The following is a 113,336-nucleotide window of genomic DNA, read 5'->3' as shown; positions in this document are numbered from 1 at the left end:
CTCACGAACACTGCCAGCGGCGACCCGAACAGCGGCGGCGGGTGTGATCCTGCAGTCGGCTGCAGCACGACCAGCCAGGTGCAGGCGTTCACCGTCACGAAGACGGCGGATGCGACCGACGTCATTCCTGGCGACAAGGTGACATACACGGTGACGGTGAAGAACACCGGCGCGGTGGACTACACGACGCTCGCGCCGGCATCCTTCTCCGACGACCTTTCGGCGGTGCTGGATGACGCCACGTACAACGGCGACGCCAGCAACGGCGCAACGGTGAACGGGACCACCTTGGCCTGGTCAGGCGCTCTGGCGACGGGCGCGACGGTGGCGGTCAAGTACTCGGTGACACTGAACGATCCGGACACCGGTGACCAGCACCTGAACAACACCGTGGTCACCCCGCCGAACACCGGCGGCGACTGCCCAGCCGGCACCGATGACGCAGCCTGCACGGTGCAGATCGCGAGCGGGTCGTACACGGTGTCCAAGTCGGCATCCGCCGGCGACGTCAACCCTGGCGGCATCATCACTTACACGGTGACCGTGAAGAACACGGGAGACGTGGCCTACACGGCCGCGACGCCGGCATCCTTCCGCGACGACCTGACCAACGTGCTGGATGACGCGACCTACAACGGGGACGCCAGCAACGGCGCCACCGTGGCCGGCAACCAGCTGACGTGGTCCGGGCCGCTTGCCGTCGGGGACACCGTGAAGGTGACCTACTCGGTCACGGTGAATCATCCCGATACCGGTAACCAGCGACTGATCAACGGTGTCGTTCCCACCACGCCGGGCGGCAGCTGCGACCCGGATGGCGCGTGCACGACGACGACGCAGGTCGCCTCGTACAGCGTGACCAAGACGGCATCCACGACCGACGCGGTCAAGGCCGGAGACAAGGTGAGCTACACGATCGCCGTCACCAACACGGGACAGTTCGCCTTCACCACCGGTCATCCGGCCTCGTTCAAGGACGACATGAGCGACGTGCTGGATGACGCCGCGTACAACGGCGAGGCCAGCAATGGCGCCACGCTCTCCGGATCCACGTTGTCCTGGTCGGGTGCACTCGACATCGGCGAGACGGTGAAGGTCACGTACTCCGTCACGGTGAACAACCCCGATAACGGCAACCACCGGCTACGCAACACGGTCGACCCGGGAGCCGGCGGCGACTGCACGCCAGCAGGTGGCTGCGAGACGACCACCCCGATCAGTCCCGCCCCGGCAGGGCTGGCATCCACCGGTAGCAACCTCCTCCTCCCAGGCGTCCTCGGTGCGCTCCTGGCAGCGGCCGGAGCTGCCCTGCTCGTAATCCGACGCCGCAGGGCGAGCGAGTAGAGCATTGCGTTCGGTGGGCCGACGGCCCCGAGTCGGCCCACCGAATGTATGAACAGCTGCACCACGTATGCCGGTGAATGCAGCGAGCCGGATCAGCAGTCCCAAGCAGTGTCAGCATCAACTCGGATGGCGGCCATGAACGCACGACAAGGCAACGAGCAGCAAGTCTCGGTTCGGCGCGAACGGATACTCGAGGTGCTGCGCGGAGCTCTTACGGCAGAGGCCGTTGCGCAAGGGGCGACACGTCGCCGCGCGTACCGCGTCACCAGGCATCTGCTCGGCGGCGCCGTGCAGTCCGGGCTGTCACGTGGTTACATTGCCCAGCAGCTCGGCCTGAACGTGAGCAGCATGGGGTCGCGCATCACCCTCGACGAGATCGTTCCGGCTGCGGCATTCGCTGAGCTCGCGCGGATTCCCGTGACACAGATCGCGGCCTGGCAGACCGACGGGCGCATCACCCTCCGGGGTCCGGATGCCGAGGGCGATTACGGGTACCTCGCCGCGGAGCTTTTCGCGGCCCTCGCAAGCCACGATCATTCCCAGGCATCCGTCGCGTAGAGAGGGTGCGCGCCGCCGCTATCGGTTCTCTGCCGGGCGGTCATAGGCTCATCGCGTGCGGTGAGCACGATCGCCGGCCGAGGAGGCGCGATGATCCCGTTGACCATCGGAACCAGGGTGGAGCATCCGGAGCAGCAGGCCGTCATCGACGGCTCCCGCTTCAATCGGCACACCTTCTGGTGCGGGCAGAGCGGATCGGGCAAGACGTATGCTCTGGGCGCCGTACTCGAGCAGTTGCTTCTGCAGACGGAGCTGCCGGCCGCCGTCATCGACCCCAACGCGGATTTCGCCGAGCTCGCCAGCACGCGCGATGACGTGGACAGAGAGCAGGCGGCCCGCTGGCGGGACCTCGACATCCGCGTGCTGCACTCCAGCACCAGACGCGAGCCCCAGCTCCACATCCGATTCGTCGATCTCAGCGTGCCGGCGAAGGCGGCCGTGGGGCGACTCGATCCCATTGCCGACGCAGACGAGTACAACGCGCTGTTGCACTTCGACATGTCGCCGCAGAACGTGCCCCAGGGCAACCTGCTTGAGGTGCTCGCGTCCTCGGAGGATGCAGCGCAGCGGTTGCTCGGGCGACGTATTGATAACCTGCAGATCCTGCATTGGCCGCTCTGGGCGTTCGGTGCCGCCTCCGCGGTTTCCGTCGTCGCCGAGCGCCCGCGAGCGACGGTGCTCGATGTCGGCGGGTTCTCGCATCCGGGAGAGGCGCAGGCGGCCGCGCTCGGCATCCTCGAAGATCTCTGGCAGCGGCGGATGGAGCGCAATCCCGTGCTGATCGTCATCGACGAAGCGCACAACTTCTGCCCGCCCAGCCCGCGTTCGAACATCGAGGCGCAGCTCACCGAGCAGCTCATCCAGATAGCAGCTGAGGGCCGCAAGTTCGGCCTGTGGCTGTTCCTGTCGACGCAGCGGCCCACCAAGATCCACCCGAACGTGCTCTCGCAGTGCGACAACCTCGGCCTGATGCGGATGAACTCTCCGCGCGACCTAGGGGAACTCGCCGAGGTCTTCGGTTTCGTTCCGCAGGAGCTTCTGCAGCGCTCGCCGACCTTCCGCAAGGGCGAGGCGCTCTTCGCAGGCGCGTTCAGCCCGGAACCGCAACTCGTCCGGATGGGCCGTCGCCTCACCGTCGAAGGAGGCGGAGACCTCTCGGTGGTGGCGAAGAGCGTCTAAGAGGTCCGCGCGCTCCGTTTCGACGCGATGCTCGCGGCGCCTACGTCACCCGCGCGCCTCGACCCGGCGAGTTGCGAGCATCCGTTGGCGAGAAGAAGGTCGGCGACCGTGCGCACCAACCACCGGTCGGTCTTGGGGTCGAACACCGCCTCGAAGCTCGGCAGGTGCACGAGCGGCCAGACGTCGCCGACGACGCATCGTCTCGGGAATCCTGCATGTCGACGAGCGCCGCCCTGGATACCACTCGGAGCCGCACGCGCTCACGGCAGCGGTGAGCCCCCTTTCGGGGTACATACCTCGAGCGAGTGCATGGCTGAAAGCAGTCCCGCGTCATGTCATCATCGGAATGTGGGATACCTCATCTACAACGACGCGACCCAGTACGCGTTCGATGACCGCACCCTTGCTCATCTGAAGGTCGCGATCGCGGCGAAGCTGCGCTTGCAGGAGAGCTTTCTGCTCAGCTGGATCGTGCCGCCCGAGAACGGCAGCGGCCGTGTCAGCATCTGGATCAGCCCTGCGATCCCGCTGCAGTTCATCTATCACGACACCCGGGCGCCCGAGCTCAACCGCAAGCGGCTGGAGGCCTTGGCGCGGTACTCGCACGGTGTGCGCGGAATGATTGTGATGACCGAGCAGGAAGCCGAAGCGATCACGAGCGAAGATCCCATGGATGCCCGCTCGTACGTCGAGGCGCAGAAGGTCTTCGACGCGGTCAGCTCGCGGCTCCCCAACGCCCGCAACTGAGCATCCGGGTCGACGATCGGTCTCCCTGATCGTCCTTGTCTGCTGACCGACCCTCTCTCGCTGCGCCCAGGCGCGCCCCGAATTCGTGTCAACCCCTTCGGGGCTTTTCGTGGCCCGGGAATCATCGTGCGGGAACGGAATCCGTGCGAGATATTGCGAGATATGCAGAGAGGACGGGCGCTCTATGAGCCAGCCGGAGCAGCAGCAGACCCCACCTGGGACCGAGGCCGAACTCAACCCGAAGGCCGATCACGGCGAGCAGTCGTACAAGGGCAGCGGCCGCCTGCAAGGCAAGGCCGCGATCATCACGGGTGCCGATAGCGGCATCGGCAAGGCCGTCGCCATCGCGTTCGCTCGCGAGGGCGCTGACGTGGCGTTCGGCTACCTCGAAGAAGACGAGGATGCCCGCGACACCGAGCATTGGATCACGGAGGCGGGCAGGCGGTGCGTCGCACTGCGCGGCGACATCTCGGATCCGGCCGAGTCGCGTCGACTGGTGGATGCCGCCATGAACGAGTTCGGCAGGATCGACGTGGTCGTGTCGAACGCCGCCATGCAGCGCACCTACACGAAGGTCGAGGACATCCCCGACGATGAGTGGGACAAGACCATCGCCACGAACCTCAGCGCCTACTTCCATCTGGTGAAGGCGGCGCTGCCGCATATGAAGGCGGGCGGCTCCATCATCGGCACGTCGTCGGTGAACTCCGACTCTCCGTCGCCGACGCTCATGCCGTACGCGGCGACGAAGGCGGCGATCGCGAACATGACCGCGTCGCTCGCTCAACTGCTGGGGGATCGCGGCATCCGCGCCAACAGCGTCGCGCCCGGACCGGTCTGGACGCCGCTCATCCCCTCGACGATGCCGGCCGAGCACGTCGAGTCGTTCGGTGGGAACACGCCGCTGAGCAGGCCGGCCCAGCCGGCGGAGCTCGCGCCCGTGTACGTGCTGCTGGCAAGCGACGAGGCCTCGTACGTCTCGGGTGCGCGCATCGCGGTCACGGGAGGCCGGACGGTCCTGTAGGCATCCGCTTCCCGTACGCATCCACTGTCGAGAAATGTCGCGGAAGGAAGACAGGATGATCGACCAGACCGATCTCGTCCGCGTGCTGTCGGGCGAGGGAACGTGGACATACGTCTACCTGGACGGCCACGGCGACGAGCCGCTGCCTGCCGAGCACAGTAGGAGGCACGCGCTACTCGACGAGCTGCGCAAGTGCGGTGCGCCGGAGCCCGACGTGCAGGCCGTCGACGATGCGCTCGCTGAGGATGCAGGCATCCCGAGCCCATCCGTGCTCTACCTGCTCGTGCAGAACGGACGCGTCGAGGTCGAAGAGCGCTTCATCGGCGAGCGGCTGGGGCCCGAGCAGGTGGGATGCGCGCGTGTGCCTCCCGTGCTGCCGTTGCTGCGGCACTTGGGCGCAGACATTCGCTACGTGGTCGTCGAGGCGGGCCGGGAGGGCGCCCATCTGCGGGTCGAGGCAGGTGGACGCGCGGGCGTCGACCAGGCGGCCGAGGTGCAGGGACGAACCGACAGCCTGCCCAAGGTGCAGTCAGGCGGCTGGTCGCACAAGCGCTACCAGATGCATTCGGAGGAGATCTGGAAGCAGACCCAGTCCGAGGTCGCCGATGCGCTCGAGTCGATCGCGCGCGAGCACCGACCGAGCTTCGTCGTCATCGCGGGTGACGTGCGTGCCAGGCAGCTGCTCGAGGACGCTCTGTCGCCCGCCACCAGTGCGATCACGATCGACGTCGACGCCCACACCAAAGCCGAGGGAGCGGATGCCGGCGCTCTCGACGACGCGATCGCCCGCGCAGTCGATGAGCACCTCCGAGGCGCCGTCTCCGACGCACTCGATCGGGCTGCCGCAGGCGACGGCAAGAACGGGGCACATGGTGTGCGGGACGTCGTCGCTGCGTTGCAGCGAGCGCAGGTCGACACCCTCGTGCTTGATGCCAGGGAGCTGACCGCCGATGGAACGCTCGAGGCTCTGGATGCCGAGCCCTGGGTGGCACTCGGAGAAGGCGACGAGCTCGCCGCACGCTCCATCGCCCGGGTCCCCGTTGCAGAGGGACTGGCGCGAGCCGCCCTGCTGAGTGGAGCGACGGTCCTCGTGGGAGAAGACGACGAGCCACCGGCGGGCGAGCCGATGCCGGAGCGACCGGCTCCAGAGCCGGTCGCCGCGCTCCGCTGGCCTCGGGACGACGCGGGGGAGGGTGTCGCATAGGGCGGAGTGCCCGAAGGTCACTCGTTCGGGGGTCATACAGGGTGATTTTTCGGGTGAGAAATCGGCAAAGCCGGAGGCAAGAACCTCGTAGCTGGATAGCCTGACCGGGATTGTCGGGCGAATTCGGGAGACCCGTCGATCGAACAGGTAGTACGAGGGGGAATGCCTGTGTCTGAACGACAGAGTGCACACGTTCGCGAGTCGCACCGATTCACGATGGGAACGCCGCGGCGCTGGCTCGTCGGGCTGGTCGCCGCGGTGATGACAGTGGGAACGGTCCTAGCCGCTGCAACCCCGGCTTCCGCTGCGCCGGTCTATCAGATCACCGGATCGTGGGCGGACGGCACACCCACGACCGTCAAGTCAGGTGACGTGGTCACGGGCGTATGGCGTGTCAACGTGAACGACGGCGCACCGGCGCCTGCGAACGACCCCGTCGACAACGTGACCGTGACGATCACGACCCAGAACGGGCACTTCGGCTCGATACCGAGCGTGTGCAAGACGAGCGGCGTCACGCCCGTCTCGAGCATCTCGGCCGACGGCACGACCCTCACGTGCAACCTCGGCACGCAGATCGAAGGCACCGCCGTGGTGCTGCAGGCGCCGATCGTCGCCGATGGGGCCACGGGAAGCCAGATCACGGCATCCGGAGCCATCGGCGGCCAAACCGCCGACCTCACCCCGATCGACATCACGAACGTGTTCGGCATGGACATGCGCTGGGGCGTCGGAACACCGAACTTCTCCGTCGGCAACGGCGGGTTCCTCGTCGACTACGAGTGGACGCTCAGCAAAGACCTCGGCAGCGATCCCGGCCCACAGTCGGTTACCTACAACCTGAACATCGTGTCGCCGCAGGGCGCCGCCGTGTCCGTCGACCCGCAAGGCTGCACGGCGTTCCAAGGGCCGGGAGCGGCGAACGGCCACCCCTGGTCTGGTGGAAGCCACCCGGCCAACCAGATGGTGCCGGCTCCCGGTACTTGCACATTCACTCAGACCGGCACGAACTCGTTCCAGCTGACGATTACCGGCATCAACTACGCCCCGGCAAACCCACCCACCCTCGACTCCGCAGGGAACCGTTTGCCTGTAGACCAGGTAGCGCTCACCTCGGGCTCGATCTGGGTGAGGGTGAACACTGCTTCATCCGGTTCGGCCGTGCTCACGTCGGATGCCCCGACCTATACCTCGACTACCGGTCAGACCGCAGAAGATGACCCTTCGAACAACAGTGAGTCGAAGGCGTGGACGACGCCGGGCCTCTATTCCTCGGGATGGGGTCGTGGCTACACCGGTAGCGGTGGAACGACGTGGGACGACACCTACCAGGTCTCGGCCGGAACTCTCGTCGGCCAGTACATGGACACGGCAATGCAACTGCACACCGACCGGCCCGCTGATCGGCTCGTCGGAATGTGTTCGGCGCTTGACACGAAGTATGTGACGTTCAACGGATGGACCTGGGCCCAGCCCACGGACGCGGCGATCGGCGCCACTGTGGAATTCTATGTCGGCAACGATCCGACGCTCGACCCGACCAGCGCTGGGTACGACCCGAACGCCTTCGATTGCGGCACTGCTTCGGGTTGGACCACGACCCAGCCGGCTGACGTCACGACCATCAAGGCCATGCGCATCACAGGCACCCAGGGGCAGTTCGACCAGTTGTCGACGCAGTCGAATGTGACAGCCGTCATCAACCAGCAAATCAAGCCGAATGTTCCTGCCGGCACAGACATCTGGTCGTTCTTCTCCGGAGTCGTCGACAACCCGTTGAACAACTGGTGGAACGCCACCGGGTGCATCACACCGACTCCGGGGGACCGGTACTCGTGCACCACTGGGTTCCGGGATGTCCTGCACATCGTCTCCGCCACGCCATCCATTGCGAAGACGGTCGACCGCAGCGTCGTCTCTCCAGGCGACCCGGCCACGTACACGCTGACGTACTCCGCGAACGGTGCGGGCGCGATTCCCGCGACCGTCGACGGATACCAGCTCGTGGACACGTTGCCCGCCGGCGTCGCGTATGTCGCGGGATCCGCGAACCCGGAGCCGGCGGTGACCACCAATGGCTCGGGCCAGCAGGTGCTGAGCTGGACGCTCAACGGGGTGACGACGAACGCCGACCACGCACTGACCTATCAGGCGGTAGCCGATGACACGGTCGTACCTGGACAGGCGCTCACCAACAATGTGGACGCCACCTACGGCGGCATCACGAAGAGTGCTTCTGCGCAGGTCACGGTTGCGACCGACGGCTACACGACCACGGTCAAGACGGCGGATGCCCCGTTCATCCCGAATCTGAATGGCGACGGCAAGGGCGACGGGTCGTGGACCGTCACTGTGCGCTCGTACGACCCGATCGCGCAGCCGTTCACCGACACGATCGACATCCTCCCGTACAACGGTGACGGCCGCGGCACGTCGTACTCGGGCAGCTACACGCTCGCCTCGGTCAACGCGTCGGCCGGTGCGACCGTGTACTACACCACGGCAGCTGTCGGCTCTCTCTCCGATGACCCGGCGGATGCCTCCAACGGGTCAGCGGGCAGCACGAGCGGCAACACGGTCGGCTGGAGCACGACGCCGTCGCCGAACGCGACGGCGATCCGCGTGATCGGACCGGCCCTGAACCCGGGCGACACCCAGAAGTTCGGCGTGCACATCACGACGGACGGCGCGAAGGGCGGCGACAAGTTCGTCAACGTCGCGCAGGGTCGAGCCGGGCACACCGGGCTCGTGATGCGCACATCCGCGTTCATGACCGAGGCCGCCTACTACTCGGCATCTCTGATCAAGGAGGTGCAGGACGCCAAGGGCAACTGGCACGACGCGAACGACGCCGTCGACTACCCGACTCTGCATTTCGGCGACACCGTGCACTACCGCATCACGGTGACCAACACCGGTCAGGGAACGCTGACGAACGTGAACGTCAGCGACGACAAGAACCCGACGGACGGCGCGTTCCACATCGACTCGCTGGCCCCGGGCGACAAGCAATCGCATGAATACACGATGAAGCTCGACGCCGCCACCATGGGCAGCGGGACGTTCGTCAACACGGCGTGCGGGTCGGCCGACACACCTGCGGATTCTCAGGTCGCACCGACCATCAACTGCGACCCGGCAGGAATCGACGTCGTGGGCTACCACGTGGCCAAGTCGTCCTCTCCCGCTTCCGGCACCGTGGTGCATTCGGGCGACAAGATCACGTACACGATCGACGTGACCCAGGAGGGCACGACGCCTGCAGATGCATCGCTCACCGACGATCTGAGCCGCGTGCTCGACGACGCCGCCTACAACGGTGACGTGACCGCAGACGTCGGCACGGTCGCGGTGAACGGAACGACCCTCTCCTGGTCGGGCACGGTTCCCGTCGGCAAGGTGGCTCACATCACCTACTCCGTGACCGTGAACACAGCCAAGGCGCTCGGCGATCGCAGCCTCGTGAATGTCGTGACCTCTGACGGATGCGACGACTTCGCGGCCTGCACCACCTCGCACGAGGTGCCCGACCCCGCGGCGGGCCTGGCCGACACGGGCAGCAACGTGACCGGCTGGGCGGCCGGCGGGCTGGGACTGCTCCTGGCAGGACTCGCCCTCGCCTTCATCAGAAGGCGCCGCCTGAGCTAGGCACCTAGCAAGGAAGAGGCCGTCGGCGATCGAGCCGGCGGCCTCTTCCGTGCGCTCAGAGGAGTCTTGCCCGCTCTGTTGGGCAAACAATTGCGCTGGCTAGGGAACGTAGAACCTTGGCCCTTGACACGTGAACAGGGGCCAGGCCATGGTGTTAATGCAAACGATTGCGCAACCGCGCTTTTCATCGACACGACGACGTGTGCGCCGTGACAACAACATCTGGAGTCACGAATGAATGAACCAAGGCCGATCTCTCGTCGGCTCTTTCTCGGGGCGGCGGCCGTCGCGTCGTCCGCCATCGCTTTCACGGCAGCCGGCCCAGTCGGCAGAGCCTCCGCGACTCCTCTGGGAGTGAGACCTATGGGCGACTCGCCCAACGCCTCGCCAGACGGCACGACGATTCCGCCTGCGTCGTCGATCACCGACAACGCGGGCAGTGTCTGGACGGTCTCCGGCGGCGTGATCTACCGTGACGGCGGCACAGTGGGCGATACGTACAACGTCTCCGTTCTGCTCTGGTACGGCGGCATGGTCTACCACTGCGGCACGGGCGGCCAGTGGTACGTCTGTCTCAACGATGTCTGGCTGAAGGTCACCGACCCGCGCATCCCGTTGTCGGCTCCGGCGGGCATGATGTACGGCGTCAACGGGCACCACGACACCGCGCTGTCTCCGCAGGTGATCGGCGACCGCATGTCGTCGCTCGGCGCATCAGTGTTCCGGGTTAATACGGGAGGCGACTCGAGCACCATCGGAGCGGCCGCGGCGATCGCCGAGTATCTCAGCAGCGTGGGCATCCAGACGTTCCCCGTGATCGATGCCGGCCTGCGCGACGGGAACAACCTCGCATACGACTCCGAGTCATCCGCCTATTCGGGCGCATACGACATCGCTGCCGAGGTTGCGACGGCCTTCGCTCCGTACGGTGTGACCATGTACGAGTGCGGCAACGAGCTCACCCGCGACCCGTACATCATCCTGCCTGGCGAAGTCGCAGACGCCGGCACGAAGGCCGTCGACTTCAACAACACCAATTGGCCGATTATGCGCGGCTTCATGCGCGGACTCATCGACGGGGTCAAGTCCGTGCAGCCCTCGGCGTTGTGCGGCATCAACTTCTGCAAGTCCGACATCGCCGCGGCCGACGCCCTGTGGGACGGGATGCAACCGGACAATTCCGGCGGATACCCGGAAGTGCGCTGGGACATCACGACGTGGCACAACTACGAGGGCGACGGGGACATCTTCCACATCGGTACGGACGGGGCTGGGCCCTCGTTCAACCTGCCGGTCTACGTGAAGGCACGGTACGGCAAGCCGTTCATGATGACCGAGTGGAACTCGGATCCGAACCAGAGCTTGAGCCACAGGGCGTCGTACATCCAGACGCAGTTGGACGAGTTCCGCACGCATCGAACGACCGAGGCCTTCCAGTCGGGCATGTTCTACGAGCTCGACGGCGGAACACAGTGGGGGCTGACCGAGTCGGACGGCACACCGCTGAACCCGCCGTATTCGGCGTTCCAGAGCTACGTGTCGGCGCATCCCGACGCATAGCGAAGGGGATGCCGTTCCCCCTCCGCTGATCTATCGCGGTGGCGCAGGCCGGGCCGCCCCCGCTGCCATGTTCCGGCCGCGGGGGCAACCCGTTAACGCGCACCGGAAATCGGCGCATCGTGCTGGTCATGGAACGACCATCGAGGCGGATGCTGGACGCGCTCACCTGGGCAGGTGCGGTGCTCTACGCGCTGGGATTCGTGATCTTCATCGTCATCGTGCAGGCACAGCTGCTCACGCTGCTTTGGCTCGTGATCACGCTGGTGTTGGCTGCGCTCGCGTTGTCGCTCGTGGTCGAACTGCAGTGGCGCAGGCGCAAGCGAGAACGAGGCAGGCCGCTGACCAGGTGAGCCTGGCAGGGCTCGGCGCCGTCAGTGTTCACGAACAGTCCAGCTCACTCCTTGCCGGGCGGCCGTTCGTCGTCGGCGCGTGACGCGTCGCTGCCGGTGTCGTCGCCGTCTTGCCGCCGACGGATCGGATCGCCTGACCGGCCAGGGGCGATCTGCTCGCCCGGGTTCTCGTATGCGCCGATCTCCCGACCCATTCCGTCGAAAGTGCGTACCTTCGGACGCTCGTCGGGCAGCCGCGCTATCGAGAAGAGGGAGACGACGAACGACACTGCCACCCCGACGACCAGTACGGTCACGGCCCACGAGAGCACCTGGGCCATCATGACGGTGCCTCCATCTGGAGGATGCCGGCATCCGGTCGGCGGATGCCCGAAGCATCCACCGCGAAGGCGCCCACCCGCGGTCCGAACCTGCTCAATACGAGCGCGAACCGCCGCTTGACCAGTACCAACTGCGTGACCACCATCTCGCCGCCCTCGGGCCGCACGATGACGTCGAGCACGAAGCCCACCCTTGTGCCGCGGGGATCGACTACCCGTCGCCCTCGGAGCCGGCTGAACCGCAGCGTCGCCTGCTTGCGGGCGGTTTCATCAGCCATGATGGCCTCGCCCTGCCGAGCCTGGAATCTTCGAGACGAAGCGCAGAACGGACCGGTCGACGGGTTGCAGTCCGGCCTCGTCCCTGTCGACACCGATGTGCACCAGCGCGTCGATGGCTTCGACGTGCTGCCAGCTCACAATGGTGGGGTGTGGGTCGCGGATGCCGCACATCCGATAGCAGGCTCGCGCGAACTTCCTGAACCAGGCCGGAACCGGGCGAGGAAGCGGTCCGGAGACGATCGAGTCGAGAACCAGCCGCCCATCGCCGTGCTCGTCCTCCACGACCTCGAGCAGCAGGTCGTCCACCCGTCCGGCACGCTTTCCGTTGCGATCGATCATGCCGTGATCCATCGCCTGGGAGAGCGCCAACCACGCCTCGTCGCCGCGCTCCCCGCTGGGCGCGGGAGCAGGCATCCGTGTCGGGCCGTCAGAAGTTGCCACCGGTCACCACCAGTAGGGGAACGGTCGCGATGGTGATCGCGATCAGTACGGCCAGCACGATGCCGGCGACGACGTTCATGGCCGTGGTGTTCTTCAGCTTTCCCATGAACTGGGCGTCGTTGGCCACCAGGAGCAGCGGGCCGAAGGTGAAGGGCAGCGCGGCAGACCCGAGCGCCATCGTGATGACCGCGAACTGGATGGGATCCACGCCCGTCACATCGATCACCGCGGCCAGCGCGATCATGGCGAGGATGATCATGTTGAACATGGGCGCACTGCGTGGCGGCCCGCTCTTGCCCCATTCCCACCCGAAGTACTGCGCTATCCCGTATGCGCCCGAGAGGCAGACTTCGACGCACGCGGCAAGCGACACAGAGAACACGCCCACGAGGAAGATGTAGAAGCCGACCGCACCGAACGCTTTGATCGCGGGTCCGGCCGCGGCCTTGATCGAATCGACCGCCTGCTTGTACGGGTACAGCGCTCTGGCGCCTGCCCCCATCACCGCGAGTGTGAGCGCTGCGCCGACCACTGTGCCGATCACCGCGACGATCCTGTTCTTCCTCAGGTCACGGCCCGTCCAGCCCTCCTCGATGGCACCTGACGAATAGAAGTCGAACTGATACGGAGTCATGAACGATCCGAGCAATGATGCCGTGGCGAAGAGGTAGGCGGCGATCGAATACGACGCCCTGAGGTGCGGGTGAACGAGCGAGACGCCGACGTCCTGCCAGTTGGGTGCCAGCGCCGCCAAGGCTGCGATCATCACGAGCATGGTGAGGCCGGCCAGCGCAGCTCCTGTGTCGACCTTCGAGAAGCTGAGAAACCACAACGCGGCCGCGAGCGCCGCCGCGACAAGCGGTACCCAGATGCGGTAGCCGATCCCGGTGATCAACTGCAGCGCCAGTGACATGCCCACGAGGTCGACGGCCAGGACGAGCACATGCACGATGACGTTGGCGATCAGCGGGACGGCGCCCAGGCGCGGGCCGAGCCTCGTTCTGATCACCTCGTACGTCGGCTGAGAGGATGACACGGCGACCCGGCCCGACATCTCCGCGAATACCGAGAAGCCGACGAGGCCGAACACCACCGTCCAGATGAGGGCGAAGTTGAATCGGGCGCCGGCGGAGACCGCGGTGATGACACCTCCGGTGTCGAGGAATCCACCGATGCCCGCGAGCACGCCCAGCGCGAGTGCGGCGAAGCCGACCCTCCCGGATGCCTGCCCTTGGCGTTTCGCGCTCCCGGTGGGCGCACGTGTGACCTCGTGCATCACACCTCCCGTCGACGATATGGTCACCAGACCGCCGCTCGATCAGCAGGGGTTGACGAGCCAGCGGTGTGAACGCGCGCCTTGCCACGTCGCGCTTGCGCCCGCAACGGATTCCATCGGCGCCTCGTCTGGTGCATGGTGCGAGGGTGGGAAGAGACAAAGAGCCGCTGACCAAGCGCTGGCTGAAGCACAGATCGCACCGCCGGATCATCGTGATGGCCCTGGTGGGTGTGGTGGCCGGGGTGGCGTCAGCTCTGCTCGGAGCCCAGGCCGACGCTCCGGCGATCGGCTGGGATGCGGCATGCATCACCTATGTCGTGTGGGCGTGGGTCTCCGTGCGCCGGCTGGACGACGACCAGACCCGCAAGCACGCCACCCGCGAAGATCCGAGCCGGGCTTCGGCAGACATCCTGCTGATCATCGCGAGCATCGTGAGCCTCGGCGCGATAGGGGTGAGCCTCGTGACCGCGAGCTCGGGCAACAGCGTTGACAAAGCCCTGGCTCCCGCCCTCGCCGTGGTGAGTGTCGGCCTTTCGTGGCTGCTCATCCACACGCTGTTCACCCTGAGATACGCCCGCCTCTATTACACGCATCCCGACGGCGGCATCGACTTCAACATGGATGAGCCACCGCACTACATCGACTTCGCGTACCTGGCGTTCACGGTCGGCATGACCTTCCAGGTCTCGGACACCAACCTGCACTCTCGAGAAATCCGGGCAGCGGTTCTGAAGCACATGCTGTTGTCGTACCTGTTCGGGTCCGTGATCGTCGCGACCACGGTGAACCTCGTCGCCGGTCTCTCCACCTCGGGGTGAGTTCCCGTGCGCCCCGAGCATCCATCGAATTCCAGGGGCTGACCGCTTACGCTGCGTTCGTCGCGTGGCGCAAGGCCTTGCCCCTGAGGGTCTTCGCACGGATGCTTCCATGTGCGACCGCTTCGCCCGAACGGTCCGAGGAGGCGTGCGCGAGATGACGACAAGTACGAAGAGCCCGTCCGCATCCGACGATCAGAAGGCGAAAACGGGGGCGCGGAAGAACCCTTTGCTGCGCTTTCTGGGCGTGCTCGGGCCCGGTTTGGTGACGGGAGCCGCCGACGACGACCCCTCGGGCATCGCGACGTACGCACAGGCCGGCGCCACCTACCAGAACGGGTTGTTGTGGACCGTGCCAGCCACTCTGCCGCTCATGATGGCCGTGCAGGAGATGTGCGACCGCATGGCGCTGGCCACAGGGGACAGCTTCGGCAAGCTCATCCGCCGCCGGTTCGGCACAGGCGGTCGCGCGGCCGTGGCAGTGCTCGTGGTCGCCCTCATCCTGGCCAACTGCCTGAACCTCTCGGCCGATCTCATGGCCATCGGCCAGGGTATGCAGCTCATTCACGCCGGTCCTGCTCCGCTCTGGTCCGGCATAGCGGGCGTCGGCATCACGATCGCTCTGGTCGCCGGTTCGTTCGAGTGGATCGGCCGCATCTTCAAGTGGTTGTGCCTGGCACTGCTGGTCTACGTCGGCGTGCTGTTCGTGGCCAACGTGGACTGGGGCGACGTGCTCGTCGGCCTGGTGGGCGGCCAGTTCCGGCTCACGCCCGGGTACCTGGGCCTCGCGGTCGCCGTGCTCGGCACGACCATCAGCCCGTACATGTTCTTCTGGCAGACGGCGCAGCGCATCGAAGAGGGGCGTGACGAAGACCTGAAGGGGAATAAGGCGCCGAAGCTCAAGGACCGCGGTGCGCGTGGCGCTCGCCGCCGTCTGCGCACTGGTCGCATCGACGTGTTCACCGGAATGGTGTTCAGCGTGCTGATCATGTTCGCCATCATCGCGGCCACCGCAGCAACGCTCGGCGCTCACCACAAGACCGTAAGCAGCGCGGCCGAGGCGGCGAAAGCGCTCGAACCGATCGCGGGAACCTGGGCAGGCGCCCTGTTCGCGGTCGGGTTCATCGGATCGGGCATCCTCGCGGTGCCGGTGCTCGCGGCGTCCGGGTCCGCGGGCCTTGCTGCCCTGCTCGACAAGAAGTGGGGACTGGAGAAGAGCCCCCGCAAGGCGCCGGTGTTCTACGGGCTGCTCGTCGTCGGCATCGTCGCCGGGACCGTCCTCGCCTTCTTCGTGCACAATCCGATCCAGCTTCTCGTGCTCTCGGCGATTGTCAACGGCATAGCAGCCGGCCCATTTCTCGTCATCATGATGTTGATCGGGCGTGACCGGCGCATCATGGGCAAGTACCGCAACAGGTGGTTGTCCCAGACTCTTGGCTGGATCACGACCATCCTCATGTGCGTCGGCGGACTGTACGGCGTCTGGTACACGATTGCGGGAGGCTGACGAATGGATCCGACGGGGCCGCAATCGAACGGCGGCCGCAGGGGGCGTGACGAGACCCGCGACGAGCGTGCCGATCGCAACTGGCAAGAGCTCGTGCAAGAGCTGCGGGTGACTCAGACCGGCACGCAGATCCTGTCCGGCTTTCTGCTGACCGTCGCCTTCCAGCAGTCCTTCCATACACTCACCGGCTATCAGAAGACGATCTACCTGTGCCTCGTCGTGCTCGCTGCGGCCACGACGGCCGTCGGGCTTCTGCCCGTCGCGCTGCACAGAGCCCTGTTCCGACGCCGGCGCAAGGAATGGCTGGTCACCCAGGGCAATCGGATGCTCGTGCTCGCCTTGACACTCGTCGCCGCGTTGACATCCGGCGTCGTGTTCTTCCTTTTCGATGTCGTCGCTTCGCTGCTTGCCGGCATCATTGCGGGCATCGTCGTCGCCATCGCCATGGTGGTGTGGCTGCTCGTCTTCCCGGTGTCGATCAGAGGCGCAGGCAGCGCCCGGATCGAAGACGACGAGGTCTTGTCGGCGCGAGGGAGCACGGGCGGCGGCATGCATGAAGCGGCAACCGGTGCCCGGGACGCAAGCGCATCGCAACGGATGCCCACCCCAGACATCAACGAGGAAAGAGGCTGAAAATGGCGGACTTCGTACGAGACGTCGCCGATAACGGAGCGCAGGACGACACGATGCAAGCCGTCGAGCGCATCGCCCAAGACCTCATCGAAGACATCGAGCATGGCCGCGTTCGCGGCGACACCGCTGAGGTGCTCGAGGAGCGGCTGAAGGCAGAAGACATCGACTTGCGTCCGGAGGCGATCGAGGCGCTCGCCGACGACATCGAGGAGGAGGCATCCAGGTGAGCCGCTCGGTGCACGTCGTCGGGGATGCCGCGCCAGCCACGTCGTGACGACGTCGCTGCTGCTTCTGGCCGACACCCATGTGCCGCGCCGGGCGCGTGACCTGCCGGCCGAGGTCTGGGACCTGGTTGAGAGCGCCGACATCGTCGTGCATGCAGGCGATTGGGTCTCGCTGGAGCTGTACGAACGCATGCGTGACCGCGCGTCGATCCTCCACGGCGTGTACGGCAACAACGATGGCGACGACCTGCGCGGGGTTCTGCCGGAGATCGACAGGTGGCAGGTCGAGGGCATCCGCTTCGCCGCTGTGCACGAGACCGGTGCCGCCAAGGGTAGGGAGGAACGGATGGATGCCGCTTTCCCTGGTGTCGATGTGCTCGTGTTCGGTCACAGTCATATTCCGTGGGACACGACCACGCCCGCCGGCTTACGCCTCATCAACCCCGGTTCGCCGACCGATCGCAGGCGGCAGCCGCGGGCAAGCTACGCCTGGCTACATGCGGACCGAGGACGACTGACCGATGTGGACTTCGTCTTTCTCGAGCCGCGGGCAGGCTCACGGCCGGACGGGTGATCGCGAACCGATTCGCCCCCTCGCCGCGCGGTTTGCCGAGTTGCGCACAGTTAGGGGTATGACGCCAGCTTCCCGACTAGAGTCAGTGGTGGCTTCGGGAGGGGAGTTACATCGATGGAGGTCGTCGAGGCACGTTCGCCGCGGCGGCTTCTGCATGTACTCCTTGGCGGGGTGGGTGTCGCCGCTGGCATCGTGTTGCTGGGAATTGCGTTCGGCTCGCAGTCCGCGTCGGCCGAGATATCCGATTCCTCCTCGCAACCCCCCGCGACCTCAGGTTCGGGCTTGCTCGGCTCGGCCGGCTCGCTCCTCGGATCCTTGACCGGCACCGCTGCCAACGCGGAGCACTCGCTCACCTCCGGTGTGTCGGGCGTGCTCGGCGCCGTGACCCAGGCTCTGCCCTCGCCCGTGCAGCAGGTCGTCGCCCCCATTACCAGCGGCGTCGTCGCACCCGTGACCGGAGCCGTCGACAGCACCGTTGGCACGGCCCTGACCGGTGCGGGCAGCATCCTCACCCCCAACCAGGGCTCTCAGCCCGCACCCCCTTCGAGCACGCCGCCGTCGTCGTCGACCCCGGGCTCGCCATCATCGACCGCCCCCGCGGCACCCGGCGCAACAGCACCGGCTACAGGGCCGGTTCTGCTGGTAGCGGCCACACCGGATGCCTTGCCCGGGGTGACCCGAACGGCACAGTTCGTCTCCGTGCCCGGCACGAGCACGCATGGTGCGGCTCTGGGTTCGTCCGATGCCGTACCGGCGGGCTCGACCGCGACGCAGGCACCGGATGCGCCCCAGCCGCTTGCCCCGAACGACCCCTCGCGACCGCCAGCAGGTACCGGTTCGGGAGGTGGCACCGCAAGCGGCTCCGCGGGTGGAGCCGCGGCGGCCGTCGTTCCCGAGTCGCCCACGGCACCCGCTGTGGCTCGGGCGGGACACGCGCCCCCGCCGGGTGATCATCTTCCATCAACACCCACGTTCGACACCGACCTGACACCTGATTAGGCCGGCTCCTCCGTTCCAGTGAGATAGGCATCCTGCATGCACTGTCTGCCTGGAACGGCAGGGGGATCGGGGTCTCCCTGGGAGCGGCTCGCGAAGCAGCGAGCAACCGGTCCGCGACCGACGGCAGCAGAGTGCTGCCGCACGAGCCGTGTGTTTCAACCGGTGCCCTCAGCGGACGTGGTTGTCCCCTGACATCCGAGAGGATGCGCGGGCAACCGATGGTGTCGACGGTTTGGCGAGTGTTTGGGGAATTCAGTGCAACATTCTCGGCTTGAGGGGGCGATGTCATCCGGCGACTGGGATGAAGTGGATCGCCTGCTGGATGAGGACTTCTACTTCTATCTGTTCAGTGACCCGGATCTTCTGGAGCGGGTCTACCTGGCCGCTCCCTCCGACTGGTACGAACGACATCCGCGCAACGCGATGTCCCGGGCCATCGCGGCTGCCTCGCGTCGCCAGCTGTTCCTCGTGGACGACAGCGCGAAGGAGCAGTTCGCGCAGTGGCTGCGTTCGCAGGAGCATCCGGCAACCGTCGACCTGCTCATGCAGCAGCAGTCGCAGTTGCGAGCGCTGATCACGGCTGGAAGATACGGCGAGGCCGCAGCCGTCGCCGACGAGGAATTGAAGCTCGTTCGGGCAGGCGACCTCGAACGGTTTCATGACGCGCTGCCCGTCGTTCTGCTGGCGTGCGGCACAGCCAAACTGCTCGTCGCCGAGGTCGAAGATGCGATCTCGCTATATGCGGAAGCTCTGAGCTGGGCGACAATGCGGTTCGAGCATCCGGTCGCCAGGTTCGCCAGGGAGCACCTTGCGCTCGCCTATGCCATCGCCGAGCGGCACAGGCAGGCGCGTGAGCTGCTGGAGGCGGAGAGCGGCGAATGGCACGAACCGGGCGACGTGCGTTACCACTACCAGCAGCCGGGAATCGTGGCGCGTCTCTTGGTGGCAGCCACCGACGGAGACGGGCCGCTGCGCCTGCCGGATGACCAGGCGCGGGCTATCGACGCCGGACCGTGGTGGTGGGTGCCCATCCATGCCCGCGCGCTGGGCGCGGTTCTGTCCGGCGAGCCGTGGGATGCCATCCACGAGATCACCCACGCGCTGCTCGTTCAGCGGATTCGCTCGGCTCCTCGGTCGCTGGCAGGCGCCACGCTCCGCACAGACCTCGTCACGCTGTACCAGTCCGCCGGCGACCTGAGGCAAGCGGAGGGCGTGTTGAGCACGAACACGCTGAACCACCATTGGGTGGGAATGCAGTTGGCCAGGGCGCGGCAGGCGTGGCTTCTCGGCAACCCGGATGGGGCACTGAGCCTGCTGCACGATGAGCCGTCGAGCGGGGGCCCGCTCGTGCATCAGGCCGCGCGTGCCGTTCTCTATGCGGAGGCCGAGCGCGCGGCATCCGGATCGGTCAACTCTCGAACGCTCCAATACGTCGCCTCCGTCGTGGATGCCAGTGGGTCGCGAATCAGCGTGACTCAGGCGTCGGCCGAGCTGCGGGCATCCTTGGCGCCGTTGCTCAAGACGCCGGTGGAAGAGATCCCGGTCAGGTTCAGCGCAAGGCGCCCGCCCCGGCTCACCCGGCGCGAGCGCGAGGTGCTGGATGCCTTGGCGAAGGAGATGTCGGTTCCTCAGCTGGCGAAGGCGCTGCACGTGTCGCAGAACACGGTCAAGAGCCACCTGCGCGCGCTGTACCAGAAGCTCGGTGCCCACAACCGCGAGGAGGCCCTGTGGCTGGCGCGTGCTACGGAATGACCCCTGACCGGGGGGAAGACAGGGTGATTTTTCGGGTGAGAAATGCCTCGGGAGCTATCGCAGCCTTGCGCATGACCCCTTGACTGGGGCCCAGATCCTGGGAGAGGCGTGTCCATCGGCACCCGTTCGTGGCAGAACGGTGTCTCTGAAGGTTGGGTTCTTCTCGTTCGGGCAGGTTTAGGAAGACTGGGGGAGTAGATGCGATTCGGGGCATCTAACAATTCGCGCAAAACCGCGAAGGCGGGCGCGTTTCCACGACTGCGATCGCGTCGCCTTAGGATTGCGGCGATTATCGGCGCCCTCGCATTAGCGGTGGGCACCGTCGCGACGACGACAGCCGTGCTGTCAGCAGGCCCAGCCAATGCGGCTAGCCCGGTCGGTTGCGGATATGCCTCCAATGGTCCTTCAGCCTCCACGTTGTGCTGGCTGGACATGGCTTCGTACAACGACAGCACTGCCCGGTCCGCTTCTGGACAGGCGATGTCCGTGTCTCTTCCTGGTGGATACACGTTCACGTACACGATCAAGACGTCGACCCCTGCCGGTTACAACTCCATAGCTACTCGGGCGACCACGGTCCCGACCTATGGCGGCGCCTACATGGGCAACGTTGCTTACGTGGGAACCCCGGGCAGCCCTGCTCTTGGCTATGCGATCGGGACGAATGTTGCCGCTACCTTCCAGTTGAGCAACCTCACGGTCAAAGACTCCTCTGGTGCGGTGGTGCACGGCTGGGGCATCGTCGCTGCTGACGCCGAGGCAACGGGCATCAACAGTTCTGGCCGCGAGTCGATGATCTACAACTCGGATGTCACATTGAGTCGAATCGACGTTCCCTCCGCTTCCTGGCCCGCTTGCACCGGCGGTTTGACTGGGGTGGGCACGGCGAACGTCACGTGCACTGGCGGTCTCGCCGGAACCGGTGGCAACGGCGCGCTCGCATTGCAGGCGGATCAGCCGTCACAGATCGCGGTCACGGTGGCTGACCCCGGTTCCGGTGCAGAGGATGCCGCCTTCGCGTTCGTGACGTCGAAGCTGACCCTGAACAAGACGGTGAACGGTCGCGTCAACGCATCCGACTCCTTCGACACCTCGATCACCTCCCCAGAGGGAACAACGCTGGCCACGGCCAGCACCGGAACCTCGAACTCCTCCACCACAGGCTCGACAACTGTTCTTCCGTCGACTTCTGGGCCGTTCGTTCTAGGAGAGCAATCGACGACGGGGACGTCCACTGTTCTAAGCAACTACACCCAGACCTGGGCGTGTACTAACGCGACCACCGCTAGCACGACCGTGCTTCCCTCCGGGGGCGGGACGAGCGTGGCCCTGACCCCTGCCCCTGGCGATGACGTCACCTGCACGGTCACCAACACGGCGAAGACGACGGCCCTGAGCGTGGTGAAGCACGCCGGCACTCCAGATGATGTGAATGGTGACGGTCTTGTGGACGCCGGCGACACCATCCAGTACACCTTCACCGTCACCAATAATGGGCAATTGACGATGAGCAATGTCGGTGTCGTTGATCCGAAGGCCGGCAAGGTTAGTTGCCCAAGCTTGACGCTGGCGCCTGGAGCTTCCGAAGAGTGCAGCGCAGACAAGGTGTACACCATTACTGATCTCGACGTCACGGGTGGTGCCGTCGACAACAGCGCTACCGCGAACGGAACGCCACCGGGAAGCACCGTGCCGGTAACCTCCCTCGCGTCCGCGACGCATACCCCGACGACGGCGCCCGCCCCTGGCCTGAGCGTGGTGAAGTCGGCGGACCCGTCGGATGCTGCCGCGTACAACCCGGGTCAGGTGATCACGTATCACTTCGCGGTGACGAACACCGGGAATGTGACGATGAACAACATCACCATTCCGGAGGACACGTTCACAGGCACTGGGGGAGCGCCGAGCGTTTCATGTCCGTCGACGACGTTGGATCCTGGCGCCCAGGTGGTGTGCACCGCGACCTACACGCTGACGTCCGAGGACGTGAATGCGGGTTCGGTGACGAATACTGCGACTGTGCATGGTACGCCGCAGGGATCGAGCACTGACGGAGCGTTCGGCTCCTCGACGGTGACGATCCCGGAGATTCCGGCGCCGGCGTTGACGGTGGTGAAGTCGGCCAGCCCGGACACGGTGACCGCTGCTGGTGAGGTGGTGACGTATTCGTTCGTGGTGACGAATACCGGGAATGTGACGATCACGAATCCGAAGGTGCATGACACCGGTTTCACGGGTACGGGTGGTTTGTCTGATGCCGATATTGAGTGCCCTGAGACGTCGTTGGTGGCAGGTCAGGTGGAGACCTGCACTGTCCCGTACACGGTGACGCAGGCCGATGTGGATGCTGGCACGATCACGAACAGTGCGAACGTGACGGGCACGACTCCCGACGGTGGGGGCTACCTCTCCCCGCCGTCTCCGACCGCGACGGTGACGATCGACCAAATCCCTGCGCTGTCGATTGTGAAGACGGCGAATGTGCAGGCGGCTGAGGTGGGTCAGCAGCTCACGTACACGTTCACGGTGACGAACACGGGGAATGTGACGGTCACGGATCCGCAGGTGGCGGACACCGGGTTCACTGGGCACGGCACGACCTTGTCAGCACTCGACTGCCCTGTTGACGTTGTCCTGCCTCCGGGTCAGGTGGAGACCTGCACCGCCACCTACACGGTGGTGCAGGCCGACGTTGATGCTGGTTCGATCAGCAACGCCGCCACGGTGAGCGGTACCACGGTGGGGGGTGACTCTGTTCCGCAGGTGACCTCCGACCCGGTGGTGGTGTCCACGAGTCCGCATCCGGCTTTGTCGTTGGTGAAGTCGGCCAGCGCTCAGCGGGTGACGACGGTGGGTCAGGTGGTGACGTATACGTTCGCGGTGACGAATACCGGGAACGTGGACATTAGTGATCCGAAGGTGAATGAGGGGACGTTCACCGGTCACGGCACCCTGTCCGCGGTGACCTGCCCGGGTGACAGTGTGCTGCCGCCTGGTCAGATGATCAGTTGCACGGCCACGTACACGGTGGTGGCTGCTGATCTTGCTGATGGTGGCAACCTGTCGAACACGGCCACCGTCACAGGCACTCTGCCGGGTGGGGACCTGCTGACCTCGGACCCGTCCACCGCAATGGTGAAGGAAGTCGCCCCAGCGACACCGGCCGCTGCTCTGGCCTCAACGGGTAGTGACCTGTGGGCTGCCGGGTTGGTCGGCCTCGGCCTCCTGGTGCTCGGTCTGCTCGCCGCTGCCGCGGCCTGGATGCAGCGCCGCCGCACCACCTGATAACAACCCGAATGGAAAGCGGGTCGGCACCTCACGGGAGCCGACCCGCTTTCGCCTGATCGACGCTGGTAGCGACTATCGCCGGGACTCAGTTGCGCTCCCCTGCGCCGAAGAACCGGGAGAGCGCCTCGGCCAGCTCGGCGGGCGCCTCCTCCGCGACGTGGTGACCCGAGTCGATGCCGTGCCCCGTCACATCCTCGGCCCAGGCTCGCCAGATGGTCAGAGGATCACCGAACAGCTGCTCGAGGTCGTCCCGCAACGACCACAGCACGAGCAGCGGAACGGAGAGCCGTCGACCGACCGCACGGTCGGCCTCCTCGTCCGCGCGATCGACGGTCAGGCCGGCCCGATAGTCCTCGAGCATGGCCCGCACGACCTCGGGTCGATGCACCGCCTCACTACGCTCGGCGTAGTTCTCCGCTCCCATGCTCTCCGGGGTGCCCCGGTACCAGGCATCCGGGTCCGCGTTGATGACGCGTTCGGGCGTCTCCGGCTGCGCGAAGAAGAACCAGTGGTACCACTGGGTCGCGAGCTCCGGAGTTATGCGGTCGAGGTGTTCGACGATCGGCAGACAGTCGAGCAACGCGACACGTCTCACGCGCTCGGGATGATCCATCGCGAGACGGAACGCGACGTAGCTGCCCCTGTCATGGCCAGCGAGCAAGAAGCTGTCGTGCCCCAACTCCCGCATCACGGTCAGGATGTCGTTTGCCATCGCGCGCTTGGACGCCTGGGAATGATCGGCCCGCGGCGGCGGCGCGGAGGATCGCCCGTAGCCACGCAGATCGGGAACGATGACCGAGAATCCGTGGTCCACGAGCAGGGGCGCCACCCTGTGCCACGTCGCTCCCGTGCGCGGATGCCCGTGCAGCAGCACCACAGGCGGCCCGTCGCCGCCGCGTCGAACGTGGATGACAGCCTCACCGGTCGGAATGTCGAACGTCTCGAAACCCTCGAACACGTCGGCAACCGTAGCAACCCCTACTTGATGGCGAGAAGGATGCCTAGCGTCGGCTTCGTGAGTACGAAGAACACGAGCACGAACGACGCGAGCACGAAGAGCACCGACCCTGGCGACACCCAGCTGAATGGCCCACGGCTAAGCGACTCGGACGAGACGAAGCCCGCCCAGCAGGTGGCGGCGGAGTCGGGTGCCGCGCACACGCTGGGGCACGGCACCTCTGGCGGCGACGACTACACCGCGATCAACCCTGGCGGAACCTCGGTCGACGAGGCATCCGGTGCGGGCGAGCGCAACCAGGCGAATCCGTAAGCGCCCAGCACGTCGCCGTGCCAGCCCTCGGCCAGAAGAGTGGTGGTGCGCATCGGCAGGCGCACGGGCTGCGGCCTCGGGCTCAGGTTGTGCAGGGTGATGACATTGCCTGCGGTGAGCGCGAGCACGCTCGGGGCATCCTGAAGCGCGAGCCTGCCGGCCACCCGGCTGCTCAGACCGGCCTCCCCGTGCAGCTTCGCGAGGCATTTCGCCAGTGAGAGGTTCGAGTGGTCGTCGCCGGCCTGAGCGCGGGCGTTGACGCGCAAGAAGGAGTACGGGCCCGACCGCTGGGCCGGGAGCACGATGGATGCGTCGTCGCGGTCGCTGAATCCACCCGCCGGTCCGTCGGTCCACTGCATGGTCGGACGCCCGGAGTCACGGCCGGGCACCGAGAGATCGTCGCCTATGCCCAGTTCCTGGCCCTGAAGGAGAAGCGGCACGCCGGGCAAGGCCGCGAGCAGGCTCATCGTCATGCGTAAACGCTCCGGAGAGCCCATCATCGCCGTCCAGCCGCGACGCAGCCCGCGACCGTACAGCAGCATGTCGTGATCGGGGCCGAACACGGCGAAGACCTCACGGCGTTCCTCGTCGGTGAGCTGCTCGAGGTCGAGTTCGTCGGCGTTCCGCATGAAGTTCACGCGCGCTGCGGGCTGCACAGTGGCATCCAGCCGATCGAGTTCGGCGTAGATGGGTTCCGGCCTCTCGCGGGCGAGGGCCAGGAACACGCTGTTGTTCACGGCGAAATCGAGCACAGCATCCATCTCCCCGTGCACGAGCGGGGAAAGCGCCTCTGGCGGCAGGTCGGCCTCGCCGATCAACAACGCATCGTTCCGCACCTCTGCAAGGCGCTCACGCAGGCGCGCGAAGAACGCTTTCTCGTCGACGCGCGTGCCGGCCGTCGGCTTGGGTGTGAGCGCCGGAATGGCGGCGTCGAGACGGAAGCCGTCTACACCGCGACGCAGCCAGGTCTTGGCGATGCTCGCGATCTCCTCGAAGACGGCCGGATTCGCCAGGTTGAGGTCTGGCTGGAACTTGTAGAACTGGTGGTGGTACCAGCCCTTCGCGGATTCGTCGTAGGTCCAGACGGCATCCTCTTCGCCGGGGAAGACGTTTATGTCGTTCGGCACCGCGATCGGCTCGTCGGCCCACACGTAGTAGTTGCCGCACCTCGAGGTGCGGTCTTGGCGAGCCTCCTGGAACCAGCGATGGCGGTCGGAGGTGTGGTGAACCACGAGATCGATGAGCACCGAGATGCCGCGGCGGTGGCACTCCTGCACCAGTAGGTCGAAATCCTCGAGGTCGCCGAATCGCGGGTCGACGGTTTCATGGTCGTCGACGTCGTAGCCGTTGTCACGGCGGGCGCTCGGGTAGAAGGGGAGCAACCAGATCCACGAGACGCCGAGATCGGCGATGTAGTCGAGGTGCTCGATCACTCCGCGCAGGTCGCCGATGCCATCGGCGTTCGAATCCCGGAACCGCGGAACGTCCACCCCGTACACGTAGCCGTCGGGCGGCCAAACGTTCTCGCTCATCGGTGGTCACCGCCATTGGCGAGGGCGTCGAGGTGCCGTCGTTCGGCCGGTGGGCGCCATGCGCGAGTCGCGAGAAGCACGGGACGCTTCGCGCGCCTCTCGTCAAGGCCTCGACCGGCCCTGTGGGCAGACCCGAAGCTTGTTCCATGCGCCGAATCATCTATGCCGGAACGTCCTTCTACACGGGTGACACCATCGCCGAGGCCCTGATGGATTACGCGCGCGTGCTGGCCTCGAAGAGCCGAGCCGACGCCGTGTTCATTCCGGGGCGCCTGCCGACCGGTGAAGTCGACAAGGTCGAGGTGCTCATCGGACCGGCAAGCCAATTGGTGAGCGAACCGGTCGAAGACCTCGGCCCGGATCTCGTGGATGCCGGAGCCGTCGCCGATCTGCGTGATCGCACTCAACGCGTGGAGCGGATGTCCATCCGCGACTGAAAGAGCGCCCGATCTCGGGCGCCTCGCGGGCCCCGGTCTCCTCGTCGATCGGGTCTCGAGCGTATGGCTGATATTCGGCGAAGGCATCAGCGTGACAGTAGGCGTAAGGCGCGGCGAGTCTCGACGCCTTGACAAGGCATCCGGAATGTTTCGGGTGCGGCGGGTGTCGGCCGGTGAGATCATCGCTGCATGGGCTTCTTGCTGTACGGCAGTTGTTCCCGTTACCGCTTCGACGATCGAACACTGTCTCATCTGAAGATCGCGATCACGGCGAAGCTCCGCCTTCAAGAATGCTTCCTGCTCAGCTGGCGCGTGCCCCCCAAAGACGGCAGCGGGCGAGTCAGCATCTGGCTGGGCCCGGGGATTCCATTGGAGTTCGTGTTCAACGACACCACCCCCGCACAGCTGAATCGCCTGTGGCTCGAGGCGCTCGCCCGCTCTTCGCACGGACTGCGGGGCATGATCGTGCTCGATGAGGCCGACGCGGAGGTCGTCGGCCGCGGCGAACTGGAGGACCTCGAAGTGCAGCGGCGCATCCTGGCAGCGCTCGACGACGTGACCGGGCCGCTACCGCCCCGCGACGCCTGATGTGGGGGGCGTCCTTCCGTCGCCGACACGCCGTGAGCCGTCGCGCATCCGGGGGGAAGCGACTTAGCGTGAGCAAATGGATGACATCGAGCCGACGCCAGAGCAATTGCTCGCCGCGCTGGATGCCAGCGAGCTCGTCGAGTCCGTCGCCGCGCTGACCGAATCCCAGCGCAACGACCTGCTCGAAAGGGTCGCACTTCTCGTCGGCGCCAACCGCTCGCTGAGCGTCGACGAGTTCCGCGGAGAGCTCACAGACATCCTCGATTCGGGACCCACCTTCCATGCCGTGCTTCACGGCGGGCAGTTCGACGGACAGGTGATGGAGCTCGACCCCAAGGACTTCGACGCCGACATGATCTGCGCCGCGGTCGACGAGACGGATGCCGACGAAGGCGCGGCAGCGCAGGCATCCGCTCTGCCCTCGCTCTACCGCGTCAGCTCGGGGGAACCGGCACCTGGCGCGACCGTGCACTACCAGTTCGGCGGTCTGGTCTCTGTAGACGCGGATGCCTGAATGCCTCGGCTCCCAGGGACGTGGGAGCCGGAATCCCCTAGTGTGAACGCGTGGCAGCAACCAGGGGGCGGCGGCGAGGCGAGCCTGCGCGACGCCGTGGAAACGAGGGGTCGACGGATGCCGTCGACCCCGTCGAGTTGACCGCTCCCGCTTCTCGCGCCGAACTGCGCGGGCGTCGCGTCGTCGCCACAGCTGCATCGAGGCCGTTGCGCGCGATCGCGAGGCACGGCCGACTGCACCGCAGGCCGTGGGCCACGTTCGGCAAGGTCGTGGCATCCGTCGCCGTTGTCGCCGTCGTGAGCGTGCTCGGCATCGGCGGGGTGGCGGCCGCGAATCTGGTGTCTGACGTGAAGCCCTCTGTGCATCTGGTCGGGGAGGAGAAGCTCGGCCCGATTCCCGACATCGGGGCGCTCGACGGGGGCGTGAACATCCTTCTCGCGGCGAGCGACACCCGCACCGGGCAGGGCGACGCGTGGGGGACCATCGATGACAGCTCGGGCGCGGGACTCAACGACGTCACCATGCTCGTGCACCTCTCGCAGGACCACACGCACGCGGTCGTCGTGAGCTTTCCGCGCGACCTGATCCTGAAGATCCCGCAGTGCCCTGACGGCAAAGGCGGATGGAACAGCGCCATGTCGGCGCAGCCGCTGAACACCACGCTCTCTGACGGCGGAGTTGCCTGCACGGTACTGACCATCGAGCAGCTGACCGGGTTGCAGATCCCGTTCGCCGGCGTCGTCGACTTCGAGGGCGTCGTGGCCATGTCGAACGCCGTTGGGGGTGTGCCGGTCTGCATCACGGGCGGCGGCATCCACGACGAACACACCAGCCTCGACCTGCCCGACGGCACGTCTGTGTTGCAGGGGATGCAGGCCGCGGAGTTCTTGCGCACGCGCTACGGGGTGGGCGACGGATCCGATCTGGGACGCATCAGCAACACGCAGGTATTCCTGTCGTCGCTCGTGCGCACGGTGATGACGAAGACCACGCTCTCCAACCCCGTCAAGGTGTGGGGGCTCGTCAAGGCGGCGCAGCAGCACATCCAGTGGTCGGACTCGCTGAAGAACGTGACGACGCTGTATCAGATCGCCATGGCCGCGAAGGACCTCAAGTACCAGAACATCGTGTTCGTGCAGTACCCGGTGGGCAGCGACTCCAACGATCCGGGCAAGGTGGTCGCCGATCACGAGTCCGCAGACACGCTCATGCAGGCGATCAAGAACGATCAGCCGGTGCAGTTGACCGGCGGCACCGGGGTGGGGGCCGTGAACTCGACGGATGCCTCCGGCTCGGGCGCAGCATCCTCCGGCGGCGACGGGAGCGGCGATTCGAGCAGCACCGGGGCAAGCGGCGGGACGCCCACGGCGTCCGGGTCTGCGGCGCCCAGCACCCCTGTCGCGCTGCCCGAGGACGTCAAGGGTCAGACGGCCGCGACGCAGACCTGCTCGAAGGGCAACAACTGACCGAGGCGAGAGCAGAGTGAGCTCGCTCACTCTGCCGAGCCGATGGAAGTTGTCGAGCGGCGAAGCCGCGAACACAACTGACAGCAGTTGTTTGCGCACGCCGCGAGCACAACTGACAGTCGCCCGCCGAGGTCTGAGCCCCCTACACTCGGGACTCGTGTCCTTGATCAAGCACGCCACCCGTGCGCCGGTCGCCCCTCGATATGTGCTGGTGCTGCTCTACGTCGGCTTCATCTGCGGTGGGGGAGCCATCGGCGGACTCGCGCTGAGCATCCTCACGCCGATCGACGACGACCCGGCGACCGCAGTGGCTCTCGGCGCCATCATCGGCCTGTTCTCCGGGCTCATCGCCGCATCGGGAGTGCACGGGGCGCTGACCATGCGTGGCGGCTGGTGGAGCCTCATCCCCGGCGTCGGCGTCGGCACAGCCATGTTCGGATTCGTGGCGGCCGCCGAGGTCGGAAGCGTCTGGCTCTGGATCGGCGCGGCCGGCTTCGTGTTGGCACTCGTCGGGTTCTACCTGCTCGGCATGGTCAGCAAGACTATTCCGCGCAGCACGGTGGAGTCCTACGGAAGCCCCGCCAGCCTGATCGCCGGCGTCGTGCTGCTGGTCGTCGGGATCGCGAGCGACTCGATGCTCGCGTTCATCCTGGGTCTCGGATTCTCCACCGTCGGGGCGACGATTCTCATCACGCGTCTCGTGCTCGCGCGTGCGGCCCGGGCTGCTGCGCGGGAGTCGGAGCAGCGCTGATGGCGACCGCGCGATTCGCGAAGCTCGTTAGAGCATCCGTGCGTGCTAGCTACAACACCGGGCCGGCTAACACAGCGGGCCGGCTAACACAGCGGGCCGGCTAGAACAGCGTCAGCTCGGCCTCGTCGAGCGCGCCCTCGAGACCGAGCAGAAACCGCTTGCGCTCCAGCCCACCCGCGTAGCCCGTGAGCGTTCCGTTCGCGCCGACGACCCTGTGACACGGCACCGCGATCGACAGCGGGTTGTGTCCGACTGCCTGCCCGACCATGCGGGCGAGCCTGCGATCGCCTAGCTCTTCCGCGATCTGTCCGTAGGTGAGCGTCTCGCCGTAAGGAATGCCGCGCAGGATGCCCCACACCCGCTGCTCGAACTCGCTCCCGTCCGCGCGCATCGCGAAGTCGAGGGACGTACGTTCGCCGGTCAGGTAGTCCCGAAGCTGGGCGACAGCGACGGCCATCACGGGATCGGATGCGGCGGCGACCTCCGGCCCGAATGCCGAACGGTCGGGCTTCGTCCAGTGGCCTGGGTAGTAGATGCCGGTGACGGCGTCCTTATCAGCGACGATGGTGACCTCGCCGATGTGCTCCGAGATCTGCGGCGCCGTGACGATGGCGTGACGCGTGCCCATGCTGTACTCCTCACGTTCGTTCTCTTCATACTGCAGACGCTCCACCGTGCCGGAACGTGAGGTGTGCAGTCGCGAAAAGTGTTGGCAAACGTCGACGTACGCGACAGTTTGCGCGACCCGAACTGCGCGACCCAGGTCGCTGGGTAGAGTCGCGACGTGGTGCAGGCATCCGTTTCGTTCTGGTATTCGCAGGTGCCGGTCCCCGAACCCCGTCCTTCGCTCGACAACGACCTGCAGGCGGACGTCTGCATTGTGGGTGCCGGGTTCACCGGGCTGTGGACCGCCTACTACCTCAAGAAGACGCAACCCTCGCTGAGGGTGGTCGTGCTCGAGCAGCGATTCGCCGGGTACGGGGCGTCCGGGCGCAATGGCGGATGGCTGACCAACTCCGTCACGGGCGGCCGCGAGCAGTACGTGAAGACGCACGGCCGCCAGGGTGCGCAAGCCATGCAGTCTGCGATGACGGCGAGCGTGCACGAGGTGATCCGCGCGGCGGAGACGGAGGGCATCGACGCCGACATCGCGCTAGGCGGAGAGCTCAACGTTGCGCGCAACAGGGCTCAACTCGCCAGGCTGCACGAGTGGGCCGATGGCGAGGCCGAGTGGCGGGATGCCGACGCACGCCTGCTCGACGCGGGTGAGGCATCCGCTCGCATCGCCGTCTCGAACACCATGGGCGGACTGTGGCAGCCGCACTGTGCTCGCATCCAGCCGGCCAAGCTCGTTCGCGGGCTCGCCACCGTGGTCGAGGCGCTCGGCGTCGAGCTGTACGAGGGCACGCGGGTGACCGCGATCGAGCCTCGGGGCGTCGGGCGCGCGGCTCGCGCAGTGACGACTCGTGGCGCCGTGTACGCCGACGTCGTGGTGCGCGCGACGGAAGGCTTCACGGCACGGATGCCTGGCGCGCACCGCGCGTGGGTCCCCCTGAACTCGTCGCTCATCGTCACCGAGTTGCTCAGCGGCGCGCAGTGGGATGCCATCGGCTGGGTCGGTCGCGAAACCCTCGGCGACCTCGCCCACGTGTACATGTACGCGCAGCGCACGGCGGACGGACGCATCGCCTTCGGAGGTCGAGGCGTGCCGTACCACTTCGGCTCGCGGTTCGATGCTGACGGTTCCACGCCCGAGGTCACCGTGCGGTCACTGCGCGAGCTGCTCGTTCGGTTCTTTCCGGTGCTGGGCAACGTGCGGGTCGAACGCGCATGGTCGGGCGTGCTCGGGGTGCCGCGGGACTGGTCGGCGACGGTCGGGTTGGATCGGGCATCCGGGCTCGCGTGGGCTGGGGGATACGTCGGCACAGGCGTGACCGCCACGAACCTCGCCGGACGCACCCTGACCGACCTCGTGCTCGAGCGCGACACCGAGCTGACGACGCTGCCCTGGGTGGGGCACCGGGTGCGCAAGTGGGAGATCGAGCCGCTGCGCTTCGTCGCGGTCAACGGGCTGTACCGGGCGTACGGCATGGCCGACCGGCTCGAGGACGGCGGCAGGACGCGCACGTCCGCGATCGCGCGCGTCGCCGACTCGGTGTCGGGGCACCGGTAGCGCACGGCCGCTATCGCGGTCGCGGACTGGCTGTCGGTACCGGACCGCGGGTTCGCTGCGGGGGACTTGTGTTGGTGCCGGACCGCGGACTACTCCTCACTATGGGCCAGCGCCATACGCTGACGGCATGGGATTCGATGCAGCATTCGACCTCGTCACGTCGTGGGTGGACTCCGGCCGCATACCCGGCGCGGTGTTCGGGGTGCTCGACGCGGCATCCACCGAGTCCGAGGTGCGAGCAGTCGGCCTTGCGCAGCGCGAGCCGGAGCGGCCGATGACGACGGCCACATGGTTCGACCTCGCGTCGCTGACGAAGGTGATCTTCACGACGCCGCGCATTTTGCATGCCGCAGCCGCAGGCATCCTCGACCTCGACGGCCCCATCACGCAGGTGCTGCACGAGTTGCGCCAGTTCGACCTGGATGCCTGGCAGCGACGCATCACCCCGCGCGACTGTCTCACCCACGCCAGCGGGTTGCCGGCGACGTGGCCGATCTACACGTACGGCACCGATCCCGACCAGTTGCGAGCGTTCGTGATCCAGCGCGATTGGCCGCACGGCGACCCCGTCTACTCCGACCTCAACTACATGCTGCTCGGTTTCGTGCTCGAGCGCCTGGCGGATGCCCGCATCCGCGACCTCGACCCCGGTGCGGGTTTCGCGTGGTCCGCGGATCCGACCGAGGCGGCCGCGACCGAGTACTGCCCGTGGCGCCGACGGATGCTCGTGGGCACCGTTCACGATGAGAACGCCGCCGCACTGCAGGGGGCCGGACATGCTGGGTTGTTCGGCACCGCGGCATCCGTGCTCGGCTTCGCTCGCGGGCTGCTCGACGGCACGGCGGCCTCGCCGCAGTCGATCGAGCTGATGCGCACGCCGGTCGGGCCGCAGCGCACGTACGGGTGGGAGCATCCGTACGACGGATGGTCGGGCGGGGATGCCTGCAGCCCGCACACGATCGGCCACACCGGCTTCACCGGCACCGGCCTCTGGATCGACTTCGATTCCGGACGCGCGTGGACGCTGCTCACGAACCGCGTGCATCCCACCCGCTGGTCGGACAGCGGCGTCATCGAGCTGCGCCGCCGGGTCGCCGACGCCCTCTACGCCTGAGCCCCACCGGCCGCCCCGCACCCTACCCCTACCCACGGCCGCCCCGCACCCTACCCCCACCGCCGACCGCACCTTACCCCCGCCGCCGGCCCGATCAGGCCACGCGGCACACCGCCACCGGCCGCCCCAGCCGCACCAGGCCGCACCCGGCTCCGCCCCAGGCTCCGCCCCAACCCTTGGCCCCACCGAAAACAGCAGAGATCGCGCTCTCGCACTGAGAACAGCAGGTTTCCTGCTGTTCTCAGTGCTTCCTGCTGTTTTCGTGACGGGGTCGCAGGGTCTGACGGGGTCGCAGGGTCTGACGGGGTCGCAGGGTCTGACGGGGTCGCAGGGTCTGACGGGGTCGCAGGGTCTGACGGGGTGGCGGGTCTGGGACCATGGATCCATGGCTGAACCCACCGAGCCCATCGAGGTCGGAGCGCTGGCGATCAATATCGTGGTGCCCCAGGAACTGCGCTGGCGCGACGACCGGCGCGGCGAAGAGTTCGAGCTGGAGAGCATCACGGTACGGCTTCTGCCCGACGGGGGTCTCGCCGCAAAGGCCTACGGACGTCCGGTAGCCGGCGGCCGCGGCGCCTATGTCTCGTTCCGCGTTCCGGACCGGCCCGAGCTCGTCGCCCTGATCGCCCAGGGCGCCGACCGCGCGGCCGAACTCTGGGCCGCACACGGCACGCTCTGACCCCATACCGCCCGCCCGCCGTGCCGCCGTCAAACGACGGCGGTCCGGCAGCCCAGCACGCGCCGCAGCGAAAACAGCAGAGATCGCGCTCTCGCGCCGAGAACAGCAGATTTCCTGCTGTTCTCGGTGCTTCCTGCTGTTTTCGTGACGGCCGGGGCCCGGGCGCAACGGCCCCGCGGCCGGCCGGGCCCGGGGGAGCCCCGTCCGCGCCCGAGCTCCGCGCCCGCTACAGCGCCTCGAGCACGATCGCCGCGCCTTGCCCGCCGCCTCCGCACAGTCCCGCGGCGCCGACGCTGCCGGCGCCTGCCTGCTGCAGTCGCCGCGCGAGGTGTCCCACGATGCGGGCGCCCGACGCACCGAGCGGATGCCCGAGCGCGATCGCCCCTCCGTCGGCGTTGACGATGGCGGGGTCGAGTCCCAGCTCCCGAGTCGAGTGCACCGATACGGCGGCGAACGCCTCGTTGATCTCCACGGCAGCCAGAGCGGATGCCTCCACGCCCGCCTTGCGCAGCGCCGTCGCGATCGCGTTCGACGGCTGCGAATGCAGCGACGTATCGGGACCGGCCACGAACGACTGCGACACGATGCGCGCGAGCGGTCGCACGGAGAGCTCGACGTCGTCGGCGACGATGATGAGTGCCGCGGCGCCATCGGTGATCTGCGACGAGTTTCCGGCCGTGATCGTGCCGTTATTGGCGAACGCCGGACGCAGTGCGGCGAGCGTCTCGGCCGTCGTCTCCACGCGCACGCCGTCGTCGGACGAGTACTTCGTCGCGCCCTTGCGCGACGCCACCTCGTACGGCTCGATCTCGCCCGCGACGAAGTCCGCGGATGCCGCGAGTCGCTGATGCGAGGATGCCGCGTAGGCATCCTGTTCCTCGCGCGTGATGCCGAGCTTGGTGTTGTACTCCTCGGTCGAGGCGCCCATGGAGACGTGCTGGAAGGCATCCGTCAGACCGTCGAGCTCGAGCGTGTCGATGAGTTCGACGGCGCCGTACTTCTGCCCGACGCGGGAACCCGACCACGCGTGCGGCGCAAGCGACATCGACTCCTGGCCGACGACCGCGACGATGTCGGCGTCGCCGTCTTCGATGAGCTTGGCCGCCGCCGCGATCGCGAGCGTGCCCGACAGACACACGGCGTTAAGAGTGATCGCAGGCACGGTCATCGGGATGCCCGCCTTCACCGCCGCCTGACGCGCCGGGTTCTGCCCCGCGGCGGCCTGGATGACCTGCGCGCCCTGCACGATGTCCACCTGCTCGGGGCCGATGGCGGCGCGCGACAGTGCGGCCCGCAGCGCGTGGGCTCCGAGTTCGGCAGCCGGGATCGAGGCGAAGCCGCCGTTGAAGCGAAGGAATGGTGTGCGCGCGTACGAAGCGATGAGTGCCGCGCGGCCTGTCGTATTCGTCATTGAATGTCCTCGTGGGAGACGGATGCTGGGTGCCCCGCACAGTGCTCTCGGCATGCGTGCTCGTGACACGACGGTGTGCGCGGCATTCGTTTCGAGGATAACCGGATGCCCTCTGCCCGCGCCGTGGCATCCTCGAACGCGTGGATACCTCGGGCGAGAGCGTCGCCAGCATCGTCGGGAATCTCGTCGTACTCGCGCTCTTCGTGAACGTGGGTATCCGGATGCTTCCGTCGGCCCGCCCCTTCCCCTGGCCGGCTCTCGTGCTCGTGGTGCTCATCGGAGTGCCGTCGGTGCTTCAGACCTGGGTGCCCCAGATCACGGATGCCCTCGCGCGCGACCCGCACGCAACGCTCGCCCGCGGCGAGTGGTGGCGTATCGCCACAGCGCTCGCCGCCCAGGACGGCGGGCTCGTGGCCGCGGCATTCAACCTCGTCGTGGTCGCGCTCGCGCTGATGCTGGGCACCTGGATCTGGGGCCCGTTGCTCGCAACCGCGCTCTACCTGGTGCCGTCGATCGTGCTCAACCTGCTGGCCGTCATCGTGTGGCATACGCCGGGCGGCGGCAGTTCGTTCGCGAACGACGGCCTGATCTTCACCGTGTTCGCGCTCGCGCTGCTGATCGGCACGAAGGATGCCAGGCATCCGTCCCCGAGACCAGCGGTCGTCGTGCGCGCCTGCGCCGGTGCCGCCACCGTCGTTGCGATCGTGCTGGTGGTCGCAGGCGATGCTCACGGCGTAGCGATGCTGCTCGGGCTGGCGCTGGGATTCGGTGCCGGGTTCCTCTGGCGCCGCATCGGCGTGCTCAGGCCGAGAAGGCGGTCTGCTGCAGGATGAGGCCGTTGCCGTCCGGGTCGCTCAGCTGCGCGTACTGGCCCCACGGTGCACGTTCGACACCGGTGTCGAACGCGACGCCCGCGTTCGTGAGCCGGTCGATGTCGGCGCCGAGGTCATCCGTCTCCAGTACGAGACCGCGAACCGTGCCGGCGGGCATGCTGTCGAACCAGGTGACGAGCGTGATCGACGTCTCGGCGCCGGGCGGTACGACCTGGATCCAGCGCTGATCCTCGCCCATCATCGTGTCGGAGACGAGTGTGAACCCGAGCGTGTCCACGTAGAACTCGCGCGCGCGATCCGGATCTGAGACGGGGATGGAGAAGAGCTGAACCTTGGTGATGGCCATGCGGCGAGGCTACGCCGACCGGCCGACGCCGAGCTACGCCGTGCGAGCCTTCAGCAGGTCGGCGCGCTCGGGGTGCTGCTCGAACCACTGCGCCACGTACCAGCACATCGGCACCACGTGGTAGTTCGTGTTCTGCTCGACGTCGTCGACCGCGAACTCCACGATCTTGCCCGCGAGTCCACGCCCCCGGAGGTTCGGGTTGGTGAAGGTGCGCGTCATCGACAGCGAGTCGCCGAGCACCGTGTAGTCGACGACGCTGGCGATCTGGCCGTCCACGCGGAGTACGTAGCGGTGGGCATCCGGTTCGTGAGCGTATTCCTCGGCCATGCTTTCAGCGTAGGTCGGATGCCCCGACCGAGCCCGCCGAGCCGCTCACGTGCGCCTCGCGGTAACGTGACAGCGAGCCGAAGGAGGAGCCGATGACCGACTTGCCCGCCACTCACGAGGAGCTGCTCGCACGCATCCCCGTTCCTGATGGAGCGAAGCTCGAGGGATCCTCCATCACGTACGGGCACGACGGCATTGAGCTGAACGGATATGTCGCTCACGATGCGGCGGCGCAGGAGCCGCGGCCGGGCATCCTCATCGTGCCGGACTGGCTGGGTGTAGGCCCGAACGCGGAACTGCGTGCTCAGATGCTCGCACGACTCGGCTACGTCGCCTTCGTCGCCGACGTCTACGGGGCGGATGTTCGGCCTAGCCACGAAGAGGCGCCCGCGCTGGCAGGTCAGTACTACCGCGACCTTCCGCTGCTGCGAGCCCGTGTGCACGCGGCGTACGAGACGCTCGCCGAGCTGCCGCAGGTGGACGAGTCGCGCATCGCGGCGATCGGATACTGCTTCGGCGGATCCGCTGCGCTCGAGTTCGCGCGCACGGGAGCGGACATCCGTGGCGTCGTCTCGTTCCATGGACGCCTCATCGCGCACGACCCGAGCGACGCGGATGCCATCCGCGCCAAGCTGCTCATCCTCACCGGTGGTGCCGACCCCGTGGTGCCCGACTCCGACGTGCACGCGTTCCAGGATGAGCTGCGCGCCGTCCCGCACGTCGACTGGCAGGTCGTCACCTACAGCGGCGCGCCGCACGCGTTCACCGTTCCAGGCCAGAGCTACCGTCCGCTTGCGGATGCCCGCAGCTGGCGCGCGCAACTCGACTTCTTCGACGAAGTGCTCGCCTGACATGGCGGAGGCGGCTTCGCGGCAGGAGTCCCCGTCGCGGCCCAAGCCGAAGTCGGAGTCGAGGGCCGCATTCACCGAGCGCGGGTCGACGAAGAAGTGCGCATTCTGCGCGATCGTCGCGGGTGAGGCATCCGCTCGCGAGGTCTATCGGGACGACGACTTCGTCGCCTTCCTCGACGCGCATCCGGTGTTCGAGGGACACGTGCTGATGGTGCCGACGCGGCACGTGCAGACGTACGACGAACTGCCGGCCGAGCTCGCCGCGCCGTGGCTGCGTACGTCCCAGGCGCTCGTGCGCGCAGTGGAGAGCACGATGGATGCCGACGGCTCGCTTCTCATCGTCAACAACGTCGTCTCACAGTCGGTGCCCCATCTGCATTTGCATGTGATCCCGCGCTCGAAGGGCGACGGCCTGCGCTTCTGGCTTGGCCCACGGCACGCATACGCGTCGCCGGAGGAAGCGGATGCCGTGGCCGCGCGCATCCGCGCCGCTCTCGAGACCGCGCCCTGAGCGAGCACAGCGAGCCAAAGCCCGCGCGATTTCGAGCCGCCCCTGCGCGCCTGATATAGTCGTCAGGTTGATCGGACTGCGAATGTTCCGGTCTGCGCCCCACGCGCCATTAGCTCAACGGATAGAGCATCTGACTACGGATCAGAAGGTTGGGGGTTCGAATCCCTCATGGCGCACACTGTGTTGAGACAGTAGGAAACGGCTCGCGAAAGCGGGCCGTTTTCGTTTAAACCTGGAGTGATAGGAAGTCGCCTGTCGATGCGCCGACAGTGCAGATATCGTTCGCTCGAAGGGGCATCAGGTCCTCGTTTCTTGCGCTAAGGGCTAGGCCCCACAACTTCGCTTGAATTACACCGTTGTATGTTCAAGTAGACGAGGCTTTACTTGAATAGAGCAGCTCTAGAGTCAAGAGGACTTGAAGCCCATATGGACGCTCGTAGGTTCAGGAACAGCCCGATAGGCGATCTCATCCCGATCAAAGGGACCGATGGACAGGGCGTGTCATACGAGCACTTCGCATTCGCGGCGCACCCTTTGAGTGCTGCGCCGGACCTAAGTACCTCGACCTGGGCCCGCGTGTCCGCTGCGAATCGCGCTCTGGGACGACTGCAGCAGGGCTCACTGCTCATCATCAATCCCGGCCTTCTCAGGCAACCAACTCTCCGCCGCGAGGCGCAGAGTACTTCCGCTCTGGAGGGGACTTACGCACCACTCGAGGACGTGCTAGCAGCAGACGTGATTGAAGGGAGCAAACGCTCGCCGGCACTCAACGAAGTGCTCAACTACGTTGCAGCTGCCGAAAGCGGCTTCGCCTGGGTTCAGCAGCAGCGGCCCATCACGCCTGGGTTCTTGTGCGAGTTGCACCGCATGCTGGTGTCAGGGACTGCGGCGGACACGGTTGAAGCGGGGCGGATCAGACGTGTCCAGGTTGTGATTGGGGCCCGAGGGCGACGGGTCGAAGATGCACGGTTCATCCCCATGCCGGAAGGGCCAGCTCTCGACGCCGGAGTTCGCGATCTCGTCACGTGGATGCAAACACCCCAACTGCATCTCGATCCCATCGTTGCCACAGCCATGGCCCACTATCAGTTCGAGACGCTGCACCCGTTCAACGACGGCAATGGCCGCATTGGGCGGCTGCTCATTGTCTTACAGCTCGTATCGCTTGGCGTTCTGCCCGAGGGTCTCCTGAGCGTGTCCCCTTGGTTCGAGCAGCGAAGGGAGGAATATCAAGATTTGCTCTCCGGGGTGAGTGCTGACGGTGTCTGGGATGATTGGGTCGCCTTCTTCGCGAGAGCCATCGAGGTATCCGCGATCGATTCGGCAGACCGAATTCGTCGTCTTCTAGACCTACAGAGCCGCTACCACGAGATTTTGCGCGAGGCCGGGGCCCGGGGCGCGGTCAGGGACATCGTCGACATCCTGATCGGGTCGCCGTTCGTCAACATTCCCAATCTGCGGGACGCGACCGGCATGACCTACCAGGCCGTCAGCAATGCTGTTCACAGGCTTGTCGAGCTAGGCATCCTCGAACAACGCCAATCGGCGGGGGTCATGGCCTTCCGGACACCAGCCGTGGTAGAGATCGTCTCCGCTCCTAGTTCTGCCGATTAGCAAGTCCCTCGCCCAGCGATTGCGGGTTTAGACGAGTCGTGGCCGAAGTCGTGGGGACCGCTCGCACTCGAACGTGGGGTTTCGAAGATCGGTAACAGCCATCCGCTCCGTCCCACCACCACCCGTCTGGTCTAATCGAGTGATGACGCCGCGCCCGTTCAGCAGACTTCCGAAGGCCGAACCCGGGGACAGGGTCGCGATCCTCTCGCCGGCCTTCGCCGCTCCTGCGGTGTCGGAGGCCGTTCACGAGCAGGCGATGCGGCGGCTCACGGAGGCGACCGGCCTCGTCCCGGTCGAGTATCCTACGACGCGTCAACTGGGTGCCAGCGCCGAGGCTCGAGCCGCGGACGTCACGGCCGCCTTCGGGGATCCGACGATCAAAGCCGTGCTCGCGACCATCGGCGGCGATGACCAGATCACGGTGGTCCCGCACATCGACGCCGATGTGCTCGCAGCGAACCCGAAGCCGTTCCTCGGCTACAGCGACAACACGAACCTGCACAACCTGCTGTGGAGCCTCGGCGTCCCGAGCTTCTACGGCGGGTCGACGCAGGTGCATCTCGGTCCCGGGCCGCACCTCGACGACGTGCACGAGCTTTCGTTGCGCGCCGCGTTGCTGGACGGCGGGGTGATCGAGTTGACGGAACCGGGCGAGTCCGAGGATTTCGGCCGGCCCTGGACGGATCCGCGCGCCCTGAGTGAGTTCGGTGCGCGCGAGCCGAGCGAGCCGTGGACCTGGGCCGGTCCCAGTGCCGTCGTTGAAGGCCGCACGTGGGGCGGTTGCATCGAGGTCATCGACCAGATCGCCGTGGCGGATCGGATGCCGTCTGCCGAGGACCTCGCCGGCGCGATACTTCTGCTGGAGACGAGCGAGGAGCTGCCGCCCGCAGACGAGGTGAAGCGATGGGTTCGAGCGCTCGGTGAGCGAGGCGTTCTGGAACAGGTCGCCGGAGTGCTCGTGGCTCGGCCGCCGGTCAGTGAACTGAACTCATCCGTCCCCGGCCCTGACGAGCGCGCACGACTTCGCGCCGCTCAACGCGACACGATCATCGAGCAGGTCACGCGCTACAACCCCGATGCAGTCGTCTGCGTCGGCGTGCCGTTCGGCCACACTCGACCGCAATGGATCGTGCCGTACGGAAGAACCATCCGGCTCGACGGCGAACGCCGCACGGTAACCGCCGACTACAACTGACGAGACGCTGCGCGCATCTATCGCACGGCGGCGACCGCCTCGATTTCGACGAGCTGGTCTTCCCAGCCCAAGACGGTCACACCGAACAGGGTGCTTGGCACATCGTGGTCGCCGAACTCGTTCTCCACGACATCCCAGGCCGCGCTGAGGTCGTCCCGCAGGGCTGAGGCCACCAAGACCCGGGTGAACACGACGTCGCTGATGTCGGCACCGGCCTCCCGGAGCGCGATGTGCATGTTCTCCAGGCACTTATGGGTCTGGCCCCGGATGTCGCCGACGGCCGCGATGGATCCGTCGGCATTGAGCGGGCAAGTCCCGGCGAGATAGACCATGCGCGCGTCCGCTGGAGCAGTCGCAGCGTACGCGTACGGAGCCCCTTGGAACAGCTCGGATGATCGGATGAGTCGTGCATTACCTGCCATTGACGTGCCCCCACGAGTTCGATTGGCGCCGACCTCATGCTGGCATGGGGTATTCGCGCTCGTAACAGTTTCTGCTCGTAGCAGTGCGCGTTCGATTCAGCGGTGCGCGGCGGTCGCCTCGCTCACCCACCTGGCGTGCAACGCCCACGGGTCGTCGACCCCGGCACTCAGCGCATGCACGTGATCGACGAGTTCCGGCGCCAGCGTGAACCACTCGCTGTTGCCCAGCCGCCACTGGGCGAATTGCTCGTGGCGTTGCCGTTCGCGGGCGCGTCCGCCGCGTTCGAGGGCGACCAGCTCCTCGTGCCACAGCTGCCGCATGCGTCGACCGAGGTTTGCGGTCGTGCCGATCTTCATCCGATCGCCGAACCGGATGTAGTAGACCACCTCCACGCGGGGTGGCGGCAGCTCGGCATCCGGCGCCGTTCCGTATACCCACTCGCACACCGCGCAGACCCAGCCAGACGGGTAACGGATGCCTACCCGCGAGCCGCAGGCGAGGCAGGGCGACGGCAGCACGTCCTCCACACCGAAGAGACGCTCCGCCCAGTCACCCGCGGCAGCGAGGTGTGCAACACACAACGGGACGGGAGCGTCGGCCACCGCCGGCTCATCGCACCCGGGGAAGCAGCAGTTCACCGGCGAAGAGTCTCACCAGCCGCCGACGTCGCGTTCCTCCGCTCCGCCGCCACCGAGCCGTTCTGCAGATGCTCGTAGACCACGGTCGTGCGCACGTTGGCGATCTCTTTGCGCTGGGTGAGGCGGTCGATGACGAAGGTGTACAGGCTGTCGTTGTCGGGCACCGCGACGTGCACGATGAAGTCGTCGTCGCCGGTGATCACGAACAGTCCGAGCACCTCGGGCAGTGTGGCCGCCCAGTCGCGGAAGGCCTCGATGTTGGCGCGCGACGGAGGCCGGATGCGCACGTTGATAAGCGCCTGCACCGGCCTGCCCAGTTTCGCGAGATCGAGCTCGAGGCGTGCGCCCCGGATGACTCCTCGCGCGATGAGCGACTTAGTGCGGTCGAGTGCGGTAGTCGGAGATACCCCGACCGCCGCTGCCACCTCGCGGTTGGTGCGCCGAGCATTCGACTGCAATTGGGCCAGGATCGCCGTATCAAGTTCGTCGAGAGGCTCCATGGGACTTTCACTTCCGTACTAAATGCGGATGTCCTGCGTTGCGTCCGCGCTTCTGTCTATCATCGTTGCACATTGCCGAGTTCTATACGTCAGGAGACCTCTTGCTCACGGAATCGTTCGGCTTCGCCGAGGATGAGATCGACACGTCGGCGCCGACGCGCTCGGCCCGTCTCAAATGGGTTGTCGTCGTCGATGGCGAACTCGAGCCCGGCCGAGCCGTGAATGCCGCGGCGTGCGTCGCGGCAGCGACGGGCAGGGCCGTGAGCGGGATGCTCGGACCCGACGCGCTCGACGCGGACGGCGCCGTGCATCCGGGTCTGCCCTGGGCGGGATGCACGGTGCTTTCGGCCGATCGGCAACAGCTCAAGGCGATCAGGAGCAAGGCGGCTACCCATGACGATGTGCTCGTCGTGGACATGCCCGTGGATGCTCAACTCACGCGCGTCTACGACGAATATCTGAGCAGCGTGTCTGCCAAGGGATCCGGCGAGCTCGAGTACCACGCGCTGGGCATCGTCGGCCCGCGGAACCGGGTGGATCGCATGGTGGGCCGGTTGCCGCTCATGGCCTGACCTGCAACGAACCGGTCACGCCGTTGCGTCGTTCGTCCCGTCCTCCTCGGCACCGTCGATCAGCAGGAAGAGTCCTGCGTATGGGGGCAGGCTCACGGAGAAGCTGTTGAGGTCGTCCACACGGCCGATCTCATCGTTCGTCTCGACGTCAATGACCCGGCGCCGTGGCGTCAGCACATCGGAGCGCACCGTGCCCTCGATGGTCTCGTCGCTGAAGTTCAGCACCGTGACCTGCTCACGAGCGTCCGCACGTGACACATCCCCGTCGTCCAGCCGGTGCACCATGACGAGCATCCCGGGATGCGCCACATCGGGAACGTCGATCTGACTGGCGACATCGATGCAGTAATCGGTACGCACTCGAAGGATGCGCCTGAGCCGGTTCGCGAACGAGTCCCGCCTCGCCAGCTGGCTGGTCAGCGAGCCGAAGAGCGACCGGCCACGCGGCATGCCGGAGGCCGACGTGGTAGCCGCGGGATTAGCATCCGTCACGTCATGCGCACCACGGTGGATCCAGCGCGTGTCTCCCGTGGAGATGAGGTCGCGCACCTGCTCGGCCGGCAGCGGCAGCAGGCCAAGCAGATCCCAGGCCGAGAGGGCGAACACGCCAGGCTGCCAAGCATTGAACATGGCAAGCAGCAGCTGTGCCCGGCAGATGCCGTCGATGTCGTCGTCGTCGATGGAATCCAGGCTCTTGAATCCCTGCACGGCCGCGATCACGGATGCCGTCGTGCACGCGATCCCGTTCGTCGTGAACACGAGGTTGTACGGGGCATCCTCGCCCGTGAGCTTCGCGAGCATGTCGGCCCGGATGGTCTCGGCGAGCTCGGCCCCCGTGACTTCCTCGCCACGGAAAGGGAACAGGTCCGAGCGGTGGCGTGCGGCCCAGTGCACGAGCTCGTAGGTGAGTTCGTCGTGGTTCTGCATGGCGTGCACGAGCCCGGCGGGATCCACGCCGGCGGCGAGCGCGGTGCGCAGCGTCAGGCGGAGGAACTCGGTGTCGGCGGTGGCGAAGGCGTGGTGGTAGGCGGGACGGTTGATGAAGTCGTAGGAAAGATCGGCACCCACCCTGCTGGTGTCGCGGATCTCCTCGACGCTGAGGTTCAGCTCCTGGAAGGTGAAGCCGCCCACCTTGCGCACCATGCTGCCGATGAGATGATTCGCGGCCTCGGAGAGCGGATGCCCCTCAGACCAGCCGGGCAGCCCCTCAGCGCTCTTCTCCACGCCCAGGAATCCGTTGGCATCGAGACGCAGCGCACTCGAGCCGAGGTCGCCAAGCGAGTGCAACGCATCGCCGATCACCAGGCGCATGCCCGCGAACGTGGGGTCGAGCCAGTTGATCGATGGCTGCCCCTGCTTGAAGTAGTGCAGGTATACCCAACGGCGCGTTCGTCCGTCGACCCCGACCGTCGGGGCCGTGACGCTCCAGTTGGTCTCCTTCACCCCGGGGGCGTAGAAGATCACACGCTGCAGCTGGCCGATGATGTAACCGCGCTCGGCCAACTGCTCCTCGGTGTCGGCGTCGAGGTTCACGGCGTCCCGCCCCTCTGGCACGTCGGGCAGCAGCGACCAGTCCTCCTCAGGGATCTCCACCATGTGGTAGATGCCCGGGTAGTCCTTGTACGCCATCTCGGCCAAGCGGAAGTCGGCGCCCTTGCCGGTGTGGCCGGGCACGATGTCGTCGATGACTATGCCACCGTGCCGTTCGGCCACGTCACACAGCAACCGGAACTCGTCCTCCTGCCCGAAGACCGGATCGATCTGCGTGCTGATGCGGTCGAAGTGGCCGTCGATGCTCGCCGTCTGCACCCAGCCAGTGATGCCGCCGGCCTGCTTGACGGGGCCGGTATGCACAGCGTTGATGCCGATCGACTCGAACGCGCGCCACAGTCCCTCGTCGCCGAGTGCGCCGAGGTAGGACTGGCCAGGCCGTGTGATCAGCGAGATCGGGTAGGCCGTGAACCACACGGAGGCAGAGCGGATGGCGCGCCTCGCGTCGGGACGCGCGTACGGATTGCGCCACATGCTCGGCTGGCCGGAAAGCCCCCGGCCCAGCACCTCAGCGTCGCCCAGCATCGACTGGCGCTTCAGCCATTCGACGTAGGACGGGTTGGATGCGTCTGCCGAGCGTGGATCCGAGAAGGAGCGACGGATACCGCTGGCCCGCAGCTGGGCACGTGGCCGTAGACGATGCGGCCGTGCCGGGTACCGCTCCTCGTCGTAGCTGATCTCGGGCGCCTCGTTCGCCTCCTCGACCACGGTCCGTGCCTCATCCTGCACGTCGCCGGCCAGCCGTTCTGTGATCTGCTCCGATTCGTTCATGCCTGCATCTCGTTCTCGTTGCTGCCGATGTTGCGCTCCACGATGACCTCACTGGCGTCTTGTTCGCTGGGAGTGCTTGCCGTCGTGTCGACCACAACGAGTGAATGTCCGCCGAGACGAATTCCGGATGCGGCCGACTCGTGCTCACCGAACGAGGCCAGTACGACGGCATCCTCTCGCAGTGGGACGGTCGCCCGGGCGTTCGCGAAGTTGACCGCGACCGCCGTATCGGATCTGCGCAGCACGAGCCATCCTTCATCCTGGTCCGCGTCGACCCGTATCGTGCCGAAACGAGGATCGGTCAGACCCCGTCTCGCCCGGCGGATGCCCGCGAGTCGCCGATAGAACGCGAGCAGGCGAGCATGCCTGCCGCCCTCCGCCTCAGCCCAGTCGAGCTTGGACCTGCGGAACGTCTCCGGGTCCTGCGGATCGGGCACGATCGATTCGTCCCAGCCCATTTGTGCGAACTCTGCCTTCCGGCCGCTCGCCGTGGCCTCGGCCAGTTCCGGCTCGGGATGCGACGTGAAGAACTGCCACGGGGTGGATGCTGCCCACTCCTCGCCCATGAAGAGCATCGGCGTGAACGGGCCGAGCAGGGTGAGCGCCGCCGCGATCGCGAGTTGCCCGTCGTCAAGGCTGCTGCTGAGCCGGTCGCCCGCGGCCCGGTTGCCGACCTGGTCGTGATCCTGATTGAAGACGACGAGCCGACTGGTGGGCATCGTGAGCGTATCGATGGGCCTGCCGTGGTGCCTGCCGCGGAACGTCGACATCGTGCCGTCGTGGAAGAAGCCGTGCGTCAGCACCTTCGCAAGCACGTCGAGCCCTGCGAAGTCGGCGTAGTAGCCGCTGACCTCACCGGTCAGCGCGACGTGCAGCGCGTGATGGAAGTCGTCGCTCCACTGGGCGTCGAGCCCGTAGCCGTGCGCCTCGCGAGAGGTGATCAGCCGCGGATCGTTCAGGTCCGATTCGGCGATGAGGGTGAGCGGGCGCCGAAGGTGGGCGGACAGCCTCGACACCTCGACGGCCAGTTCTTCGAGGATGTGCGTGGCGCGCGTGTCTGCCAGCGCGTGCACGGCATCCAGGCGCAGCCCGTCGACGTGGTAGTCGTTCAACCACATCAGCGCGTTGTCGATGATGTACCTGCGCACCTCGTCTGAGCCAGGACCTTCGAGGTTCACGGAACTGCCCCACGTGTTCGCCTTGTCGTCGCGCAGGTACGGGCCGAACTTCGGCAGGTAGTTGCCGCTCGGGCCGAGGTGGTTGTAGACGACGTCCTGGATGACTCCGATGCCGGCGGCATGACAGGCGTTCACGAAGCGCTGATACGCCTCCGGTCCGCCGTACGGCTCGTGCACCGCGTACCAGAGCACGCCGTCGTAGCCCCAGTTGTGCGGGCCGTTGAAGTCGTTCACGGGCAGCACCTCGACGAAGTCGACGCCGAGCGCACGCAAGTGGTCGAGGCGCGCGGCCGCGGCATCCAAGGTGCCCTCCGGGGTGAACGTGCCGATGTGCAGCTCGTAGACGATCGAGCCCGCGAGCGGTCGTCCCGTCCACGCCCCGTCCGACCATTCGAACGCCGATGGGTCGAAGGTCTGCGACAACCCGTGCACGCCCTCAGGTTGGCGGCGCGACCGCGGGTCGGGGAACGGTCCGTCGCCATCGATCGCGTAGCCGTAATCGATCGGATACGGTTGCCGGCTGTCCAGACCTTCGCTGCTCGATGGCCGCCACCACCCGTCTCTGCGGCTGTCACGGACGAGCGGATGCCGCGCCTCGCCGATCACGAGGTCGACGCTGGAGGCCCTGGGTGCCCACACCTCGAAGGTCATGAGGCGTCCCCTCCTTCCGCTTGCGTGTCCGATTGCGGTGCTCCGTCCGCCCGCTCCGCCGTGGTCAGCAGCGCGACCGGATAGCGGCCGAGCAGCTCGGCGAGCCGGATGCCTCCGCCCGAGTACTCCTGCCCGGTGAGCACGTCGACGAGCGCGCTGCCAGGCGGCTCGATCACGGTGTCGCGCCATCCGCCCGACTCGGTCAGGGTGTGCGGAAGGCGGGTGGCGACCGCGATGACGCCGCCACGGTCGAAGGCCACGACGTGGTCGCGCGCTGCACCCACCGCCTCGGTCGGCCGGTAGTAGATGAACCGCTCGGGATGCTCCCGCCTCAGACGCAGGGCACGTGTCGTCACGAGCAGCTTGGCCGCGCCGCTGTCGTCGAGCGGGGGCAGCCATCCGTCGTCGATGCGCTCCAGCAGTGCCGCTCGGGCCGCGAAGTCGATCGGCCGACGGTTGTCCGGATCGACCAGCGAGCGCTCCCAGAACTCGCTGCCCTGGTAGACATCCGGAATGCCCGGAGCAGCGAGCTGCAGCAGCTTCGCGCTGAGCCCGTTGACGAGGCCGGCGGAGGCGATCGCGGCGACGGTCTGCTCGATCACGGATGCCACGCGCGGGTCGTCGAAGACCGCGTCGATCGCGGCGTGCATGCGCGCCTCGAACTCGGCATCCGGACCGGTCCAGTTCGTCGACGTGCCTGCTTCGCGGGCCGCCTTCTCGGCGTAGGCGTGCAGCCTCTGCCTCGACGCCGGCCATGCGCCGACGACTGCCTGCCAGATGAGATTCTCGAGCACGGGATCGTCGAAACCGGCGGCCTCGTGCAGCCGGGTCAGTGTCTCGGCCCACAGTTCTGGGCGTTCGGACAGCGACGTGATGCGTGCCCGCACGTCTTCGCCACGCTTGGTGTCGTGGGTCGACAAGGTCGTCATGGACAGGGGGAACGCGGCCTGCCTGCGCGCCTGCCGCTCGTGGAACGTGACCGTGTCGATGGCGAACTCGCTCGGGTCGCCGCCCACCTCGTTGAGCGACGTCAACGTCGCGAACCTGTAGAAGGCGGTGTCTTCGACGCCCTTGGCCATGACCATGCCCGAGGTCTGCTGAAAACGCACGGCGGCCGGATGACCAGGGTCGGCGAGCACTGCCACGACGGCGTCGATCGCCTCGCTCAGGTCGGGCCTCTCTGCACGTGCGGCCGCGGCCGCCTGCCTGAGGTGCGCTTCGCCGATGGGCAGATAGGTGCGATAGACCGGCATGGCGGCGAGCAGTTCGATGAGCGCCTGCGCGAGGTCGGCATCCGAATGCGTTCCCTCGAGGCCGGGATTGCGGCGCAGCTCTCGCACCAGGCGGTTCACTTCGGAGCGAAGGATGCCCTCGGCCACCGAGCGCTTCGTGCCGAGGATCAGTTGCTGCCACCGTTCACTCACGGAGCCGTCGTCAGGCTCCTGCGTCGCGTGGAGTTGCCATTCCGCCCGTTCAAGGCCCGCTCGGCCGCGAGGGTCGACGAGGATGCGGTCGAAGTCGCCGAGAGCGTCGTACCCGGTGGTTCCGCACGTCATCCAGTTGCCGGGCAGCACCTCGTCGCCCTCGAGGATCTTCTCCACCCACACGGGCGCGCCGCCCGTCAACGCGGCCAGTCGATCAAGGTAGCCGCGCGGGTCCGCGAGGCCGTCCGGGTGATCCACCCGGAGTCCGTCGGCGAGCCCGTCCCTGAACCAGCGACCGATCTCCGCGTGCGACTCATCGAACACGCTCGCCTCCTCGACGCGGATCGCCGCCAGCGTGTTGACCGCGAAGAAACGGCGGTAGTTCAGCTCGGCATCCGCGCGACGCCAGTTGACCAGCTCGTAGTGCTGGCGATCGTGCACGGCCCGAGGGCTGTCTCCGTCGCGAGCCGTGCCTTCAGCGATCGGGTACCGGTTGTCGTAGTACGCGAGCACGCCGTGCTCGATGCGCAGGCGGTCCAGTTCGTCATCGCCGTCGCCGAGCACGGGAATCCGGATGCGGCCGTCCGCGGCATCCCAGTCGACATCGAAGGCCCCGGCGAATCGGGACTCCTTGCCGTGCTGAAGCAGATCCCACCACCACGCATTCAGCTCGGGCGTCGCCACCCCCATGTGGTTGGGCACGATGTCAATGAGGATGCCCATGCCTTCGGCGCGCGCGGCATCCGCGACTCGGGAGAATGCCTCGGCTCCTCCGCGCTCGGGGTCGATCAGGGAGTGATCGATCACGTCGTAGCCGTGCATTGAGCCGGGCTCTGCGCGGAGCAGAGGGGAGAGGTAGACCCAGCCCACCCCGAGGCGCCCCAGGTAGCTGCACAGCGAAGCGGCGTCGCCGAGCGTGAATTCCGACGTGATCTGAAGGCGATACGTGGACGTCGGCATGCTCGTCACGAGCCGCTCCTGACGGAACGCAGAAGCGTGAACGTGCGGCCACCGAGAATCAGCGTCGTGTGGTCGCGGTCGGCTGACTGCTCTTCATCGCTGGAGACCACTAGTCGCCACGGTGTGCCAGGCGCAGGGGGCAGCTTGAACTCCACGCCGTTCTCGGCCGAATTCAGGAGAAGAGCGAACGAGTCTCCGCCCTCGTGGTGAAGCACGAAGGTGACCGATCGCACATCCGGGTTCTCCCAGTCCTCCGTTTCGAAGGGCTGCCCGTCGGAGCGCACCACGAGCACGGTATCGCTCGCGCCCATTTCGGGCGCCTGCCGGTACCAGGCCGGTCGCAGCGCGGCGTTGTTGCGTCGCAGCTTCACGAGCTCGGAGGTGAACCGGAACATGTCGTCGTCCGCGTGTTCCCAGTCGAACCACGAGATCTCGTTGTCCTGGCAGTACGCGTTGTTGTTGCCGCGCTGCGTTCTGCCCAGCTCGTCTCCGCCCAGGATCATCGGAACACCGGCGGAGAGCAGCAGCGTGGCCATCAGGTTCCGCTGCTGCGTGCGTCTCCGGGCGTTCACCTCAGGGTCGTTCGTCGGTCCTTCGACACCGCAGTTCGTCGAGCGGTTGTCGTCTTCGCCGTCGTTTCCGTCTTCGCCGTTGGCCTCGTTGTGCTTGTGCTCGTACGAGGTGAGGTCGACGAGCGTGAAGCCATCGTGCGCCGTGACGAAGTTCACGCTCGAGAGGGGCGAGCGGCGGGAGGCCTCGTAGACGTCTGGGCTGCCGAGCACGCGCTGCGACACGGTGCCGAGCACGTTGTCGGCGCCGTTCCAGAAGTCGCGCACGTCGTCACGGAACTTTCCGTTCCATTCGGACCACGTGGCGGGGAAGCCGCCGAGTTGGTAGCCGGCGGTATCCCACGGCTCGGCGATCATCTTGACGGAAGCCAGCACGGGATCCTGCTCGGTGAGCGTGAGGAAAGCGCTGTGCAGTTCGGCCGAGCCGTCCTGCCTGGTCAGCGTGGTGGCGAGGTCGAACCGGAACCCGTCGACGTGCATCTCTGTCACCCAGTACCGAAGCGAATCCATGATGAGGCGAAGCGCGGCGGGATGCCCGACGTTGAGGCTGTTGCCGGTTCCCGTGGTGTCGAAGTACGACGCCGGATCGTCATCCACCAGGCGGTAGTACGCACCGTTGTCGATTCCCTTGAACGACAGAGTCGGTCCCAGGTGATTGCCTTCGGCGGTGTGGTTGTAGACCACGTCGAGAATGACCTCGATGCCTGCGCGGTGCAGGGCCTGCACCATGCGCTTGAACTCGTCGACCTGGCCGCCGTCGTCGCCCGCGGCCGAATAGCCGGAGTGCGGCGCGAAGAACCCGATGGAGTTGTAGCCCCAGTAGTTGCTCAGCCCCTTCTCCAGCAGGTGGTTGTCGAGCACGTACTGGTGAACGGGCAGGAGCTCGACCGCGGTGACGCCCAACCGAGTGAAGTGGTCGATGGCCGCCGGATGCGCCAGCCCGGCATAGGTGCCGCGCAGGTGCTCAGGCACGTCGGGGTGCAGCTTCGTGAACCCCTTCACGTGCGTCTCGTAAATGACCGTCTCCGACAGGGGAGTGCCCGGTGGTGCGTCGTGCGCCCAGTCGAATTCCGCGCTCGTCACGACGCAACGCGGCACGGAAGAGGCATCGTCGGACTCGTCCATCACGAGCGGATCGTCGAGCTTGTGTCCGAAGACGCTGGGGCCCCACTCGTATCCACCCTCGATCGCCCGTGCATACGGGTCGAGCAGGAGCTTTTTCGGGTTGTGCCGCAAGCCTCGAGCGGGATCCCATTCGCCGTGCACCCGCAGGCCGTACCTGGTGCCGACGCCCATGCCGGGCACCTGGCCGTGGAACACGTGCCCGGTGCGCTCGGTCAGCGGAAAGCGGCTCTCCTGGTCGCCGTGGAAGATGCACACCTCGACGGCGTCCGCCGTTTCCGAGTACACGGCGACATTCGCGCATCCTTCCAACAGCGACACACCGAGCGGGTAGGGATGGGAGCGCGATGACGTCACACGCCCGATTCTCCACGCAGGGTTGCGAGTGGTCTACGGGTTGCTTGGGCGGGGCGCAACCCCTAGGCGCACTTCGGCGCGGGCGTCGCGCGAGAGCTACTGTCGGAGCATGTCGCTGGTGCCAGCCCTCGGGGAAACGCTCTCCACGTGGATCGGGCAGCAGCGATGGTTCGCAGGCAAGGGGGCGCAGCCGCGGCTGAGGATGCTCGTCTCGCTGGAGTGGCCGGAATCCAACGGCGCGCAGGCGGTCACCCACTTCGTTCTTGATGAGAGCGAACAACGGGCGGCTCTTTACCAGGTGCCGGTCACCTATCGTGACGAGCCGTTCGAGGCGGGCGGCAGCGCGTACATCGGCGAGGTCGTCGATTCGGCCGGGAGAAGGCGATACGCGTATGACGCACCGCACGACCCCGCGTTCGCACATGCGCTGCTCAGACTGATCGTCGACGGCGGCCGGGTGGGTGATGATCACGCGCGGGCGAGCGGCGTTCCGCTCGAGCAGCAGCATCCTTCTTCCGCGATATCAGCGGGTGCGGGTTTGCGAGTCCTCAGTTCCCGCGTGCTCAAAGGGGAGCAGTCCAATACGTCCATCGTCTACACGGTCGATGGAGACGCGGGCGAGCAGCACGTGATCTGCAAGATCTTCCGGTCGCTGCACCACGGAGAGAACCCGGATGTGGTTCTGCAATCCGCGCTGTTCGCAGCCGGATCGGCGTCGGTGCCCGCCGTGATCGGAAGCGTCGTCGGGGACTGGCCCGACTCGGGCCGAGACGGTGGCCGAGCGCAAGGCCATCTGGCGTTCGCGCAAGAGTTCCTCACGGGAGCCTCGGATGCTTGGGAGACGGCTCTCGCCGCAGCGGCGGAGCAGGTGGACTTCACCGACAGTGCCCGCGAGATCGGTCGAGCGACCGCCGATGTGCATTCCGTGCTCGCTTCGGCATTGCCGGTCAGAGAAGCGACCGACGAAGACGTGGTGCAGATCGGCCGGGTGTGGCAGGACCGGCTGGATGCAGCCATCCGCGAGGTTCCCGAGCTCGCGCCGCTCCGTCAGCCGATCGAACGGCTGTACGCCCGCGCGCGGGAGGCCTCGTGGCCGAGGCTGCAGCGCATTCACGGCGACCTGCATCTTGGGCAGATCCTCGCGGTGCCTGGTCACAGGTGGGCCATCATCGACTTCGAGGGCGAGCCGATGCGGTCGCTCGCCAGCCGGTCGCTCGTCGACGTGCCGCTGCGTGACGTGGCAGGCATGCTGCGCAGCTTCGACTATGTCGCCGGTGCTCGCGAGGCCGTTCCCGGGGTGGCCGAGTGGGCACGTGCGTGCCGTGAGGCGTTCCTCGACGGGTACAGCGAACGGGCGCAGAACGACCTCACCAGGCACCGCCTGCTGCTCGACGCCTTCGAGCTGGACAAGGCGCTGTACGAGGCCGTCTACGAGGCCCGCAACAGGCCGACGTGGCTCCCCATCCCGATCGCCGCGACCCGGCGTCTCGCCCTGGCTGCGGGGGAGTGACCGAGGCGGTCGGTCCCGCGCAGAGCCAGCGGTCGGCGTGTTCATCGTCGACGTCAATATCGGATGTCTGCCTGCACCGCGTAATGGTCGGAGGGAACCGTTCCCCGAACCGGCCACTGCCCGAGCACGGTCGCGCCCAATGGATGCCCAACACCGCCCCGGCGCGGGGTCGCACTGAAGATGTAGTCGATTCGGCGATCGGGCCACAGCAATCGACGGGCCCAGGGGTTTGCGTTGGCCCAGGTATATCCGCCGCCGCCCGGCCCTGCGACCGCCCAGGCGTCGTAGAACGACAGCCCGGGGCGCGGCGAGATGGTGAGGCCGCGCAGGGTGCGGATCTCGTCGCTATCCGGATCGGCGTTGAAGTCGCCGCAGAGCACTAGGGCAACGCGTTCGTCCTGCCGTTCGTTCACGTAGGTGAGCAGGTCGCGTACTGCGTCTTGACGGGCGCGGCTCTCGTCGAACCACCAGGCATCCATCACGATGCCGTAGACCTGCATGGCGCCCCGAGGCCCGGACAACTCGACGTACTGTCCTCGAACCTTCCCGAAGGTGAACGAGTCCCGGTCGACGATCGGCCATCGAGACATCACGCCAACGCCGGACAACGCCGCCTCATCCTCTTGCGCTTGGATTCCCGTGAAAGCGTGGTGCGGCATCTCCAGTGGTCCCGACAGTCGCGCGCACTGGCTGTCGTCGCCTTTGGCCCACGACTCGGTCAACACGAGAACGTCGGGATGCGCCCTGGCGAGCGTAGAGGCGATCGCTGCCTCTCGCTGCTCCCACATGTCGTACAAGCCCCACACGTTCCACGTGATGATGCGTGCCTTGGTCTCCACCAGCTGCCCGTAGAAGCGGGGAGGTATGTCGTGGTCGGCCTGCATTCAAGGCACGCTAAGGTGCTCGATCACGTGACGCACCGGCTTGACAATGCATCTGGTACGCAGCGGGGCGGGCCACCTTTCGGTGACCCGCCCCGTCGTCGCTGTCTCGCGACGCGCGCGTGCTGCTCCTAGGCCTGCAGGCCGAGCTGGAAGTGCACGGCTCCCTGCTCGTCGAGCTGGGCATCCAGAACCTTGTCGTCGAGTGCGGTGGAGGCGTTCTGCTCGACGAACACTCGTGCGTCGCCGTCGGTGATCACCTGGTCGGCCGCCTCCGGCGTCGGGGCGATTGCGACGGAGAAGCTGGTGGAATCCGGCTCAGGGCTGCTGATGCGCAGGCCGCCTTCCGGTGAATCGACGGCCTGCGTCGTCAGTGTCTTCACGATGGTGCTTGCGTTCTCGGTGAGGGTGAGCATGGCTCTCCTTCCGGTTGCGGTCATGAGTCGGCCACGATTCCGCACCTGCCACCGGGGCCGCAACCCCCACCCAGCGCATTGTGCGGGGAGACTCAGGATGCGCGGAGAACGCGACGCGGGCCGTGGTGCGTTGCAGCTCCATATCGTTCGCGCCGCGCCGGTGGCCTCACGGGGCGACGGCCAGCCGCTCTCCCGGCTCGATGACTTTGACCGCCACGTCGGGGACGAGGCGCCGGGCGGCGTCGACATAGAGGCTGGGGTCCTTGTCGCTCTTGAGGATGAGGCGGTCGCCGATCGCACCGCCGGTGAACGCGTAGTGCTGCGGGATCGCGAGCTTCGGGCGCAGCACTGATGTCAGCTCGGCGGCCTGCTCAGCGTTCATAACGACCTGTTTGTTGTGGTTCACCCGAATGTGGAGGCCGTTCACGGGCAGCAGCGTCACATCGAGCGGACCAAACCGGTCGGTAAGGGTGCGCAGCTCCGGCATGAGCAGCGTGTCACCGGCGAAGTAGACACTGCGGCCACCTCCGCTGATGACGTAGGTGACCTCATAGACGCCGTGTTCGCCGGGAGCGGCATTGAAGGTCAAGTCGGCGACCCTGGCGGTCTCCCACTTCGCGAGCGGTGTGACATTGGTGAAACCGGCCTTCTTCGCCATCTCGACGACAGGGCCCGCCACGATCATGGGCACATCCTTGTCGGGGTACCGACTGAAGGCTTTGAGGTCACAGTGGTCGTAGTGCTCGTGGCTGATCACCACGGCATCCAGGTGCGGGAGCCCTTCCGGCTGGAACGCGATCGGCTCACCCGAGTGGTAGAAGGGCTTCGACGAAAACCACGGATCCGTCAAAACGGTGAGGTCGCCGATCTCGATGAGATGACAGGAATGGGTAACCCGGGTGACCGCAAGCGACTCGGTCATCACTGTTCCGTTCGATCGGTATGGCGGGGGATGACGACCCTGCGGCTGATGCGCCAGGCGCCGTCGTCGACACGAAACGTGTCTTGGTAGGTCACCGCGTGAATGGAACCATCGGCCATGATCATCAGGCCCTTCGACTGCACCGCGGCTTCGTCCTCACCGGAACCGGCGGCGATGATGTTGGTCACGAAGTGTGCGAGCGGAGCGTGGCCGCTTTCATTCATGGCTGCCGCCGCGGCCCCAATGCTGTCGATGCCCTCGAATGAGCCGAAGCCGCTGAGCGTCATGTCGTAGACGGCGTCAGACGTGAACAGCTCATCCATCCGGTCGAGTTGGTTCTCGTCAACGATGTACGCGTGCAGTGCGAGAGTCTCGCTGATCGCGAGACGATCTTGGACAGTCAGCATGAGGACCCTTCCGCGTTCAGCAATTGGTACTCAGTACCGTAACACACTCAGTACCAATTAGTATCGAGTACCGTACGGATGTAGGCTGCTGCTATGGAGACGCCGGATGCCACGTCCCTCATCGAACGCAAACGCATGCTCGCGCGGCAACGCATCGTCCAGGCTGCCGACGAACTATTTGCCGCCAAGGGCTTCGAAGGGGTGTCGGTCACCGACATCGCTCGAAGCGCCGACGTCGGGCGTTCGACGTTCTTCCGTTACTTCGGCGACAAAGCAGAGGTCGTGTTCGCTCGGGAGCAAGAAATGCTCGACGCAATCACCGAGCTAGCGGCGCACGGTCCAGCCCTCGCTGCGCGCACCCCCGCGGAGGCCATCGAGCAGTTACGGCCCATCGTCCTCGAGCTGTGCGAAAGGGCAAGCGTCAACAGCAACGGATACGCCCTCCACTACGAGCTCATCGGAAAGCACCTCGAATTGCGAGCCCGCGATGCCTTGAAGACGCAGCTGATCGGTGAGCGATTGAGCGAGGTGCTGATTTCCCGCGGTACCGAGGCATCCATCGCTGTGTTCGCGGGCCAGATAGCGCTCGCCTGCTGCCAGACCGGGCGAGAGCGCGCGAAGAACCCTCAAGCGCTGACAGTCGAGACGCATGCCGCGTTCGACCAAGCGCTCGCGCTCGGGGCTGTCACCTCGGGCGCGCCGCGCCGGCACTAGCCGGATCTCTGAACCTCTCGTTCAGGCTGGCGCGAGCGTCATGGGCGTCGACGCTCCCGGAATCGAGCGGCACGTGCCAGGTCTAGTGTGTGGCTCATGGGCGGCAGGCGGCGGATGCTCGTGTGGCAGGTCGAGGAGACCGCAGGATTCGACGCGGCGTGGGCGACCACGAATGACCCGTCGCTGCAGGCGACCGGCCGCGCGGTCGGGCAACTCCCCGAACCGTACTGGCTCACGTATCGACTTGAGACGGACGCGCAAGGAACCACACGTCACGTGACGATCGAGGCAGAAACCCACGACGAAGAGCAGCGACTGGATCTGCGATGTTCGGACGGCACGTGGACCGTGAACGGAGAGGAACGACCCGACCTCGCCGACGCCGAGGACTGCGATATCGCGTGCTGCCCGCTCACGAACACCATGCCGATCCTTCGCCATCAACTGCACAGGAAGGCCGGCGAGCACAACTTCCTCATGGCGTTCATCGAGGTGCCCTCGCTTCGTGTCGTGCCCTCCAGGCAGACGTACACCCACCTCGGGATCGACGGCGACCTGGCACGCATCCGCTACCGATCGGGCTCGTTCTCCAGCGATCTCGTTGTCGACGCCGAGGGATTCGTGGTCGACTACCCGATGCTCGGACACCGGATGCCTGCCGCAGAGCCCCGCGGGAACATCGGTCGTTCGAACGGCCCAGGATCACCCCGCGCGCAAAGCCTCTGACGGGCCGCGCGTGCCGGCGGCATCCTCGGCAAGATGGAACCCCGTGGAGTACTGCATCTTCGTCGAGCCGCAGCTCGGCATGACCTGGGACCAACTGCTCGCCATCGCCCGCGCGACAGAGGACCGCGGCTTTCACGGCTTCTTCCGCTCCGACCACTACATCGCGCCGGACAGGGTCTTCACAGGCGACCAAGTGGTGTCGGATGCCTGGACCAGCCTCGCCGCGCTCGCCGTGAGCACCGAGCGCGTTCGCCTTGGCACGCTCGTCTCGCCCGTCACGTTCCGGCACCCCGGCGTGCTCGCGGTGCAGGTGGCGAACGTGGATGCCATGTCGCACGGCCGCGCGGAGCTCGGGCTCGGCGCGGGCTGGAACGCTCCCGAGCACGAGGCGTACGGCATCCCGTTCCCGCAGAAGCGGTTCGGGTTGTTCGAGGAGTCCCTCGAGATCGTCACGGGGCTGTGGCGCACGCCGGAGGGCGAGACGTTCTCGTTCGACGGCGAGCACTATCGCCTCGACGGTGCCCCAGGGGCTCAGCGGCCGGCCGGCGAAGGCATCCCGCTCATCATCGGTGGGGGCGGCGCGACGCGAACGCCTGCGCTCGCCGCGAGCTTCGCGACCGAGTTCAACACCGGCTTCGTACCGAACGATGTGATCGAAGAGCGGTTCGGGCGGGTGCGGGAGGCGGCCGGCGCATCCGGCCGCGACCCGCAGACGTTGCGGCTCTCTGTTGCGCTCACGGCCACCGTGGCCGAGAGCAGCACGCAAGCGGACGCCCGCGCTCGCGATCAGCGGCTCGATCCCGAGTCTCAGCGCACGAACGGCCTGCACGGTACCCCCGCCGACGTCGCCGAGCGGCTCGCGAGCCTGCGGGCGCTCGGCGCGTCGCGCGTCTATCTGCAGCTTCTGGACGTGACCGATCTGGGCCAGCTCGACCTTCTCGTGGAGGCGACGCGGCTCGCGGAGGGCTGACGCGGTCGAGCCGGCACGGAGCATCCGCCCGCTCAGCGCACGCGCACTCAGTGCACGATGACGCCAAGCACGATGACCACGACCCCGAGCAGGCCGGTGACGATCGCGGAGAGGATGCGCCGCCACCACGGACGTCTGTTGCGGTACGCGACCAGGTAGCCGATGAGCATCAGCAGCACGATGCCGATCGCGAGGGCGATGAAGTAGGCGACGTATTCGTCGAGCACGTGCAGCGCCGCGAGCAGCAGGAAGAGCGCCGGGAGCAGCATGGCGATGAGCATGCCGTTCGAATGCCTGAGCGCTTCGCCCAGCGCTCTCCTCACCGGCGCAGGATGGCCTGGCGCGCCGCTCGGCGCGACGACGGTTCGCGCGTACACGTGGGTGAGCCAGAAGATGAGTGTGGTGCCGACGATGAAGGCGAGCACCTCGAGGTCGGTGTCGAACTTCCAGCCCACGGCGGTGAGCGCCGTCACGAGCACGATCCCGTAGACCGTCGCCTCGGTGGCGAACAGATTGGTGGTGAAGCGCATCACCCTGGCGCCGGTACTCGCCCGCCTGCTGCCCGGGGCTGCCGGCGGCGTCTCTACCGGCGCTTCGTCAGTCGGTTCCTCCCGCATGTGGCGAACCTACCCCTGATTCTGCCGGTGCGGGTGGGTCGGGCGTCCCGGCCGCCGCCAGGTATTCGGCGGCGGCCAGGATGCCCTGCAGAGCCACCGTGGCCATGCGGTCACCTGCGCGGGAACTCGGATGCCGACGCGAGCCAGGCCTGTTCCCTGGCCCGACGTTCCCGCTCGAGACGGTAGCGGCGGGCGATGAGCTCCCATTCGGCCTCACGGCTGCGCGCCGTGCGGTGCTCGTGCCTGCTCCACAGCACCAGCGCGAGGCCGATGCGCATCGCGAGTCTGTCGAGCGGACTCGGCGGGTGTGAGTCCCTGCTCCATGACTCGGTGGGAACGCTGTCGGACAGCGTGCCGACGGAGCGCTCGTTGTCGAGGGTTTGGGTGTTCATGAGTGATTCCTTCGTGATGCGGCTCGAGCATGTCGAGCACGATGTGGTGCGTGTGGCGCCCGCAGCGGTTGCGGGCTCACGCGACCAGCGGCGGATGCCGTCGGGCGCGATCTCGGTCGGCGGTCATTAACGACGATGGATCTCGGCGGCCGTCAGCTGAAAGCTGTTCTGCCGACGGCCGTTCTGCGGTCGGCAGAGCGGTCAGCGGATGCCCGTGGCCGGCCTATCGAGATGATCGGTCGGGAAGACGAAGCGGTCGCTTGGCCGCGGTTCAGTCGCCTGTCCGATCGGAGCGGAGCCGAATGTGCACGCCGGGGCGGGTGCGACGGCTCCAGGAGCGCGGACGATGTCCGGACGCGGATCGCAGAGACGGTCCTGCGCTAGCAGGGCCGTTCGACGATCAGCGTGGTCGTGCCGCTAGCAGCCTGCCCCGGCGCCCAGACGGACGCGGAGCGATGCAGCGCCGCGGAACACGAAGGTGTGAGGCTGAGTGTGCGTGATGACCTGCGTCATGACGTTCCCCTTTCGTGTTCCGATCCGCTCGAGCGCGAAGAGATCGCGCGAGCCGGTCGCTGAGAGTGACCCGGGAGCGGGCCTCGGTAAACGTAGCGGGGATTCGGGCGTGGGCGCAAGCATCCATGCGCATTCATGCGTCAGGTCGCGCGGAGAGGTGTCGCGTGACCTCTCGCTCGGTGGCCCCTAGAGCCACTTCGCGCCCTCGGCGGTGACGCGCACGACGTACAGCCGGGTCGTCGCCGTGATGTACAGCAGGTTGCGCTGCGGTCCGCCGAACTCGAGGTTGGCAGCGAGTTCGGGCAGGCGCAGCATGCCGAGCAGGGTGCCGTCCGGGTGGTAGACGTGCACACCGTCTGCTGTTGCGGCCCAGAGCCGGCCCTCGGTGTCGACGCGCAGTCCGTCGTAGCCGGCCGGGCTGGACGAGAACTCCCTCGGCTCGCGTGGCCCATCCGTCGCCACGTCGAACACCGAGATCGTGCTCCGCTCGCTGTCGGTCACGTAGAGCAGTGATTCGTCTGGCGAGAAGGCGAGGCCGTTGGGTTGGGTCAATGCATCGGTCACGACGCTGAGGCCATCGTCGTTCGCCCACCGATAGACGTTGCGGCTGCCGATCTGCTCGTCGGCTCTGTGCCCCTCGTACTCGGTGAGGATGCCGTAGGTCGGATCCGTGAACCAGACCGAGCCCTCGGAGTGTGCGACCACGTCGTTCGGACTGTTGAGCGGCAGACGTCGAAGGCGTCAGCGAGCACCGTTGTGGATCCGTCGTGCTCCCTCCGCACCACGCGCCGATACCCGTGTTGGCACGCGATGAACCGGCCCTCGCGATCGACGGTGCGGCCGTTCTCGAAGCCCGCCGGCTGAGCCCACACATCGACGCGGCCGCTCACCTCGTCGTACCTGAGCACCCGGTCGTTGGGGATGTCGCTGAACAGCAGAAACCGCCCATGCGGCGAGTACGCAGGCCCTTCGAGCCAGCGGCCGTCGTCGAACAGGACGCGCAGCTGCGAGTCGCCGCGGATGCCTTCGAAGCGCGGGTCGGCGAGTTCGAAGACGACGGGAATTCGCTCGGTCACCTTTGCACTATTCCATGGCGGCGACTGCGAGCGACAGATGCACGAGCTCGAGCCTTGTCGGAGCCGGTTCGCTCTCTATCGATTGTCATCACGGCGATCAGGCACGAACGCATGGAATCGGTTTCCGCCGCCGAGTCGGCTCAGGCGCTGGAGGCGTTCGTGCTTGCGCCGATGCTTGACGAAACCGATTTCTTGCGATTCACTGATCAGCGATCCACTCGACGAGGAGGGGCGGCGATGTCCAGGAATCGACCGATGCGGCGTGCGTCAGGCGTTGTTGCGTTCCTCGCGGTCAGCGCGGCGGCATCCCTGGTGCTCGCCGGATGTTCCTCGAACGAGGATGCGCGCATGCTCTCCACCAAGGACCTCCCGTCTGCGCTCGCGGGTGTCGCTAACGTTCGCCAGGTCGCGCAACTCACCGGCCCGCGCTCGCTCAACAAGACATCCCGATACGAGGTGGCCGGCCAGGATCTCGGATCGATGTTCGAGGCCGACGGCAAGACCTGGTTCGTGTTCGGCGATACCTTCGGTCAGCGCGATCCGGGCATGACCGGGGGAGGCGGCACCGAGTGGCGATCGAACACGATGGCGTACACGAACGACACGAACCCGGCAGACGGCATCCGATTCGACGGCTACATCGCAGACGACCAGGGTTGGGCGAAAGAGCTCATCGGCTCGAAGAAGGTGGACGGCGACGAGATGACGACCATTCCCACCTACGGCTTCGAGGCGAACGGCGCCATGTACCTCGACTACATGTCCGTCAAACACTGGGGCGATCCGGGAGAGTGGGAGACCAACTACGCGGGCCTGGCCAAGTCGTCGGACCACGGCAAGACGTGGAAGAAGCTCGCGGCTCCGCGCTGGGGCGGCACGAGCAACTTCGTGCAGGTCAGCGTGACCAAAGTGGGCGACGAGCTCTACTTCTGGGGAGTGACGCACGGCCGGTTCGGCCAGGTGAAGCTCATGAGGGTGGCGCAGAAGGATGTCGAGAAGCAGTCCGCCTATCGGTACTACACGGGCACGGCGTCCAACGGCGCACCGCGTTGGAGCTCCGACATCGACGCCGCTACGGTGGTCGCGCACGGAACTGTCGGGGAGTTGTCGGTCGTGTGGAACGACTACCTTCAGCGTTGGCTCATGACGTACACCGACGGCGACGGAGCCGGTGCGTTGATCAGCGACAGCGCGCATCCGTGGGGACCGTGGTCGACCCCGAAGACTCTCGTTTCGGCATCCGATGTTCCGGGTCTGTACGCACCGTTCATGCTGCCGCAGTACACGGAGAACGGCGGCCGCACCATCTACTTCACCCTGTCGAAGTGGGACCCGTACAACGTGTACTGGTACCGCGCCGACCTGAAGAAGGAGGGGTGAGCTGCCGAGCTGGAGCCGGCTCCGCAGCGGGCTCACCGGGCCCGCGCGTCAGTCGACCGCGGGCATCCTTGGCGGATTCGCACCCAGGTCGGGTACTGCCTCACGGCCTAGGTGAACCTCCAGGTCGTCCGCAGACGGCGTCTTCGGTCTGCGAGCCGTAGGGCGATCGAGGTAGAACAGTGACGTCGATGCGATGTCGTCGCGCAGCGGAAGGTAGCGCCACCCGCTGCGCCAGCCGAGGGCCTGGATGTCTACTCGCAGCCGCTCGGCGAACCGGATCGGGTCTGCGAGGTGCCAGCGGTACATGCCGAAGCGCTGTTGGCTGTCGTAGAGTCCGTCTGGCCTGATCACCTGCGGCATGCCCAGATACGGCGTGGAGAACTCCGTATAGCCATTGCCGGGCACGTCGAAGTTCCAGGCGCCGCCGAAGTAGTCCTCGGTTCCTGTGCCGCAGATGGTTGGGTATTCGTCGTCGGAATCCAGGTAGAACTTGATCTCGCCCTCGCCCCACCATCCGGCGCTGTTGGCGCCCCAGGCGATGTAGGTGCCGACGTACTGGCCGCTGCCCTCGATGCCCTCGAGCAGTACGTGGGTCTTGAGAAGGTCGAGCGGATTGCTGCGTCGCCATTGAGCGTGCAGGTATCCGTCATTCGAATAGTCGCCGCCGACCTCGTAGGTGACCTGGTAGTAGACCCGCACGGTGACCTGAGAAAGGTTCTCCAAGGTCAGGCGGGCACCGTCGCGGAACGGCATCGGCCAGTACGAGTTGAACCCGCCGTGGGGGTTGGCCGCGATGACCTGCGAGTCGACCTGGGCGAATCGGCCCCAGCCGTTGCAGAAGAAGTCGCCGTACGGCACCTCGATGGCCGGCTCGTCTGCGCCGTCCCAGTACGCGCGCAGTAGCAGCGTGCGCCAGTGGTCGGTGTGGGTCGTGATCCAGATGTGCTGGATCTTCCCGGCGCCCGCGATAGATGCCAGCTCCAACGTCTCGCCGGCCGGAAGGTCCACGCTCGGCGAGATCTTCCAGCCGGGGCCCAGGTCTCTGGCGGCGGATGCGCCGGTTCCTTCCGTGGCGCGTGCGCCACCGCCGACGGAGCCGTCGAAGTTCTCGGGGCTGATCGACCTGGTCTGCACCTGGCGCAGGCGGGAAAGCGAGTCGAGATCGCCGATGGTCACGTGAAGTCTCCTGTCATCGTCGAGGTGAGGCCAAAGTCGATCGGAAGCGGCACCGCTGCGCGACCGGCTTACGATGCGATCTCTGCATCAACAGGCTTGGTGAAGAGGCCGTGAGGCAATAGGCTTGCAATCGATTTCAATCAATCTAGGGCGCGCCTTCGTGAGGTGTCAACAGGCGGATCACCGGGCGCTACAGTACGGACATCGCCGGCGAGCGGTGGTGCCGAGCATGGGTGGGAAAGTCGATGGCCACGATCTACGAGGTCGCAGCATTGGCCGGTGTTTCGCCGGCCACCGTCTCGCGCGTCTTCAATGGAATGAACGTGTCGGCGGAAAAGTCCAAGCTCGTGCGGAAGGCCGCGGATGAGCTCAAGTTCACGCCGAATCGAACGGCGCGTACCCTGCGCAAGCGCAATTCGGAGGTGCTGGCCCTCGTCATCCCGGACATCGAAAACCCGTTCTTCACCTCGTTGGCGCGCGGCGTGGAAGACGTCGCACAAGCGGCGGGCTACTCGGTGGTGCTCTGCAACAGCGATGGCGACCGGGAGAAGGAGGCGAAGTACCTCGAGATCGCGGTGAGCGAAGACATGGGCGGCGTCATCATCGCTGCCGCTGATGAACACAGCAACGTCGACAGCCTTCTCACCCGGGGGCGACCCGTCGTCGCCGTGGACCGCAGCCCGCACGGAGTAGAGGTGGATGCCGTCACCGTCGACAACCGCGCAGGAGGGCGTGCCGCGACCCAGGCGCTGTTCGACCAGGGCTACAAGCGGGTCGCGTGCATCACGGGCCCGGCGGACGTCGAGACGGCGGTGCTGCGCGCCGACGGCTGGCGCACCGCGACGACCGGCGCACGTGTGAGCTACAGACCGGACGACTATCTGCTGCACGCAGACTTCCGCGTCGACGGCGGACGCGAGGCGATGCGCGCCCTGCTCTCCATGGAGCAGCCGCCGGATGCCGTATTCGTCGCCAACAACCTGATGAGCGTCGGAGCCCTCCAGGTGCTCATCGAGCGCAGGCAGATGCCGCCCGCTGTCGGTATGGCGAGCTTCGGCGACCTGCCGTTCGCAGCGCTCGCTCCAGCGGGTATCACCGTGGTTCATCTGCCCGCTCGCCATCTGGGCGTCACAGCTGCGACGATGCTGCTCGATCGCATCCGTGGCGACCAGCAGCCCGCACGCACCGTGGTGCTGCGCAACACCATGTCGTCACCCGGCGCATCGATGGCCGAGTAGCGGCGGGCGCAGCCCACCGACGCCGCTGACTACGTCCGGCGAACAGTTGCCGCGGCTACCGTCCGAAGGCCGCCACTCCCGTGCGTGTGCCGAGAAAGAGCATCCCGCCGGCGAACGACGGCGACGCGAAGGTCGGCAAGGGGCCGGTATGCAAGGTCTGGATGCGCGAGCCCGATCTCGTGGAGTACCCGGTCAGGCCGCCTCCCGGATACTGAACTGCCCACACGGTGCCGCCGACGACGATCGGGGCGCCGTTCGCTCCGGCGAGGCGAGAGCCCAGCTTGCGGCCGGCGACGTCGACGACCTGGATGCCACCTCCGCGGCACGGCACGAACAGACGCTGCGTCGCTGGGTCGTAGGCCGGGCCGCCGTCCGGGTCGCTGCCGCACACTCCGCGGATCACGTCCACGCGGCTGAGATCGGATGCCTGCAGCAGGTACCCGGCATCCGTCTTGCCCACCGCGAAGACGAGCCCGCCGGGCAGCAGCACGGGATTGCCGGTGGCCAGGTCTTCGTCACCGCTCGCCGTTGGATCCTTGAATGAGGCGACGGGTGTCAACTCCGGCGACAGCTTCACGACGCTCTCGGTGTACTCGAACCGATCCAGCCCGGGTGGGAACGGGTTCGCGTTGCCCGTGGTGACGTAGACGCCGCCGTCCGGTCCGATCGCCGGGGCACCGCCGGAGAGCCAGATCGCCCCTCCTTCGCCGTCGCGCGCCACCTCGAAGCTCGCCAGGTCGCCCTGCCGGGTCTCGGACGCCCCGACCAGCCAGCCGTGGTAGCTGCCGCAGTCCCCGATGTTGCCGCCATAGCCGATGTAGACCCGACCGTTGCCGATCGCGAGGCCCGCACGTTGAAGCAGGTGGATGCTCTCCTCGCCGGGCGGCAGCGGAGGATCCGCGTTCTCGCTCAGTAGTTCGCGCCCGGTGCCCACGGCCAGCCCGACGAGACGGTGGTGCACGTTGGAGCCGTCGACCACCTCGCCGACCGCGAAGACCTCGCGGCGTTGTGCGTCGATCGCGAGCGTCGATGTGATGCCGAGCGGATCGACGTTGCCGCACCCGGCGCGCTCGGAGACGTTGGTCAGCGGCGTGCCGAGGCGATAGGACCACAGCCGGCGCCCTGTGCTGCGATCGAGCGCGACCACCTCGTCGGATTCCGTTCCGGCGATCACGGTGTCTCCGATCACGACCGGCTGGCCGTAGGCAGCGGATCCGAGGTCGGCGTTCCACAACTGGACTGCTCCGGCGGGTACGGCGCCGGAGACGGATGCCGTGCGCGCCTGGTCCCCGTGATAACTCGCCCACAGTGGCGATGCGCCGCCGGTCGCAGACGTCGTGGGCGTTGACGTGTCTCCGGCGTGGGTCGCGGGCGAGGTCGAGGGGTCGTGGACCCCGCCGCCCGTGCACGCGGTCAGCGCGACCACCGCGCCGCACGCGACTGCGACTAGGCGCATCCGTCGCCCTCTCATGCCTCCAGTTTCCGCTTCCGTGCGGGAATCAGGGCTGGTTGAGCGGCGAGCGTACCCGCGCTGGCTTCAGCCGGGCGTGCGCCGGCAGCGCGACTGCTCGCCCCCGAACGCGATGTGCGAGGAGGGTCAGCCCTCGTTGCGAGGCGCGTCAAAACCGGTGCACATCTGCCGGACCGCGAGGACCGACACCACCGCGAGCGGTGCTGGCAGCAGGAACAACAGGGTTCCCGAGAACTGGGTCGCTGCCCACACGCCGAGCACCATCACGGCGATGACGCCCAAGGCGGGTACCGGACGTCGTGCAGTCAGCGCGAGAGCCGCGAGCGCCAGACGGATGCCTCGCAGCGCGGGAGCCGTGAGGCCGAGCGGCATGCCCACCGCTGCCGCCACGAGCAGCAGAACCGAGACGCTCGCACCCACTGCCGAGGGGGCGAGGACGAGCGCGGAGCCGGTGGACGACCAGACCAGCCACGCGACGAGAGTCAGGGCGACCGACACCGCTGCGAAACCGAACAGGCCAAGCGAGAGACGCCAGCTGCGCATCAGATGACGACTGAACGAGAATGCACCAGGCGTTTGGCCCTCGAGCGCGTCATGCGCCTGCGACACGAGCGCGCCGTATGTAGGCCCGACCAAGGCGGCGTAGAGCAGCACAGAGATGGGCGTGATTCCCGGCGCCACGAATAGCACGAGACCGGTGACGAAGCAGGCGACGGTTCCGGTCATGAGGAACGCGGGGAGGGCATCCCACAAGAGGCGTCCGGCACCCGCGAACGGCGATTCCTCCGCCTCTCGTGCGCCACGGCCGGGCTGCCGCTGCGGTCGCACCGGCCCTGGCTTGTCTATGCGCCGGTTCGTGCTCGTCATCCGCGGATTCCGCTCGAGGCGATGCTGGAGACGAAGCTGCGCTGGAACGCGAGGAACAGCACGAGCACAGGTATGACCACCATCGTCACCGCGGCGAAGACGACGACGGCCGGACCTCCGCCCTGGCCCGCCTGCAAGGTGACAAGTCCGAGAGGCAGGGTCATGTTCTGCGGGCTGCTGATGAAGATCAGCGGGCCGAAGTAGTCGTTCCACGCGGCCTGGAAGTTGAGGATGACCAGAGCCGAGATGGCGGGACCGGAGAGCGGTACGAGCATACGGAACAAGATCCACAGGTGGCCGGCGCCGTCGATCCGGGCAGCCTCGTCGAGCTCGCGCGGGATCGTGTTGAAGTACTGCCGCAGGAAGAAGATGGCGAACACGTTGATGAAGGCCGGGAGCCACAGCGCGGTGAGCGTGTCGACGAGGTGCAGCGTGCGCATCAGGATGAAGACCGGGATGATCGTCAGCTGCACCGGCACCATCAGGGCGCTGAGGATGCCGACGAAGATCGTCTGGCTTCCGCGGAAGCGCAGCCGCGAGAACGCGTAGGCGGCGAGGATGCTCGTGAACAGGGATCCCGCCGTCGCGAGCGTCGCCACGAGCAGGCTGTTCAGGAACATCCGCCCGAACGGGATCAGGTCGAAGACCTGTGCGAAGTTGTCGACGCTGAACGGCAGCGGGATCCAGGTGGGCGGAAGCTGGAACGCCTGCGCGGCATCCGTGAGGCTCGTCGAGATGAGCCACACGAGCGGCGAGACCATGACGATGCCGACGGCGACCAGAACGATGTCGAGCACGATGGATCCGGTGCTGAACCGCCGCCGTCTGCGCACGGCGGTGCGGGGCGGAGCCTCGATGGTTGTCAGTCTCGTGGTCATTGCTCGTACACCCACTTTCGGGAGCCCCAGAACTGCAGCGCGGTGACGCCCATGATGATGACGAACACGAGCAGCGCGATCGCCGATGCGTAGCCGATGTCGAACGCCTGGAAGCCGGTCTGGTAGAGGTACATCACGATCGACATGGTCGAGTTGTCCGGTCCACCCTGCGTGATGATCTGCATCGGGTCGAAGATCTGGAACGCTCCGATGAAGGTGATCACCGTGGCGAAGAAGATGGTCGGCGACATCAACGGGATCGTCACGTTGAAGAAGATCTGCCTGCTCGTCGCGCCATCGGTCTTGGCGGCCTCGATGAGTTCGCTCGGCACGGTCTGCAGGCCGGCGAGCATGATGATGAAGGTGTAGCCGATGGTGTGCCAGAAGTCGATGCCGATGATGGCCGGCAGCGACCACGCCGGGTCGCTGAACCACTGCGGCGACGGGATGCCCAGCTGCCCGAGGTAGTACGCGACATATCCGAATGACGGGTCGAGTACGTACTTCCACAGCAGCGCGACGGCCGCCCACGAGATGAGGAACGGGAAGAACACCGATGCCCGCGTGAAGTACGAGACGGCACGGTTCGCGACCCGATTCACGGCCAGCGCAAGCAGCAGGCCCCCGACCACGTGCGTGACAACGGATGCCAGGGCGAACGCGAACGTCGTGAGCAGTGTTCGCCCGAGCAGCGGGTCACTGAACAGCCGCACGAAGTTGGAGAGACCGGCGGGCTCGGCGGGCGTGAGCAGGTCCCATTTGAAGAACGCGAGCGCGATGGCGACGACGAACGGCCCGGCGATGAACACGAGGAAGAAGATCATCGCCGGACTGATGAAGGCATAGCCCAGCCAGGCCGGAGGCCGGTAGCCGCGCGCCGAGCTCTGATCGCGGCGGCGTACCGACCTCGTCGTGCCGGCTGACGTTGTCAATGCCGTCACAGCAGTCCCGAGAGCGTTGTGCTGAGCTGCTTGAGCCCGGCGTCTGCCGCGACGCCACCCGTGAGGATCTTGAGCCAGGTCTGCTCGACGGCCTGCTGGCTTTCGGCGCCACGGTTCGGCGATGGCACCGGCGTCGCATACGAGGCCGCCTGGTAGAGCAGGTCGCTTCCCTTCGGCGCACCCTTGAGGAACGTGTCGCTCAGGGCGATGGACTTGCGTGCAGGGATGTTCGTGCCGCCCACCTTGGCGAAGTCCTGGCCTGCCTCCTTCGTGGTCAGGTACTTGATGAACGACCAGGCATCATCCTTGTTCTGCGAGGAAGTGAGGATGGGGAAGGCATCCCATCCGATGGGCGTCCCCAGCTGCTTCTTCTTGGGCATCTTCACGATCTGCACCTTGTCGACCAGGTTCAGTCGGATCATGTCGATGGTCGGCCAGCGACCGCCGGCAAGCGCGGCCAGCTTGCCCTGCGAGAGCTGGGTGGCCGCATCGAAGTTGCCCCCCGGCTTCGGCGAGTACCCGCGGTCGACCATCGACTTGCAGAACTCGGCCGCCTCGATCGCTTCTGGCGAGTCGATGACGGGCTTTGTCCAGGCCTCGTTCAGCGTGCTTGCTCCGTTGCTCAGCAGCCAGGGCATGATGTCGGTGAACTGCGCGCTGCCGAAGGGCAGGATGAATGCGCCGGTCTTGCTCTTGATCTTCTCGGCCGCAGCTTCGAAGTCGTCCCAGGTCCAGTCCTCGTTGCCCGGCAGGTCCACGCCGGCCTTCTGGAAGACCTCGGTGTTGCAGTACAGGCAGACCGTGTTGAAGCCGCCCGGCATGTAGTACGTCTTGCCGCCGGGGTTGCCGTACTCGTCGCTCCACTTCTTGTAGGTGGGGTCGAGGTCGGCGTAGTAATCGTCGATTGCCGTCTTGTCCTTGGCGATGTAGGTGTCGAGATTCTCGATGAGCTTCTTCGAACGGAAGATGCCGAGGCCTTCCGTCGCGATGTCGATGACGTCGGGAGCGGCGCCGCCGGCGATGCGCGTGGCAACCGTGTTGGCGAATCCTGCCCAGTTCGAGGCGGCGATGCCCTGAGCGGTGAACTGCACCTTCGGGTTCGCCTTGACGAACCCGGAGTACTCGGCCTTTACGGCCTTCTGCTGGCTCGCATTGCCCAAGAACACGAACGTGAGCTTGCGCGACCCCGTGGAGCCGCCCGACCCGCCGCCGGTCGAGCAAGCGGCGAGCGAGGCCGCAGCGGGAAGAGCCGCGGCGAGGCCGAAGAGCTGGAGCGCCCGTCTGCGGGTCATGTCCGACGACATGAACGACCGTCCGGTGCCGGTTGTCGATTCCACGATGAATCCCTTTCAGTGCTGCGTCGATATGGGAGCAGTGATGCGAGGAACAACCGATCGACCCAGCAGTCACCGGTCCACACCGCAGCGGGACTCGAACGATTGCCGCATCGAAATCGATTACAGACATTAGGCCGCGAAATGCGATCGCTTGTCAAGATGTACCTTGCGAAATCCGCCACACCGCGGGTCTGTGGGCCGAAAATAGGCGCATGCTTGCTCCTGAAACCGATTGCTGTCATTCTGATCCGCATGTCGATCAGTGAGCTCCGTCGGCCCGGCGGCGCAGGCATCCGACCGCGCGAGCTCGTCGGGACCGGTCGTGAGGCGTGCCTTCTCATTCCAGCCACGCCGCGGCAGCAGAACGCAGCGCACTGCCGGGATCGATTTCAGGATTGCAGTCCGATAGCCGGAGGAAGAGGGCTTGCCGGGCCGGGTTCTAATGAGTAAACATATCTGAAACCGATTACACGAGGGATCACGTCAACGATGACCAATCAGCAAGTGACTGCGGCGGCGCAAGCCGCGACGAGGCCCGCCTCCGGCGCTGTTCCAGACTCGGCTCCCGGCCGCGTTCTTGGCCCAGAGGCGTCCGCCGCGGCGTTCCCGCTCGGTGGGATCGGAACCGGCAACGTTTCGATCGGCGCGCGTGGCGAGCTGCGCGACTGGGAGATCTCCAACCACCCGGACAAGGGCACCTGGCTCCCCTTCACGTTCTTTGCGATCCGTGCACAGCAGGCAGGAGCGGATGCAGTCGTGCGTGTTCTCGAGAGCCGGCTGCGGCCTCCGCATGAGGGCGACTCCGGCTACCACATCGGCAAGGTGGCCGGCCTGCCGCGCCTGGCTTCCTCACGCCTGCGCGGCGAGTACCCGATCGCTACCGTCGACTTCGACGACGACGCGTTGCCCGTGCGCGTGCGCCTCACCGCATTCACCCCGCTGGTGCCGCTCGACTCGGACGACTCGGGCATCCCTGCGGCCGTGCTGCGGTACACGGTGACGAACGAGACGGATGCGCCGGTGCGCGTGAATCTCGCGGGTGCCATGTCGAACCCGATCGCGATCACCCGCCACAACGTGTTCCAGTTCCCCGAGTACCTGGGAACCCCCACCGTGGAGTTCCAGGACGACGGCCGCATTCGTGGCCTCGTCTTCGGCACCGATCTCTCGTCGACGGATATGCGCTACGGCACGGCGACCCTCACGACGACCGACGAGGTCACGGCGACGCCGTGCTGGCCCGTCGACGTCTGGCAGGACGGCATCCAGCTCTTCTGGGACGCCTTCACGGCCACCGGCCGACTGGATGCCTCAGAGCGCTTTAGTCTCGACGGCGACGACCCGGCGAAGCTGCCGAAGCTGCGTACCGGCAGCATCTCGGTGGAGCACGAGCTCGCTCCTGGCGAGAGTCGCGACATCCAATTCGTGCTCGCGTGGCACACGCCCAACCGCTCGAAGGCCTGGAACGGCATGGTCGGCCTGCCCAACACGCACGCTGACGAGGTTGTGCAGAACCAGTACGCCGTTCGCTACCCGGATGCCTGGGCGGTGGCGAGCGACGTCGTCGCGCGCCTGCCCGAGCTGGAGGCTGCGACGAGGTTGTTCCACGACGCGTTGTACGACAGCACCCTCCCACCGGAAGTCATCGATGCCGTCACCTCAACGCTCGTGGTGGCACGCAGCACCACGTGCTTCCGCATTGCCGACGGCACCCCCGAGGGCCGGTTCGCCGCCTGGGAGGGCAGCTTCGATCACGCGGGGAGTTGTGAGGGCACCTGCACGCATGTGTGGAACTACGCCCAGACGCTGGCTGCACTCTTCCCCGAGCTGGAGCGCAACGCGCGGCGCAACGAGTTTCTGAACGAGACGCTGCCCGACGGACGCATGAGGTTCCGCACGAACTCCGTCTTCGACGCGGAACCCCTCGAGTTCCACCCTGCCGTCGACGGACAGATGGGCACCATCGTGCGGCTCTACCGCGAGTGGCGCACGAGCGGCGACGACGCCTTTCTCGAGGAGCTCTGGCCGGCCGCGAAGCGTGCGCTCGACTTCGCCTTCACGGTCTGGGACTCGGACGGGGACGGCGTGCTCGACAGCCAGCAGCACAACACGTACGACATCGAGTTCTACGGCGAGAACTCCCTCGCGAACTCGATGTTCATCGCCGCACTCGGCGCTGCGACGCGCATCGCGGAGCACCTCGGAGACCGGGAGGCGGTAGAGCGATACGGCAAGGCAGCCGACACGGCGGCCCGCCTCGTCGACGCCATGCTCTACAACGGCGAGTACTACGACCAGCGGCTCGACGATGTCGACGAGCATCGCTATCAGTACGGTGCGGGATGCCTGAGCGACCAACTGCTCGGCCAGACCCTCGCCCATCTCGTCGGCATCGGGCACATTCTGCCTGCCGACCACGTGCGTTCGGCGGTGGGCTCGATCTACCGGCACAACTTCCGTCGTGGATTCGACACGTACGCCAGCGTGCAGCGCACGTATGCGCTGGGCGACGAGGCAGGGCTCGTGCTCTGCACGTGGCCGAACGGCGGCCGGCCTCGCATCCCGTTCGTCTATTCGGATGAAGTGTGGACGGGCATCGAGTACCACGTCGCAACCCACCTCGTATACGAGGGAATGGTCGACGAGGCCCTCGAGATCGTGCGCGCGGCTCGTGCGCGTCACGACGGCGTGCGCCGCAACCCGTGGAACGAGGCGGAGTGCGGCAATCACTACGCGCGTTCCATGGCCAGCTGGGGCGTGCTGCTGGCGCTGACGGGCGCGCAATGGGATGCCCCGAGCGGCGTACTCCGCCTGGCTCCGGTCGATGGGGCACTGAGAGACGGGCGCGCGAGCTTCCCATTCACGGCGGGCACCGGGTGGGGCGTGGTCGAGCTCGACGACGGCGGAGCGACACTCGGCGTGCTGGGCGGCCGGGTCGAGGCGAGCTCTGTGGAGGTCGTGCATCCGCGCCTTGGCCGGCTCACGGCATCCGGTGTCGCCCTCGGCTCGGGGCAATCCATCGAACTCGACAACCCTTCGACCTCACTGGAGAACTCGAAATGAGCACCTACAGCCTGCCAACGCCGCTACGTCGTCCAAGGGTGGAGCCGAAGACGCTCTACACCGTCGCGAGCGGTGACCTGAGGCCCAGTGCGAACGTGAAGTGCTGGCCCATTCAGCAGACGCTGGAGCACGACTTCGCCGCTGCGGCGGAGTCGTTCGGTTGGGCGATCCGGCGCGCTCACGAGTACGACCCCGCGAAGGGGCACGGGTTCATCGACAGCCAGCGAGCCGGGATCGAGGTCTTCAAGGGCATCCCAGAGGATGCTCCGCTCGTCGTGGTCGACGCGGTGTGGCAGTACAGTCACCACGTTCTGCCCGGTCTGCGCACGCACCGCGGCCCGATTCTCGTCGTGGCGAACTGGATGGGCGACTTCCCTGGGCTGGTCGGGCTGCTCAACCTCACCGGCAGCATGACCAAGGCGCAGGTGGAGTACTCCGCCCTGTGGAGCGCAGACTTCACGGACGCCTGGGCCCGCGCCAAGCTCGGCGAGTGGCTCGAGACCGGCACCATCGTGCACGACGAGTCGCACGTGCGAGACCTGCCGCCGCTCGACCCCGAGAACCCGGAGGTCGAGCTCGGCACGGCGCTTGCCAGGCAGCTCCGGGACGAGAAGGCCATCATCGGCGTCTTCGACGAGGGGTGCATGGGCATGTACAACGCGATCTTCGACGACGAGCTGCTCAACCCGCTCGGCATTTACAAGGAGCGGCTCTCGCAGAGCGCTCTCGTCGCGGAGATGAAGAAGGTGACGGACGCCGAGGCGCTCGCCGTCAAGCTATGGCTCGACGACAGAGGATTCACGTTCCACTTCGGATCGGACCCGGCCACGGAGCTGACCGAGGACCAGGTGCTGAGCCAGTTCGCCATGTACGTGGCCGCGCTGCGTATGGCCGACGACTTCGGGCTGGATGCCGTGGGCATCCAATATCAGCAGGGCCTGAAAGACACCGTTCCTGCCAGCGATCTGGCCGAAGGTCTGCTGAACAACGTCGAGCGGCCAGCCGTGTTGAGTCGGGACGGCCTCCGGGAGCTCTATGCGGGCGGGCCACTGCCGCACTTCAACGAGGTGGATGAAGGGGTGGCAGTGGATGCGCTCGTCACGAACCGCATCTGGACGGCGATGGGTCTCGACCCCGCGACGACGCTGCACGACATCAGGTGGGGCGAGGAGTACGAAGGGGAGTTCGTCTGGGTCTTCGAGATCTCGGGTTCGGTCCCCGCGTCGCACAACGGCGGATACGACAAGAGCTACGCGAAGCGGCAGGACCCGATGTTCTTCCCGCTCGGCGGAGGCACACTGGCTGGCTGCTCGAAACCCGGCGAGATCGTGTGGTCGCGCGTGTTCATCATGGACGGCGAGCTGCATGTCGACCTCGGGCGCGGGCACGTCGCCGACCTGCCGGCGGAGGAGACGCAGCGCCGCCTGAACGCGACGAACCCGGAGTGGCCCATCATGCACGCCGTGCTGCACGGGGTGACACGTGACCAGCTCATGGCACGCCACAAGGCCAACCACGCGCAGGTCGTGTACGCACCGGATGCCGCCGCCGCCGACCGCGCGCTCCTGGCCAAGGCGGCGTTCTTCGCTGAGCTCGGCGTGCACGTGCACCTCTGCGGCGACGTGGCGCTGTAGCCCGCCGCCGCCGCGCCGACGCCTACGCTGGACGGATGCGCGCACTGACGGCGAGGATGCTCCGCGCGGCCGCGTTTGTCGCGCTCGCCGGGCTGCTCGGCAGCGGTCTTCTGACCGGTTGTGCGGCATCCACTGCGAAGCCGCACCGAACGTCGTCTTCGGAGCCGACGCACCGCGCGCACGGTACGCCAACTCCAACGACGCCCGCCGATCCGATTGCAGGCTTGAGCCTTCAGCAGAAGGTGGGCCAGCTGTTCATGGTCGGGACGCAGGCGACGGCGGCCGGGTCGGCCACGCTCGACGCGGTCAAGACGCTGCACGTCGGCAACGTGTTCCTCGCTGGCAGGTCGCACGCGGGAGTGGACGCGACGAAGGGCGTCGTGTCGCAGCTGACTGCGCTGGCGACGTCGGACGCTACCGCAGGGCTGCCGCTCTTCGTCGCCACGGACCAGGAGGGCGGTGAGGTTCAGGTGCTGCACGGCCCGGGCTTCGACGAGATGCCCTCGGCGGTGCAGCAGGGTGCCACCATGCCGGCGCAACTGAAGGATGCCGCAACCGGCTGGGGTCACGAGCTCGAGGCATCCGGTGTGAACATGAACCTCGCGCCGGTGGTCGACCTGATCGCGTCACCCGAGGCCGCGGCGAACAACCCTCCCATCGGCGGCTTCGACAGGCAGTACGGCTACGACCCTGTCACGATCACCTCGCACGCCGACGCGTTTCGCGCGGGCATGGACACCGCGGGCGTCGTTCCCGTGATCAAGCACTTTCCGGGGCTCGGCGCCGTCACACAGAACACCGACACCGACTCGGGCGTCACCGACGGCAGTACGACGGCGACGAGTCCGAGCATCGGCGTGTTCGGAACCGAGATCGCCCATGGGGCGCGTGTGGTGATGATGTCGACGGCCATCTACACGCAACTGGATCCGGGCGGTCCCGCGGTCTTCTCCTCCGCCATCATCACCGGGCTCCTTCGTCAGAAGCTGGGCTTCGACGGCGTCGTCATGAGCGACGACCTCTCGGCCGCTGAGCAGACATCCGCTTGGTCGCCGGCAGACAGGGCGGTGCTCGCCCTGCAGGCGGGCGTAGACATCGTGCTCGTCTCGGCGGACGCGTCGATCGCCGCTCCCATGGTGGCTGCGGTCGTGGCCAAGGCGCAGTCGGATCCGGCGTTCGCCAAGATCGTCGACGACGCCGCGCGCCGTGTGGTGAAGCTCAAGCACGACCAGTTCGGGTGACCTGCCCGCCTGGCGCGGGTTGGGTAGCGCGCAGCGCGTATCGAAACCGCGACTACCGCGGGTTGAGTAGCGCGCAGCGCGTATCGAAGCCAATACCGCCGAGCCCCGCGCGGCCGTCCTACGCCCTCCGCACCTCCGTCACGCCGGGTTCTCGAGCAGCCAGTCGAGCACCTGTTGCGCATGCGTGTTGGGCGGGAAGATCGGGTAGAAGACGTGCTCGATGCGTCCATCCCTGATCACGAGCGTCAGCCGCGTGTAGAGCCGGTCGTGACCCTCGGCGGCGAACGTCGGCAGTCGAAGGGAGTCGGCGAGTCGGAAGCTCTCGTCCGAAAGCATGGTGAACGGAAGCCTCAGGCGGTCGACCACCTCGCGCTGATAGTCGGTGTTTTGGCTGGAAAGACCGAACACGGCCGTTGCGCCCGCGGACGTCAACTCATCGAAGTGGTCGCGAAAGTCGCAGGCCTCGGTGGAGCATCCGCGAGCGCCGGGTATCGCGTCCCAGCCTGCCGGAAGGTCGACGCCGGGGCGGCCGGTGAGTGGGTACAGGTAAACGATGGTGCGGCCGGCAGGGAGGTCGGCAAGGTCGATGTCTGAGCCGTCGGTCGAGTGCAAGGTCAAGGCGGGCACCGCGGTTCCGGGCAGGTGTGCGGTGCTGCCGTCATCCTGCGGAACGGGCAGGTCCTCAGGCAGGGTGGTGAAGTCGCTCATCTCGGTCTCTTTCAGGTCGGGTCTACTGAGGTGTTGCTCGCCGGTGTATTGCTCGTTCGGACGCGTGTCCGCAGGGAACGTGCGGGATGCTCCCTCGTCGAGGCGCTCGACGAGCAGCGCGCGGCGCGCCTGGAGCGTGGCGATGATCTGGTCGATCTCGGCGATGCCGTCGCGGTACGCGGTCAGTGACGACACGCAGTCGTCGCCGTGAGCGTGGCCGAGCGACAGGCATTCGACGAACGGCGCTGCCTTCTTCGGGCCGATGCCTGTCGCGGCCAGCTCTCGGATCTCGACGACCGCTCGAAGGTCGTCCTCGTCGTACTCGCGGTATCCATTGGACGATCGCCGCGGCTCGAGCAGGCCGAGCCGCTCGTAGTAGCGCACGGCCTTCGGTGTCACACCAGCTTGCCGAGCCACGTCGCCTATGCGCATCACAACCTCCGAGCCCGAACGTAAACCTTGCCCCGAGGGACAGGGTCAAGTCTGCGGGTCCGAGCCGGCGATGCGCAGCGCCGCCCACACTTCGGCGCGATCTGCGAACGAGCCGAAGTCGCGGCCGAGTGTCTGCTCGGCGGCACGGATGCGCGCGGTCAACGTGTGCCTGTGCACGCCGAGCACGCGAGCCGCCGAGTCGTACACGCCGTTGTGCTCGAGCCACACCACGAGTGACCGCGCCAGCACGCCCGCGGGGTCGCCTGCGGCCAGGGGCGCGAGAAGCGCGGATGCCCGTGCCCGGGCATCCGGATCGCCCGACTGAGGCAGCAGCCGTGGCCGCTCACGGTCGGTGGCGTGAAGGGCACCGCCTGCCGACGTCGTCTCGGTGCCCGGCATCGCCGCGGCCTCCGCACGCCGAACGGATGCCTCGACACGCGTACTGGAGCGCTCGAGCGTCGCCAGCTCTGCCGCGGTCAGACCTGCGTCGCCGACCCCGCCGCCCAGGACGCTGCCGAGGGATGCGGCATCCTGCAACGCTCTCAGGAGTACGTCGCGCATGGCCGACCGGGACTCCTGGAGGGCGCGTCCCTGCTCCAGCGCCAAGCCCGCGAGGGCGACGACGCTCGTCACCACCTGCTGTGCCGCCTGGTCCACCTCGTCCGCGCCGCCGTGCGCGAGCACGCCGAGCAGGCGCTCGCTCGCACCGATCGTCTGCAGCGAGACCGTCGTTCCCGCCTCAGCGACGGTGGATGCTGCGCGGCGGCGGGCGCGGAGCATCCTGCCCGCCTCGGCCTCGACGGTCGCCCGCGCGGATGCCGTCAGCGCGCGGGCGGGGAACACCTGCTCGACCGATCCAGAGGCGTTCACGAGCGCGACCCAACGCCCCAGCTGCCTGGAGAGCTCGGCGAGCGTCACGGCCAGGCCATCCGTGTGCAGCGCTGCAAGGGACACCGCTCGCTGCGCGGACAGTGCCCAGGTGTTGCGTGCGTATGCCTGCTCGGCGACCAGGTCGGCCGCGTATCTCGCGACGGCGATGAACGGCGTGCGGTATGGCACCTCGACGAGCGGAAGTCCGGCGTCGGTGCACGCCGCCACGAGATCATCCGGCGTCGTGCGCACGACGTCTGTGCCGAAGCCCAAGCCGGCGATTCGGGCGTGCACCAGATGCTCGACGTAACCGTCGTAGTCGGTGCCGGCCGTGTCGCTCGCATTCGGGGCTGAGTGGCCGGCTCGAGGAACGCCGCCGAACTGCGTGCCGGTGGTGAGCAGCACCTGGCCTGGGATCACGAACGGCGTCGGGTCGGCAAGGTCGGAGCTGTGCACCCACGAGACTTCGGCGTCCAGCGCGTGGTCGGGGAGGGCGTCCTCGGGCGTGAGCAGTCGCAGCGCCAGGTCCCTACGGGCGAGGAGAACTCGAACGGTCGGTGCGGCCATGGCTCATTGTACAAGTTGGCCATCTGCGCCCACGAATTATACAAGGTGTACAGTCACTCGGCTGTGCGGTCGTCTTAGCCTTGCCGTGAAGGCGCCGACCGAATGGTGCGGCATCCGACCCGAGACGAATCGAGACAACGATGACCATTGTCGACACGACCACGGGGGCGGCGCCCGTCGCGCCCATCGGCGGACCAGACCTGCCGCAGGAACGCCGGCTCGTCACCGAGATACCGGGACCGCAGTCCCGCCGCCTGCTCGAGCGCAAGGCGCAAGCCGTGGCGAAGGGCGTCGGACACACGGTTCCCGTCGCGACGGTGGCAGCGGGCGGCGGTGTGCTGGTCGACGCGGACGGCAACTCGCTCATCGACCTCGGCAGCGGCATCGCCGTGACGGGCGTCGGCAACTCCGCGCCGCGCGTGGTGGAGGCGGTGCAGCGCCAGGTGGCGCAGTTCACGCACACGTGTTTCACGATCTCGCCGTACGACTCCTACGTGGAGGTCGCCGAGGCGCTCAACCGGCTGACCCCCGGCGACTTCCCCAAGCGCAGCGCGCTCTTCAACTCCGGAGCGGAAGCCGTGGAGAACGCTGTGAAGATCGCGCGGCACTACACGAAGAAGCAGGGCGTCGTGGTCTTCGACCACGCTTATCACGGGCGCACCAACCTCACCATGGCGCTCACCGCGAAGAGCATGCCGTACAAGAACGGCTTCGGCCCGTTCGCGCCAGAGGTGTACCGGGTGCCCATGTCGTACCCGTTCCGCGATGGCCTGAGCGGAGCGGATGCCGCGAGCCGCGCCATCTCCCAGATCGAGGCGCAAGTGCGCGCCGAGAACCTCGCGGCCATCCTCATCGAACCCATCCAGGGCGAGGGCGGCTTCGTCGTGCCGGCCGAGGGATTCCTGCCCGCGCTACAGAAGTGGGCGAACGACAACGACGTGGTGTTCATCGCCGACGAAGTGCAGACCGGCTTCGCCCGCACCGGCACGATGTTCGCGAGCGAGCAGTTCGGCATCGTTCCCGACCTGATCACCACAGCGAAGGGCATCGCGGGCGGCCTACCGCTCTCCGCCGTCACCGGGCGCGCAGACATCATGGACTCCTCGCAGGTGGGTGGCCTCGGCGGCACGTACGGCGGCAACCCCATCGCCTGCGCCGCAGCGATCGCGGCCATCGAGACGTACGAGCAAGACGACCTCGCCGGGCGCGCTCGCGAGCTGGGCGGCATCCTCGAGCGCCGGCTCACCGAGATGAAGCAGTCGGATGCCCGCATCGGCGACGTGCGCGGCCGCGGCGCCATGATGGCGATCGAGCTCGTCAACCCCGAGACGGGCGAGCCGGATGCCGCGCTCACCTCGCGCGTGCACGCGAAGGTGCTCGCCCAGGGCGTGGTGCTCCTCACATGTGGCACGTGGGGCAACGTGATCCGGTTCCTGCCGCCCCTGGCCATCTCGGAGGCGCTGCTGAACGAGGGACTGGACATCGTGTGGAAGGCATTGACGGAATGCGCAGCGTAGCAAAGAGCGGAGCGATCTCATGCTGAGCGAACAAGAACTGCTGGCCGATGTGCCGGACAAGCTCTACATCGGCGGCCGGTGGGTCGAGGGCGAGCGCGCGGGAGCATCCGGTGACGGCGCGCTGAAGGTGCACGATCCGGCGACGGGCGCGGTGCTGAAGACGATCGCGGATGCCTCGCCGGCCGACGGCATACGTGCGCTCGACGCGGCGGTCGAGGCCGCGGACGACTGGGCCGCAACGGCGCCGCGCAAGCGCGGCGAAATTCTGCGGAAGGCGTTCGATCTGCTTCAAGAGCGCGCGGACGACTTCGCGCTGCTCATGACGCTCGAGATGGGCAAGCCGGTCGCGGAGGCGCGCGGCGAGGTCACCTATGGCGGCGAGTTCCTGCGCTGGTTCGGCGAGGAGGCCGTGCGGATCACGGGCCGCTACGGCGTCAACCCCGAGGGCACCGGCCGCATGATCGTGACGCAGCACCCGGTCGGCCCGTGCTACCTCATCACGCCGTGGAACTTCCCGCTCGCGATGGCCACACGCAAGATCGCGCCGGCGCTCGCCGCTGGTTGCACCGTCGTGGTGAAGCCTGCCGAGCTCACGCCGCTCACCACTCTGTACTTCGCGAAGCTGCTCGAAGACGCAGGTCTGCCTGGCGGGGTCGTCAACGTGATCACGACCACGACCTCCGGCCCAGTGTCGGAGCCGATCATCTCCGACCCGCGGCTGCGCAAGCTGTCGTTCACCGGGTCGACTCCGGTCGGGCGAAAGCTGCTGCAGCAGGCATCCGAGAACGTGCTGCGCACGTCGATGGAGCTCGGCGGCAACGCCCCGTTCGTCATCTTCGACGACGCCGATCTCGACAAGGCGGTCGAGGGCGCCATGCTCGCCAAGTTCCGCAACATCGGCGAGGCGTGCACCGCGGCAAACCGGTTCATCGTGCATCAAGATGTCGCCGACGAGTTCGCGGCGAAGGTGACCGAGCGCGTGCGTGCGCTGAAGGTGGGTCGCGGTACCGACGACGGGGTCACGATCGGGCCCCTCATCGACGAGAAGGCCGTGGCGAAGGCATCCGGTCTGGTGAAGGATGCCGTCGACCGCGGCGCATCCCTGCGCATCGGCGGTTCAGCCATCGACGGTCAGGGAACATTCTTCGAGCCGACCGTGGTGACGGATGTCGTCGCGGGCAGCGAGATTCTGCACGAGGAGATCTTCGGGCCGGTCGTTGCGATCGTGCCGTTCCGTGACGAGGACGAGGCGGTGAAGATCGCCAACGACACCGAGTTCGGTCTCGTCAGCTACGTCTTCACCAAAGACCTCGCACGCGGACAGCGCATGATCGAGCGACTCCAGACCGGCATGATGGGCCTCAACGTCGGCGTGGTGTCGAACGCCGCAGCACCCTTCGGGGGCGTCAAACAGTCGGGGCTTGGGCGCGAAGGAGGGTTCGAGGGCATCCACGAGTACCTGTCCACGAAGTACACGCTGACGCCCGACCCGTTCGCGTAACCCCCCGCTCGTTGCGGCGTATCGAACCCCCACACCGCCGGTTGAGTAGCGCCGAAGGCGCGTATCGAAACCACGCCACCGCCGGTTGAGTAGCGCCGAAGGCGCGTATCGAAACCACGCCATGCAATCGCGTTTGGATACGCCGACCGCGACGCCTACTGAACCCGCGGATGGCCCTCAGAGAGAAGAGAAGAGTATGAGCGCGATGGAGCGCGACGTTGTCGTCATCGGGGCCGGAGCATCCGGCCTGACTGCGGCGCACGAGCTGAAGAAGGCCGGCCACAGCGTTGCGGTGCTCGAGGCGCGCGACCGCGTCGGCGGACGCCTGTGGACCGACGAGATCGACGGCGCCATGCTCGAACTCGGCGGCCAGTGGGTGTCGCCCGAGCAGGATGCTCTCAAGGAGACGCTCGCCGAGCTCGGCCTCGAACGTTACGAGCGGTACCGCGACGGGGACAGCGTCTACGTCGGGGTCGACGGCGAGCGGCGCCGGTTCACGGGCGAGATCTTCCCCGTCGCGCCGGAGACCGAGAAGGTCATGGTCGCCCTCATCGAGAAGCTCGACGGGATGGTCGAGCGCATGGATCCGGAGCGCCCGTGGGAGCATCCGAATGCCGAAGAACTCGATCGCATCTCGTTCGAGCACTGGCTCGAGACACAGACCGACGACCAGGAGGCGCGCGACAACATCGCCCTCTTCATCGCCGGCGCCATGCTGACCAAGCCGGCGCACGCGTTCTCGGCGCTGCAGGCGCTGCTGATGGCGGCATCCGCCGGAAGCTTCTCGAACCTGGTGGATGCCGACATCATCCTGAACGAGAGAGTGGTCGGCGGGCTCCAGCAGGTGCCGCTGCGGCTGGCCGAGCGGCTGGGCGACGACGTGCTGCTGAGCAACCCGGTGCGCACTCTGTGCTGGGGCGCTGATGGCGTGACCGCCGTCACGGATTCCACCGAAGTGCGGGCGAGGTTTGCCGTGCTCGCCGTGCCGCCGCACCTGATCAGCCGTGTGAGCTTCGAGCCTCCCTTGCCGCGCAGACAGCAGCAGTTGCACCAGCACCTCTCGATGGGTTTCGTCATCAAGGTGCACGCCGTGTACGAGACGCCGTTCTGGCGCGAGGACGGCCTCAGCGGCACCGCGTTCAGCCCCTACGAGCTCGTGCACGAGGCATACGACAACACGAATCACGCGGATGCCAGAGGCACGCTCGTCGGTTTCGTCTCAGATCGCAAGGCCGATGACGTCTTCACGCTGAGCGCGGAGGAGCGCAAGGGGCGAATCCTCGAGTCCCTGTCGCACTACTACGGCGAGAAGACGCTGTCGCCCGCCGTCTACTACGAGAGCGACTGGGGCAGCGAGGAGTGGACCCGCGGGGCGTACGCAGCGAGCTTCGACCTCGGCGGACTCGAACGGTACGGCTCGGACCTGCGCCAGCCGGTGGGCCCGATCTGGTTCTCGTGCAGCGACCTGGCAGGAGCCGGATACCAGCACGTCGACGGCGCGATCCGCATGGGACGCCGCACGGCAGAGGGCATCGCCGCGCTGCTGTAGTCGCCGCTCAACTGGCCGCTAGGTGTAGCGGCGCAGGTGTCGCGTCGACGGTGCGAGCCGCCTCGCCTATAGGGTCGCAGGGTGGGGGAACGCAGGCGCGTGCCGTGGTATCGGCGGCGCGGAATCGTGATGTGGGCATCCGTCGTCGTCGTGCTTGCGCTCGGCGTGCTCGTGTCGTTCCTGAGTCCGTGGCCGAGCGCGCTCCTGATCCGTACGGCATTCGAGATCAACGCGCACCAGACCGTGCAGACCATGCTGAAGTACGCGCCGAAAGACGGGCTTCGCGAACGGATGAACGTGCCCTACGAGCCGGGCGGGTCGCCTGACACCACCTTCGACCTCTTCGCCCCGAAGGGCGCGGTGCAGCCCCGCACCATGGTGGTGTGGATCCACGGCGGTGCCTGGATCTCCGGCAGCAAGTCCGACGTCGACCCCTACGTGCGGATGATCGCGGCACGCGGCTACACCGGCATCAGCCTGAACTACACGGTGGCACCCGAGGCGAAATATCCGACGGCGCTGAAGCAGCTGAACACGGCACTCGCCTACATCGTCGAGCATGCCGACGAGCTCGGAGTGGACCCGACGCACATCGTGCTCGCCGGCGACTCGGCGGGGGCTCAGTACTCGGCGCAGCTCGCCGTGCTCGTGACGAACCCTTCCTACGCGAAGCGGGTGAACATCCGTCCAGCGCTGTCGCCCGACCAACTCGCAGCGGTCGTGCTGGACTGCGGCATCTACGATGTTCGCGGCATCCCCCAGGCGCCGGGCATCGGCGGATGGGGGTTCAGGATCGCGCTGTGGTCATACCTGGGCACCAAGGACTGGTCCCACACCCCAGGCGGTGAGTCGATGACGACGATCGACCACGTGACGAAGGACTTTCCTCGTACTTGGATCTCCGGCGGCAACGCAGACCCGCTCACTGCCGGGCAGTCCAAGCCGATGGCCGCGAAGCTGAAGAGTCTCGGCGTGCCGGTGACGAGCCTCTTCTACCCGGCGGATGAGAATCCGCCGCTGCAGCACGAGTACCAGTTCCATCTGAACGACGCGGCGGCGCGATCCGCCTTCGAGTCGACCATGGACTTTCTCGGCACGGTCGGCTGAGGCCTCCGCGCGGATGCCGCCGCTCGCGTCGGTGCAGCGGCCCGCGCGGAGGCCGCTGCTCACACGGATGTCGCAGCCCGCTCCTTCAGCGCCTCGTTGACGGGCGCGAACGCCGCGGTGTCGTACACGAGCTCGATGTCGGTGATGCGCCCATCGGAGACACGCACGTTCTCGACGCACGCGACCGATCCGGCGACCGTGTCGGTGACGAAGTCGTAGACGACGCACGCGTGGTCGCCGTTCTCGTAGACATCCCGGATGTCGTTGCGAACGAGCGCGGGCAGCAGCCGCTGGAGCGCGGCCAGCAGATCTGCCTTGTCGGCGCTTCGTGAAGCGAAGCGGAACTCGAGGTCTTCGGCGAGGAGGGCGTCGACTGCGTCGATGTCGTGGGCTCCTACGGATTCGATGTATGCGCGGGCGACGGCGCCTGAAGTTGAAGTGGTCATGTCGCCACTCTAAATACAAACGAACATTAGTACAAGAGTGAATTGGTACATGGTAGCCTCGACGTATGGTTTCCGACTTGCACGCGGTACGCGCCGACGGCGCCGACGATGAGGGCATCGATCGCCCGCTGCGTGCTCTCGCCGACCGCAATCGCCGGGCCATCCTCGCCGCGGTGCGAGACCGGCCGCAGGCTGTCGGCGATGTTGCCGAGGCTCTGGCCCTCTCGCAGCAGATCACGTCGCATCACCTGCGAGTTCTGCGTGACGCCGGCCTGGTCGACGAGACGCGCGAAGGGGTTCGCCACCTCTTCGTCGTGCGCACCGACGGCATCGCAGCCGTGCGCGAATACCTCGACGGATTCTGGCCCGCGCAACTCGCGAAGCTGAAGGCCGCGGTAGAGGGGTCGGCGCGCGAGTCGGAGCATCCGGATGCCTGAGTTCCGCACCTCCATCGACATCGCGGCTGAGCCCGCAGTGGTGTTCGACTACCTCGTCACCGCCGATGGCATGACAGCCTGGATGGGCGAGTTCGCGTCGCTCGAGCCGCGTCCGGGCGGACGATTCGAGGTGGACATCGCCGGCTACCCAGTGCGCGGACAGTACCTCGAAGTCGATCCGCCAAGGCGCGTCGTCGTCTCCTGGGGCTTCGCGGGCAGCGACGACCTCCCTCCCGGGGCGTCACGCGTGAGCTTCGAGCTGGTCCCGGTCGATGGCGGCACACGCGTGGAGCTGACCCACAGCGACCTGCCGGATGCTCTGCTGCCCGGCCACGAGGGCGGCTGGGCGCACTTTCTGCCGCGGCTTCGCGAGGCCGGGTCGGGGCATCCGCCCGGGAAGGATGCCTGGCGGCCGGCTCGCTAGCCTCGGCCGCCTGCGCGCCGGCCGCCCTGCTGACTGACCAGCCGAACGTTTGCGCCAGTTTGCGGTTGCTGCGCCACATAACCTGGCGCAAACGCTCGTTTCTGGCGCAGCAGCAGAAGGCCTTGGCTGGAGCCCTCGGCTGCAGCCCACATAACCTGGCGCAAACGCGGACTTCTGGCGCAGCAGCTGAAGGCCTTGGCTGGAGCCCTCGGCTGCGGCCCTCGGCTGACCGCCCGCCGGGCTGACGGATGCCTCGGCTCAGGAGTCGAAGCCGAGGCCGACGGCATCCATGGTGCGCAGAAAGAGGTTGCGGCGTCCCTCGTGATGGTCGGCCCGGTCGAGTGCCCAGCGCATCAGGTTGACGCCGACGGATGCCGCCGGCTCGGGCGGGAAGGGGATCGGCTTGGTGCGTACCAGCTCGAGCCGGGTGCGTTCGGTGTCGGCGCCGGAAAGCAGGTCGAGCATCACCTCGGCGCCGAAGTGCGTCGCGGCGACACCGAGACCTGTGAAACCCGTCGCGTAGGCGACCCGGCCGTTGCGCGCCGTGCCGAAGAAGGCGCAGAACCTGCTGCAGGTGTCGATGGCGCCCGCCCACTTGTGTGTGAAGCGCAGCCCGTGCAGCTGCGGGAACGTCGTGAAGAAATGCTCGGCGAGCCTGCGGTGGGTGGCCTCTCGCCGTTCGTACTGCTCTCGAACGCGGCCGCCGTAGTGGTACACGGCGTCGTAGCCGCCGAACAGAATGCGATTGTCTGCGCTCAACCGGTAGTAGTGGAACTGGTTCGCGCTGTCGCCGAGCCCCTGCCTGCCCTGCCAGCCGATGGCATCCAGCTGCTCGGCTGACAGCGGCTCCGTCATCAGCACGTAGTCGTAGACGGGCACGGTGTAGAGACGGTTGCGCTTCAGCAGCGATGGGAACACGTTCGTGCCGAGCGCCACCCGCTTCGCCCGCACAACGGCCGCCGACGGCCGTCCGGTGAGGTCACGGGCGGCAGTGCGCACGTCGACGCCCTCTTCGCGCGTCGCGCCCGAGGTGACCAGCTCCGTGGCGGGTGTGTTCTCGAAGAGCTGCACACCGGCATCCGCGCATGCCCGCGCGAGCTCTCTTGCGAGCTTCGCCGGGTGCACGAGCGCGCTGTCCCGCTTGTGCAAAAGCCCGCCGAGATAGGTGGGCGAATGAACGGATGCCTGCACCTCGGCGCTCTCGAGGAACACGTTGTCTGCGCCATCGGCGCCCTCGCGCAGCCACTCCACCTGATGGGGCTCGACAGCGAGGTCGATGGATCCGTTGCGTTCCCAGTCGACGTCGAGCCTCAGCTCGCGGATGGTGGACTCGATGGCGTCGAGGTTCTCGCGTCCCATGCGCTCGAGCAGGTCGTACTCGTCGGGGAACCTGCTGCGGCCGTTCTCTCCGCCGTGGGTCAGGCTGGACTCCGCGAAGCCGCCGTTGCGCCCGGATGCCGCCCAGCCGATGGTCTTCGCTTCGAGCAGGATGACGCTCGCGTCCGGGTCGCGTCGCTTGGCCTGCAGCGCGGTCCACAGACCCGAGTAGCCTCCGCCCACGACGACGAGGTCGGCCGACGTGCTCGAGGTGAGCGACGGGAAGTGCTCGCCCGGGGCATCCTCCAGCCAGAACACCGCCTGCCTGACGCTCTGCAGCGCGTGATCGATGGTCGCGGCGCTCGGGCGTTGCCGCTCGAACACTGTTGTGCCCATGGATGCCTCACTCGATTCGGCTCGCGGACGCGCCTTTAATTCCGCCCACCCTGCGACGGATGGCACGTCCCGAGTCAATCTTCGCAACCTCGCTTGTGGGAGCACGGATGGAATCAGTCGCGAATCGGTGTGCGGTCGGGCGATTCGTCTGCTTCGGGTGAGCGGTCGGGCCTCGGGTGTAGGAATCAGTGATACCGAAGAAGCGGGGATCTCTCATGACGACGAATGCCCAACCCGGACCGGCGATGACGTTCGCGGAACTGCATGCGGGGCCGCATCCGCTTCTGCTGCCCAACGCGTGGGACATCGCCTCAGCGCTCGCATACGTCGATGCCGGTTTCGCCGCGGTCGGAACGACCAGCTTCGGTGTGAACGGCTCGCTCGGCCAGCCGGACGGGGCGAGTTCGAGTCGGAACGCCACGCGTGAACTGGTGATGCGGATTCGTTCCCTGCCCGTTCATGTCACGGCGGACATCGAAGACGGATACAGCGACGATGCGAGTGAGGTCGCCGCGTATGTCGAAGACCTCGGCGTCGCCGGAGTCAACCTGGAGGACTCCCGGAACGGCGGGTTGGTCGAGCCGAGTGCGGTGGCTGCGAAAGTCACGGCGATCAAACGGACCGTGCCGAACCTCTTCGTCAACGCCCGGGTAGACACGTATTGGTTCCACATCGAGGACTCCCCTGAGGCGACGATCGACCGGGCGATGGTCTACGTGGATGCAGGCGCCGACGGGATCTTCGTGCCGGGAGCGGCGGAAGCGCGACTCTTGGAACGGCTTGCGAGGAGCATCCCGGTGCCCGTGAACGTTCTGGCGTCACCCGACCTGACCCTCGAGCAGTTGGGCGAGCTGGGAATTCGGCGAGTGAGCACCGGATCGCTGCCGTTCCGAGCCGCGATCGATGCCGCCGTGCACGTGGCGGAGGTCATCCGGGAAGGCGGCACAGCGCCATCCGCCACCTCGTACGCCGACATGCAGCGACGCTTCGAGGAGTTCGCTGGCCGCTGAACGAGGACGCTAACTCATCCTGGTGGCGATACCCGGATACTCCACGACGAGGCCCGCGAGGTCGTAACGCAGATCGCACTCGAAGTCGAAGGTGGATGACTCGTAGTGGAACAACATCCCCTCGGGAGTGACCTCGGTCAGCAGGTATCTCTGTTCGAGCCGTTCGGACCGAAGGTCATCGGCACGCACGAACGCAGCCGGCACATCGATTCCCGTTCCTACGACGAAATCGAGTCGGTGGATGGGAAGCGTGTTCGTGACGGCCGACGACTCGAAGTCGATGTCTAGGCATCCGTCGAGCTCGGGCCGCAGCTCGCCGTTGACGATCCATCTGTTGTCCGCGTCGCGCTCCAGCACCAGTTCGTTCGTGCCCGCAGTGCTCAGATTGGATGCCTGCACCTCTACCGTTCTCCACGCACCGTCCACGATCACCTCGTAGCCGACCGACCACAGAGCACCGGACTCGTACGCAGTCGTGTGACCGGTCAGACGATGGCCGACGCCCAGATCGCGGAAGAACGCGACCTCGAAACCGGCCCGAACGCCCTGGTGGCTCCAGCTCGCGGCCGCTGGGGGTGGCGGAAGTCTCATGAGTCGAAGGTAATCGGGGTGAACGGCGCCTGGACATCCGCCCGCTCCCCCCCCCCCCGCGTCGCGCATCGGAGCGAGGAAGATTGGCGCCAAGCGTTCACCAAGCTGGGCGCTGCGCCGGTGAATATCTAGGCTGTTTCAATCGACGATCGAGGGGCTGAGCGATGGCAGAGCTGATCTACCTGACGAACATCTCACTCGACGGCTACATCGAGGATGACCGTGGAGCATTCGACTGGCTGCCGGTCGACGATGAGGTATTCGCGTTCATTACCGAACTCGTGCGGTCTGTCGGCACGTTTCTCTACGGGCGGCGCCTGTACGAGGCGATGTCCGTCTGGGAGACGGAACCCGCTCTGGCCGCGCAGTCCGACCTCATGGCCGAATTCGCGAAGGCCTGGCAGGCGGCGCACAAAGTGGTGTACTCCACAAGCCTCGCCTCGGTCTCGACTGGCGGCACCGTTCTCGAACGCCATTTCGACGCCGCCGCAGTACGGGAAATGAAGGGCGCGGCCGACCGCGACCTTGCGGTAGGAGGCGCGGACCTCGCGACACAGGCTTTCAAGGCCGGGCTGGTCGACGAGTGCCAACTGTTCGTCTTTCCCGTCGTCGTCGGCGGGGGCAAGCCGGGGCTGCCGACCGGAGTGCGCGCCGACCTCGAGCTCCTTGATGAGCATCGATTCCGGAACGGCGTCGTGTACCTGCGGTATCGGGTTCGGGGTTGAGACTTCTCGGGGATTGACCGACGGGAAAGCTAGCTTCGCGTCAAGAAGGCCAGCTCGACGACCCAGAGCTTCTTCCGCTTCTCCGTACGTGGATCAGTCAGATAGGTCTCGCATCGACAAGCGAAGGCCTCGCCGTGAGGGTCAGGGCGTGTGTCGAGCAGGAGTCCTTGTTCGCGCACCCAGCGGTGGAGTAGACGGTTCGCCGCCAACGATTTCACTCGGTACGCCAGGACGGCGTAATCGCCGGCGGGAAGTGTTCCCGCTTGAACGCGGCCGTCGGCGTCATCGCTGGCGCCCGCGACCCCGACCTCGATGTCCATGAGGTCAGACATGTCTACGACGTGGAGCCGCAGAAAGAAGGGTCCGTCTGGTTCTACGCCGTGGTCGGTGAGCCACTGGATCAGTTCCGTGAGCAGTCGGTCGCGGTGGGAGAGCATCGTGCGGAACGGTACCGTCTCGCGAATGCCCAGGGTCGCGACTTCAGGGCGCCGTTCCAACCGCGGGCCGCTTACGATATCGAGCTCCTCTTCGCGCATCACCGCATTCTGTCAGCTTCCGGCGAGGGCGCAAGGGACGGCACCCGGAGCCTCGAGCCGGGTGTATCTGCGCGCGCTGTCGCTGCCGGCGCGGCGTCTTGCTGTCTTGCCGTCTTGCCGTCTGACCGTCCCGCCGCCTTTCCGTCCACAGGATGCCCACGCGGCGCGTTTTCCACAGTAAAAATCCCTGATGAGAAGCAAGATAAGAATGTCGGTGGGTGCTGGTTGACTGATCGACATGAGCACCTCGAACGCACCCGTTGTCGATACCTCGACGACGATCACCGACGTGTTCGAGGCGATCTCTGCGACGCTGGATGAGGTGCTGCCGGCTGCCGATGTTCGTAGTCTCAGTGACGCCGAGTTGTTGGCGGCGACGCGAGCCGTGGAGATCCTCGGCCGCAAGGTGGATTCCCTGCGTGCGCATTGCGCAGGTCAGATCACGGAGAGGTCTCCGAAGGGGCTGGGGACCGAGCGCTTGTCCGCCCGCAACGGATGCCGCACCCCAGCCGAGTTGATCGCCCGCCTCACCGGCTCGTCGGAGGCGACCGCCTGCAGGCGTGCGTCCCTGGGCCAGGCTGTCGCCGTCCGCGGGTCCCTGACCGGCGACGTGTTGCCGGCGAGGTTCCCCGCGGTCGCTGCAGCGTTGGCGACGGGTGAGATCGGGGAGGACGCTGCGCGGATCATCGTCTCCACCCTGGCTGGAGTCGAGCTTCGGGCCGAGCCGGCGGATTGGGAGACCGCGGAAGCGGAACTCGTGGCATCCGCGGTCTCTGGTTTCACCGCGGACCAGACTCGCGTGCAGGCCGCGGTGTGGAAGGTCGCGCTCGATCCGGACGGGGTCGACACCGACGCCGAGGAAGCCATGCGGCGTCGGGCCCTGATCCGATTGGGCACCCGCGATGGTCTGGTGCGGTATCGCATGGAGCTCATGCCGGAGATCTCCGGCAAGCTCGAGCAGGCCATCGCCGCGGTCGTGTCTCCTAAGTCCGACCCCGTCTTCCTCGACGGAGACGCCCATGCGGAGCGCGGCCTCGATGAGCGAACGTCGCCGCAGAAACGTCATGACGCGTTCGCGTCGCTGATCGATGCCGCCGCCCGCTCCGCCGAAGTGGCGTCGATGGGCGGCGCGGCACCGACCGTGTTGGTCACGGTCGACGAACGCGACCTCGCGGCGGGGCGGGGTGCCGGTTGGATCGACGGGGTGGATGAGCCGATACCGATGGCCGCGATCACTCAGTTCGCCTGCGCCGGCGGCATCCAGAAACTACTGATCCGAGACGGCCGGATCGTCTCGTTGTGGTCGCCCGAACGGTGCTTCACTCCGCAGCAGCGCCGGGCGATCTCGGTGCGTGACGGAGGATGCGTCATCACCGGCTGCCGCGTCCCTGCCGGCTGGTGCGAGGTGCACCATGTGCTGGAGCATTCCCGGGGCGGACCGACCCACACCGACAACGGCGTCACCCTCTGCTGGTTCCACCATCGATCCATCGACACCGGCGGTTGGTCGGTGCGCATGCAACAGGGGAGGCCCCAAGTCCGCGCACCCGGATGGATCGACCCCAAGGGGCAATGGCGCAATGTCGAACCGCGCACAGTCCCGAGGAGGTGAAGCGTGCTCAAAGAGGGGATGAACCGCTCAAGCGTGAGGTGCTTACTCGCTTGGTAGCTCGGCAATAGCTCGGCAATAGCTTGGCACTAGCTCGGGATCGGGGCGCAGACCGTGCGACTGGAGGGGTCGACGCGCCACCGCCGGATGGATATCATCGCCATCAATGGGTCAAAGCATGAAAATCATTGACATGCGTCGGGGATGTCGCACGCGCGGCGCGACCGCACCGTGTGGAAGCGTTCAGCCATGAGCATCCAGTCGAGCATGCAGGCCCTCACCGACCAATATCCGCCGTCGATGAAGCGCATCGCGGAGGTGGTGGTGGCCCGCCCGCAGGTCGTGCTCGAGATGACGATCACGGAGCTCGCGAAGTTGTGCGAGACATCCGAGACGACACTCGTGCGGTTCGCCCGAACGCTCGGGTTCCCCGGTTACGCCGCCCTGAAGCTGCAGATGGCCGCCGAACTCGCCGCCGAGACGGCTCAGCTCGGAACCGACAGCAGCTACGGATCCGACATCGGCCCGAATGACACGCTTGCGGAGACTGTCGCCAAGATCAGCGGTTCGGAGCTGTTCGGCATCCGGGAGACGGCAGCAGGCCTCGACCTCGACACGCTGCAGCGCGTCATCGATGCTGTAGCCGCCGCGCAGCGCACTGTCGCGTTTGGCGTCGCGGCCAGCAACATGGGTGCCCGCGACCTGAGGGAGAAGCTGCTGCGCATCGGCCGCGTCGCGCTCGCCTTCACGGACGCGCACGATGCGATCAGCTCGGCATCCCTTCTCGGTGCGCACGACGTCGTGATCGGCTTCTCGCACGGCGGTCAGACGAGAGAGGTGTGCGAACTGCTGCGCGTCGCTCACAAGGGAGGCGCGGTCACGGTCGCGATCACGAACGCGCCCGACTCACCGGTCACCCGCGACGCGGATCTCACGCTGCTCACGTCGGTGCGCGAGACCACGTTCCGTTCTGGCGCGATGGCCAGTCGCATCGCACAGCTCACCATCGTGGACTACATCTTCGTCGGCGTCGCCCGCACCAGCTACGAGTCCAGCGTGCAAGCACTCAAGACCAGCCGCGAGAGCCTCGCCCGGCTGCGCGAGGACCGGTGAGGGCGAAGGCATGCAGCAGGTGTACGCCCGGGAGGATGCCGTGAGCCCGGTCATCACACCGGCCTCCGACGGCATCCCGCTCGTCGCCTACACCATGCTCGACGAAAGCGGCGGAGTGCTCGCCGCGCGGCATCCGCATGCGGTCTTCTACGCGGCATCCACCGTGAAGCTGGGCATCATGCTGGCCGTGGCGCTCGCCGTCGAGCGCGACGAGTTGAGCCTCGACGACTCGCTGGAGTGCCGGCGCGTCTTCGAGTGCAGAAACGACGACGGGACCAGCGAGACCTTCCGCCTCGCGCCCGAGGACAGCGATCAGCAGTTCCCGGCGGACGGGGCCCTGGCGAGCATCCGCGACCTGGTCGCCATGATGATCGCCCGATCGTCGAATGAGGCCACGAACGTGCTCTTCGACCGTCTCGGCGTCGGTGCGATCGCGGAGGCTTTCCGCCTGTGCGGCGCAGACGACACACGCATGGAGCGACGCATCGGCGACCCGTGCGCCGCTCGCGCAGGCCTCACGAATGAGACCACGCCCGCCGACCTCGCGGCCATCATGCGAGTCATCGTCGCAGGCGAACTCACGAGCGCGGGGAGCACGGACTGGATGTGCAGGGTGCTCGAGACCCAGGAGCATCCGCGCATCGGCTCGATCGTGGCGCCCGGTGTGCCGTGGGGATCCAAGTCGGGCGATGTGCCAGGCGTCGAGCACGACGTCGCGTTCGTCGGCCAATCGGGCAGCCGCCGCTTCGTCGCAGTGTGCACCCGCGGGTTCGAACCGGAGCAGGGCCGAGAGGTCATCAGGGGAGTAGCCGACGCGCTCCTGCAGCAGTGAAGACATCGCGAAGAGGCCAGAAGGAGGGATCAGAGTGGAAAACGCACGTCGTCCACGTTCAGAGGATCGAGCAGAGGATGCCCCGCCCCGGCAAGGTCGCGGCAAGCGGCGCTTGCTGGCGTTCGTGCTCCCGGCTGCACTGATCGGTGCGCTCGCGCTCGCGCAGCCGGCATTCGCAGACCAGCCCGCAGGCGATGGAACACCTGCCGCCACCCCGTCCACGTCGCAGGCAAGCACGGCACCGGCGGATGACAGCGCGCTCCGTAACAAGATCGCCAGCGTTGCCCTGAGCCAGGTGGGCAACGGCGACAACCCGGTGGTGACGGGCTTCGGCGGCCTGAACTGCAATCCGTACACGACTGTGGTGGCGGGCTTCTCGGCCAATTCCGACGGCTGCGGCTACGACTCCACCTTCAACGTGCGCAACTCGAACGAGAACTGGTGCTCGGACTTCGTCAAATGGGTGTGGCAGCAGTCCGGCGTCACGCAAGACATGAACACGATCAACGCCGCGGCATCCAGCTTCTATCAGTGGGCGCTCGACGACGGCCAGACGCCCGCCGTCGACAGCGGCACGCCGCAGGTGGGCGATGCCGTCGTGTTCTTCGGCCCTGGTGCGGTCAGCGCGACACGTTACGCGGACCACGTGGGGGTGATCGTCGCGGTGAACCCCGACGGCACAGTCGACATGGTCAACGGCGACTTCAGCAGCTCCACGAACGTGAAGGTCGAGCACGATACCGGGCTCGATCTCACCACGTTCGCCGCTCACACCTGGCGGGCAGGCGAGCAGTGGGTGCTCGTCTCGCCGCCGAGTGCTGCGCAGCAGCCGACGCCGAAGGCATCAATCTCGGGAGCCACGACGGCCGTCACAGGCACGGATGCCGTCTTCCACGCCGACGCGACCGAGCAGGGCGGATCGGTCACGGGTTACTACTGGATGTTCGGCGACGGCCGCACGACCAACGCCACGGGTCCCGACGTCACGCACGTCTTCTCCACGCCCGGCACCTACACCGTGTCGGTCACCGCGACCTCGACCTTCGGCACGATCAGCACGGTGACAAGCAATGTGACGGTGCTCGCGGCATCCGGAAGCATGGCGCCGGTTCCATCCACCGACGTCTGGTACTCCAGCTATCCGGTCTCGTACTACCGGTTCGTACGCTCCTCGCAAGGCCTCGCGGCCGACGTGTGGGACGGCGCGAGCTGGCTGCAGGTGCAGGCGGCAGGAACGCCGTCGGGCACTGGGTCCATCGCCGCGCTCTCGTACCCGGATGCCGCCGCCGACTCCGCGATGACCCCGCACGCCTACTACCGCGCGGCCGACGGATCGCTGGCCGAGACCTCCCTCATCGGCGGAAAGTGGGGAACTGCGACACTGCCGGGGAACCCCGCCGACGAGAGCGACATCGTCGCCGCAGTGACGGCATCCGGTCCCGCCGTGTTCTTCGTGGATGCCCGTGGCCACCTCAACGAGACCACGGAACACGCAGGCAACTGGTCGACCAGCACGCTGTCGAACTCCGCGATGCGCCCGGCGCCCCTCGCCATCGCGCAGACCACCGACGGCCCCACCGTCTTCGCCGTCACCGACTCGGGGCGGCTGACCGCCGGCTCGGCGGCCGGACACGCCTGGCCGAGCGTCGCCACACCCGTGCGAATGGACGATAAGGCCGCGCTCTCCGCGCTCACCACACCGGACGGGCACGCCGCAGTCGCGGTGACGGGCGGAACGATTCCGGGACGCGGCGGCGGCGGGCTTCTGCTGCTCACCCAGAAGTCGCGTGGTGCATGGGATGCCACGGCGCTGCCAGGTGCTCCGGCACAGGGCACGCAGGTTGCCGCGACAACTTTCCTGCTGCCTTCTGCCGTCAGCGGCGGCCTCGGTGCCTTCGTGCAGCCGCCCGGGACCATGACCCCTTCCGGTCCCGAGCAGCCGCTTGGAACCGCTGTCGCGTACCTGACGGCAGGTGGCGCGCCTGCCATCTCATACGACGACGGGACGGGGTGGCATGAGACCACCCTGCCTGGCACGGCCACGTCGCTCGATGGCATCAGCGCCCAGCCGGTCGCGCACCAGCCGATCCAGGTGTACCTCGGCACGTCCGATGGGCCGGTGGTCGACACCACGGGCGACACCGCGCCGCCCACCGGGCCGTGGACCACGCAGCCCCTGCCGAAGACGCCGGCGTCGTTCGCCGATCGTGTACTCGTCTACGGCGCGACGGCATCAGACAAGGTGGCGGCCGACTCCGCGGTCTCGGCCGCTGGGCTGCCTGCCGCTCAGTCGACGTCGTCGTTCGCCGTGGCCTGGGCTGCAGTGCTGTCGGGAAATTACCTGGTCATCACCTCCGGGACCGCGGCAACGAGCGCTCTCGAGTACAACGTGTGCGGCTGGACTGATCCGTCGGCCGAGGACGGCGGAAGCACTCCGTTCGACTACGTGACTGCGGCGCGCACCACGTTGCCGGGGGCCGATCTGTTCCTGAACGGCTCGGCCGCAACTGCGGCGAACGGTCCGCAACGGGTGGCGGACCTGACGTACTACGCGGTGCACGGCGTGCTGCCTCCCGGGCAGACCACGGTGCCCGCCGCGGGCAAGGCAGTGCGCGCCTGCGCGGGGTCGGCGAGCTGACGAGGGGGACGTCACCGACCTTTCGCCGGTTCACGGCTCGAGGTCGGTGACGCCTCTGCCTGTGCGTATGTCGAGCGGCACGGATGCCTGATCGTGCACGATAAGCCACTCGCCGTCGACGCGGCGCAGGCAGAACGTCACGCGCACCCACATGCCGGGCGCCTTGGTCCCGTCGTACAGGGTGCCGCTGAGACGGCCGAACCCGTGGGCGAACGCCACGTCACCGCCCACGCTGAGGTCGAGGTCGCGCACTTCGTAGTTCAGGTCGTCGAAGACCGCGAACACTCGCTCCCAGTTGCGCATCTTCGCCGCCCGCCCCACGTGCTGCAGCGGGGGCTCGACATCGAAGGAGACGACGTCTTCCGCGTAACGGCCGGCCAAACCCTCGAGGTCTTTGGCGTGCAGCAGCTCGATCAGCCTCTCGATGTGCCCGCGGATGTCTGCCGCGTCGTTCTGAGCATCCACAAGCTTCTGTCCCTTCGTCTGACGTGTCGTCTGGAGTAGCGGTACCGGGAGTACCCCCACTAGAACGACGGCTCAGGCGGCCCAAACGTCAGGCGTGTGGCACCAAGGTCGGCTGCAGGACGCGGATCAGTCGCGCGACAGGCCCCGGATCCCCAAGCCGGGCGCCGCGGGAACCAGCACCATCTCGCCTTCGTACCGGATGCCGCCGAGCACGGGCGACGCGCTCAGCCACAGTCCGGCGTCGAGATCATGAGCCGTGGCCCCGCCCGCCCGGGCATCGACGACGGCCGCGACCGCGGCAGCGGCTGCGATGCCCACGTGACTCTCCATCATGCAGCCGACGATGGCAGAGACCCCGGAACCGGCCGCGACGTCGAGCAGGGCGAGCGCTTCGCGGGGGCCGCCGGTCTTGGCCAGCTTGATGTTCACCATGTCGGCGGCGCGGCGGGCAATGACCTCACGCGCGTCCCGTGTCGTCCACACGCTCTCGTCGGCGAGCACGGGTATGTCCACGTTCGCGGTGACGAAGGCGAGTCCCTCCAGATCGTCGCGGTGCACGGGCTGCTCGACCAGTTGTACGGCGAGCCCACGGTCCTCCCATTCCCGGATGACCTTCACCGCCTGGCGAGGCGTCCAGCCCTGGTTCGCGTCCGCACGAAGCGTGATGTCCGGGCCGACGGCATCCCGAACGGCGACCATGGTCGCAACGTCGTCCCCGCCCGCGCCCATCTTGATCTTGAGTGTGCGGAAGCCGGCATCCCGATGCGCCACCGCGGTCTCCACGAGCGCGCGGATGTCTGCGGCGCTCACCGCGGCCGACAGCGTCATGTCGGTGCGCACCTCGGTACCGGCCGCCGCCAGTGTTGGTGCCGCGGATCCCGCGCCCCCTGCCGCGCCGCCGCCCGTGGTCGCACGGTCGGCGCCCGCCAGCAGCAGATGCAGCGGAACCCCTGCCGCCTGCGCGGCGAGATCGTAGATGGCGCAGTCGACGGCCATGCGCGCGGCAGAGTTGCGCACCACGGCGCGCTCGAGAGCGAGGCTGGCCGCCTCAGGCTCGGCGACCGGCAGCCCGAGCACGGCATCGCGGAGCGGACCCTCGACGGCCGCCGTCACGCTTGCTGGACTCTCTCCGGTAACGCGCCAACTGGTGGGCGCCTCGCCCCATCCGCTGCGGCCGTCGCTGTCGACGACCTCGACGAGAAGCGCCTCGATCTCGGTGGCGGTGCGCACCGCGGTGACGAACGGTCGGACGAGTGGAACCGTGGTTCGATGCAGACGTACTTCGGCAACGGAGATCACCACCGAACGATACGGCGGAAAACGAGCGGTGCGCCGGATGCCTTGCCCTATTTCAGCCTGCGCATCGTGCGTTTTACGGCTCCGAGGCAGCACAGCCACGCGTCGCAAAACCGCGGGGAATCGGGCGATTCGTCCGCCCGGGATGCGGCGGGCATCCGTCGTTCGCAGAATGGTGGGATGACGTATCGTCGGGCGGACTGCCCGCGGCGGAAAGGCAGGGCACGATGACGAGCACACAGACGGTCACCGACACCGGCGCGAGCGGAGACGCGGCCTTCGACACGGCGCGCGACGCCGACCTGCAGGCGAAGGCACGCGACCACCTGTGGATGCATTTCGCACGCCAGTCCGTGATGGAGGACGGGGCGGGAGTGCCCGTCATCGTGCGTGGTGAGGGCCACCGGGTGTGGGACATCCACGGCAAGGAATACATCGACGGTCTCGCCGGCCTGTTCACCGTGAACGCAGGCCATGGACGCAAGCGCCTCGCGGATGCCGCCGCACGGCAGTCAGAGCAGCTCGCCTACTTTCCGATCTGGTCGTACGCGCATCCTTCGGCCATCGAGCTCGCCGACCGGCTGGCATCCCACGCTCCCGGAGACCTCAACCGCGTCTTCTTCACGACGGGCGGCGGCGAGGCGGTCGAGACGGCGTTCAAGCTCGCGAAGTACTACTGGAAGCTGCGCGGCAAGCCCACGAAGCACAAGGTGATCTCGCGCTCGATCGCGTATCACGGCACCACGCAGGGCGCTCTCGCACTCACCGGTATCCCGGAGATGAAGGCGATGTTCGAGCCGCTCACGCCAGGCGGATTCCGCGTGCCGAACACCAACTTCTACCGTGCCCCGGAGCACGGTGACGACCTCGAGGCCTTCGGCCAGTGGGCGGCCAATCGCATCGCCGAGATGATCGAGTTCGAGGGCCCAGACACCGTGGCGGCCGTGTTCCTGGAACCCGTGCAGAACGCGGGCGGATGCTTCCCGCCGCCTCCCGGGTACTTCCAGCGCGTTCGCGAGATCTGCGACGAGTACGACGTGCTGCTGGTCAGCGACGAGGTGATCTGCGCGTTCGGGCGCATCGGTCGGTGGTTCGCGTGCGACGAGTACGGCTACGTGCCCGACATGATCACGTGCGCCAAGGCGATGACGAGCGGATACTCGCCCATCGGCGCCTGCATCGTCAGCGACCGCATCTACGAGCCGTTCAAGCACGGCGAGGCATCCTTCCCGCACGGCTACACATTCGGCGGCCACCCGGTCTCGGCCGCGGTGGCGCTGGAGAACATGGACATCTTCGAGGAGGAAGGGCTCAACGAGCGGGTGCGCGAGAACTCGCCGCTGTTCCGCGCCGAACTGGAGACGCTGCTCGATCTGCCCATCGTGGGCGACGTACGTGGCGCCGGCTACTTCTTCGGCATCGAGCTCGTCAAAGACAAGGCGACGAAGGAGACGTTCAACGACGAGGAGTCCGAGCGGCTGCTGCGCGGGTTCCTCTCCAAGGCCCTCTTCGACGCCGGTTTGTACTGCCGGGCGGATGACCGTGGCGACCCGGTCATCCAGCTGTCGCCCCCGCTGACGATCGGGCCGACCGAGTTCAGGCAGATCGGCGGCATCCTGCGCAGTGTTCTGACCGAAGCCTGGGCGCAGCTGTAACGCCTGCGGCGCCGTGCCTTCGGTTAGCGTGCGGTACATCGTCGACGATGTCGACGAAGCGATCGCGTTCTACGTCGCTGAGCTTGGGTTCGCCGTGGTCATGCATCCTGCGCCGGCTTTCGCCATGCTGGCGCTCGGTGATCTCAGGCTCGTTCTCAGCGCACCGACCGGGTCGCCCGGGGGAGGCCAGGCGATGCCGGACGGCACGCTTCCGTCGCCGGGCGGATGGAATCGGTTCGCGCTCGAGGTCGACGGACTGGACGAGATCGTTGCGCGACTGCGCGCGCACGGGGTGAGGATGCGCAACGACATCGTCGACGGCGTGGGAGGTCGCCAGATTCTCGTCGAGGACCCGTCAGGCAACCCGATCGAGCTCTTCGAGCCGACGATCCCGGAGGCTCGGCTGTAGGCGTCGAACAGGATTGCCGATGCCCTGGGGCTTCGTCTTCTTTCAGGATGCCGTCCCCGGGCCGGCTCGCTGGGCGATCGAGGTCTACGCTGACGGATGCCTCTCGTCCGTAGACCGAAAGCAACGGAGCATCCATGCGAATCCTCGACTCCATCGACGATGCGTTGATCCAGGAGTTGCGGCAGAAGCAGGAGTTCTTCTGGCTCGACATCACGGCGCCGACGAAGCAGCAGGTCGAGCACCTCGGATCGCTGCTGGCACTGCACCCGCTCGCGGTGGAAGACAGCGTCAAGTTCGGGCAGCGGCCGAAGCTCGACACCTACGGGAGCACCGCGCTGCTCGTGCTGCAGGGCGGTGTCGAGTCGGAGCCGGAGGACGAGAACCCCCATCCGCTCGAGGAGGTGCACTTCCACCTCAGCGGCGACTACATCGTCACGCTGCATCGGCAGCCATACGCACCACTCGGCGAGCTGAAGGCGCAGTTCCAGCGGGCTGCAACCTCCAAGACCGAGCGGTACTACCTCTATAAGATCATCGACGTTGTCGTCGACAGCTTCTTCCCGATCCTCGCCGACCTCGACGAGCAGATCAACGACCTCGAAGACGCCATCGTGTCCGGGGCAGGCAAACGGGAGCTCGCCGAGACGTTCCGCCTCAAGCGCCTGCTGCTCAGGCTGCGCAAGGCGGTCGTGCCCATGCGGGATGTCTTCGCCCGCGAGATCGAGGTGATCGCCGACCTGGCCGGCCTCGAGCCCGACAGCCACGACTACTTCCGAGACGTGTACGACCACCTCATCCGCATGACGGACGAGGTGGATTCCTACCACGAGATGGTGGCGGGCTGCACCGATCTCTACCTCTCGACGGTCGCGAACAAGCAGGGTGAGACATCCAAGCAGCTCACGATCATCGCGTCGATCTTCCTGCCCTTGAGCTTCTTGACCGGGTTCTTCGGCATGAACTTCGGCTGGGAGGTCTTGCACGTGCTCGTCGGGCCGTGGTCGTTCTTCCTGCTCGGTCTCGGCACCATGGTGCTCTCAGCCGCCGGGATGTGGTGGTGGTTCCACCACAAAGGCTGGACGCGCGCGGCAGACTGAGACGCGCCGCCGTGCGCGTGCCGTTCTCCCCGGGTCAGAACTCCACTGCGTCGCGCGAGATCGGGCACGTCATGCAATGCCCGCCCCCGCGTCCGCGGCCCAGCTCGGCTCCCACGATGGTGATCACCTCGACGCCGGCCTTGCGCAGGAGCGTGTTCACGTGAGTGTTGCGGTCGTAGGTGAAGACAACCCCCGGTTCGACCGCCACCGCGTTGTTGCCGCTGTCCCACTGCTGACGCTCTCCTGCGTACCAGCCGCCGCCCGGTTCTACGGTGCGAAGCGCGGGCAGCCCTAGGGCATCCGCGACGACGTCGATGAACGAGTCCTTCTCCTCCGTGACCTCGACGCCTCCTGAGTCGGCGGGGCGAAGGGAGAACGCCTGGATGCCGTCGACGATGTCGGGATAGTAGGTCACCAGGTCGCGGTCGGCGAACGTGAAGACCGTGTCGAGGTGCATTGCGGCCCGCAGCTTGGGCATGCCTGCCACCACGACTCTGGATGCCGCGCCCGCGTCGAACAGCTTGGCCGCGACCTGCGTGATCGCCTGCCGCGAGGTGCGTTCGCTCATGCCGATCAGCACGGCGCCGTTCCCCACCGGCATCACGTCGCCGCCCTCGAGGGTGGCCTTGCCCCAGTCGAGCTCAGGGTCTCCCCACCACACGGTGTTGCCCGTGTAGTCGGGATGGAACTGGTAGATCGCCTTCATCAGAAGCGTCTCGTCGTGCCTGGCCGGCCAGTAGAGGGGGTTCATGGTGAGCCCGCCGTAGATCCAGCACGTGGTGTCGCGCGTGTAGATGGTGTTGGGAAGCGGCGGCATGAGGTACTCGTTGGCGCCGGTGGATTCCCTGGCCAGCGCTAGATATGCCGGCCTGAAGTCTTCGGGCAGATCACGAGTCGACAGCCCGCCGATGAGGTACTCGGCGAGCGTTGCGTCGTCGAGCGACTCGAGGAACTCGCGCGTGTCGTGCATGAGTCCGATGCCGACGTCGTTCGCGGTGATCTTTCGGTCGAGCAGCCACGCCTTCGCGCTGGGAACGGCCAGGGTCTGCGCGAGCAGATCGTGCAGTTCGACCACCTCGACGCCACGGGACTCGAGCTTGAGCACGAAATCGTGGTGGTCCCGTTTCGCGTTCTGCACCCACAGCACGTCGTCGAAGAGCAGATCGTCGTTGTTGCTGGGCGTCAGCCGTTCGTGCGCAAGGCCGGGGCGGCACACGAGCACCTTGTTGAGCTTGCCCACTTCGGAATAGACCCCATACGACTGATTCGGCATCAGCGCTCCTTGTCTCGGTTCTCAGTGTTCGAAGTAGTCGACCGGGTCGGGCGGCACTATGTGCACGACGCCGGTGGCGAGCAGCACGATGCCCACGATCGCGAAGACCACCAGCACGATGAAGACCACCCAGCCCGGCCGGGTGAAGACGCGAACGGTCGAGCCCGGCGTGGCATCCGCTCGCTGTTCACGTCTGGCGAAGACGTACAGCAACGTGGCCGGGGCGAGCAGGATGCCTGAGAGGAACATGAACACGTAGCCGGCCGCCCAGATGAGGAACAGCGTGTACACGGTCGAGATGATCGCGATCACCAGGTCGCGGACGCGTCCGTCGGGCTTCGTGACGTCGTAGCCGTCGCGTTGCACGGCCATCTTGATGGCGTACCCGCTCGCGAGGGCGTATGGAACCAGCGAAAGGGCGGCCGTCAGATCGAGCGTGAAGTCGAGCGCGTTGTGCAGGAACTGCACCGCGAACAGGATGAGCGTCACCAGGATCGACGTCCACAGCACAGCGTTCGCCGGGGCGTCGTGCTTGTTCAGCTGCCCGAAGTAGCGCGGCATGTCTTTGTCGGTCGCCGCCGCGAACACCACGTCTGCGGCGAGCAACTGCCACGCGAGGTATGCGCCCAGCACCGAGATGATGAGGCCGACACGGATGACGGCACCTCCCCACGGTCCGACGGCGGCCTCGAGCACACTGCCAACCGACGGCTGGGGGAGCTTTGCGATCTCGGCCTTCGGAAGGATGCCGTAAGCCAGGATCGATACGCACGCGAACAGCGCGAGCACAGAGAGGAAGCCGACGACGGTGGCCCTGCCGACATCGGAGCGCTTTCTCGCGTGCCGCGAGTACACGCTCGCGCCCTCGATGCCGAGGAACACGAACACCGTGATGAGCATGGTGCCCTGCACCTGGAAGAAGAGCGAGTCGCCGCCGGGCACGTCGTATCCGCCGCTCAGGTTGGAGGCGAACACCTCCGGCTTGAAGAAGAACAGCACGAGCACGAGGAACAGCAGCAGGGGTACGAGCTTCGCAACCGTGACGATCGCGTTGATCGCGGCAGCCTCCTTCACTCCCTGCCTGATGAGGAAGAAGAACCCCCACACGGCGGCGGCCGAGATGATGAAGGCGATCCAGGTGTCGCCCTCGCCGAGCACGGGCTTCAGGTCGGGGAAGAGCTGGCTGACCGTCGTCATGATCAGGATCCAGTAGAAGGCGTTGCCCGCGCACGCCGAACCCCAGTAGCCGACGGCCGAGAGGAACCCGGGGTAGATCCCGAACCCTTCACGTGCGTAGACGTACACGCCGTTGTCGAGCTTGGGTTTGCGGTTCGCGAGCGTCTGGAAGACGAGCGCGAGCATAAGCATCCCGAGTCCGGCGATGCCCCATGCGATCAGCGCTCCGTACACGCCGGTCTGGGCGGCGAACCGCGCTGGGAGCTGGAAGACTCCTGCTCCCACCATCGACCCGATCACCATCGCGGTGAGTGCAGGCAGGCTGAGCTTGCTCGCCTTCGCTTGGTCGACCTGAGTATCGGTTTCCGTGCCTGAAGTGGTCATTTGCGCCCCCGAATCGCAATTGCACCCACGGCCATAGTTGCACTTCTCGAGAGCATGCGGCAGACCGGAACGTCAACTTCGCTCAACCGCCGCGCTCACGCGGCCGGCCGCTGACGCTACCCGAGGCGCTTGCGCATGACCCAGCGATCGCGTCCGCCGATGCGCGACGAGGTGAGCACCACACGCTCGAAGCCGGCCTTCTCGAACAGCTCAGTGCTTCCCACGTAGCCGGAGAGCATGTCGGTTCGTCCTTCTTCGGAGATGTCGATCGGATAGCCCTCCGCGACCGCTGCCCCGTGCTCTGCAGCGTGCCGAACGGCACCGTCGAGGAGGGTGTGCATGAGACCCTGCTTGCGGTAGGCGGGCTTGACGACGAAGCACACGATCGACCAGGCATCCTCATCGTCGACGAACGGAATGGTCCGCGAATTCAGAAGCCGCCGGTACGTTGAGCGCGGCGCGACGGAGCACCAGCCGGCAGGCTGGCCGTTCGCGTAGGCGAGCACACCCGGGCCCGGTTCGTGCTCGCACTCGTTCTTCATGTACGCGCCGCGCTGGTCGGCGGGCACGCGGGAGTCCCGATACGACATGCACCAGCATCCACGCCCGCCCGGCTTCTTGACACCGATGACGTCGTAGAACCCGTCCCAGTGTCCTGCCGCAGCGACGACCTCGACGTCCGCGCCCTCCAGGGCGATGCGTGCCACCACGTTCAGCCTCCGAACCTCGTCAGTGGCGCAGGAAGAGCTCGATGACCGGTACTGCGACATCCGGCCGGCGCACGGGCAACGTCAGCGTGAGAGTGCCCTCCGGTTGGCCGCCCTGCGTCAGATTCTGTGCAGCAGTGTCGGGATCGATCACGCGCATCTTCAGCTCGCTGCCGTCGTTCAGCAGCTGCGCATACTCCACCTTGTCGGCGAGCCCTGGCAGGTGGAGCGTCTCGAACGGCCACGCGAAGAGGTGGGCGTAGAGGCGGTCTCCCCGCTGCGTGTAGCGGACGTCGGATGGGGGAGTGAACGTCGCTGCCCCGGCGCCGTAGATGGAACGCGAGTGCACGCGCATCCACTCGCCGATGCCGTCCAGCGCCTCGATGGCGTTCTGGTCGAAGGCGCCTCGGCCGTTGGGCCCGACGTTGAGCAGCAGGTTGCCGTTCTTCGCGACGCCGTCGACGAGCATCCGCACGAGCAGGCCGACGTCTTTGTAGTCGGTGTTGTCGCGGTCGTAACCCCAGCTCCCGTTGAGTGTCTGGCACGCCTCCCACAGCACGGGCCGGCCGTTCCGCTCCATGGGCCGGTCTGGCTGGTACTGCTCAGGCGTCACCAGATCGCCGGGGATGCCCAAGCGGTCGTTGACGAGGATGCCCGGCTGCAGTTCGCGCACCATCGCGAGCAGCTGCTCCGAGCCCCACTCGGCGGCATCCTTCGCGCCCCAGACCTGCGGTGCGTGGCCCTCACCGTAGGAGAAATCGAAGAACAGGTAGTCGATGCGGCCGTAGTGGGTCAGCAGCTCGCGCACCTGGCCGTGCAGGTACTCGCGGTACCGGGCGATGTCTCGTCCCTCGTTGAGTGCCGCGGCGTTCGGCTCGTCGCGCTGCGGATGGAAGCCGTCGATCGGGAAGTGGGGGTGATGCCAGTCGAGCAGCGAGTGGTAGAACCCGACCTTCAGCCCTGCCTCTCGCACGGCATCCACGAACTCGGCCACCACATCCCGCCCGAATGGCGTGTGCGTCGCGGTGTAGTCGGTCAGCGCGGAGTCCCACAGGCAGAACCCGTCGTGATGCTTGGTGGTGAGTACGACGTACCGCATGCCTGCGGCCTTCGCTGCCGCCGCCCACTCCCGGGCGTCGAACAGGTCGGGGTCGAAGTGCCGGAAGTACCGCTCGTACTGCTCTACCGTCATGCGCTCGCGGTTCATCAGCCATTCGTGCCTGGCGCCCATCGAATACAGGCCCCAGTGCAGGAACATGCCGAACCGGTCATGCGTGAACCACTCCGCGTTCGGGTGGACGGCGTCGAGGTCTGTGGGTGCTTGAGCGCTGTTCGTCATGGCTTCCTTCGGGTCGTGACGGATGCGTGCCACGTTATCGGCAGCGACCCGGCCGAAGCGTCAGCCTTTCAGCAGCGAATCGATCAGTCCGGGGAAGCGCTCATCGAGCTCGCTGCGGCGCAGCTGGATGTCGTGCTGCCGGCCGTTCACGATGGTGCGGGTGAGCCCGGCCTCGCGGAGCGTCTTGAAGTGGTGCGACAGCGTCGACTTCTGCACGTCGAACGCCCACACGTCAGACGTCTTGGGATGGGCGGCCCCATCGGCGATGCGACGCACGATGTCCAGGCGGATCGGGTCGGCGAGCGCCCTGAGCACCTCGACCAGCTGCACGTCGCTCATGTCGGGCACGGGGTAGGGCGACGGGGCTTCGGGGGCGCAGTCGTCGAGCCCGGTGCCGTTCGTGCCCGCACCTTCGGGTGCCGTCGGCTCTGCTGCCGGTCCAGGGGTCCGGGTATCGTCCGCGCCACCTGCTTCAGCCACGACATCTCCGAAAAATAGTTTGACGAACATCGAACTAACGGGCTACCTTGACGGTATGACCGTTATCGAACAATCATACCGGGGCTCCACACTTCGTCTCCTGCTCCTCGCCCTCGGCATGTTCATGGTCGGCACGAACGCGTTCGTCATCGCCGGTCTGCTCCCGCACATCGCTCGCGATCTCGACGCAAGCCAGGCATCCGTGAGCTACTCGATCACCCTGTACGCGCTCATCGTCGCAGTGGCATCGCCCGCCGTCGCGATCGGGCTGTCACGCGTTCCGCGGTGGGCGCTGATGGCCGCAGGAGCGCTCTTGTTCTGCATCGGCGCGGGCGTCGCGGCGGCAAGCACGTCCCTCGAGGTCTTCGTCGTCGGCCGCGTCATCGCCGCGCTGGGCGGAGCCGCTCTCGTGCCCACGGCCACGGCGGTGGCTGCTGCACTCGTCCCCGCTGAGCGTCGCGGCAGGGCGCTGGCCATCGTGGGTGCCGGCTTCACGTTCTCCGTCGCGATCGGATCGCCGCTCGGCACCGAGTTCGGCACGCTCTTCGGCTGGCGCATGCCCATGTGGTGCCTGGTCGTGATGGGCGTCGTGGTCGCGGTCGCGATCGTTCCTCTGTTCCGCGGGGTCGCGCATCCGGCAGCCGTGTCGCTTCGGCAGCGGGTTCGCCCGCTTGCGGATGCCCGCGTGCTCGCCACCCTCGGCGCCGCGCTCTTCGTGACAACGGGCTTCAACGTGGTGTACATCTTCTCGGCGGGGGTGACGTCGGCCGCCACGGGCGGTTCCGGCGCACTGCTCGCCGTGCTTCTGCTCGCGTACGGCGTGGCCGGCGTGGTCGGCAACGTGTTCGCCGGGCCGCTCACCGACCGCTACGGCAGCCGGGGGATTGCGACCATCGCGCTCGCCGTTCAGATCGCGGCCTTGCTGGCGCTGGCCGCGCTCGCCTGGTCGTTCGCGGCATCCATCGCGATCTTCGCGGTCTGGGGTGCCGTGGCTTCAGCGGCGTCCATCCCGGTGCAGCACCGCCTCGTCGCCATCGAACCCGTGCAGGCGCAGCAGACCCTCGCCTGGTACTCCACCGCGATGTACCTCGGCATCGCCGTCGCGCCGCCGCTCGGCAACGCGTCGCTCGCGCTCGGCGGCCCGTGGTTGGTACCGGTCACAGGTGCCGCCGTGAGCGCGACCGCCCTGGTGCTGTTCCTCGCCGGGCACCTCACCCGCCGGTCGTCGCTGGCCGACCGTGCGGCCGCGGACCACGCGGTGGCCGCGACGCATCCGGTGCCCGCGACTCACTCCGTGCCTACCGGCCGTATTCAGGAGCACGGCCAGGCGGCCGACACTGTGTCGGCGGCCGAGCGTATGTCCTGAAAACGGATGGTGTTGCGGGTGCGTCTGGCGGAGCGCCCCGCAGGCTCAGCCCAGGACGTCCGGCGGGCTCAGCCCAGGCTGACCTTCTTGGGCAGTGCGAACACCAGCAGGAACGCGGCCACCGCAAAGACCGTGCTGGTCAGCATGGCGAGCGCTGCTCCGTTGCCGAACGCGACCGCGAGGTTGTGGTCGACGTACTGCTGGATGGCGTGCTTGATGGCATCCGGCCCGCCCGACGCATGTTGCTGAGCGATCTCGGCCGCCTTGGCCTTGCTCGGCGCGAAGGAGTTGGGCAGCTGACTGAACAGCACGCTGCCGATCACGGCGATGCCGATAGCCGAGCCGACGCGCTGCATGGTCTGGACGACGCCGCTGGCGGCCCCGGCCTCGGCGTTGTCGACAGTGGCGATGATGAATCGCGCATTGGGTGCGATGAACAGACCGCTCCCGAAACCGGCGACGATCAGGGGCGGGAGCAGATCCCAGTTGACGAGGTCCTGAGTCGGAGCCAGCCAGAAGATGAGCCACAGGGCGATCAGCCCGAGTGACACCAGTCCAGTGCCGAGGGTGAGCACGTTGCGGCCGAGGCGCTGGGCGAAGCGGTCGCTGAGGGCTGCGCCGACGATGCTCCCGATCGAGAACGGAAGCGACACGAGGCCCGATTCCAACGCGGTGTGCTGCAAGCCCGCCTGCCAGAGCAGCGAGATGGTGAAGAAGATGCTTGTGAACGCGGCGAAATACACGAAGGCCAGCAGCACACCGCCCGTGAACTGCGGATGCGAGAACAGGTGCGGCGGCACCAGTGGTTCGGTCTTCGTCGTGGCGACGTGCCGCTCCCAGAGTGCGAACAAGGCCAGCAGCACCACGCCGCCGACCAGGCTGAGCCAGGTCCACAGTGGCCAGCCCTGGTCCTCTCCCTCGATGAGCGGTACCAGGATGGCGACCAACGCGGCGATCGCAAGCAGCAGGCCGACGGCATCCGTCGACAGTCGCTTGCCCTCTGCGCCTGCAGGCACGAGCAGTGCCGCCGCGATCACCGTGAGAACGCCGATCGGAACGTTGACGAAGAAGATGGAGCGCCAGCCGTCCGTCTCGCCGAAGGCCTGGATGAGGAGCCCGCCCACGAGCGGGCCGAGGGCCGTCGAGATGCCGATGACCGCGCCCATCACGCCGAAGGCGCGGCCGCGCACGCGGGGCGGGAACATGAGCTGAATGAGGGATGCCACGGCCGGCACGTAGATTCCGCCGCCGACACCCTGCGCCACGCGCGCGATAACCAGCTCGGTGCTCGACTGGGCGAGCCCGCACCACACGCTCGCCAGCGTAAAGACGCCGACACCGACAATGAAGATCCACTTGTGGCCGAAGCGGTCGCCGAAGCGGCCGGCCGGGATCAGCAGCAGGCCGAATGCCAGCGCGTATCCGGAGATCACCCACGAGAGCGTGGCCTCGTCGGCGTTCAGGCCGGTGCGGATGGCCTGCAGCGCGACGTTCACGATGCTGGTGTCGAGCAGCGCCATGAACATGCCGGCGAGCAGAACGACGAGCGCCCACCACGCACCCCTGCTCACGGTCGTGGCTGCCGGGTCGGGGGAGAGGGAGAACCCCCCGGCTCTGGGCCGGCCGGGGGACACGTTGTTCGTCACCGCACAAGTTGACCACGGCGCGCGGGTGTGTGCATCCGCTCGCAGCCATCACGGCGGTGTCGCCTCCCGCACTGGGGGCATCTGCAGCGGAAACACCGTCACGGATCTGCTGGGCGAGCCACTGACCGCCGACGGGAATACCGATTTGCGATATATCGTTGACATTCGTGTGGTCGGCACGCTTCTGACGGAGTGCTCTGTGCCGCATGAGAATCGGAAACGAGAACGAGGAGTCGGCGTATGAGCGGACCTGGGCACGGAGTAAGAGGCCACGACATCGCATCGCTGAAGGCCGCCAACGCTCAGGCGCCGAAGATCCCGCACCTCTTGCGCAGGGCGGCCGGACTCTTCGGGCCGCACAAGGTGGCCCTCTCGGTCACCGTCGCGCTGGTGCTGCTCTCCGCCGCGCTGTCTGTGGTGCCCCCGCTTCTGACGCAACGGGTGTTCGACGACGGTCTGTTCCCTGCTTCGGGGCATCCCAATGTGCAAGCCACGGTCATCCTCGTGATCGCGATGATCGTCGTTTATCTCGCCTCCAGCGGCCTCGGCGTGTGGCAGACGTTCCTGACCTCCACGGTCGGGAACAAGGTCATGGGTGCCTTGAGGGTGCGGCTGTTCCGTCATCTGCAGTCCATGGAGCTCAGCTTCTTCACGCGCACGAAGACCGGCGTCATCCAGTCTCGGTTGCAGAACGACGTGGGCGGCGTGGCAAGCGTGCTCACCAACACGATCTCGAGCGTGCTCGGCAACATCGTCACCGTGATCGCTGCGTTCGTCGCCATGCTGCTGCTGAACTGGCAGCTGACGCTGATCGCCGTCGTACTAATGCCCTTCCTCGTGATCGCCCAGCGACGGGTGGGGCAGGTGCGCGCGCGCATCGCGACCGCCACCCAGGAGTCGCTCTCCGACATGACGGCCATCACGCAAGAGACGCTCAGTGTTTCGGGCATCCTGCTCTCCAAGAGCTTCAACAGGCAGCGCGCGGAGACCGTGCGCTACGCGGCCGAGAACGAGACCCAGATCGCCCTCCAGGTGAAGGAGGCGATGAGCGGCCAGTGGTTCTTCGCGATGGTGCAGATCTTCCTGTCGTCGATCCCGGCGATCGTCTACCTGGTGTCGGCGTGGCTCTTGGGCGGGGGAGCCGCCGACATCACGGCGGGAACGATCGTGGCGTTCACGACGGTTCAGGCCCGGCTGCTGTTCCCGCTCATCGGCATCATGCAGACCGCGCTCAACCTGCAGACATCCAGCGCCCTCTTCGCCCGCATCTTCGAATACCTCGACCTGCAGCCGGCGATCAAGGATGCGGACCATGCGGAGGACATCTCGGGCGCGGATGCCGTCGGCAGAGTCGAGTTCCGTGACGTCACCTTCCGTTACCCCGACTCGCGCCCTGGCGAGCAGCCCACCCTCGACGACGTCTCGTTCACGATCCTCCCCGGCCAGTTCGCCGCATTCGTCGGCCCGAGCGGCGCAGGAAAGACCACGGTGTCGTACCTGCTTCCCCGGTTCTACGAGGCGTCGGAGGGCGCGGTGATGTTCGGAGGGCGCGACGTACGTGACCTCAGGCACGAGTCCCTGATCGATCACATCGGCATCGTGAGTCAGGAGACCTACCTCTTCCACGCCACCATCGCGGACAACCTCAGGTACGCGGCACCGGATGCCACGCAGGAGCAGCTGGAACGTGCGGCGCGCGCTGCGAACATCCACGACACCATCGCGAGCTTCCCGGACGGTTACGACACGATCGTCGGCGAGCGCGGATACCGGTTGTCTGGCGGCGAGAAGCAGCGCATCGCGATCGCGCGGGTGCTGCTGAAGGATCCGGAGGTGCTCATCCTCGACGAGGCGACGAGCGCGCTCGACACGATCTCCGAGCGGGTCGTTCAGCAGGCCCTCGACTCGGCCTCGCACGGACGCACGACGATCGCCATCGCCCACCGGCTCTCCACCATCGTGGGAGCGGATGTCATCTTCGTCATCGACCACGGACGCGTCGTTGAGCACGGCACGCACGGAGAGCTGCTTGCCCTGGGCGGCGAGTATGCGCGCCTCTACGACGAGCAGGCGCGGGTGACCACGCCGGCGTAAGTGCTCGAGCCACGTGTTGGAGCCCCGGCCGGACGCTGGCCGCGGCGTGTCGGTGGCCGGTCGTAGCGTGGTGCGCATGATCGGAACGTGGGACGTACTCGTCATCGATTGTCCAGACCCGCTCTCGCTCGCTCGCTTCTACGAGGAACTGCTGCCCATGCAGATCGTCGAGGAGGAGCCGGACTGGGTCACGCTCGCCTCCGGGCCTGAGTCCCGCCCGCTGCTCGCCTTCCAGAAGGTGGATCAGGCGTACACGCCGCCGAAGTGGCCAGGGCAGCAGGTGCCGCAGCAGATGCACATCGACGTCAAGGTCGACGACCTGGATGTCGGTGAGCAGCAGGTGCTGGCACTCGGCGCCACGAAGGCGGACTACGACCAGGAGACGTTCCGCGTCTACCTCGACCCGGCGGGGCATCCGTTCTGCCTGATCAAGCCGAACGACTGACGCGGTTACCGCTAGTTCAGCTGCTCTACCGCTGGTTGAGCGCGTCTACCGCTGGTTGAGCTTGTCGAAACCAGAGCTGCGACGCCGCTTCACACCATGGTCTCCACGGCCATGCGCACGGTGTCGCCCACGTCCACACCCTCGCGCATGCGGATGGCCTTCTTGATCGCCAGCACAAAGGTGCCGTCAGACTCCGGGAAGATCGATGTCGACCACCTCGATGAGCCGAGCGTCGCCTCCACCTTCACGGAGTTGAACCCCGCTGGCGGGTGCGGTGCGTCGTGGATCTCTTCCGAGATGTCGAGCGGAAGCCGCGCGAACACCCACAACTCTCGGCGGGCATCCCACGGAAACAGCGTCGTCTCGAACTCGTACCTGATGCCGGCCATGCCACCACGCTACGTGGCCCCACCGACGCCGCTGCATGCCTACCGCCGCCCATCTGCCGGTGCCGCCCCGCCGCCGCCCTCCGGTGCCGCAGCCCAACGCCGCCGCCCGGCTGTGCCGCCGCCCAACGCTGCCGCCGCCCCGCCCGGGTGGTTCGACTGCGCCAAGTCTCGGTGATTGCGCCCGCTTACCTGGCGCAATCACAAGAAGCTGGCGCAATTGCACGAGCGGGGCACCTCGGGCGGATGCCGCCGCTCGCCCTCCGCCGCCGACGCCCAACGCCGCCGCCCCGCCGCCGCTCGTCCTCCGCCGCCGCCCTGCCGCGCCGCCCCGCCCGGGTGGGTCCGACTGCGCCAAGTCTCGGTGATTGCG

104 protein-coding genes, 1 tRNA gene and 2 pseudogenes (1 of these 107 running past the window's edge) are annotated in these 113,336 nt (G+C 66.9%); 61 read left to right on the top strand and 46 right to left on the bottom strand.

Going from position 1 to position 113,336, the window contains the following annotated elements:
* From ACO2Q7_RS14770 to ACO2Q7_RS14730, 9 genes are all read left to right on the top strand, one after another.
* Nucleotides 1-1,344 carry the 3' portion of a beta strand repeat-containing protein gene (locus ACO2Q7_RS14770; RefSeq protein ID WP_423356461.1) on the top strand. Its footprint begins 2,991 nt before the window's first position, so only the last 1,344 of its 4,335 coding nucleotides appear in the window; its start codon lies beyond the left edge, outside the window; it ends in the stop codon at nt 1,342-1,344.
* 135 nt (nt 1,345-1,479) lie between these two features.
* Entirely contained in the window at nt 1,480-1,902 is a 423-nt protein-coding gene (locus ACO2Q7_RS14765; RefSeq protein WP_423356460.1) for a hypothetical protein, read from the top strand.
* Nucleotides 1,903-1,992: 90 nt separating this feature from the next.
* Entirely contained in the window at nt 1,993-3,081 is a 1,089-nt protein-coding gene (locus ACO2Q7_RS14760) for an ATP-binding protein (protein ID WP_423356459.1), read from the top strand.
* A 348-nt stretch (nt 3,082-3,429) separates the two neighbouring features.
* Nucleotides 3,430-3,828 (top strand): hypothetical protein, encoded by a 399-nt coding sequence (locus ACO2Q7_RS14755; RefSeq protein ID WP_423356458.1) that lies wholly within the window; start codon nt 3,430-3,432, stop codon nt 3,826-3,828.
* 184 nt (nt 3,829-4,012) lie between these two features.
* Nucleotides 4,013-4,852, top strand: coding sequence for an SDR family oxidoreductase (locus tag ACO2Q7_RS14750; protein WP_423356457.1), 840 nt, complete (start codon nt 4,013-4,015; stop codon nt 4,850-4,852).
* 55 nt (nt 4,853-4,907) lie between these two features.
* Nucleotides 4,908-6,056: a Vms1/Ankzf1 family peptidyl-tRNA hydrolase gene (locus ACO2Q7_RS14745; RefSeq protein WP_423356456.1), complete on the top strand. Its 1,149-nt coding sequence runs from the start codon at nt 4,908-4,910 to the stop codon at nt 6,054-6,056.
* Between the two features lie 168 nt (nt 6,057-6,224).
* Complete coding sequence (locus ACO2Q7_RS14740; protein WP_423356455.1) at nt 6,225-9,704, top strand: DUF7507 domain-containing protein; 3,480 nt, start codon at nt 6,225-6,227, stop codon at nt 9,702-9,704.
* Between the two features lie 363 nt (nt 9,705-10,067).
* Nucleotides 10,068-11,264, top strand: coding sequence for a hypothetical protein (locus tag ACO2Q7_RS14735; RefSeq protein WP_423356454.1), 1,197 nt, complete (start codon nt 10,068-10,070; stop codon nt 11,262-11,264).
* 128 nt (nt 11,265-11,392) lie between these two features.
* A complete protein-coding gene (locus ACO2Q7_RS14730; protein WP_423356453.1) occupies nt 11,393-11,614 on the top strand; it encodes a hypothetical protein in 222 nt (73 codons plus the stop codon).
* A 44-nt stretch (nt 11,615-11,658) separates the two neighbouring features.
* Here the strand turns inward: ACO2Q7_RS14730 and ACO2Q7_RS14725 are convergent, their stop codons facing one another.
* Genes ACO2Q7_RS14725 through ACO2Q7_RS14710 form a run of 4 tightly spaced genes read right to left on the bottom strand, consistent with a single transcriptional unit; the run spans nt 11,659 to nt 13,957 of the window.
* Nucleotides 11,659-11,937 (bottom strand): hypothetical protein, encoded by a 279-nt coding sequence (locus ACO2Q7_RS14725; protein WP_423356452.1) that lies wholly within the window; start codon nt 11,935-11,937, stop codon nt 11,659-11,661.
* Nucleotides 11,934-12,212, bottom strand: coding sequence for a PRC-barrel domain-containing protein (locus ACO2Q7_RS14720; protein ID WP_423356451.1), 279 nt, complete (start codon nt 12,210-12,212; stop codon nt 11,934-11,936). Before ACO2Q7_RS14720 ends, ACO2Q7_RS14725 begins: the two co-directional genes overlap by 4 nt.
* Nucleotides 12,205-12,654, bottom strand: a complete 450-nt coding sequence (locus ACO2Q7_RS14715; protein ID WP_423356450.1) for a hypothetical protein — start codon at nt 12,652-12,654, stop codon at nt 12,205-12,207. The genes ACO2Q7_RS14720 and ACO2Q7_RS14715 overlap by 8 nt, the downstream gene beginning before the upstream one ends.
* Nucleotides 12,641-13,957 carry an NRAMP family divalent metal transporter gene (locus ACO2Q7_RS14710; RefSeq protein ID WP_423356449.1) on the bottom strand — a complete coding sequence of 439 codons (1,317 nt, stop codon included), beginning with the start codon at nt 13,955-13,957 and terminating at the stop codon, nt 12,641-12,643. The genes ACO2Q7_RS14715 and ACO2Q7_RS14710 overlap by 14 nt, the downstream gene beginning before the upstream one ends.
* A gap of 119 nt (nt 13,958-14,076) precedes the next feature.
* On the opposite strand from ACO2Q7_RS14710, the gene ACO2Q7_RS14705 reads away from it, so the two are divergent.
* The 8 genes from ACO2Q7_RS14705 (at nt 14,077) to ACO2Q7_RS14670 (ending at nt 23,719) form a co-directional block, all read left to right on the top strand.
* Nucleotides 14,077-14,748 (top strand): DUF1345 domain-containing protein, encoded by a 672-nt coding sequence (locus tag ACO2Q7_RS14705; RefSeq protein WP_423356448.1) that lies wholly within the window; start codon nt 14,077-14,079, stop codon nt 14,746-14,748.
* Between the two features lie 154 nt (nt 14,749-14,902).
* Nucleotides 14,903-16,252, top strand: coding sequence for an Nramp family divalent metal transporter (locus tag ACO2Q7_RS14700; protein ID WP_423356447.1), 1,350 nt, complete (start codon nt 14,903-14,905; stop codon nt 16,250-16,252).
* A gap of 3 nt (nt 16,253-16,255) precedes the next feature.
* The gene (locus tag ACO2Q7_RS14695) at nt 16,256-16,885 is read left to right on the top strand and encodes a DUF6328 family protein (protein WP_423356446.1); all 630 of its coding nucleotides are present in this window, start codon (nt 16,256-16,258) and stop codon (nt 16,883-16,885) included.
* A gap of 2 nt (nt 16,886-16,887) precedes the next feature.
* Nucleotides 16,888-17,112 carry a hypothetical protein gene (locus ACO2Q7_RS14690; protein WP_423356445.1) on the top strand — a complete coding sequence of 75 codons (225 nt, stop codon included), beginning with the start codon at nt 16,888-16,890 and terminating at the stop codon, nt 17,110-17,112.
* Between the two features lie 43 nt (nt 17,113-17,155).
* Complete coding sequence (locus ACO2Q7_RS14685) at nt 17,156-17,683, top strand: metallophosphoesterase family protein (protein ID WP_423356444.1); 528 nt, start codon at nt 17,156-17,158, stop codon at nt 17,681-17,683.
* 114 nt (nt 17,684-17,797) lie between these two features.
* The gene (locus ACO2Q7_RS14680; protein WP_423356443.1) at nt 17,798-18,682 is read left to right on the top strand and encodes a hypothetical protein; all 885 of its coding nucleotides are present in this window, start codon (nt 17,798-17,800) and stop codon (nt 18,680-18,682) included.
* A 282-nt stretch (nt 18,683-18,964) separates the two neighbouring features.
* A complete protein-coding gene (locus tag ACO2Q7_RS14675; protein WP_423356442.1) occupies nt 18,965-20,434 on the top strand; it encodes a helix-turn-helix transcriptional regulator in 1,470 nt (489 codons plus the stop codon).
* A gap of 486 nt (nt 20,435-20,920) precedes the next feature.
* The gene (locus tag ACO2Q7_RS14670; RefSeq protein ID WP_423356441.1) at nt 20,921-23,719 is read left to right on the top strand and encodes a DUF7507 domain-containing protein; all 2,799 of its coding nucleotides are present in this window, start codon (nt 20,921-20,923) and stop codon (nt 23,717-23,719) included.
* A gap of 88 nt (nt 23,720-23,807) precedes the next feature.
* On the opposite strand, the gene ACO2Q7_RS14665 is transcribed toward ACO2Q7_RS14670, so the two are convergent.
* Nucleotides 23,808-24,680, bottom strand: coding sequence for an alpha/beta hydrolase (locus tag ACO2Q7_RS14665; RefSeq protein ID WP_423356440.1), 873 nt, complete (start codon nt 24,678-24,680; stop codon nt 23,808-23,810).
* Between the two features lie 57 nt (nt 24,681-24,737).
* Between ACO2Q7_RS14665 and ACO2Q7_RS14660 the strand changes: the two genes are divergently transcribed.
* Entirely contained in the window at nt 24,738-24,992 is a 255-nt protein-coding gene (locus ACO2Q7_RS14660; RefSeq protein WP_423356439.1) for a hypothetical protein, read from the top strand.
* Here ACO2Q7_RS14660 and ACO2Q7_RS14655 read toward each other — a convergent pair.
* Entirely contained in the window at nt 24,914-26,524 is a 1,611-nt protein-coding gene (locus tag ACO2Q7_RS14655; RefSeq protein ID WP_423356438.1) for an alpha-amylase family glycosyl hydrolase, read from the bottom strand. The genes ACO2Q7_RS14660 and ACO2Q7_RS14655 overlap by 79 nt on opposite strands.
* Nucleotides 26,525-26,670: 146 nt before the next feature.
* On the opposite strand from ACO2Q7_RS14655, the gene ACO2Q7_RS14650 reads away from it, so the two are divergent.
* The 5 genes from ACO2Q7_RS14650 to ACO2Q7_RS14630 all read left to right on the top strand — a co-directional run bounded on the left by ACO2Q7_RS14650 (nt 26,671) and on the right by ACO2Q7_RS14630 (nt 30,280).
* Nucleotides 26,671-26,961, top strand: coding sequence for a hypothetical protein (locus ACO2Q7_RS14650; RefSeq protein ID WP_423356437.1), 291 nt, complete (start codon nt 26,671-26,673; stop codon nt 26,959-26,961).
* A 189-nt stretch (nt 26,962-27,150) separates the two neighbouring features.
* Nucleotides 27,151-27,549: a hypothetical protein gene (locus ACO2Q7_RS14645; RefSeq protein ID WP_423356436.1), complete on the top strand. Its 399-nt coding sequence runs from the start codon at nt 27,151-27,153 to the stop codon at nt 27,547-27,549.
* A gap of 76 nt (nt 27,550-27,625) precedes the next feature.
* Complete coding sequence (locus tag ACO2Q7_RS14640; RefSeq protein WP_423356435.1) at nt 27,626-28,063, top strand: hypothetical protein; 438 nt, start codon at nt 27,626-27,628, stop codon at nt 28,061-28,063.
* Between the two features lie 50 nt (nt 28,064-28,113).
* Nucleotides 28,114-29,529 carry an LCP family protein gene (locus ACO2Q7_RS14635; RefSeq protein WP_423356434.1) on the top strand — a complete coding sequence of 472 codons (1,416 nt, stop codon included), beginning with the start codon at nt 28,114-28,116 and terminating at the stop codon, nt 29,527-29,529.
* Nucleotides 29,530-29,686: 157 nt separating this feature from the next.
* Nucleotides 29,687-30,280 (top strand): hypothetical protein, encoded by a 594-nt coding sequence (locus ACO2Q7_RS14630; protein WP_423356433.1) that lies wholly within the window; start codon nt 29,687-29,689, stop codon nt 30,278-30,280.
* 100 nt (nt 30,281-30,380) lie between these two features.
* On the opposite strand, the gene ACO2Q7_RS14625 is transcribed toward ACO2Q7_RS14630, so the two are convergent.
* Nucleotides 30,381-30,908: a methylated-DNA--[protein]-cysteine S-methyltransferase gene (locus ACO2Q7_RS14625; protein ID WP_423356432.1), complete on the bottom strand. Its 528-nt coding sequence runs from the start codon at nt 30,906-30,908 to the stop codon at nt 30,381-30,383.
* Between the two features lie 156 nt (nt 30,909-31,064).
* Between ACO2Q7_RS14625 and ACO2Q7_RS14620 the strand changes: the two genes are divergently transcribed.
* The 3 genes from ACO2Q7_RS14620 (at nt 31,065) to ACO2Q7_RS14610 (ending at nt 34,246) form a co-directional block, all read left to right on the top strand.
* The gene (locus ACO2Q7_RS14620; RefSeq protein WP_423356431.1) at nt 31,065-32,453 is read left to right on the top strand and encodes an NAD(P)/FAD-dependent oxidoreductase; all 1,389 of its coding nucleotides are present in this window, start codon (nt 31,065-31,067) and stop codon (nt 32,451-32,453) included.
* 127 nt (nt 32,454-32,580) lie between these two features.
* The gene (locus tag ACO2Q7_RS14615) at nt 32,581-33,567 is read left to right on the top strand and encodes a serine hydrolase domain-containing protein (RefSeq protein ID WP_423356430.1); all 987 of its coding nucleotides are present in this window, start codon (nt 32,581-32,583) and stop codon (nt 33,565-33,567) included.
* Between the two features lie 385 nt (nt 33,568-33,952).
* Nucleotides 33,953-34,246, top strand: coding sequence for a hypothetical protein (locus ACO2Q7_RS14610; protein ID WP_423356429.1), 294 nt, complete (start codon nt 33,953-33,955; stop codon nt 34,244-34,246).
* Nucleotides 34,247-34,472: 226 nt separating this feature from the next.
* Here ACO2Q7_RS14610 and ACO2Q7_RS14605 read toward each other — a convergent pair whose 3' ends face one another.
* The gene (locus tag ACO2Q7_RS14605) at nt 34,473-35,657 is read right to left on the bottom strand and encodes an acetyl-CoA C-acyltransferase (protein ID WP_423356428.1); all 1,185 of its coding nucleotides are present in this window, start codon (nt 35,655-35,657) and stop codon (nt 34,473-34,475) included.
* Nucleotides 35,658-35,797: 140 nt separating this feature from the next.
* On the opposite strand from ACO2Q7_RS14605, the gene ACO2Q7_RS14600 reads away from it, so the two are divergent.
* Nucleotides 35,798-36,490, top strand: coding sequence for a hypothetical protein (locus tag ACO2Q7_RS14600; RefSeq protein WP_423356427.1), 693 nt, complete (start codon nt 35,798-35,800; stop codon nt 36,488-36,490).
* Here the strand turns inward: ACO2Q7_RS14600 and ACO2Q7_RS14595 are convergent.
* Nucleotides 36,459-36,836, bottom strand: coding sequence for a VOC family protein (locus ACO2Q7_RS14595; protein ID WP_423356426.1), 378 nt, complete (start codon nt 36,834-36,836; stop codon nt 36,459-36,461). The two genes, ACO2Q7_RS14600 and ACO2Q7_RS14595, sit on opposite strands and share 32 nt — an antisense overlap.
* 33 nt (nt 36,837-36,869) lie before the next feature.
* Nucleotides 36,870-37,169 (bottom strand): annotated as a pseudogene (locus tag ACO2Q7_RS14590) (GNAT family N-acetyltransferase); the annotation flags it as partial.
* A gap of 86 nt (nt 37,170-37,255) precedes the next feature.
* Between ACO2Q7_RS14590 and ACO2Q7_RS14585 the strand changes: the two are divergent.
* From ACO2Q7_RS14585 to ACO2Q7_RS14565, 5 genes are all read left to right on the top strand, one after another.
* Entirely contained in the window at nt 37,256-38,014 is a 759-nt protein-coding gene (locus ACO2Q7_RS14585) for a dienelactone hydrolase family protein (RefSeq protein ID WP_423356425.1), read from the top strand.
* Nucleotide 38,015: 1 nt separating this feature from the next.
* Nucleotides 38,016-38,525 (top strand): HIT family protein, encoded by a 510-nt coding sequence (locus ACO2Q7_RS14580; protein WP_423356424.1) that lies wholly within the window; start codon nt 38,016-38,018, stop codon nt 38,523-38,525.
* A gap of 103 nt (nt 38,526-38,628) precedes the next feature.
* A tRNA-Arg gene (locus ACO2Q7_RS14575) sits at nt 38,629-38,701 on the top strand.
* A 250-nt stretch (nt 38,702-38,951) separates the two neighbouring features.
* Complete coding sequence (locus ACO2Q7_RS14570) at nt 38,952-40,139, top strand: Fic family protein (RefSeq protein ID WP_423356423.1); 1,188 nt, start codon at nt 38,952-38,954, stop codon at nt 40,137-40,139.
* Between the two features lie 142 nt (nt 40,140-40,281).
* Complete coding sequence (locus ACO2Q7_RS14565) at nt 40,282-41,334, top strand: S66 family peptidase (RefSeq protein ID WP_423356422.1); 1,053 nt, start codon at nt 40,282-40,284, stop codon at nt 41,332-41,334.
* 17 nt (nt 41,335-41,351) lie between these two features.
* Here ACO2Q7_RS14565 and ACO2Q7_RS14560 read toward each other — a convergent pair whose 3' ends face one another.
* From ACO2Q7_RS14560 to ACO2Q7_RS14550, 3 genes are all read right to left on the bottom strand, one after another.
* Complete coding sequence (locus ACO2Q7_RS14560; protein ID WP_423356421.1) at nt 41,352-41,756, bottom strand: RidA family protein; 405 nt, start codon at nt 41,754-41,756, stop codon at nt 41,352-41,354.
* Between the two features lie 96 nt (nt 41,757-41,852).
* Nucleotides 41,853-42,359 carry a GIY-YIG nuclease family protein gene (locus ACO2Q7_RS14555; protein WP_423356420.1) on the bottom strand — a complete coding sequence of 169 codons (507 nt, stop codon included), beginning with the start codon at nt 42,357-42,359 and terminating at the stop codon, nt 41,853-41,855.
* Between the two features lie 32 nt (nt 42,360-42,391).
* Nucleotides 42,392-42,895: an Lrp/AsnC family transcriptional regulator gene (locus ACO2Q7_RS14550; RefSeq protein ID WP_423356419.1), complete on the bottom strand. Its 504-nt coding sequence runs from the start codon at nt 42,893-42,895 to the stop codon at nt 42,392-42,394.
* 101 nt (nt 42,896-42,996) lie between these two features.
* Between ACO2Q7_RS14550 and ACO2Q7_RS14545 the strand changes: the two genes are divergently transcribed.
* On the top strand, nt 42,997-43,467 hold the full coding sequence (locus tag ACO2Q7_RS14545) for a DUF2000 domain-containing protein (protein ID WP_423356418.1): 471 nt from the start codon (nt 42,997-42,999) through the stop codon (nt 43,465-43,467).
* Nucleotides 43,468-43,482: 15 nt separating this feature from the next.
* Here ACO2Q7_RS14545 and treS read toward each other — a convergent pair whose 3' ends face one another.
* From treS to glgX, 4 genes are read right to left on the bottom strand one after another with little or no spacing between them, the layout of a single operon-like run.
* Nucleotides 43,483-45,789, bottom strand: a complete 2,307-nt coding sequence (gene treS, locus ACO2Q7_RS14540) for a maltose alpha-D-glucosyltransferase (RefSeq protein WP_423356417.1) — start codon at nt 45,787-45,789, stop codon at nt 43,483-43,485.
* Nucleotides 45,786-47,618 carry a malto-oligosyltrehalose trehalohydrolase gene (gene treZ, locus ACO2Q7_RS14535; protein WP_423356416.1) on the bottom strand — a complete coding sequence of 611 codons (1,833 nt, stop codon included), beginning with the start codon at nt 47,616-47,618 and terminating at the stop codon, nt 45,786-45,788. The genes treS and treZ overlap by 4 nt, the downstream gene beginning before the upstream one ends.
* Nucleotides 47,615-50,002, bottom strand: coding sequence for a malto-oligosyltrehalose synthase (gene treY, locus ACO2Q7_RS14530; RefSeq protein ID WP_423356514.1), 2,388 nt, complete (start codon nt 50,000-50,002; stop codon nt 47,615-47,617). Before treY ends, treZ begins: the two co-directional genes overlap by 4 nt.
* A 5-nt stretch (nt 50,003-50,007) precedes the next feature.
* Nucleotides 50,008-52,050, bottom strand: a complete 2,043-nt coding sequence (glgX, locus tag ACO2Q7_RS14525; protein ID WP_423356415.1) for a glycogen debranching protein GlgX — start codon at nt 52,048-52,050, stop codon at nt 50,008-50,010.
* Nucleotides 52,051-52,159: 109 nt separating this feature from the next.
* On the opposite strand from glgX, the gene ACO2Q7_RS14520 reads away from it, so the two are divergent.
* The gene (locus ACO2Q7_RS14520) at nt 52,160-53,560 is read left to right on the top strand and encodes a maltokinase N-terminal cap-like domain-containing protein (protein ID WP_423356414.1); all 1,401 of its coding nucleotides are present in this window, start codon (nt 52,160-52,162) and stop codon (nt 53,558-53,560) included.
* 53 nt (nt 53,561-53,613) lie between these two features.
* Here the strand turns inward: ACO2Q7_RS14520 and ACO2Q7_RS14515 are convergent, their stop codons facing one another.
* From ACO2Q7_RS14515 to ACO2Q7_RS14500, 4 genes are all read right to left on the bottom strand, one after another.
* Nucleotides 53,614-54,444, bottom strand: a complete 831-nt coding sequence (locus ACO2Q7_RS14515; protein WP_423356413.1) for an endonuclease/exonuclease/phosphatase family protein — start codon at nt 54,442-54,444, stop codon at nt 53,614-53,616.
* A gap of 128 nt (nt 54,445-54,572) precedes the next feature.
* Nucleotides 54,573-54,857, bottom strand: coding sequence for a Fe-S cluster assembly protein HesB (locus tag ACO2Q7_RS14510; RefSeq protein ID WP_423356412.1), 285 nt, complete (start codon nt 54,855-54,857; stop codon nt 54,573-54,575).
* A gap of 166 nt (nt 54,858-55,023) precedes the next feature.
* Nucleotides 55,024-55,779: an MBL fold metallo-hydrolase gene (locus ACO2Q7_RS14505; RefSeq protein ID WP_423356411.1), complete on the bottom strand. Its 756-nt coding sequence runs from the start codon at nt 55,777-55,779 to the stop codon at nt 55,024-55,026.
* Entirely contained in the window at nt 55,779-56,186 is a 408-nt protein-coding gene (locus ACO2Q7_RS14500) for a nuclear transport factor 2 family protein (RefSeq protein ID WP_423356410.1), read from the bottom strand. The genes ACO2Q7_RS14505 and ACO2Q7_RS14500 overlap by 1 nt, the downstream gene beginning before the upstream one ends.
* Nucleotides 56,187-56,279: 93 nt before the next feature.
* Here ACO2Q7_RS14500 and ACO2Q7_RS14495 point away from each other — a divergent pair, with 93 nt between their 5' ends.
* From ACO2Q7_RS14495 to ACO2Q7_RS14485, 3 genes are all read left to right on the top strand, one after another.
* Nucleotides 56,280-56,900, top strand: a complete 621-nt coding sequence (locus ACO2Q7_RS14495) for a TetR/AcrR family transcriptional regulator (RefSeq protein WP_423356409.1) — start codon at nt 56,280-56,282, stop codon at nt 56,898-56,900.
* Nucleotides 56,901-56,996: 96 nt separating this feature from the next.
* Nucleotides 56,997-57,626: a putative glycolipid-binding domain-containing protein gene (locus ACO2Q7_RS14490; protein ID WP_423356408.1), complete on the top strand. Its 630-nt coding sequence runs from the start codon at nt 56,997-56,999 to the stop codon at nt 57,624-57,626.
* Between the two features lie 43 nt (nt 57,627-57,669).
* The gene (locus ACO2Q7_RS14485) at nt 57,670-58,596 is read left to right on the top strand and encodes a TIGR03560 family F420-dependent LLM class oxidoreductase (protein ID WP_423356407.1); all 927 of its coding nucleotides are present in this window, start codon (nt 57,670-57,672) and stop codon (nt 58,594-58,596) included.
* Between the two features lie 47 nt (nt 58,597-58,643).
* Here the strand turns inward: ACO2Q7_RS14485 and ACO2Q7_RS14480 are convergent, their stop codons facing one another.
* Both ACO2Q7_RS14480 and ACO2Q7_RS14475 read right to left on the bottom strand, forming a co-directional pair.
* Entirely contained in the window at nt 58,644-59,213 is a 570-nt protein-coding gene (locus tag ACO2Q7_RS14480) for a hypothetical protein (protein ID WP_423356406.1), read from the bottom strand.
* Nucleotides 59,214-59,323: 110 nt separating this feature from the next.
* Nucleotides 59,324-59,605 carry a hypothetical protein gene (locus ACO2Q7_RS14475; protein WP_423356405.1) on the bottom strand — a complete coding sequence of 94 codons (282 nt, stop codon included), beginning with the start codon at nt 59,603-59,605 and terminating at the stop codon, nt 59,324-59,326.
* Between ACO2Q7_RS14475 and ACO2Q7_RS14470 the strand changes: the two genes are divergently transcribed.
* Nucleotides 59,604-59,735 (top strand): hypothetical protein, encoded by a 132-nt coding sequence (locus ACO2Q7_RS14470; RefSeq protein WP_423356404.1) that lies wholly within the window; start codon nt 59,604-59,606, stop codon nt 59,733-59,735. The two genes, ACO2Q7_RS14475 and ACO2Q7_RS14470, sit on opposite strands and share 2 nt — an antisense overlap.
* A gap of 569 nt (nt 59,736-60,304) precedes the next feature.
* Here ACO2Q7_RS14470 and ACO2Q7_RS14465 read toward each other — a convergent pair.
* Complete coding sequence (locus ACO2Q7_RS14465) at nt 60,305-60,823, bottom strand: SMP-30/gluconolactonase/LRE family protein (RefSeq protein ID WP_423356403.1); 519 nt, start codon at nt 60,821-60,823, stop codon at nt 60,305-60,307.
* A gap of 86 nt (nt 60,824-60,909) precedes the next feature.
* Nucleotides 60,910-61,194, bottom strand: a pseudogene (locus ACO2Q7_RS14460) (SMP-30/gluconolactonase/LRE family protein); the annotation flags it as partial.
* A gap of 237 nt (nt 61,195-61,431) precedes the next feature.
* Here ACO2Q7_RS14460 and ACO2Q7_RS14455 point away from each other — a divergent pair.
* Nucleotides 61,432-62,574, top strand: coding sequence for a DUF4185 domain-containing protein (locus tag ACO2Q7_RS14455; protein WP_423356402.1), 1,143 nt, complete (start codon nt 61,432-61,434; stop codon nt 62,572-62,574).
* Nucleotides 62,575-62,622: 48 nt separating this feature from the next.
* On the opposite strand, the gene ACO2Q7_RS14450 is transcribed toward ACO2Q7_RS14455, so the two are convergent.
* Nucleotides 62,623-63,750, bottom strand: coding sequence for a glycoside hydrolase family 172 protein (locus ACO2Q7_RS14450; RefSeq protein WP_423356401.1), 1,128 nt, complete (start codon nt 63,748-63,750; stop codon nt 62,623-62,625).
* Nucleotides 63,751-63,995: 245 nt separating this feature from the next.
* On the opposite strand from ACO2Q7_RS14450, the gene ACO2Q7_RS14445 reads away from it, so the two are divergent.
* Nucleotides 63,996-64,988 carry a LacI family DNA-binding transcriptional regulator gene (locus ACO2Q7_RS14445; RefSeq protein ID WP_423356400.1) on the top strand — a complete coding sequence of 331 codons (993 nt, stop codon included), beginning with the start codon at nt 63,996-63,998 and terminating at the stop codon, nt 64,986-64,988.
* Nucleotides 64,989-65,043: 55 nt separating this feature from the next.
* On the opposite strand, the gene ACO2Q7_RS14440 is transcribed toward ACO2Q7_RS14445, so the two are convergent.
* The 5 genes from ACO2Q7_RS14440 to ACO2Q7_RS14420 form a co-directional block, all read right to left on the bottom strand.
* Nucleotides 65,044-66,444: a PQQ-binding-like beta-propeller repeat protein gene (locus ACO2Q7_RS14440; protein WP_423356399.1), complete on the bottom strand. Its 1,401-nt coding sequence runs from the start codon at nt 66,442-66,444 to the stop codon at nt 65,044-65,046.
* Nucleotides 66,445-66,585: 141 nt separating this feature from the next.
* On the bottom strand, nt 66,586-67,326 hold the full coding sequence (locus tag ACO2Q7_RS14435) for a hypothetical protein (protein ID WP_423356398.1): 741 nt from the start codon (nt 67,324-67,326) through the stop codon (nt 66,586-66,588).
* Nucleotides 67,323-68,204, bottom strand: coding sequence for a carbohydrate ABC transporter permease (locus tag ACO2Q7_RS14430; protein ID WP_423356397.1), 882 nt, complete (start codon nt 68,202-68,204; stop codon nt 67,323-67,325). The genes ACO2Q7_RS14435 and ACO2Q7_RS14430 overlap by 4 nt, the downstream gene beginning before the upstream one ends.
* Complete coding sequence (locus ACO2Q7_RS14425) at nt 68,201-69,145, bottom strand: carbohydrate ABC transporter permease (RefSeq protein WP_423356396.1); 945 nt, start codon at nt 69,143-69,145, stop codon at nt 68,201-68,203. Before ACO2Q7_RS14425 ends, ACO2Q7_RS14430 begins: the two co-directional genes overlap by 4 nt.
* Entirely contained in the window at nt 69,142-70,482 is a 1,341-nt protein-coding gene (locus ACO2Q7_RS14420) for an ABC transporter substrate-binding protein (RefSeq protein ID WP_423356395.1), read from the bottom strand. Before ACO2Q7_RS14420 ends, ACO2Q7_RS14425 begins: the two co-directional genes overlap by 4 nt.
* Nucleotides 70,483-70,971: 489 nt before the next feature.
* Here ACO2Q7_RS14420 and ACO2Q7_RS14415 point away from each other — a divergent pair, with 489 nt between their 5' ends.
* The 3 genes from ACO2Q7_RS14415 to ACO2Q7_RS14405 are packed head-to-tail and all read left to right on the top strand — an operon-like array spanning nt 70,972 to nt 76,420.
* The gene (locus tag ACO2Q7_RS14415) at nt 70,972-73,545 is read left to right on the top strand and encodes a GH116 family glycosyl-hydrolase (RefSeq protein WP_423356394.1); all 2,574 of its coding nucleotides are present in this window, start codon (nt 70,972-70,974) and stop codon (nt 73,543-73,545) included.
* Nucleotides 73,542-75,179, top strand: coding sequence for a fucose isomerase (locus tag ACO2Q7_RS14410; protein ID WP_423356393.1), 1,638 nt, complete (start codon nt 73,542-73,544; stop codon nt 75,177-75,179). The genes ACO2Q7_RS14415 and ACO2Q7_RS14410 overlap by 4 nt, the downstream gene beginning before the upstream one ends.
* Before the next feature lie 35 nt (nt 75,180-75,214).
* Entirely contained in the window at nt 75,215-76,420 is a 1,206-nt protein-coding gene (locus tag ACO2Q7_RS14405; RefSeq protein WP_423356392.1) for a glycoside hydrolase family 3 N-terminal domain-containing protein, read from the top strand.
* 138 nt (nt 76,421-76,558) lie between these two features.
* Here the strand turns inward: ACO2Q7_RS14405 and ACO2Q7_RS14400 are convergent, their stop codons facing one another.
* Nucleotides 76,559-77,560, bottom strand: a complete 1,002-nt coding sequence (locus ACO2Q7_RS14400; protein WP_423356391.1) for a MerR family transcriptional regulator — start codon at nt 77,558-77,560, stop codon at nt 76,559-76,561.
* A gap of 45 nt (nt 77,561-77,605) precedes the next feature.
* Nucleotides 77,606-78,997: a PucR family transcriptional regulator gene (locus tag ACO2Q7_RS14395; protein ID WP_423356390.1), complete on the bottom strand. Its 1,392-nt coding sequence runs from the start codon at nt 78,995-78,997 to the stop codon at nt 77,606-77,608.
* 140 nt (nt 78,998-79,137) lie between these two features.
* On the opposite strand from ACO2Q7_RS14395, the gene gabT reads away from it, so the two are divergent.
* The 4 genes from gabT (at nt 79,138) to ACO2Q7_RS14375 (ending at nt 84,671) form a co-directional block, all read left to right on the top strand.
* Nucleotides 79,138-80,514: a 4-aminobutyrate--2-oxoglutarate transaminase gene (gabT, locus tag ACO2Q7_RS14390; RefSeq protein WP_423356389.1), complete on the top strand. Its 1,377-nt coding sequence runs from the start codon at nt 79,138-79,140 to the stop codon at nt 80,512-80,514.
* A 19-nt stretch (nt 80,515-80,533) separates the two neighbouring features.
* Nucleotides 80,534-82,015, top strand: coding sequence for an NAD-dependent succinate-semialdehyde dehydrogenase (locus ACO2Q7_RS14385; protein ID WP_423356388.1), 1,482 nt, complete (start codon nt 80,534-80,536; stop codon nt 82,013-82,015).
* A gap of 196 nt (nt 82,016-82,211) precedes the next feature.
* A complete protein-coding gene (locus ACO2Q7_RS14380; RefSeq protein ID WP_423356387.1) occupies nt 82,212-83,564 on the top strand; it encodes a flavin monoamine oxidase family protein in 1,353 nt (450 codons plus the stop codon).
* 81 nt (nt 83,565-83,645) lie between these two features.
* Entirely contained in the window at nt 83,646-84,671 is a 1,026-nt protein-coding gene (locus ACO2Q7_RS14375) for an alpha/beta hydrolase (protein WP_423356386.1), read from the top strand.
* Nucleotides 84,672-84,730: 59 nt separating this feature from the next.
* Here the strand turns inward: ACO2Q7_RS14375 and ACO2Q7_RS14370 are convergent, their stop codons facing one another.
* On the bottom strand, nt 84,731-85,117 hold the full coding sequence (locus ACO2Q7_RS14370; protein WP_423356385.1) for a nuclear transport factor 2 family protein: 387 nt from the start codon (nt 85,115-85,117) through the stop codon (nt 84,731-84,733).
* A gap of 65 nt (nt 85,118-85,182) precedes the next feature.
* Between ACO2Q7_RS14370 and ACO2Q7_RS14365 the strand changes: the two genes are divergently transcribed.
* Nucleotides 85,183-85,554 (top strand): ArsR/SmtB family transcription factor, encoded by a 372-nt coding sequence (locus ACO2Q7_RS14365; RefSeq protein ID WP_423356384.1) that lies wholly within the window; start codon nt 85,183-85,185, stop codon nt 85,552-85,554.
* On the top strand, nt 85,547-85,978 hold the full coding sequence (locus tag ACO2Q7_RS14360) for an SRPBCC family protein (protein WP_423356383.1): 432 nt from the start codon (nt 85,547-85,549) through the stop codon (nt 85,976-85,978). The genes ACO2Q7_RS14365 and ACO2Q7_RS14360 overlap by 8 nt, the downstream gene beginning before the upstream one ends.
* Nucleotides 85,979-86,236: 258 nt before the next feature.
* On the opposite strand, the gene ACO2Q7_RS14355 is transcribed toward ACO2Q7_RS14360, so the two are convergent.
* A complete protein-coding gene (locus tag ACO2Q7_RS14355) occupies nt 86,237-87,691 on the bottom strand; it encodes an NAD(P)/FAD-dependent oxidoreductase (protein ID WP_423356513.1) in 1,455 nt (484 codons plus the stop codon).
* Between the two features lie 215 nt (nt 87,692-87,906).
* On the opposite strand from ACO2Q7_RS14355, the gene ACO2Q7_RS14350 reads away from it, so the two are divergent.
* Nucleotides 87,907-88,701: an isocitrate lyase/PEP mutase family protein gene (locus ACO2Q7_RS14350; RefSeq protein WP_423356382.1), complete on the top strand. Its 795-nt coding sequence runs from the start codon at nt 87,907-87,909 to the stop codon at nt 88,699-88,701.
* 9 nt (nt 88,702-88,710) lie between these two features.
* Here the strand turns inward: ACO2Q7_RS14350 and ACO2Q7_RS14345 are convergent, their stop codons facing one another.
* The gene (locus ACO2Q7_RS14345; protein ID WP_423356381.1) at nt 88,711-89,292 is read right to left on the bottom strand and encodes a putative glycolipid-binding domain-containing protein; all 582 of its coding nucleotides are present in this window, start codon (nt 89,290-89,292) and stop codon (nt 88,711-88,713) included.
* A 164-nt stretch (nt 89,293-89,456) separates the two neighbouring features.
* Between ACO2Q7_RS14345 and ACO2Q7_RS14340 the strand changes: the two genes are divergently transcribed.
* Nucleotides 89,457-90,017, top strand: a complete 561-nt coding sequence (locus ACO2Q7_RS14340; protein WP_423356380.1) for a dihydrofolate reductase family protein — start codon at nt 89,457-89,459, stop codon at nt 90,015-90,017.
* A 29-nt stretch (nt 90,018-90,046) separates the two neighbouring features.
* Here the strand turns inward: ACO2Q7_RS14340 and ACO2Q7_RS14335 are convergent, their stop codons facing one another.
* Entirely contained in the window at nt 90,047-90,553 is a 507-nt protein-coding gene (locus ACO2Q7_RS14335; protein ID WP_423356379.1) for a hypothetical protein, read from the bottom strand.
* Between the two features lie 238 nt (nt 90,554-90,791).
* On the opposite strand from ACO2Q7_RS14335, the gene ACO2Q7_RS14330 reads away from it, so the two are divergent.
* The 4 genes from ACO2Q7_RS14330 to ACO2Q7_RS14315 all read left to right on the top strand — a co-directional run bounded on the left by ACO2Q7_RS14330 (nt 90,792) and on the right by ACO2Q7_RS14315 (nt 96,745).
* Nucleotides 90,792-92,165, top strand: coding sequence for a DUF222 domain-containing protein (locus ACO2Q7_RS14330; RefSeq protein ID WP_423356378.1), 1,374 nt, complete (start codon nt 90,792-90,794; stop codon nt 92,163-92,165).
* 246 nt (nt 92,166-92,411) lie between these two features.
* Complete coding sequence (locus ACO2Q7_RS14325) at nt 92,412-93,275, top strand: MurR/RpiR family transcriptional regulator (protein ID WP_423356377.1); 864 nt, start codon at nt 92,412-92,414, stop codon at nt 93,273-93,275.
* Between the two features lie 10 nt (nt 93,276-93,285).
* A complete protein-coding gene (locus ACO2Q7_RS14320; RefSeq protein ID WP_423356376.1) occupies nt 93,286-94,107 on the top strand; it encodes a serine hydrolase in 822 nt (273 codons plus the stop codon).
* A 34-nt stretch (nt 94,108-94,141) separates the two neighbouring features.
* The gene (locus tag ACO2Q7_RS14315; RefSeq protein WP_423356375.1) at nt 94,142-96,745 is read left to right on the top strand and encodes a PKD domain-containing protein; all 2,604 of its coding nucleotides are present in this window, start codon (nt 94,142-94,144) and stop codon (nt 96,743-96,745) included.
* 30 nt (nt 96,746-96,775) lie between these two features.
* Here ACO2Q7_RS14315 and ACO2Q7_RS14310 read toward each other — a convergent pair whose 3' ends face one another.
* Both ACO2Q7_RS14310 and ACO2Q7_RS14305 read right to left on the bottom strand, forming a co-directional pair.
* On the bottom strand, nt 96,776-97,210 hold the full coding sequence (locus tag ACO2Q7_RS14310) for a YybH family protein (protein WP_423356374.1): 435 nt from the start codon (nt 97,208-97,210) through the stop codon (nt 96,776-96,778).
* A gap of 126 nt (nt 97,211-97,336) precedes the next feature.
* Nucleotides 97,337-98,509, bottom strand: coding sequence for a mandelate racemase/muconate lactonizing enzyme family protein (locus tag ACO2Q7_RS14305; protein WP_423356373.1), 1,173 nt, complete (start codon nt 98,507-98,509; stop codon nt 97,337-97,339).
* 224 nt (nt 98,510-98,733) lie between these two features.
* On the opposite strand from ACO2Q7_RS14305, the gene ACO2Q7_RS14300 reads away from it, so the two are divergent.
* The 3 genes from ACO2Q7_RS14300 (at nt 98,734) to ACO2Q7_RS14290 (ending at nt 101,667) form a co-directional block, all read left to right on the top strand.
* Nucleotides 98,734-100,161 (top strand): aspartate aminotransferase family protein, encoded by a 1,428-nt coding sequence (locus tag ACO2Q7_RS14300; RefSeq protein WP_423356372.1) that lies wholly within the window; start codon nt 98,734-98,736, stop codon nt 100,159-100,161.
* 28 nt (nt 100,162-100,189) lie between these two features.
* Entirely contained in the window at nt 100,190-100,570 is a 381-nt protein-coding gene (locus tag ACO2Q7_RS14295) for a VOC family protein (RefSeq protein ID WP_423356371.1), read from the top strand.
* Nucleotides 100,571-100,704: 134 nt separating this feature from the next.
* Entirely contained in the window at nt 100,705-101,667 is a 963-nt protein-coding gene (locus tag ACO2Q7_RS14290; RefSeq protein WP_423356370.1) for a magnesium transporter CorA family protein, read from the top strand.
* 34 nt (nt 101,668-101,701) lie between these two features.
* Here ACO2Q7_RS14290 and ACO2Q7_RS14285 read toward each other — a convergent pair whose 3' ends face one another.
* The 5 genes from ACO2Q7_RS14285 to ACO2Q7_RS14265 all read right to left on the bottom strand — a co-directional run bounded on the left by ACO2Q7_RS14285 (nt 101,702) and on the right by ACO2Q7_RS14265 (nt 107,026).
* Nucleotides 101,702-102,940, bottom strand: coding sequence for an arginine deiminase (locus ACO2Q7_RS14285; RefSeq protein ID WP_423356369.1), 1,239 nt, complete (start codon nt 102,938-102,940; stop codon nt 101,702-101,704).
* A gap of 21 nt (nt 102,941-102,961) precedes the next feature.
* Nucleotides 102,962-104,500, bottom strand: coding sequence for a basic amino acid/polyamine antiporter (locus tag ACO2Q7_RS14280; RefSeq protein WP_423356368.1), 1,539 nt, complete (start codon nt 104,498-104,500; stop codon nt 102,962-102,964).
* 116 nt (nt 104,501-104,616) lie between these two features.
* Nucleotides 104,617-105,207 carry a GNAT family N-acetyltransferase gene (locus ACO2Q7_RS14275; RefSeq protein ID WP_423356367.1) on the bottom strand — a complete coding sequence of 197 codons (591 nt, stop codon included), beginning with the start codon at nt 105,205-105,207 and terminating at the stop codon, nt 104,617-104,619.
* 22 nt (nt 105,208-105,229) lie between these two features.
* Entirely contained in the window at nt 105,230-106,546 is a 1,317-nt protein-coding gene (locus tag ACO2Q7_RS14270; protein ID WP_423356366.1) for an alpha-L-fucosidase, read from the bottom strand.
* Between the two features lie 60 nt (nt 106,547-106,606).
* Complete coding sequence (locus tag ACO2Q7_RS14265) at nt 106,607-107,026, bottom strand: ArsR/SmtB family transcription factor (RefSeq protein WP_423356365.1); 420 nt, start codon at nt 107,024-107,026, stop codon at nt 106,607-106,609.
* A 55-nt stretch (nt 107,027-107,081) separates the two neighbouring features.
* On the opposite strand from ACO2Q7_RS14265, the gene ACO2Q7_RS14260 reads away from it, so the two are divergent.
* The gene (locus ACO2Q7_RS14260) at nt 107,082-108,392 is read left to right on the top strand and encodes an MFS transporter (RefSeq protein ID WP_423356364.1); all 1,311 of its coding nucleotides are present in this window, start codon (nt 107,082-107,084) and stop codon (nt 108,390-108,392) included.
* Between the two features lie 68 nt (nt 108,393-108,460).
* Here ACO2Q7_RS14260 and ACO2Q7_RS14255 read toward each other — a convergent pair whose 3' ends face one another.
* Complete coding sequence (locus tag ACO2Q7_RS14255) at nt 108,461-110,038, bottom strand: MFS transporter (RefSeq protein ID WP_423356363.1); 1,578 nt, start codon at nt 110,036-110,038, stop codon at nt 108,461-108,463.
* A 240-nt stretch (nt 110,039-110,278) separates the two neighbouring features.
* On the opposite strand from ACO2Q7_RS14255, the gene ACO2Q7_RS14250 reads away from it, so the two are divergent.
* Entirely contained in the window at nt 110,279-112,132 is a 1,854-nt protein-coding gene (locus tag ACO2Q7_RS14250; RefSeq protein ID WP_423356362.1) for an ABC transporter ATP-binding protein, read from the top strand.
* 76 nt (nt 112,133-112,208) lie between these two features.
* Nucleotides 112,209-112,577, top strand: a complete 369-nt coding sequence (locus ACO2Q7_RS14245; RefSeq protein WP_423356361.1) for a VOC family protein — start codon at nt 112,209-112,211, stop codon at nt 112,575-112,577.
* A gap of 89 nt (nt 112,578-112,666) precedes the next feature.
* Here the strand turns inward: ACO2Q7_RS14245 and ACO2Q7_RS14240 are convergent, their stop codons facing one another.
* Nucleotides 112,667-112,966, bottom strand: a complete 300-nt coding sequence (locus ACO2Q7_RS14240) for a DUF1905 domain-containing protein (RefSeq protein WP_423356360.1) — start codon at nt 112,964-112,966, stop codon at nt 112,667-112,669.
* Nucleotides 112,967-113,336 lie beyond the last annotated feature (370 nt).

The sequence above is a fragment of the Rathayibacter sp. KR2-224 genome (assembly GCF_049446075.1).
Lineage (GTDB): Bacteria > Actinomycetota > Actinomycetes > Actinomycetales > Microbacteriaceae > Humibacter.
The sequence above is the reverse complement of the archived record's forward strand: the minus strand, read 5'-3'. Positions and strand labels throughout refer to the sequence as shown.

Coding starts and splice junctions, on each gene's coding strand:
- ACO2Q7_RS14550 (WP_423356419.1), bottom strand. CDS start 42,895: ATGGAGCCTCTCGACGAACTTGATACGGCGATCCTGGCCCAATTGCAG.
- ACO2Q7_RS14610 (WP_423356429.1), top strand. CDS start 33,953: ATGGCTGAACCCACCGAGCCCATCGAGGTCGGAGCGCTGGCGATCAAT.
- ACO2Q7_RS14385 (WP_423356388.1), top strand. CDS start 80,534: ATGCTGAGCGAACAAGAACTGCTGGCCGATGTGCCGGACAAGCTCTAC.
- ACO2Q7_RS14335 (WP_423356379.1), bottom strand. CDS start 90,553: ATGCGCGAAGAGGAGCTCGATATCGTAAGCGGCCCGCGGTTGGAACGG.
- ACO2Q7_RS14640 (WP_423356435.1), top strand. CDS start 27,626: ATGGATGACATCGAGCCGACGCCAGAGCAATTGCTCGCCGCGCTGGAT.
- ACO2Q7_RS14245 (WP_423356361.1), top strand. CDS start 112,209: ATGATCGGAACGTGGGACGTACTCGTCATCGATTGTCCAGACCCGCTC.
- ACO2Q7_RS14490 (WP_423356408.1), top strand. CDS start 56,997: ATGGGCGGCAGGCGGCGGATGCTCGTGTGGCAGGTCGAGGAGACCGCA.
- ACO2Q7_RS14655 (WP_423356438.1), bottom strand. CDS start 26,524: ATGAGCGAGAACGTTTGGCCGCCCGACGGCTACGTGTACGGGGTGGAC.
- ACO2Q7_RS14350 (WP_423356382.1), top strand. CDS start 87,907: ATGACGACGAATGCCCAACCCGGACCGGCGATGACGTTCGCGGAACTG.
- ACO2Q7_RS14700 (WP_423356447.1), top strand. CDS start 14,903: ATGACGACAAGTACGAAGAGCCCGTCCGCATCCGACGATCAGAAGGCG.
- ACO2Q7_RS14430 (WP_423356397.1), bottom strand. CDS start 68,204: ATGACCACGAGACTGACAACCATCGAGGCTCCGCCCCGCACCGCCGTG.
- ACO2Q7_RS14765 (WP_423356460.1), top strand. CDS start 1,480: ATGAACGCACGACAAGGCAACGAGCAGCAAGTCTCGGTTCGGCGCGAA.
- ACO2Q7_RS14615 (WP_423356430.1), top strand. CDS start 32,581: ATGGGATTCGATGCAGCATTCGACCTCGTCACGTCGTGGGTGGACTCC.
- ACO2Q7_RS14565 (WP_423356422.1), top strand. CDS start 40,282: ATGACGCCGCGCCCGTTCAGCAGACTTCCGAAGGCCGAACCCGGGGAC.
- ACO2Q7_RS14320 (WP_423356376.1), top strand. CDS start 93,286: ATGCAGCAGGTGTACGCCCGGGAGGATGCCGTGAGCCCGGTCATCACA.
- ACO2Q7_RS14505 (WP_423356411.1), bottom strand. CDS start 55,779: ATGACCGAGTCGCTTGCGGTCACCCGGGTTACCCATTCCTGTCATCTC.
- ACO2Q7_RS14720 (WP_423356451.1), bottom strand. CDS start 12,212: ATGGCTGATGAAACCGCCCGCAAGCAGGCGACGCTGCGGTTCAGCCGG.
- ACO2Q7_RS14625 (WP_423356432.1), bottom strand. CDS start 30,908: ATGGGCACGCGTCACGCCATCGTCACGGCGCCGCAGATCTCGGAGCAC.
- ACO2Q7_RS14690 (WP_423356445.1), top strand. CDS start 16,888: ATGGCGGACTTCGTACGAGACGTCGCCGATAACGGAGCGCAGGACGAC.
- ACO2Q7_RS14410 (WP_423356393.1), top strand. CDS start 73,542: ATGAGCACCTACAGCCTGCCAACGCCGCTACGTCGTCCAAGGGTGGAG.
- ACO2Q7_RS14360 (WP_423356383.1), top strand. CDS start 85,547: ATGCCTGAGTTCCGCACCTCCATCGACATCGCGGCTGAGCCCGCAGTG.
- ACO2Q7_RS14695 (WP_423356446.1), top strand. CDS start 16,256: ATGGATCCGACGGGGCCGCAATCGAACGGCGGCCGCAGGGGGCGTGAC.
- ACO2Q7_RS14580 (WP_423356424.1), top strand. CDS start 38,016: ATGGCGGAGGCGGCTTCGCGGCAGGAGTCCCCGTCGCGGCCCAAGCCG.
- ACO2Q7_RS14415 (WP_423356394.1), top strand. CDS start 70,972: ATGACCAATCAGCAAGTGACTGCGGCGGCGCAAGCCGCGACGAGGCCC.
- ACO2Q7_RS14380 (WP_423356387.1), top strand. CDS start 82,212: ATGAGCGCGATGGAGCGCGACGTTGTCGTCATCGGGGCCGGAGCATCC.
- ACO2Q7_RS14760 (WP_423356459.1), top strand. CDS start 1,993: ATGATCCCGTTGACCATCGGAACCAGGGTGGAGCATCCGGAGCAGCAG.
- ACO2Q7_RS14605 (WP_423356428.1), bottom strand. CDS start 35,657: ATGACGAATACGACAGGCCGCGCGGCACTCATCGCTTCGTACGCGCGC.
- ACO2Q7_RS14280 (WP_423356368.1), bottom strand. CDS start 104,500: ATGACCACTTCAGGCACGGAAACCGATACTCAGGTCGACCAAGCGAAG.
- ACO2Q7_RS14370 (WP_423356385.1), bottom strand. CDS start 85,117: ATGACCACTTCAACTTCAGGCGCCGTCGCCCGCGCATACATCGAATCC.
- ACO2Q7_RS14435 (WP_423356398.1), bottom strand. CDS start 67,326: ATGACGAGCACGAACCGGCGCATAGACAAGCCAGGGCCGGTGCGACCG.
- ACO2Q7_RS14250 (WP_423356362.1), top strand. CDS start 110,279: ATGAGCGGACCTGGGCACGGAGTAAGAGGCCACGACATCGCATCGCTG.
- ACO2Q7_RS14745 (WP_423356456.1), top strand. CDS start 4,908: ATGATCGACCAGACCGATCTCGTCCGCGTGCTGTCGGGCGAGGGAACG.
- ACO2Q7_RS14750 (WP_423356457.1), top strand. CDS start 4,013: ATGAGCCAGCCGGAGCAGCAGCAGACCCCACCTGGGACCGAGGCCGAA.
- ACO2Q7_RS14585 (WP_423356425.1), top strand. CDS start 37,256: ATGACCGACTTGCCCGCCACTCACGAGGAGCTGCTCGCACGCATCCCC.
- ACO2Q7_RS14355 (WP_423356513.1), bottom strand. CDS start 87,691: ATGGGCACAACAGTGTTCGAGCGGCAACGCCCGAGCGCCGCGACCATC.
- ACO2Q7_RS14495 (WP_423356409.1), top strand. CDS start 56,280: ATGGAGACGCCGGATGCCACGTCCCTCATCGAACGCAAACGCATGCTC.
- ACO2Q7_RS14325 (WP_423356377.1), top strand. CDS start 92,412: ATGAGCATCCAGTCGAGCATGCAGGCCCTCACCGACCAATATCCGCCG.
- ACO2Q7_RS14650 (WP_423356437.1), top strand. CDS start 26,671: ATGCGCCGAATCATCTATGCCGGAACGTCCTTCTACACGGGTGACACC.
- treY (WP_423356514.1), bottom strand. CDS start 50,002: ATGCCGACGTCCACGTATCGCCTTCAGATCACGTCGGAATTCACGCTC.
- ACO2Q7_RS14735 (WP_423356454.1), top strand. CDS start 10,068: ATGGGCGACTCGCCCAACGCCTCGCCAGACGGCACGACGATTCCGCCT.
- ACO2Q7_RS14480 (WP_423356406.1), bottom strand. CDS start 59,213: ATGCGGGAGGAACCGACTGACGAAGCGCCGGTAGAGACGCCGCCGGCA.
- ACO2Q7_RS14440 (WP_423356399.1), bottom strand. CDS start 66,444: ATGCGCCTAGTCGCAGTCGCGTGCGGCGCGGTGGTCGCGCTGACCGCG.
- ACO2Q7_RS14470 (WP_423356404.1), top strand. CDS start 59,604: ATGAGTGATTCCTTCGTGATGCGGCTCGAGCATGTCGAGCACGATGTG.
- ACO2Q7_RS14570 (WP_423356423.1), top strand. CDS start 38,952: ATGGACGCTCGTAGGTTCAGGAACAGCCCGATAGGCGATCTCATCCCG.
- ACO2Q7_RS14400 (WP_423356391.1), bottom strand. CDS start 77,560: ATGCGCATAGGCGACGTGGCTCGGCAAGCTGGTGTGACACCGAAGGCC.
- ACO2Q7_RS14595 (WP_423356426.1), bottom strand. CDS start 36,836: ATGGCCATCACCAAGGTTCAGCTCTTCTCCATCCCCGTCTCAGATCCG.
- ACO2Q7_RS14455 (WP_423356402.1), top strand. CDS start 61,432: ATGTCCAGGAATCGACCGATGCGGCGTGCGTCAGGCGTTGTTGCGTTC.
- ACO2Q7_RS14675 (WP_423356442.1), top strand. CDS start 18,965: ATGTCATCCGGCGACTGGGATGAAGTGGATCGCCTGCTGGATGAGGAC.
- ACO2Q7_RS14645 (WP_423356436.1), top strand. CDS start 27,151: ATGGGCTTCTTGCTGTACGGCAGTTGTTCCCGTTACCGCTTCGACGAT.
- ACO2Q7_RS14475 (WP_423356405.1), bottom strand. CDS start 59,605: ATGAACACCCAAACCCTCGACAACGAGCGCTCCGTCGGCACGCTGTCC.
- gabT (WP_423356389.1), top strand. CDS start 79,138: ATGACCATTGTCGACACGACCACGGGGGCGGCGCCCGTCGCGCCCATC.
- ACO2Q7_RS14520 (WP_423356414.1), top strand. CDS start 52,160: ATGTCGCTGGTGCCAGCCCTCGGGGAAACGCTCTCCACGTGGATCGGG.
- ACO2Q7_RS14560 (WP_423356421.1), bottom strand. CDS start 41,756: ATGGCAGGTAATGCACGACTCATCCGATCATCCGAGCTGTTCCAAGGG.
- ACO2Q7_RS14500 (WP_423356410.1), bottom strand. CDS start 56,186: ATGCTGACTGTCCAAGATCGTCTCGCGATCAGCGAGACTCTCGCACTG.
- ACO2Q7_RS14290 (WP_423356370.1), top strand. CDS start 100,705: ATGCGAATCCTCGACTCCATCGACGATGCGTTGATCCAGGAGTTGCGG.
- ACO2Q7_RS14405 (WP_423356392.1), top strand. CDS start 75,215: ATGCGCGCACTGACGGCGAGGATGCTCCGCGCGGCCGCGTTTGTCGCG.
- treZ (WP_423356416.1), bottom strand. CDS start 47,618: ATGACCTTCGAGGTGTGGGCACCCAGGGCCTCCAGCGTCGACCTCGTG.
- ACO2Q7_RS14445 (WP_423356400.1), top strand. CDS start 63,996: ATGGCCACGATCTACGAGGTCGCAGCATTGGCCGGTGTTTCGCCGGCC.
- ACO2Q7_RS14725 (WP_423356452.1), bottom strand. CDS start 11,937: ATGATGGCCCAGGTGCTCTCGTGGGCCGTGACCGTACTGGTCGTCGGG.
- treS (WP_423356417.1), bottom strand. CDS start 45,789: ATGAACGAATCGGAGCAGATCACAGAACGGCTGGCCGGCGACGTGCAG.
- ACO2Q7_RS14270 (WP_423356366.1), bottom strand. CDS start 106,546: ATGACGAACAGCGCTCAAGCACCCACAGACCTCGACGCCGTCCACCCG.
- ACO2Q7_RS14240 (WP_423356360.1), bottom strand. CDS start 112,966: ATGGCCGGCATCAGGTACGAGTTCGAGACGACGCTGTTTCCGTGGGAT.
- ACO2Q7_RS14285 (WP_423356369.1), bottom strand. CDS start 102,940: ATGCCGAATCAGTCGTATGGGGTCTATTCCGAAGTGGGCAAGCTCAAC.
- ACO2Q7_RS14340 (WP_423356380.1), top strand. CDS start 89,457: ATGGCAGAGCTGATCTACCTGACGAACATCTCACTCGACGGCTACATC.
- ACO2Q7_RS14300 (WP_423356372.1), top strand. CDS start 98,734: ATGACGAGCACACAGACGGTCACCGACACCGGCGCGAGCGGAGACGCG.
- ACO2Q7_RS14395 (WP_423356390.1), bottom strand. CDS start 78,997: ATGGCCGCACCGACCGTTCGAGTTCTCCTCGCCCGTAGGGACCTGGCG.
- ACO2Q7_RS14680 (WP_423356443.1), top strand. CDS start 17,798: ATGGAGGTCGTCGAGGCACGTTCGCCGCGGCGGCTTCTGCATGTACTC.
- ACO2Q7_RS14515 (WP_423356413.1), bottom strand. CDS start 54,444: ATGCAGGCCGACCACGACATACCTCCCCGCTTCTACGGGCAGCTGGTG.
- ACO2Q7_RS14365 (WP_423356384.1), top strand. CDS start 85,183: ATGGTTTCCGACTTGCACGCGGTACGCGCCGACGGCGCCGACGATGAG.
- ACO2Q7_RS14730 (WP_423356453.1), top strand. CDS start 11,393: ATGGAACGACCATCGAGGCGGATGCTGGACGCGCTCACCTGGGCAGGT.
- ACO2Q7_RS14260 (WP_423356364.1), top strand. CDS start 107,082: ATGACCGTTATCGAACAATCATACCGGGGCTCCACACTTCGTCTCCTG.
- ACO2Q7_RS14345 (WP_423356381.1), bottom strand. CDS start 89,292: ATGAGACTTCCGCCACCCCCAGCGGCCGCGAGCTGGAGCCACCAGGGC.
- ACO2Q7_RS14330 (WP_423356378.1), top strand. CDS start 90,792: ATGAGCACCTCGAACGCACCCGTTGTCGATACCTCGACGACGATCACC.
- ACO2Q7_RS14510 (WP_423356412.1), bottom strand. CDS start 54,857: ATGCTCACCCTCACCGAGAACGCAAGCACCATCGTGAAGACACTGACG.